Origin of the sequence: Enterococcus sp. AZ084, assembly GCF_051714905.1 — a bacterium.
Taxonomy (GTDB): Bacteria; Bacillota; Bacilli; order Lactobacillales; family Enterococcaceae; genus Enterococcus_B; species Enterococcus_B pernyi.
This window is the reverse complement of record NZ_JBIOSS010000001.1, coordinates 2,955,343-3,057,500: the sequence shown is the minus strand read 5'-3', so window position 1 is coordinate 3,057,500 and position 102,158 is coordinate 2,955,343. Positions and strand designations below refer to the sequence as shown.

The 102,158-nt window shown below is 38.6% G+C and carries 78 protein-coding genes, 8 tRNA genes and 1 pseudogene (2 of these 87 only partly in view); 71 read left to right on the top strand and 16 right to left on the bottom strand.

The features are described 5' to 3' along the window. The 13 genes from IGI79_RS13765 to gor all read left to right on the top strand — a co-directional run. Nucleotides 1–23: transfer RNA gene (locus IGI79_RS13765), tRNA-Lys, on the top strand (it extends 50 nt beyond the left edge of the window). A gap of 7 nt (nt 24–30) precedes the next feature. Beyond that, nucleotides 31–112: transfer RNA gene (locus tag IGI79_RS13760), tRNA-Leu, on the top strand. A gap of 26 nt (nt 113–138) precedes the next feature. Then, nucleotides 139–211, top strand: a tRNA-Thr gene (locus IGI79_RS13755). A gap of 10 nt (nt 212–221) precedes the next feature. Next, a tRNA-Gly gene (locus IGI79_RS13750) sits at nt 222–293 on the top strand. A 17-nt stretch (nt 294–310) separates the two neighbouring features. Then, nucleotides 311–396 (top strand) — tRNA-Leu (locus IGI79_RS13745). A 10-nt stretch (nt 397–406) separates the two neighbouring features. Beyond that, nucleotides 407–480, top strand: a tRNA-Arg gene (locus IGI79_RS13740). Nucleotides 481–497: 17 nt separating this feature from the next. Next, nucleotides 498–571: transfer RNA gene (locus tag IGI79_RS13735), tRNA-Pro, on the top strand. A gap of 63 nt (nt 572–634) precedes the next feature. Next, nucleotides 635–708: transfer RNA gene (locus IGI79_RS13730), tRNA-Arg, on the top strand. A gap of 165 nt (nt 709–873) precedes the next feature. Continuing rightward, nucleotides 874–1,341: a CtsR family transcriptional regulator gene (locus IGI79_RS13725; RefSeq protein WP_010733901.1), complete on the top strand. Its 468-nt coding sequence runs from the start codon at nt 874–876 to the stop codon at nt 1,339–1,341. Nucleotides 1,342–1,348: 7 nt separating this feature from the next. Continuing rightward, nucleotides 1,349–3,823, top strand: coding sequence for an ATP-dependent Clp protease ATP-binding subunit (locus IGI79_RS13720; RefSeq protein WP_019723384.1), 2,475 nt, complete (start codon nt 1,349–1,351; stop codon nt 3,821–3,823). Nucleotides 3,824–4,060: 237 nt separating this feature from the next. Further along, nucleotides 4,061–4,984, top strand: a complete 924-nt coding sequence (locus IGI79_RS13715) for a peptidase U32 family protein (protein ID WP_019723385.1) — start codon at nt 4,061–4,063, stop codon at nt 4,982–4,984. A gap of 18 nt (nt 4,985–5,002) precedes the next feature. Continuing rightward, nucleotides 5,003–6,244, top strand: a complete 1,242-nt coding sequence (locus IGI79_RS13710) for a peptidase U32 family protein (protein ID WP_019723386.1) — start codon at nt 5,003–5,005, stop codon at nt 6,242–6,244. A gap of 145 nt (nt 6,245–6,389) precedes the next feature. Beyond that, nucleotides 6,390–7,736, top strand: a complete 1,347-nt coding sequence (gene gor, locus IGI79_RS13705) for a glutathione-disulfide reductase (RefSeq protein WP_195273631.1) — start codon at nt 6,390–6,392, stop codon at nt 7,734–7,736. Nucleotides 7,737–7,818: 82 nt separating this feature from the next. Here the strand turns inward: gor and IGI79_RS13700 are convergent, their stop codons facing one another. After that, complete coding sequence (locus IGI79_RS13700; RefSeq protein ID WP_019723388.1) at nt 7,819–9,249, bottom strand: helix-turn-helix domain-containing protein; 1,431 nt, start codon at nt 9,247–9,249, stop codon at nt 7,819–7,821. 475 nt (nt 9,250–9,724) lie between these two features. On the opposite strand from IGI79_RS13700, the gene IGI79_RS13695 reads away from it, so the two are divergent. The 11 genes from IGI79_RS13695 (at nt 9,725) to IGI79_RS13645 (ending at nt 25,164) form a co-directional block, all read left to right on the top strand. After that, the gene (locus tag IGI79_RS13695) at nt 9,725–11,146 is read left to right on the top strand and encodes a helix-turn-helix domain-containing protein (protein ID WP_019723389.1); all 1,422 of its coding nucleotides are present in this window, start codon (nt 9,725–9,727) and stop codon (nt 11,144–11,146) included. Nucleotides 11,147–11,300: 154 nt separating this feature from the next. Then, nucleotides 11,301–11,642 carry a hypothetical protein gene (locus tag IGI79_RS13690; protein WP_065096509.1) on the top strand — a complete coding sequence of 114 codons (342 nt, stop codon included), beginning with the start codon at nt 11,301–11,303 and terminating at the stop codon, nt 11,640–11,642. A gap of 33 nt (nt 11,643–11,675) precedes the next feature. Beyond that, the gene (locus IGI79_RS13685) at nt 11,676–14,492 is read left to right on the top strand and encodes a hypothetical protein (RefSeq protein ID WP_104776048.1); all 2,817 of its coding nucleotides are present in this window, start codon (nt 11,676–11,678) and stop codon (nt 14,490–14,492) included. 54 nt (nt 14,493–14,546) lie between these two features. Further along, on the top strand, nt 14,547–16,244 hold the full coding sequence (locus tag IGI79_RS13680) for a VirD4-like conjugal transfer protein, CD1115 family (RefSeq protein WP_438846076.1): 1,698 nt from the start codon (nt 14,547–14,549) through the stop codon (nt 16,242–16,244). Nucleotides 16,245–16,657: 413 nt separating this feature from the next. Further along, entirely contained in the window at nt 16,658–16,885 is a 228-nt protein-coding gene (locus IGI79_RS13675; RefSeq protein ID WP_019722809.1) for a hypothetical protein, read from the top strand. A 34-nt stretch (nt 16,886–16,919) separates the two neighbouring features. Further along, nucleotides 16,920–17,744 (top strand): hypothetical protein, encoded by an 825-nt coding sequence (locus IGI79_RS13670; RefSeq protein WP_019722808.1) that lies wholly within the window; start codon nt 16,920–16,922, stop codon nt 17,742–17,744. 9 nt (nt 17,745–17,753) lie between these two features. After that, nucleotides 17,754–18,104, top strand: a complete 351-nt coding sequence (locus IGI79_RS13665) for a PrgI family protein (protein WP_019722807.1) — start codon at nt 17,754–17,756, stop codon at nt 18,102–18,104. Beyond that, on the top strand, nt 18,101–20,443 hold the full coding sequence (locus tag IGI79_RS13660) for a VirB4-like conjugal transfer ATPase, CD1110 family (protein ID WP_104776047.1): 2,343 nt from the start codon (nt 18,101–18,103) through the stop codon (nt 20,441–20,443). Before IGI79_RS13665 ends, IGI79_RS13660 begins: the two co-directional genes overlap by 4 nt. Nucleotides 20,444–20,617: 174 nt before the next feature. Continuing rightward, entirely contained in the window at nt 20,618–23,560 is a 2,943-nt protein-coding gene (locus IGI79_RS13655; protein ID WP_242695356.1) for a lysozyme family protein, read from the top strand. A 59-nt stretch (nt 23,561–23,619) separates the two neighbouring features. Further along, nucleotides 23,620–24,555, top strand: coding sequence for a hypothetical protein (locus tag IGI79_RS13650; RefSeq protein ID WP_104776046.1), 936 nt, complete (start codon nt 23,620–23,622; stop codon nt 24,553–24,555). Further along, nucleotides 24,556–25,164, top strand: a complete 609-nt coding sequence (locus tag IGI79_RS13645; RefSeq protein ID WP_066026289.1) for a hypothetical protein — start codon at nt 24,556–24,558, stop codon at nt 25,162–25,164. A gap of 186 nt (nt 25,165–25,350) precedes the next feature. Here IGI79_RS13645 and menA read toward each other — a convergent pair whose 3' ends face one another. The 3 genes from menA to pplA form a co-directional block, all read right to left on the bottom strand. Then, nucleotides 25,351–26,304, bottom strand: a complete 954-nt coding sequence (gene menA, locus IGI79_RS13640; protein ID WP_010733913.1) for a 1,4-dihydroxy-2-naphthoate polyprenyltransferase — start codon at nt 26,302–26,304, stop codon at nt 25,351–25,353. Nucleotides 26,305–26,316: 12 nt separating this feature from the next. After that, nucleotides 26,317–27,414 carry an FAD:protein FMN transferase gene (locus IGI79_RS13635; protein WP_010733914.1) on the bottom strand — a complete coding sequence of 366 codons (1,098 nt, stop codon included), beginning with the start codon at nt 27,412–27,414 and terminating at the stop codon, nt 26,317–26,319. A 229-nt stretch (nt 27,415–27,643) separates the two neighbouring features. Next, a complete protein-coding gene (gene pplA / locus IGI79_RS13630; RefSeq protein ID WP_010733915.1) occupies nt 27,644–28,582 on the bottom strand; it encodes an extracellular electron transfer flavoprotein PplA in 939 nt (312 codons plus the stop codon). Nucleotides 28,583–28,887: 305 nt separating this feature from the next. On the opposite strand from pplA, the gene IGI79_RS13625 reads away from it, so the two are divergent. From IGI79_RS13625 to IGI79_RS13610, 4 genes are all read left to right on the top strand, one after another. After that, complete coding sequence (locus tag IGI79_RS13625) at nt 28,888–30,819, top strand: NAD(P)/FAD-dependent oxidoreductase (protein WP_019722800.1); 1,932 nt, start codon at nt 28,888–28,890, stop codon at nt 30,817–30,819. 242 nt (nt 30,820–31,061) lie between these two features. Then, nucleotides 31,062–31,472 carry a NusG domain II-containing protein gene (locus IGI79_RS13620; protein WP_104776045.1) on the top strand — a complete coding sequence of 137 codons (411 nt, stop codon included), beginning with the start codon at nt 31,062–31,064 and terminating at the stop codon, nt 31,470–31,472. A 12-nt stretch (nt 31,473–31,484) separates the two neighbouring features. Further along, on the top strand, nt 31,485–32,051 hold the full coding sequence (locus IGI79_RS13615) for a Gx transporter family protein (RefSeq protein ID WP_010733918.1): 567 nt from the start codon (nt 31,485–31,487) through the stop codon (nt 32,049–32,051). A gap of 22 nt (nt 32,052–32,073) precedes the next feature. Beyond that, nucleotides 32,074–33,063 carry a polyprenyl synthetase family protein gene (locus IGI79_RS13610; protein WP_066026509.1) on the top strand — a complete coding sequence of 330 codons (990 nt, stop codon included), beginning with the start codon at nt 32,074–32,076 and terminating at the stop codon, nt 33,061–33,063. Nucleotides 33,064–33,686: 623 nt separating this feature from the next. Here the strand turns inward: IGI79_RS13610 and IGI79_RS13605 are convergent. From IGI79_RS13605 to IGI79_RS13595, 3 genes are all read right to left on the bottom strand, one after another. After that, nucleotides 33,687–34,454: a hypothetical protein gene (locus IGI79_RS13605; RefSeq protein ID WP_104776044.1), complete on the bottom strand. Its 768-nt coding sequence runs from the start codon at nt 34,452–34,454 to the stop codon at nt 33,687–33,689. 235 nt (nt 34,455–34,689) lie between these two features. Next, a complete protein-coding gene (locus IGI79_RS13600) occupies nt 34,690–35,556 on the bottom strand; it encodes a hypothetical protein (protein ID WP_104776043.1) in 867 nt (288 codons plus the stop codon). A gap of 287 nt (nt 35,557–35,843) precedes the next feature. After that, on the bottom strand, nt 35,844–37,217 hold the full coding sequence (locus IGI79_RS13595) for a hypothetical protein (RefSeq protein WP_195273629.1): 1,374 nt from the start codon (nt 37,215–37,217) through the stop codon (nt 35,844–35,846). A 302-nt stretch (nt 37,218–37,519) separates the two neighbouring features. Between IGI79_RS13595 and IGI79_RS13590 the strand changes: the two genes are divergently transcribed. Further along, nucleotides 37,520–37,753, top strand: coding sequence for a hypothetical protein (locus IGI79_RS13590; RefSeq protein ID WP_019722524.1), 234 nt, complete (start codon nt 37,520–37,522; stop codon nt 37,751–37,753). 718 nt (nt 37,754–38,471) lie between these two features. On the opposite strand, the gene IGI79_RS13585 is transcribed toward IGI79_RS13590, so the two are convergent. Next, the gene (locus IGI79_RS13585) at nt 38,472–39,455 is read right to left on the bottom strand and encodes a biotin--[acetyl-CoA-carboxylase] ligase (RefSeq protein ID WP_195273628.1); all 984 of its coding nucleotides are present in this window, start codon (nt 39,453–39,455) and stop codon (nt 38,472–38,474) included. Between the two features lie 478 nt (nt 39,456–39,933). Between IGI79_RS13585 and rpoB the strand changes: the two genes are divergently transcribed. The 3 genes from rpoB to msrA all read left to right on the top strand — a co-directional run bounded on the left by rpoB (nt 39,934) and on the right by msrA (nt 48,097). Then, nucleotides 39,934–43,551, top strand: a complete 3,618-nt coding sequence (rpoB, locus tag IGI79_RS13580; protein WP_010733925.1) for a DNA-directed RNA polymerase subunit beta — start codon at nt 39,934–39,936, stop codon at nt 43,549–43,551. An 80-nt stretch (nt 43,552–43,631) separates the two neighbouring features. Continuing rightward, on the top strand, nt 43,632–47,285 hold the full coding sequence (gene rpoC / locus IGI79_RS13575; protein WP_019722521.1) for a DNA-directed RNA polymerase subunit beta': 3,654 nt from the start codon (nt 43,632–43,634) through the stop codon (nt 47,283–47,285). A gap of 287 nt (nt 47,286–47,572) precedes the next feature. After that, nucleotides 47,573–48,097, top strand: coding sequence for a peptide-methionine (S)-S-oxide reductase MsrA (gene msrA, locus IGI79_RS13570; RefSeq protein ID WP_010733927.1), 525 nt, complete (start codon nt 47,573–47,575; stop codon nt 48,095–48,097). Between the two features lie 89 nt (nt 48,098–48,186). On the opposite strand, the gene IGI79_RS13565 is transcribed toward msrA, so the two are convergent. After that, nucleotides 48,187–48,861 carry a prepilin peptidase gene (locus IGI79_RS13565; RefSeq protein WP_195273626.1) on the bottom strand — a complete coding sequence of 225 codons (675 nt, stop codon included), beginning with the start codon at nt 48,859–48,861 and terminating at the stop codon, nt 48,187–48,189. Between the two features lie 56 nt (nt 48,862–48,917). On the opposite strand from IGI79_RS13565, the gene IGI79_RS13560 reads away from it, so the two are divergent. The 3 genes from IGI79_RS13560 to IGI79_RS13550 all read left to right on the top strand — a co-directional run bounded on the left by IGI79_RS13560 (nt 48,918) and on the right by IGI79_RS13550 (nt 51,559). Continuing rightward, nucleotides 48,918–50,471 carry a gluconokinase gene (locus IGI79_RS13560; RefSeq protein WP_195273636.1) on the top strand — a complete coding sequence of 518 codons (1,554 nt, stop codon included), beginning with the start codon at nt 48,918–48,920 and terminating at the stop codon, nt 50,469–50,471. A 166-nt stretch (nt 50,472–50,637) separates the two neighbouring features. Continuing rightward, on the top strand, nt 50,638–51,105 hold the full coding sequence (locus IGI79_RS13555) for a Dps family protein (RefSeq protein ID WP_019722518.1): 468 nt from the start codon (nt 50,638–50,640) through the stop codon (nt 51,103–51,105). Between the two features lie 211 nt (nt 51,106–51,316). Then, a complete protein-coding gene (locus IGI79_RS13550) occupies nt 51,317–51,559 on the top strand; it encodes a hypothetical protein (RefSeq protein WP_019722517.1) in 243 nt (80 codons plus the stop codon). A 29-nt stretch (nt 51,560–51,588) separates the two neighbouring features. On the opposite strand, the gene IGI79_RS13545 is transcribed toward IGI79_RS13550, so the two are convergent. The 3 genes from IGI79_RS13545 to IGI79_RS13535 form a co-directional block, all read right to left on the bottom strand. Then, entirely contained in the window at nt 51,589–52,572 is a 984-nt protein-coding gene (locus IGI79_RS13545; RefSeq protein WP_438846056.1) for a hypothetical protein, read from the bottom strand. A 154-nt stretch (nt 52,573–52,726) separates the two neighbouring features. Beyond that, nucleotides 52,727–54,112, bottom strand: coding sequence for an argininosuccinate lyase (argH, locus tag IGI79_RS13540; RefSeq protein ID WP_195273624.1), 1,386 nt, complete (start codon nt 54,110–54,112; stop codon nt 52,727–52,729). Between the two features lie 101 nt (nt 54,113–54,213). After that, on the bottom strand, nt 54,214–55,425 hold the full coding sequence (locus IGI79_RS13535; protein WP_065095620.1) for an argininosuccinate synthase: 1,212 nt from the start codon (nt 55,423–55,425) through the stop codon (nt 54,214–54,216). A gap of 377 nt (nt 55,426–55,802) precedes the next feature. Between IGI79_RS13535 and rplM the strand changes: the two genes are divergently transcribed. The 3 genes from rplM (at nt 55,803) to IGI79_RS13520 (ending at nt 57,959) form a co-directional block, all read left to right on the top strand. Beyond that, a complete protein-coding gene (gene rplM / locus IGI79_RS13530; protein WP_153830627.1) occupies nt 55,803–56,231 on the top strand; it encodes a 50S ribosomal protein L13 in 429 nt (142 codons plus the stop codon). A 15-nt stretch (nt 56,232–56,246) separates the two neighbouring features. Further along, nucleotides 56,247–56,639 (top strand): 30S ribosomal protein S9, encoded by a 393-nt coding sequence (gene rpsI, locus IGI79_RS13525; protein WP_010733940.1) that lies wholly within the window; start codon nt 56,247–56,249, stop codon nt 56,637–56,639. 255 nt (nt 56,640–56,894) lie between these two features. Continuing rightward, the gene (locus IGI79_RS13520; protein ID WP_195273623.1) at nt 56,895–57,959 is read left to right on the top strand and encodes a Fic family protein; all 1,065 of its coding nucleotides are present in this window, start codon (nt 56,895–56,897) and stop codon (nt 57,957–57,959) included. Between the two features lie 116 nt (nt 57,960–58,075). Here the strand turns inward: IGI79_RS13520 and IGI79_RS13515 are convergent, their stop codons facing one another. Beyond that, nucleotides 58,076–58,543: a hypothetical protein gene (locus tag IGI79_RS13515; RefSeq protein WP_195273622.1), complete on the bottom strand. Its 468-nt coding sequence runs from the start codon at nt 58,541–58,543 to the stop codon at nt 58,076–58,078. Between the two features lie 247 nt (nt 58,544–58,790). Continuing rightward, on the bottom strand, nt 58,791–59,042 hold the full coding sequence (locus tag IGI79_RS13510) for a hypothetical protein (RefSeq protein WP_195273621.1): 252 nt from the start codon (nt 59,040–59,042) through the stop codon (nt 58,791–58,793). A 986-nt stretch (nt 59,043–60,028) separates the two neighbouring features. On the opposite strand from IGI79_RS13510, the gene IGI79_RS13505 reads away from it, so the two are divergent. The 9 genes from IGI79_RS13505 to IGI79_RS13465 all read left to right on the top strand — a co-directional run bounded on the left by IGI79_RS13505 (nt 60,029) and on the right by IGI79_RS13465 (nt 69,664). Beyond that, nucleotides 60,029–60,361, top strand: a complete 333-nt coding sequence (locus IGI79_RS13505; protein WP_195273620.1) for a hypothetical protein — start codon at nt 60,029–60,031, stop codon at nt 60,359–60,361. A 27-nt stretch (nt 60,362–60,388) separates the two neighbouring features. Next, complete coding sequence (locus IGI79_RS13500; RefSeq protein WP_195273619.1) at nt 60,389–61,210, top strand: WxL domain-containing protein; 822 nt, start codon at nt 60,389–60,391, stop codon at nt 61,208–61,210. A 35-nt stretch (nt 61,211–61,245) separates the two neighbouring features. Continuing rightward, nucleotides 61,246–62,022, top strand: coding sequence for a WxL domain-containing protein (locus IGI79_RS13495; RefSeq protein WP_065095623.1), 777 nt, complete (start codon nt 61,246–61,248; stop codon nt 62,020–62,022). A gap of 30 nt (nt 62,023–62,052) precedes the next feature. Next, a complete protein-coding gene (locus tag IGI79_RS13490) occupies nt 62,053–62,805 on the top strand; it encodes a WxL domain-containing protein (protein WP_195273617.1) in 753 nt (250 codons plus the stop codon). A gap of 226 nt (nt 62,806–63,031) precedes the next feature. Further along, nucleotides 63,032–64,177 (top strand): DUF916 and DUF3324 domain-containing protein, encoded by a 1,146-nt coding sequence (locus tag IGI79_RS13485; RefSeq protein ID WP_065095634.1) that lies wholly within the window; start codon nt 63,032–63,034, stop codon nt 64,175–64,177. A 147-nt stretch (nt 64,178–64,324) separates the two neighbouring features. Beyond that, entirely contained in the window at nt 64,325–65,689 is a 1,365-nt protein-coding gene (locus tag IGI79_RS13480) for a helix-turn-helix domain-containing protein (RefSeq protein ID WP_065095625.1), read from the top strand. Beyond that, complete coding sequence (locus IGI79_RS13475; protein ID WP_065095626.1) at nt 65,655–66,119, top strand: hypothetical protein; 465 nt, start codon at nt 65,655–65,657, stop codon at nt 66,117–66,119. The genes IGI79_RS13480 and IGI79_RS13475 overlap by 35 nt, the downstream gene beginning before the upstream one ends. Nucleotides 66,120–66,344: 225 nt before the next feature. Continuing rightward, nucleotides 66,345–68,786, top strand: coding sequence for a MucBP domain-containing protein (locus IGI79_RS13470; RefSeq protein ID WP_065095627.1), 2,442 nt, complete (start codon nt 66,345–66,347; stop codon nt 68,784–68,786). A gap of 92 nt (nt 68,787–68,878) precedes the next feature. After that, entirely contained in the window at nt 68,879–69,664 is a 786-nt protein-coding gene (locus tag IGI79_RS13465; protein ID WP_195273615.1) for a class A sortase, read from the top strand. Nucleotides 69,665–69,802: 138 nt separating this feature from the next. Here IGI79_RS13465 and IGI79_RS13460 read toward each other — a convergent pair whose 3' ends face one another. Beyond that, nucleotides 69,803–71,290 carry a helix-turn-helix domain-containing protein gene (locus IGI79_RS13460; protein WP_195273613.1) on the bottom strand — a complete coding sequence of 496 codons (1,488 nt, stop codon included), beginning with the start codon at nt 71,288–71,290 and terminating at the stop codon, nt 69,803–69,805. Nucleotides 71,291–71,828: 538 nt separating this feature from the next. Between IGI79_RS13460 and IGI79_RS13455 the strand changes: the two genes are divergently transcribed. The 10 genes and pseudogenes from IGI79_RS13455 to tkt all read left to right on the top strand — a co-directional run bounded on the left by IGI79_RS13455 (nt 71,829) and on the right by tkt (nt 83,229). Continuing rightward, complete coding sequence (locus tag IGI79_RS13455; protein WP_195273611.1) at nt 71,829–74,156, top strand: WxL domain-containing protein; 2,328 nt, start codon at nt 71,829–71,831, stop codon at nt 74,154–74,156. Nucleotides 74,157–75,199: 1,043 nt separating this feature from the next. Then, nucleotides 75,200–76,684 carry a BglG family transcription antiterminator gene (locus tag IGI79_RS13450; protein ID WP_153830611.1) on the top strand — a complete coding sequence of 495 codons (1,485 nt, stop codon included), beginning with the start codon at nt 75,200–75,202 and terminating at the stop codon, nt 76,682–76,684. Continuing rightward, nucleotides 76,674–77,084 (top strand): PTS sugar transporter subunit IIA, encoded by a 411-nt coding sequence (locus IGI79_RS13445; RefSeq protein ID WP_108145279.1) that lies wholly within the window; start codon nt 76,674–76,676, stop codon nt 77,082–77,084. Before IGI79_RS13450 ends, IGI79_RS13445 begins: the two co-directional genes overlap by 11 nt. A gap of 30 nt (nt 77,085–77,114) precedes the next feature. Beyond that, on the top strand, nt 77,115–77,426 hold the full coding sequence (locus IGI79_RS13440; RefSeq protein ID WP_019722933.1) for a PTS fructose transporter subunit IIB: 312 nt from the start codon (nt 77,115–77,117) through the stop codon (nt 77,424–77,426). A gap of 15 nt (nt 77,427–77,441) precedes the next feature. Next, nucleotides 77,442–77,891 (top strand): fructose PTS transporter subunit IIA, encoded by a 450-nt coding sequence (locus tag IGI79_RS13435; protein ID WP_034690833.1) that lies wholly within the window; start codon nt 77,442–77,444, stop codon nt 77,889–77,891. Nucleotides 77,892–77,911: 20 nt separating this feature from the next. Further along, a pseudogene (locus IGI79_RS13430) lies at nt 77,912–78,226 on the top strand (PTS fructose transporter subunit IIB). Between the two features lie 25 nt (nt 78,227–78,251). Next, nucleotides 78,252–79,352: a PTS fructose transporter subunit IIC gene (locus tag IGI79_RS13425; protein WP_010734015.1), complete on the top strand. Its 1,101-nt coding sequence runs from the start codon at nt 78,252–78,254 to the stop codon at nt 79,350–79,352. A 31-nt stretch (nt 79,353–79,383) separates the two neighbouring features. Continuing rightward, nucleotides 79,384–80,037, top strand: coding sequence for a fructose-6-phosphate aldolase (gene fsa / locus IGI79_RS13420; RefSeq protein WP_104776021.1), 654 nt, complete (start codon nt 79,384–79,386; stop codon nt 80,035–80,037). Then, nucleotides 80,038–80,727 (top strand): D-allulose 6-phosphate 3-epimerase, encoded by a 690-nt coding sequence (gene alsE / locus IGI79_RS13415; protein WP_065095863.1) that lies wholly within the window; start codon nt 80,038–80,040, stop codon nt 80,725–80,727. A 507-nt stretch (nt 80,728–81,234) separates the two neighbouring features. Then, entirely contained in the window at nt 81,235–83,229 is a 1,995-nt protein-coding gene (tkt, locus tag IGI79_RS13410; RefSeq protein ID WP_195273609.1) for a transketolase, read from the top strand. Nucleotides 83,230–83,355: 126 nt separating this feature from the next. On the opposite strand, the gene IGI79_RS13405 is transcribed toward tkt, so the two are convergent. Continuing rightward, nucleotides 83,356–84,507 carry an ROK family transcriptional regulator gene (locus tag IGI79_RS13405; RefSeq protein ID WP_195273607.1) on the bottom strand — a complete coding sequence of 384 codons (1,152 nt, stop codon included), beginning with the start codon at nt 84,505–84,507 and terminating at the stop codon, nt 83,356–83,358. Between the two features lie 258 nt (nt 84,508–84,765). Between IGI79_RS13405 and xylA the strand changes: the two genes are divergently transcribed. The 14 genes from xylA to IGI79_RS13335 all read left to right on the top strand — a co-directional run. After that, on the top strand, nt 84,766–86,073 hold the full coding sequence (xylA, locus tag IGI79_RS13400) for a xylose isomerase (RefSeq protein WP_195273605.1): 1,308 nt from the start codon (nt 84,766–84,768) through the stop codon (nt 86,071–86,073). Nucleotides 86,074–86,175: 102 nt separating this feature from the next. Then, nucleotides 86,176–87,792, top strand: coding sequence for a glycoside hydrolase family 43 protein (locus IGI79_RS13395; protein ID WP_195475977.1), 1,617 nt, complete (start codon nt 86,176–86,178; stop codon nt 87,790–87,792). Nucleotides 87,793–87,832: 40 nt separating this feature from the next. Beyond that, a complete protein-coding gene (locus tag IGI79_RS13390) occupies nt 87,833–89,344 on the top strand; it encodes a sugar ABC transporter ATP-binding protein (protein WP_195273601.1) in 1,512 nt (503 codons plus the stop codon). A 41-nt stretch (nt 89,345–89,385) separates the two neighbouring features. Continuing rightward, nucleotides 89,386–90,351, top strand: a complete 966-nt coding sequence (locus tag IGI79_RS13385; RefSeq protein WP_023520548.1) for an ABC transporter permease — start codon at nt 89,386–89,388, stop codon at nt 90,349–90,351. A 25-nt stretch (nt 90,352–90,376) separates the two neighbouring features. Then, complete coding sequence (locus IGI79_RS13380; protein ID WP_195273599.1) at nt 90,377–91,426, top strand: sugar ABC transporter substrate-binding protein; 1,050 nt, start codon at nt 90,377–90,379, stop codon at nt 91,424–91,426. 92 nt (nt 91,427–91,518) lie between these two features. After that, a complete protein-coding gene (gene xylB / locus IGI79_RS13375) occupies nt 91,519–93,003 on the top strand; it encodes a xylulokinase (RefSeq protein WP_195273634.1) in 1,485 nt (494 codons plus the stop codon). Nucleotides 93,004–93,047: 44 nt separating this feature from the next. Then, nucleotides 93,048–93,662: a ThuA domain-containing protein gene (locus IGI79_RS13370; protein WP_229053984.1), complete on the top strand. Its 615-nt coding sequence runs from the start codon at nt 93,048–93,050 to the stop codon at nt 93,660–93,662. Between the two features lie 93 nt (nt 93,663–93,755). Next, nucleotides 93,756–95,405, top strand: coding sequence for a MutS-related protein (locus IGI79_RS13365; RefSeq protein ID WP_104776015.1), 1,650 nt, complete (start codon nt 93,756–93,758; stop codon nt 95,403–95,405). Between the two features lie 196 nt (nt 95,406–95,601). Continuing rightward, nucleotides 95,602–96,543, top strand: a complete 942-nt coding sequence (locus tag IGI79_RS13360) for an ABC transporter ATP-binding protein (RefSeq protein ID WP_010734030.1) — start codon at nt 95,602–95,604, stop codon at nt 96,541–96,543. Beyond that, entirely contained in the window at nt 96,536–97,306 is a 771-nt protein-coding gene (locus IGI79_RS13355) for an ABC transporter permease (RefSeq protein WP_010734031.1), read from the top strand. The genes IGI79_RS13360 and IGI79_RS13355 overlap by 8 nt, the downstream gene beginning before the upstream one ends. A 557-nt stretch (nt 97,307–97,863) precedes the next feature. Further along, nucleotides 97,864–98,829, top strand: a complete 966-nt coding sequence (locus IGI79_RS13350; RefSeq protein WP_019722719.1) for a tRNA dihydrouridine synthase — start codon at nt 97,864–97,866, stop codon at nt 98,827–98,829. Nucleotides 98,830–99,170: 341 nt separating this feature from the next. Further along, a complete protein-coding gene (locus tag IGI79_RS13345) occupies nt 99,171–100,661 on the top strand; it encodes a phytoene desaturase family protein (protein WP_438846055.1) in 1,491 nt (496 codons plus the stop codon). After that, complete coding sequence (locus tag IGI79_RS13340) at nt 100,648–101,544, top strand: phytoene/squalene synthase family protein (RefSeq protein WP_104776013.1); 897 nt, start codon at nt 100,648–100,650, stop codon at nt 101,542–101,544. Before IGI79_RS13345 ends, IGI79_RS13340 begins: the two co-directional genes overlap by 14 nt. 364 nt (nt 101,545–101,908) lie before the next feature. Continuing rightward, on the top strand, nt 101,909–102,158 hold the start of the coding sequence (locus tag IGI79_RS13335) for an Rgg/GadR/MutR family transcriptional regulator (RefSeq protein ID WP_108145290.1). It continues 635 nt past the right edge of the window; only the first 250 of its 885 coding nucleotides appear in the window; it begins with the start codon at nt 101,909–101,911; its stop codon lies off the right edge, out of view.

The window sequence follows — 102,158 nt, the reverse complement described above, 5'->3', positions numbered from 1 at the left end:
AGGTTCGAGCCCTGTACGGCTCATATTTTTGCGGGTGTGGCGGAATTGGCAGACGCACTAGATTTAGGATCTAGCGCCTTACGGCGTGGGGGTTCAAGTCCCTTCACCCGCATCATATGATTGTTTCTATTTTTTTACGCCGGCTTAGCTCAGTTGGTAGAGCATCTGATTTGTAATCAGAGGGTCGAGGGTTCAAGTCCTTTAGCCGGCATCGTAAATATGCGGAAATAGCTCAGTGGTAGAGCACCACCTTGCCAAGGTGGGGGTCGCGGGTTCGAACCCCGTTTTCCGCTTTGCCAATGTACTACGCGCCGGGGTGGCGGAACTGGCAGACGCACAGGACTTAAAATCCTGCGGTGAGTGATCACCGTACCGGTTCGATTCCGGTCCTCGGCATTACAAATATGCGCCCATAGCTCAATTGGATAGAGTGTTTGACTACGGATCAAAAGGTTAGGGGTTCGACTCCTCTTGGGCGCGTAGTCTTTTTATTTTTTCGGGAAGTAGCTCAGCTTGGTAGAGCACTTGGTTTGGGACCAAGGGGTCGCAGGTTCGAATCCTGTCTTCCCGATTTTTTTTATTTGTTGCAAAGTTATACGTTCTATTGTATGATTATTTTTAATTAATTGAATATGCGCCCATAGCTCAATTGGATAGAGTGTTTGACTACGGATCAAAAGGTTAGGGGTTCGACTCCTCTTGGGCGCGTTGGAAAAACTGGGACTTCATTGAATTCCTAGTTTTTTTTATTTACATAAAAAAATCGTTGCTTATCGTTATTCTTCGAATCAAATAGCCAACAAGCGTTCTCCTTTCATTCTACCTGTAAATTCGCTATAATTAAGGTCAATATTAGTCAAAGGAATGAGTGGGATGGCACAACAAAATACTTCGGATCTAATTGAATCATATATAAAAAAGATCCTGGAAAAAAACGAGATGATCGAGCTTCGAAGGATTGAATTGGCAGATCTATTTAACTGCGTTCCTTCACAAATCAATTATGTGATCAATACACGCTTTACGATTCAACGTGGCTATTTGGTTGAGAGTAAACGTGGTGGTGGTGGGTATATCCGCATTGCTAAAGTGAGAATGTCGGATAAAAAACAAATGCTTGAACGAATCAACTTGCTATTTGGCGAAACAATCAATGAAAAAAATGCCTACGCCATTATTCAGAAACTATATGAAGACCAAATCATTACCAAAAAAGAGGGAAACTTGATGTTGAGTGCGATTGCTAAAAATACATTGAATATCAACGAGACAGAAGATTATACGCGTGCTCGAATTCTACGAGCCTTTTTAGAACGATTAAGCTATGAAGATGGGGAGTGAAATTTAAATGGCAGAAATATTTACAGAAAGAGCACAACGTGTGTTAGAAATTGCCCAAGAAGAAGCAAAACGCTTCAAACATCAAGCGGTAAGTTCAGAACATATATTATTGGCTTTAGTGATCGAACCCAACGGGATTGCTGGGAAAGTATTACGAGAGATGAAATTGAATGAAAAAGATATTTATGAAGAAATCGAGCATTTAGTCGGTTATGGTACAGTGAAAACTTATGCAAAAGGTGTATTTCTCCCTTATTCTCCTCGAATGAAACAAATTTTTGCTTTGGCAAATAGCGAAGTAAATAAAATGGGTGCACAAAAAGTGGGGACTGAGCATATTTTACTTAGTCTACTAAAAGATGAGAGTATCATGGCTACTCGTATCATGATCAACTTAGGAATCAGTTTGAGCAAAGTTCGTCAGTCATTGAAACGCACGATGGGTACGGACACGAGTACCGGTGGTATTCGCCGTCGAAATCCACAAGAAAAGCGAGCAATGACACAAGGTACTCCTACGTTGGATTCATTAGCTAGAGACTTAACTAAGTTAGCCAAAGAAAACAGATTAGATCCAGTCGTAGGGCGTTCAAGAGAAGTCAAACGGTTGATCCAGATACTTAGTCGCCGAACAAAAAACAACCCTGTTTTAGTTGGAGAACCCGGGGTCGGTAAAACTGCGATTGCAGAAGGATTGGCTCAAAAAATCATTTTAGGTGAAGTACCTGAAGAGATGAAAGCAAAACGTCTGATGATGTTAGACATGGGGGCGTTAGTCGCTGGGACGAAGTATCGGGGAGAATTTGAAGATCGAATGAAAAAAGTCATTGATGAAATTTATCATGATGGTCAAGTTATTCTCTTTATTGATGAATTACACACATTGATTGGTGCTGGTGGTGCAGAAGGTGCCATCGATGCATCGAATATTTTGAAACCAGCGTTAGCACGTGGAGAATTACAGACGATTGGTGCGACAACATTAGACGAATACCAAAAATACATTGAAAAAGACTCGGCATTGGAGCGACGTTTTGCACGTATCCAAGTAGATGAACCGACAGCAGATGAAGCGGAAGAAATCTTACGTGGTTTACGTTCACGCTATGAGGAACATCATCATGTGGAGATCACCGATGAAGCAGTACGAGCGGCAGTCAATCTTTCTGTTCGATATATCACTTCCAGACAGTTACCAGATAAAGCGATCGACTTGATTGATGAATCGGCAGCGAAAGTTCGATTGGAACAAGCGGATGATTTGTCAGAAACGACGATACTGAAACAAGAGATCGATCAAGTGAATAAAGAAAAAGAACAGGCGATTCAAAAACAAGATTTTGAAACAGCTGCGCATTTACGTAGACAAGAAAAAAGCTTAATGAAAAAACTAGAAAAACGTTTAGCGATTGAAGCAAAACATAAAAATGGCTTTGCGGATCGGGTGACTGAAGAAGATGTAGCTACGGTTGTTTCGGAGTGGACAGGTGTACCATTGCAACAGTTAGAAAAGAAAGAAAGTCAACGATTACTGGAACTAGAAGCATTGCTTCACGAACGTGTTGTTGGACAAGATGAAGCGGTCAAAGCTGTTTCTCGTGCGATCAGACGAGCGCGTAGTGGCTTAAAAGATCCAAATCGCCCGATTGGTTCCTTTATGTTTTTAGGCCCAACAGGAGTCGGAAAAACAGAATTGGCGAAAGCATTATCAGAAGTAATGTTTGGGGAAGAGGACGCATTGATTCGTGTCGACATGTCTGAATTCATGGAGAAGTATAGTACGAGTCGTTTGATCGGTTCGCCTCCAGGCTATGTGGGTTATGATGAAGGTGGACAATTGACGGAAAAAATTCGTCAAAAACCTTACTCAGTTATCTTGCTAGATGAAGTGGAGAAAGCTCATCCAGATGTTTTCAATCTATTATTACAAGTATTAGATGATGGTCATTTAACAGATGCTAAAGGAAGAAAAGTAGACTTTAGAAATACGATCATGATCATGACTTCTAATATTGGCGCTACCCAAATCCGTGAGGAAAAAAATGTTGGATTCAACGTCCAAGATATTACTAAAGATCATCAAGCGATGCAAAAACGGATACTTGAAGAGCTGAAGAAAGCTTTCCGCCCTGAATTCTTGAACCGTATTGATGAAACAGTCGTTTTCCATTCATTAACAAAAGATGAAGTCCATGCGATTGTTCAAATCATGAGCCAATCGATCGTCAAACGGTTGAAAGAACAAGATATCTTAGTGAAAATCACACCAGCAGCAGTTGATGTGATTGGGAAAGTCGGTTTTGATCCAGAGTATGGTGCACGACCACTAAGACGGGCATTACAAAAAGAAGTAGAAGATCGTTTGAGCGAAGCTTTGCTTGGAGGAGAAATCCATTTAGGCGATCAAATCACTGTTGGCGCTTCGAAGGGCAAAATCACAGTGAATGTGCGTGAACCTAAGAAAATAACTGTTAAAGTATAATGACAGAGTGAGATCGCAACAGAAATGGCTAGATCTGATAGACAAGCCAGAAACCCAAAAATCATTTGGATTTTTGGGTTTTTTGTTTTCCTAAAGAGCTACTTCTAAATCAATAGGGACACATTGTATAAAACAGAAATTATTTTACAGTATCGTTACAATCAATAATAAATGTAAGAAGTATTGGAAAGTTTTCAGAGCTGTGCTACTATTATGGAGTTGTAGGAGGAGGAAATGATGATCGAAATCATAACTACTATAGAATCAATGAAACAAGCAGAAGAATTGCTTGAAGCAGGAGTGGATACCTTATATTTTGGGGAAGAACGCTTCGGTCTACGCTTACCAGCTTCTTTTACAAGAGAAGAACAACGCGAATTAGTTGCGCTGGCACATCGTTACGGTAAAAAAGTAAATATAGCTGTCAATGGGATCATTCATCCTGAAAAAATGAAAAAAGTCCCAGAGTATCTGCAATTTTTAAAAGAAATCAATGTGGACATGATCACAGTTGGTGATACTGGGATTATCTATACCATGAGGAAAAATCCAGAGTTGAGTATCCCTTATGTTTTTGATGCAGAAACATTAGTGACGAGTGCACGTCAAATCAATTTTTGGGCAAAAAAAGGGGCGATTTCTGCTGTTTTAGCACGTGAAGTGCCATTTGATGAGATGAAAGAAATGGAACATAAGTTACAGATTCCTGTGGAAACACTTGTGTATGGAGCTACATGCATCCATCAATCGAAACGTCCACTGTTACAGAATTACTATAACTACACGCAACAGGACGAAAAAAAAGATCGTGAAAGAGGACTCTTTCTCGCTGAACCTAAAAAAGAAGATACACATTATTCGATTTATGAAGATTCACATGGTACGCATATTTTTGCGAATAATGACATCAATTTAAGTAATGAACTCCCACAGCTTTATGCCCATCATTTCCGTACCTGGAAATTAGATGGCGTTTTTACGCCTGGTGAAGCATTTGTTGAGATCACTAAATTATTTGTTGAGGCAAAAAAAGCATTATTAGCAGACACATGGACAGAAACGTTAGCACAAGAAATGACGAATAAGATCAACGGATTACATCCAACGAATCGAGGACTTGATACAGGTTTCTTTTATATTGATCCTGAATCTATCAAGTAAGGAGTATGGTGAAATAAAATGACAACAAAAAGAAAATTAAAACGTCCGGAAGTTTTAGCACCAGCCGGCACGCTTGAAAAACTAAAAACAGCTATTCATTATGGCGCAGATGCTGTGTATATTGGCGGCAATGCGTATGGATTACGTAGTCGCGCAGGAAACTTTACTTATGAAGAAATGGCAGAAGGTGTGGCATTCGCAAAGGAACATCAAGCGAAAGTATATGTAGCAGCAAATATGGTCACACATGAAGGAAATGACGAAGGAGCCGGTGAATTTTTCCGTAACCTGCGCGATGTGGGTATTTCAGCGGTAATCGTCTCTGATCCAGCACTTATTGAGATCTGTGCCACAGAAGCCCCTGGATTACCTATCCATCTATCGACTCAAGCTTCTGCTACCAACTATGAAACATTGGAATTTTGGAAAGAAGAAGGCTTGGAGCGTGTGGTTTTAGCTCGGGAAGTTTCGATGGAAGAAGTCGCTGAGATACGTCGACATACGGATGTAGAGATTGAAGCATTTATTCATGGAGCAATGTGTATCTCTTATTCAGGACGTTGTACGTTGTCGAATCATATGTCGATGCGTGATGCCAATCGTGGAGGCTGTTCACAATCTTGTCGTTGGAAATATGAATTGTATGATTTGCCATTTGGACAAGAGAGAAACTCTTTGACAGATGCTGGCGAGATCGAAGAAGAGTTTTCGATGAGCGCGGTAGATATGTCGATGATCGAACATATTCCTGACTTGATTGAAAATGGCGTAGATAGTTTTAAGATCGAAGGTCGAATGAAGTCGATCCATTATGTATCAACTGTCGCAAATGTCTATAAAGCAGCTGTAGATAGTTATATGGAAGATCCTGAAAACTATGTTTGCAAACAAGAATGGATCGATGAGTTATGGAAAGTGGCTCAACGAGAACTGGCAACAGGATTTTATTACGATACACCTAGCGAAAATGAACAATTATTTGGTGAACGTCGTAAGATCCCTGTGTATAAATTTGTCGGAGAAGTCTTATCTTATGACGAGGAGACGAAACAAGCGACAATCCGTCAGAGAAACCTCTTTTCTGTAGGGGATGAAATCGAATTTTATGGGCCTGGATTTACTCACTTTAGTCAAATGGTTGAGGTAATGCACAATGAAGAAGGAGAATCCATTGATCGCGCACCAAATCCTATGATGATTTTGACTATGCCAGTCACACAACCAGTTAAACCTGGAGATATGATTAGAAAAAGAAAATAATTTTTTAAGCAATCAAGCGAAATGAGCATCTCGTCAACAGAATGACTAGAAACGTGCTACACTTATTTTTTGTAAGAGCTGATAAAAAAGTTTATGGAAAAATAAGCGGTAGGATGTGGCATCAGCTGCTAAAAGGAGGAACAAGATGAAAACATATGATTATATTGTCATTGGCGGAGGATCTGGAGGCATTGCTTCAGCGAATCGTGCCGGTATGCATGGAGCGAAAGTATTATTGATTGAAGGCAATGAACTAGGTGGCACGTGCGTCAATGTCGGATGTGTTCCAAAAAAAGTCATGTGGCAAGCAAGTACGATTTTAGAAACGATCGAACGTGATGCTTCAAGCTATGGTATCCAAGCAGACGTCAAACATGTTGACTTTAAAGAACTGGTAGAGAAGCGTGAGAAATACATTGATTTCCTTCATGGCGCTTATCAAAGAGGCTTAGATAGTAATAACGTTGAAGCAATCAAAGGATATGCTCGCTTTGTAGATAGTCAAACCGTCGAAGTAAACGGTGAAAGCTATCAAGCGAATCATATTTTGATTGCAACTGGTGGTAAGCCAAGCAAAATGACGATTCCTGGTGGAGAATATGCCATTGATTCAAACGGCTTTTTTGCATTGACAGAATTACCAAAATCGACGATCGTATTAGGTGCTGGTTATATTGCAGCTGAACTTTCAGGTGTGTTAAATGGCTTGGGAAGTGAAGTGATGTGGGCGTATCGTAAAGAACGTCCATTACGTACGTTTGATAAAATGTTATCTGATAACTTGATTGAGATGTATCAAGAAGCAGGAATCCACACTTATGCAAACTTTACGGCAAGTGAAATAACAAAGAACGGGAATGTCTACACCGTTACCTTTGAAAATGGGGAAACACTAATGGCAGAGTGTGTGTTATTTGCTGGCGGACGTGTACCGAATACAGATGCATTAGGCATCGAAAAAACGAACGTTGGATTAGATGAAAAAGGATTTATCAAAGTGGATAAATTCCAAAATACAACCGATTCACACATTTATGCCATTGGTGATGTCATTGGTAAAATCGACTTGACGCCAGTAGCGATTGCTGCAGGTCGTCGTTTGTCCGAGCGACTATTCAATGGAAAAGAAAATTCTTATTTAGACTATGATTTAGTTCCAACAGTCGTCTTTACTCATCCACCGATTGCAACCATCGGATTGACCGAAGAGCAAGCGTTGGCGACATACGGTGAAGGACAATTGAAAATCTATCGTTCACGATTCACGCCAATGTATTTTGCTTTAAACGATTATCGACAAAAATGTGAAATGAAATTGATCTGTGTGGGTGAAGAAGAAAAAATTGTTGGGCTGCATGCCATCGGTGTAGGTGTCGATGAAATGTTACAAGGTTTTGCAGTAGCGATCAAAATGGGGGCAACCAAAGCAGATTTTGACAATACAGTAGCCATCCATCCAACAGGTGCAGAAGAATTTGTTACCATGCGTTAAGTCGCTAGTAAGTTGAGGAAATACCCATATAGAAAAAGCAGACGGAATATACGTCTGCTTTTTCTGATTTATGCAGATAAAACTATGTATAAAGAACTGTTTCAATGTTATTCCAAAATGAGGTTGTTGGTATTTTAGAAATTTTGATCATTTTAGCTTTCGTTTTAGCTTGGTTCAGTTCGATGTCTGTTAAAACTAAATCATATTGATTGACTGTGTCGTAGTTTACTTGAAAAATGTTATCAGTATATGTATGGATACTATGAATCGCAGGGATTTTTTTGAATAACAGTTGCTTATACAGTGCAAGTGTTCTTTCTTCCTGATAAGAAACAATCAAGATAGACACCTTCTTCTTGTAAGGAAAAACGGTCGTCAGTAAAGCAGGTGATAATGAAATCAATTCTAATAGTAACTCTTCATAGAGTAATTGATTCCGTTTGATCATCATTAATCCAGCATGGTCAATGGCTTGATTATATGCTTTTAGTATCTGAGGCGAATGCGTAAATAGGATTTCAGATAAAATCTGTAGATACGTTGTTTTAAAGAATTGTCGGTTTTTATTGTAATTGATCAACTCACTCAATTTCTGAATACCTTCTTGATTCAAAGAGAAGTCTTGGGATAATGAACGATAAAAGTATTCCGAAAATTGTCGAATCCGTTGATATTCCCCCTGACTACTAGGTGCTGACTGAACACAAGGGAAATAGATTTTTTTGTCTAATAGATTTGAGACAGTTGTGGTTGTCACATTAAAACCGTATTCTTTTTCAATGATTGAACAAAACACTGTATTATTTTTTATTATTTCAAAAAAAGAAGGATCATTGATTGGATTTCCTTTATTTTCTGAGATCAAATGGCCTTGTCCGATCCGAATGATTGCTGTGTAAAGATAAAAACTATTGATAATCACTTTATATGTACTAATTGTTTGATGTGTTGCTTGCTTTTTATAGTAACGTTGTAATACATCGAATATGTGATAAAAATGGGGCAATTGCTGTGGCGTATATTGCTCACGAAACATACTACAGAAGAATTGCCTAATGTAACTTTCATCCCCAATGATTTTGAGTTTTGAGGAGATATGTATGGATAATGGCGCATTGATCTCGCTGAAATAAGTATTGATATTTGCAATGATCCGGCGAATACTTGTTTCACTTAAATATAATTTATTTGCTAATTTAGATAACGTTGGCTCTACTTCAAAAATCATCTGTAGTATTTGTACATTCGTTGATTGATTGAGTATTTGTTTGATTAAATCTTCCAAATTGATCTCTGGTGGTAATAGTAAAGAAGCTACTTGATATTTATCGGTGTTGATACAAACTGGTGCATATGTATGGTTAAAAAACACAATATCGGTCAATAATGTTTTTTTTGTTACCCCAAGTTGTTCCGCTAAAGTCGAACAGTCAATGGCGGCCATACCTAAGAGTAAAGCTAGTTTGATCTGCCTTTCAGAAGTCTTTTCAAGCATATTTGTTCGTTTTATCATACTTTTCAGATCTTCTAAAAAATAGAAAATCTGTTTTTTCACATCCTTTATTCATGTTATAAACATTATTTTATCATATTTTTCTAATTATTCGAGTTTTTCTTTTTATTATAATCGGTGGTTATTTAAAAGTGAGATTGCCTTCTTTATTTAATAAGTATTATTTTAAAAAAAACAGCATATGATAATGTAAATAACTAGAAGTAGTCAATTGACACACGCAAAGGTAAAATTTTCTGATACATGTTTTTTTATTTCTATGATTTAACTTTTTTTATCTAGCAAAAAAATTTAAGAATAACATGTATCTATGGAATAAATGGTCTATTTCACTTACAAATCTTTAACTATAACATCCGAGCAATGTGATTATTGAACATGTTTTTTATAAAACAGAAAAACTAATATTAAGAAATTATCGAAAAAGCTGTACGATACATTATAGGTTTTTTAAAAAGAAAGGAGCTTGTTGACTATGGGTGTACTTGAGAAACAATTAGAGAGACAAATTTCATTGCTTTATTTGCTAAATATTGAGCCATCGAATATTAGCAATCTAGCCAAAGAATTGAGTATTACAGATAAGACGATTGCGGCAGATATCGATAGTTTTAATACGGCTTGTTTTCCAGCTCGTATTGAAACCAATCAGTACAAAGAGGTATCGCTTTCGATACCAAAGAAATTGAACTTGGATGATATATTTGTCAGGATACTTAATAATTCAACAAATGTGAAAATTTTAAAGTACATATTCATTACAGAACCTTCTCTATCTGAGATTGCGACGAAATTATTTTTAAGTAAAACGAGTATCCGCAGAATCGTCGCCAAAATCAATACATATTTCTTGAAAGAAAAAATCAATGTCCAAATTAATTTAGAGAACAAATTAACGATCACTGGAAATGAAATCGAGATTCGACGTTTATTTGCTAGTATGTTCAAGGAAATTTATAAAGTAAAAGAATTTCCCTACTTCGATACGATTTATCAGATGCTCAGACGTTGTTTGAAGGCACAAAAAAGGACGGTTAGTACACCAAAAGTGATTTATTCGGTGTATTATATTTACTCTTCGATTATTCGAATTGGTAATAAACATCTTATTCCTGAGAAAGAATTGATCGACAACGAGCAGATCGTAGGTACCATCTTGGAGATCATCCAAAGCGATACAGTTTTTTGTACGTTGATGAGTCAAAAATATAAATTCAATGTCACACAAAAAAATGTTTCCAATATTCTCACTTCCTATTTTGGCCTAATGTTTACAGAGGTCCAACATCGAGATCAGAGATTAGAACAGAATATTGAAAGGTTTCTTCAAAGCTTTTACAGTCTATTAGCAATTGATATGCCGATCAACACTACGGAAATCGAATATTTTTTTGATTTTATCAATTTTTATAAAGAATTAGCCATCTTCAAAGTAAGCTATGCAGATATATTTTATAAAAAAATGATGGAGAACAATCCTAAGATCTGGCAAGCCTATCAAAAATCTTTGCAAATTGCGCAATTAAATTTTGTCGAGCAAAGCGAACTATTACATAAAGAATTATTACTCGAATTAATCATTTCTTCCAATGATTTGTTACGAATGATTGAACCAAAAATACAAGAGAAGTCGATTTTATTATTAAGTTCTCAAGAAGTTGGCTTATCTCTTTTATATAAAAATTTGATTTTACATAAGCATCCATTTTTAAAAAATATTGATATCTATGAAAAGGACGTTTTTTCTATTGATTATCAATTAATCAATCAATACGATTTGATTTTGACTGATTTATCCTTAAATTTTGATCGGATCACCTCCGAAATTTTGAAAATCTCTAAAGTTCCTACTTCGATTTTTTGGAATAATTTTGAGCAGTGTCTCTATTCTTCTTAATAGAAATCGTTATGTTGGAGGTTTTTTTCATCTTTTTATCAATTTTGAAAAAATAGATAGTAGAGGCAGTCGAAACTCAGGTACGCTTAAAGCACCCGCTAGTTGGTGTTGGATAGGATGGACATTTTATGAGAAAGTGAGCTGGAAAAATTAGTTGAATAAGTTAGCAATATTTTTACTGTTTGGGGTATATAGTATAGCATTCAAGGCGTTATCTTTGATATTTAAAATGCTTTGGGTAGTCACCAAAGCATTTGGGAAGTTCATTGGAAAAATGGTTAAAAAGGGATGGGAAAAAAGGGCGCAAAAAAAGGCGCTTTCACGCTCACGTGAAGTAGCTTCACAGCAAAAGAGAAATACCTTAGATCGTACGTCTATCCATTCAAGCATATCGCAAGAGAGTCGATTGAATACGCAAGTATCACAAGCCCAACAACAGACGAATCGGCTGCGCACCTATTCTGGCCAATCTCTAACGACAGGACACTCGAGATAATGCAAAGGAAAATGAGAGAGGAGTGAGTGATGGATGTCTATAGAAGATATATCTAAAGAAAAGATGCTTAGAGAAGACAAGCTTAAAGAAAGTAATAAAAGTAATATCAATGAATCATTTCTGTCTATATTTTCATATAAAAATGAAGCGATCATCAACAAGATCATCGGATCTCCAATTGATGAAAAAATCAGAAATGAAAGCAAAGATATAAATTTTGATACGACGCATAATGAGTTGATCCGTGATAAGAAAGAAAATATTACCAAAGAGCTTAAAATCCTTGATTACCAACTAGAGATTATTCGTCTAAAACGGGACATAGCGACCATCAATGGGATTGGAACCATCAGCTCTTCTGAGCAACAGGCTATCGATAATAAGTATGCAAAAAAACATGCGAAATTAAAAAAAGATCAAACGACCTTGGAAAGCCATCAAAAAGAATTAGACAAATATGGGAATGGCCAAAGTGTTTTAAAAGCAAATGCAAAAGACCAGCAAGTTGATTCAGCAATCGTTCTCGCATTGATCAAAAAAGACGAATTTAAAAAAGAATTGACCGCTCATAGGATAGGACTAGTAGCCAAAGAAGATGAGGTCAATAAGTTAAGGGCTGAGATTGGCAAAATCAAGAAAAGTAAAAAGACAGTCCTTGAACAAAAGGTCCAATTAGCCGAAGAGAAGGTTAAAAAAATTGAGATCGTCCAAAAAGAATTAAAGGATAAGATAGATAAAGTTAAGGTAGACAAAGATCAACCAGAACCTATGCGACGTTCCAATTCTTTTTCTGAATTTACGGCAAATAAAAATGATTCAGACGAAGTGTTAGTGTCAAAACTTCAAGCAATTAGTGCAATAAAAGAAGGATTTCAAAATGAAATTGCTGAAACAAAAGGGCTGCTTGATTATACCGAAAAGGTTGAAATAGAAGTCGTTCGTTCGGTTGAAGTGAAAGCAGAGCAAGCAAAGGAAGCAGTTGTCCTAAGTAAGGCTGATCGTGAGGCGACTATTGTTACACCTACGATTGAACGCGAACCAACCCCAGTGATTGCGGAAGAACCAAAAAAAGATCAAGTCGATCGTGCGACTGTTGAAAAAAATCCACCGCCGATCGATGTCAATGTGATCGTGAATGAGGCACCAGAAAAAACGAAGCTACAAAAACCAATAGTGGAAGAACCTAAAAAAGAACCTGTTGTAAGCGAAAATCTTGAGAGTAAAAAAGCAGAGCTTATCAAAGCATATGTCGAAAATCTTCAAGCAAAAGTTGGCTTGATTGAAGCTAAAAACAAGAATACCGATCTTTTATTGAAGCGGATCAAACAGAGCAATACGACCGAGGATGTGCAGTTTCTAAAGGAACTGAAGGCGGTTTTAGCTGATCCTGAAAAACTCCAAAAAATGACTAAAGATTTATCTGCTGAAAGCATCAAACAGATGGATAAAGATATCAAAGGCTTACAAGAAGAAACTCGTGGGATAAAAGAACAAACGAAGAAGTTGAGTGAATTAGATCATTCAAAATTAAAACAATCATTTTTCAGAAACTCCCGAAAAATCCGTGCAGCTAGATGGTTGCTGAATCTATGGCCGATTGCCATGATACCACTTGGTATGTCTTGGGTAGGTTCCATTTTACCATCTACAGCCATGGCTATTTTTGGGCAACAGTTTGTGAACGCTGCGATTGGTTTTGTCGCTGCCAGTTTTTTTGGTTCAAAAGCAATTATTTATGCGAAAAAGAAAATTCCTCAAGTATTCAATAAGCTAGTACAGAAATTCCCAAGAGTATTTGGTCCAATTGCTCGTGGGTTGGCGAAAGCGCGGGAAAAAATGCCGTTTAGGAAACAAAAACAGCCAGCAGAACAAATGAAAGAAGCAACTCCAGTAAATGAAAAACTGACAGAAGGAATAGAGAAATCTGAAGTAACAAAAGAAGGGTTAACTTCTAAGGATCTCAAAGGCAAAGACAAAGTTGTAGCGATGGAAGCACCAACTAAAGAAGGTGCAAACACAGCTGAAATAGAAGAAAAACAATCAAGAGCCAAACGTGCGTGGGAAACAGTCCGTCATGCGCCGAAGCGGATGTTTGATTATGTCATGAAAAATAAATTATCCTTATTTATCATGTTGGCTGTACCATTGGCTTTAGGGATAGGTGGGATGTTTGCCCTATCTGCGCTAGTACCAATGCTTGCAACCTCTATGGCTGCGCCATTCTTGATGCAGTTAGGTGCCGTGGCTTTGATTGGTGTCAGTATTGGAATCGGTATCCAATTATTAGATAAGTTTGTGTTCAAACGAATTGAAAGCCGTGTGGCCAAAAGAGAGGATCTGGCATTTGAAAACAAAGTAAAAGAAAAAGTTTTAGAAGGCCAAGAGCTAGGAAAGTGTCAATCTTTAGATTCAAAAGAATTTAGAGAGAAAGTATCTGCAATCGCAGGTCTTGATGAAAAAGCGAAAGCACCCGAGCAAGTCTTGACCAATGAGCAACAAAAAACGACAGAAAGATCTGAACGAACCTCTGAGACGGCGAAAGAATCGAAAGTCATTGAGATGAAACCAAGGGAAAGTACACAACCTCAGCCAAGTACATCGCAAACGAAGGTAGAACCAACACCCTCTGGCTCAAAAGAACCAGTCGCATTGACAAACAGAGGCAATCAGCCAATCGAACGTCGCGCAAGTTTTCCCGGTACGAGTCCAGATCTCGGACGACAAGCAAGCTTTGAGTCATTAAGAAGAAACTCATTGCAATTATCAAATGAGCGAAATAATCGAGCGCGTAGTCAGCAAACGCAGGCTCAAATTCAAAATAATAAGAAAAGTAAAACGACACAATTATAAAAAATAACTTTGACTGAAAGGAAATAAAAAAATTTGAAAAATTCCCGGCAGCTTATGGTAGTGCATGTGTTAGTAATTGGTATTCTGCTTTATGTGGGTAATCGTATTGGTTATTTATTTTTAGCAGAGAATACTGGGAATTTATCATTTGCAGATAATTTACTAACAGCATTCAACCGAACATTTGAAGAACTCTCCAAATTTTCACCTCAATTTAGCTATGAAATGAGGTCACTAGGGATAGGAGCCGTGGCTGCGATTTCCTATATACTTTTTGTCTTATATAAGACGTTTGATGAGAAGAATACCCGCCCCAATGAAGAATATGGAAGTGCACGATGGGGAAAGTACAGCGACATCCGTGCATTTCTTGATAAGAAAAAAGATTTCAATATTTTGTTGACGAAGAGCGAAAGCTTATCATTATCAGGACGTATGAAGATTACACGAAACGATAATTTCAACCGAAATAAAAATGTCGTTGTGGTGGGAGGAGCCGGTAGTGGTAAGACGCGATTTTATGTAAAACCTAACTTGATGCAAATGCATTCCTCTTATGTCGTCAGTGATTCTAAAGGCTTATTATTAGCTGAAACAGGCAAAATGTTTGAAGAAGCGGGTTATCAAATCAAGATTTTTGACTTGATCAACCGAAGAGATACGCATCAGTACAACCCGTTTCAATATATCCAAACAGAGGATGATATCTTGAAAATCGTGAACAATCTTATCAAAAATACGACGAACCCAGATAAAAAAGGCGGAGACGATTTTTGGGAAAAAGCTGAAACAGCCCTATTGATGGCTATTTTTAGCTATTTGATCCAAGAAGTAACCGCAGAAGATCGGACATTAGGAAACGTGATTGAATTAGTCCGTTTAGCAGATATTGAAGAAGATTTGCCTGGCTATGTCAGCCCACTAGATATTTTATTCAATGAGTTAGAACAAAAAGATCCGACAAACTTTGCGGTATCACAGTACAAGATTTTTAAACTTTCTGGTGATAAAACGACGAAAAGTATCCTAGTCAGTCTAGGCGTACGGTTGTCACCATTTGATATCCCAAGTATCAAGGAACTTGTTTCACAAGATACACTTGAGCTGGATACAGTTGGTGATGTCAAAACGATCCTCTATATCTTATTGCCTGATACAGATACCAGTTTCAACTTTTTAGCGAGTATGATGTATCAGCAATTATTTGACATGTTAGTTTATAAAGCCGATAACGTTTATAAGGGACGATTACCTTGTCATGTCCGTTGTATCCTAGATGAGTTTGCCAATATTGGTCAAATTCCTGATTTTGAAAAAGTGATTTCGGTTATTCGAAGCCGTGAAATCTCCACAAATGTCATTTTACAAAATATCAGTCAGCTAAAAACCTTGTATAAGGATACGTGGGAAACGATTATTGGGACCAGTGATGTCTTTTTATATTTAGGCGGAATGGAACAAAGTACACACGAATATATCTCAAAATTGCTAGGGAAACAAACGATTGAACAAAGAAATACAAGCGTCACCAAAGGGAATAATGGTTCCTTTAGTGAGAACTTCCAGAAATTAGGAAGGAACTTGATGGACCCTGATGAAGTGGCAAGTCTCAAAGGACAAGAATGTATCTTGAAAATCCGAGGAGTCCATCCGTTTTTATCAAAGAAATATGATATTGTGAAACATAAAAACTATAAGAAGTTAGGCGACGTAACAGATTCCTATATGTATGAACGAAATCTATCTGCTTAGCTAGTTTGATCAATGAATCACTCATAATAAATAGAAAGCACCTTCATTCGAATGCTAGACTGAGAATGTGGTGCTTTTTATTAGCTACAAAAGGATGGTTCACTGAAAAAAACAGTGAAATTTGGCCATTTCATTCATTGTAGGTGGAAGAAATATAGAAATAGCCAGTAAGAATAACATGTAGGCGGTTTATTATCGAAGGTTAATTGTAAAGGATGGTTCTAGTCCTTAAAACAAAATTCATTTGCTAATAGGCGGTTATCCAGTTTATCTACTAAAGGAACGAGCCGTATTTATTCTAAAATTTCTAATGGAAGAAATAACTGATACAAGTAAACAGAGAATTTCGCATATACTAAATTTATGAAATAAAATAAAAAATTATTTTTACAAAAAAGGAGATTAGCAAAATTATGAATGCACAATTATTAGAACAAGTATTTGGATTAGTTTCACAGTTTACATTAATTGGTGGTGGACTATGGTTGATTTGGGGAACAATTATCCTAGCTGGTGCGTTAAAAGATAAAAATGGCCCTCAATTACAACAAGGAATTTGGCAGATTGTTGGTGGTGGATTGATTCTAGTCGCTGCAGGTTGGTTTGCTACTTCATTCAACATTGGATCGTTTTTACCATAATCGTTAGGCAAAAAGAAGAGTAGGAGTATAGCATATGGAATCTGCAATTATGACTATCTTTGATCAAATTATGACATTTCTTAATGGGGACGATTTAAAAAATGTTTTAGGAATGGATTTACGAAGTTACATATATGATGCCTACAGTTTAGTGGAACGACTACAGCAACACGTAGTTGGGCCACTTGCTTTATCCATTCTAGCAATTTTTATTCTATTAGAGTTTCAAAAAATCTCAACGAAAGTTGAAGGTGCAGGTGGAGCTCCCATGTTAGGATTTGAGATGATTATCAAAGCATTGATCAAATTCGTCATCTGTTACATAGTTATTTTAAGAATTCAAGATATTTTAGATGGTATGGTTATCATTGCCGGCAATCTAACCACTAGGATTTTAACAATTGGGAATGCTTCAGCTGTAAGAGATACAGCAGATGCAGTGAGACAAGCAGTCTCTCAACTAAGTTGGTGGTCACAATTAGTCGTATTACTCGTGATGTGTATCCTGTTTTTAGCATCACTTGTTGTGCGCGTATTGGTTCAAGTCACCATTTATCTTCGTTTTTTGGAGATGTATATATTTTGTGCAATGGCACCAATTCCGATGAGTGCTTTACCAAGCCAAGAGTTTTCAGTGATGAGCAAGGGATTCTTCAAAAATTTCGCTGCACTCGGTCTACAGGGAACATTCATCGCGTTAGTCTTGGTCATTTATCCGACGATTTTCCATCGTATCATGGAAGAAGTTGGTTCAGGAATTTTTGGGATTATTTTAGGTTTGACAGTTTACATGATTGCTTTATTGCTTTCTGTAAATAAAACTAAGGGATGGGCAAAAACATTGATGTCAGCATCGTAAGGAGGAACTATGGCAGTTGAGGTAAAGATACCAAAGGATATTAAAGAATATAAAGAAAAGGTAATTGCAGGAATGAATTTAAAGCAGCTGCTTTGTTTAGCTATTGCAGCTGGAGTAAATGTCTTGATCAGTTTGATTTTCATCGCAGGATTAAAGATTCCTATGGAAATCACAAGTTGGTTTATGATTCTTTCATCCATTCCAATCGTTTCATTTGGCTGGTTTAAAAGAAATGGCTTGACATTTGATATCTATCTTAAACAATTTTTCAAATACCACGTGGCACCAGGGACACGAAAAAAGAAGCCTAAGGAAGAAATGAATAAAGAAATTGAAGATGTAGGCGGGCAAGAAACATGATGAAGTTAAAAGCGCTCAAAGCGTTAAAACCAACTAAAAAACCAAAAGATGAGGAAAAAGAATTTATTAGTAAGCCTAAATCAAAGAAGAAAGAGGATATTGATCCTTTTAGAGATACGTTTAGGTTTGAAGAGATTTATGAAAGTGGTATTTGTAAAATCGATGAATTTACCTATTCATTGACGCTTGAGTTACAAGATATCAATTATCAATTATCTTCTGACGATCATCAAATTGAAATTTTCTCTCAATACTGCGACTTTTTAAATTCATTGAGTAGTAAGACAAAGTTGCAACTCACTGTTTATAAAAAGAAACGACCGCTTGCTGATTTGCAATCGGTTCTTTATTACAAGGCAAAAAATGATTTCCTCGATTCATATCGTGAGGAAATGAATCAAGTCATTTCAAGGAAATTAGATGAAGAAAAAAATGGTTTCAAAAAAACGATTTTATTTACTTTTGTGCAGAAACATCCTACGTTGGAGATTGCTCAAAAAGAATTAGAGATGGTAGCAGATCGTTTTGAAATGTTTGCTAGTCGCTTAGGCAGTCAAGCAAAAAAAGTAGAAAAAACAAAATTATTACATATGATTTCCGAAATCTTATTAACGAATGACAAGACGGTTAAGACAGAAGTCGATGAGGTACTACCTGAAGTCATGGAATTTAAGGAAAACAAAAACCACGTAAAAATAGATGATCACTATGCAAAAACATTATATTTACAAGAATACCCTTCTGAATTATCGGATACGTTTCTTTTTGAAATGTTAGAAATCCCTCGTGAAATTGTTGTATCTTTACATATTGAACCAATGGATCAAGATGAAGCCTTTGATTTAGTGAAGACGAAATTGGCTTTTATGGAACAACAAAAAGTGGATGAGCAGAAGAAGGCGTTACAAAGTGGGTATGACTTTGAGATGCTCTCTTATGAACTCTCTTACTCACTAACAGAAGCCAAAGGTCTGGTGGATGATCTCCAAAATAGGGGACAAAAATTATATGCGATAACAGGATCTGTCTATTTCCATTCACCAACGAAAGAAAAATTGGCTGAAGTCCATGATGAAATAAACTCAGTGTCTCGACGTTTTGGATTTAAACTTATTGAATTGGAGTTCATGCAAGAAAATGGCTTGAATGCAACCTTACCTTTGGGAATCAATGCGATTCCATTAGATCGAACACTTTCAACAGCCAGTACCGCCATTTTTATCCCATTCACGATTTCGGATTTGATTCAAGAAAATGGGAAGTATTATGGTGTCAATGCGATTTCAAAAAATATTCTTTCACTCGATCGAAAATTATTAAAAGCACCGAATGGATTTGTTCTAGGAACACCAGGTTCTGGTAAAAGTTTCTCAGTCAAGCGTGAAATCGTCAATGTACTACTACGCGATGCAGATGATGAAGTCATCATTATTGATCCTGAGCGAGAATATTCTGTCATTGGTCAAAATTTCAACGGTGAGATCATCAAAATCTCGAGTGATTCACCGACAACGATCAATCCCATGGATATCAATGAGAACTATGGAGATGATACTGATCCAGTCGTGCTAAAATCAGAGTTTTTGATTTCATTATTTGACCTGATCATTGGTGGTGCCTTGGGGCTAAGTTCGGCACAAAAAACGTTGATTGACCGTGTTTGTCGTCGAACGTATGAAGTGTTGAATGATCGTATACCAACATTCATTGACTTTTATAATATTTTAAAAGAACAAGAAGAAGAAGAAGCCAAGCAATTAGTCATGGATCTAGAAATCTATATTGAAGGAAGTTTGTCCGTCTTTTCTGCAGAGACAAATGTCGACATTACCAAGCGTTTAGTGATTTATGATATCAAGGATCTAGGAAAACAATTGAAAACGATGGGGATGCTGATTGTATTAGACCAAGTATGGAATCGAATCACGACCAACCGTGAACGTGGTGTTCGTACGTGGTTATATATTGATGAAATGCAGCTTTTGTTTACGAATGAATATTCTGAGAACTACTTCTTTGAACTATGGAGTCGTGCACGAAAGTGGGGAGCGATCCCGACTGGCATTACCCAGAACGTCGAAACTTTACTATTGTCCGATTTAGCTCGACGGATGTTGTCAAATAGCGATTTTATCATGATGTTGAATCAAGCAAAATCAGACCGCACACAGCTAGTTAGACTGTTTGATATTTCAGAAGAACAAGAAAAATACGTAGTGAACTCTCCAGAAGGGTATGGTCTTATGGTGTTTGGGGATACAACGTTACCCTTTTATGATCATTTCCCTAAAGATACACAGCTCTATAAGATGATGTCAACGAAACCTGGAGAAACTTGATAGGCATACGGGAAAGGAAACAGGAAAGTGGCTGATTCAAAAATTTTAGACAAGAACAGGGCAGGTAAGAATGCTACAACTACCAGTACAAATAATAAAAAAATGGTAGTAAGAGGTAGCAAACTATCTTTAAAAAAAGATAATTCTATTAGTACTTCTCGAAGAAAAAAGCTGATGAAGTTATTGAAGGGGAACAATCCTCGTATCAAAAGAAATTCCCAGCAAGCAAGTTTTCAGAGAAAGCAAAGAAAAAACGATAAGAATAATGTGAATTCGGAACCTTTAGGTAGTACCAATAAAGGCAAATCGGTCAACACCCAGAGCATCCATCGACGACAAAGAATTCGAGAGAGTCGAAGGGATGAGCTAAAGCAACAGCAACATGATTCAATGATGCGCCCTAATAAAGTCGATACAACCATCGCTCCTGCTCCTGTTACTAATAACAACACAGATCAAAAAAAAGAAAAAGCGAACACTCAAGCAATTTTTAATCAAAAGAACCGCCATCAACAGATTCGTGAACAACAAAAGAAAAATACTACCTACAAAGGATACACCAGTAAAGCAAAACTAGAAAAGCAACAAGGACAACAAGAAAAAATTAGTTCTAACACAACAAATATACGTCATAAAAATCAAAAAAGAGCCTTGCATCTTTCTAAAAATGAACAGCTTGAAAAAAAGAAAAGAAACAATAAGCGAAAAGAAGGAAAAAAGAAGGTTGCAGCTAAAAGGAATATGCGGGCCAAATTAGATAATATGTTGAAAGATCAAATTTCGCCTAAAAATCCTTTTAAAAATAAAATCAAAGACTTGATTATTGATAAGGTTGGGCGAGATGAAGAGGGTAATTTGAATTTGGTTGGTATGCTTATCACCATACTTATTATTCTAAAGTTACCTATCTTATTGAAATTGATCGTAGTCATCTTGATTGTTGCAGTGATCATTGCGATCATTTCGATTTTCGTTTCTTTTTGGACAACGATTTTAAGTTTATTTGTCGTAAAAACAGAGTCGATGATGATTACCGAAGCATACAACTATGTCACGTGGTTAGATACTTATAAAAACAAAGAGGTATATGATACGTACAATCGACTAGTTGATGATCCGGAGCATGATGAGGTTTATTTTGAAGTAAACGGGATTGAATCTGATCCAGAGCAATTTATGTATGTATCCAATGGAGATAACTATATCTACTACTTAAATGCAAAATTTGAAGATTATGATATCGATAATATTGCCATTGCTACCTATCGAAAAAGAGTGGCTGAAAAAACAGGTGTCTGGATTCCATGGTCATGGAGGGATAACACATATGCTGTTTTTCAGGACGCACCACACCCATTATCACCTGAACCTATCAAAGTATTCACTGTAAAAGATGAAATCCATGCATTACATGACATGGTCTACAACTACACGACCGTCATTGAAAAAGACAAAGAAGTTGAAACCGTTGTGATCACGGTGGATAAAGAAACAGGTGAAGAGCATACCGAAGTGAAACGTGAGAAAAAAGATGTTGCGACCGTCAAAATCAATGTCCAAACAATTGGTGAAATGTTTGACTCGGATCCTGAAGTAGAAGTCTATGTGGCTAGGCGTTATTCAAGAGATGACGATTACTATGGACGAGTCATTGCTTTTGATGAAGATGAAGTAGATAAATATTACCCAATCATGGAGAAAGATCGCTTTGAAGATAAAATTTTCATGGCTAATCCATTTGGTAAGATGAACTACGCAAACGTGGTGGATAATTTTGGCTATCGTCGACGTGATCCCAATACGCAACATTACCAAATCGCTTTGGAAGCAGAACCTGGAACACCTGTTTATGCCACCACCTTTGAGACAGTGGAAAGTATCAACTATAGTTATCAGGCGGGTCATACAGATGGTTCAGCGCCTGTAACAACAGCAATAGAAACGGATACAGGTCTATATTATGCGTATTATGTCAATATTGATCCAGTAGTGAGGCCAGGAAGAACCTTAGAAGCAGGTGATTTGATTGGCTATACAAGAAATCAGTTTGATGGGAATTTATTAGTTGCGATGAAAGAATATCGCTTCTGGCATAAAGATCCTGATGTTTATCCAGCGATCTACATCAATAATTTAGTCTTTAGTACGGATACCAACTTAGCCTATATGCGTAATGGTGGCGGGTTACATGGGAATCTGATCAATCCCCCATTAGCAGTTACTAAATGGCAAAACAGAGTTGCGGAACAAACGAGCAAACATGGCATTGAAGCATTTACTAATGCCATTTTATCCATGATATGGGTAGAATCTGGTGGAAATGAAGCCATTCAGCCAGATATCATGAATGCGCAACTGGCACTATCATCTCCAGACCGAATCACTACGCCAGAGGAATCGATTGAAAAAGGCGTCGAATATTTTGCTTATCTGCTCAAAAAAGCACAAAGCAATAATCTGAATGGTCTGGCAGCGGTTCAAGCCTATAATTATGGCGAAGCGTATCTTGATGATCTGATCAAACGAAATGCGCCTTATTCCTTTGAAGATGCGCGCTTGTATGCGCAAATGAAAAGTAATAATCAAACCATTCCATTCAATCATATCGTCGCGCAAGGATTGGGCTATAACTGGCGATACATCTTTGGCAATATGTTTTATACCGCCATGGTTACAAGAAATATCATGGCAGATACAGGCAGACTAGCTGAGCTTGCTAGAAGAGAACTTGGTAATCCGAATGGTGAGAAGTATTGGCGATGGGCTGGATTCAACAATCGAATGGAGTGGTCAGCTGTATTTGTTTCGTGGATAGCGAATGAAGCGGGATACTTGGAACAAGGACGAGTATTGAATACAGCAAATGTTCTTGATATGAAAGAATGGTTTGAGGCGAATGATAAGTTCAAAACACATGATGAAAACTATGTTCCTCAATCTGGTGATCTTGTATTTTTTGACTGGACTGGTGGAAGAACAGGAAAAGATCATGTAGGAATCGTTGAATATTCTGGCGGAAATATTATTCAGGTCATCGAAGGTAACTCTGACAATCTAGTAAGAAGAAGAACTTACGCCATTGGAAGTAATGTTATTTCAGGATATGGCCTGCCATAAGAAGATAACACTGAAAATAATTGACAGATGGTTTAGAGGATATCTTGAAAGGAGGAAGTATGTTAAAAAATTTTTTAGAAACAGAGTCAGGTAAAAAAATAATTATCGGACTTGGATTGTTTGTTGCTGTGGTTGCTGGACTCGTAGGGTATTCATTAATGAATACTGCACAAGAAAATACAGGTAAATCAACAGACTCAACGACAGAAGAACAAGCAACAACAGAGTCAAGAGATCGTTTTAACGCAACGATCTACAGTGGCACCTGGTATTCTAATCTACCAGATGATACAGAAATCGTATTAGCAACTGATGGAACCTATAAAGTCTCCAGTGATTGGTTTGAATCAGGGACCTATTATTTAAATACAAGTGGTCAGGTAGTTTTAGAAAACGATAATAAGCAAACCAAAGAATTTGCCCTACAAACTAAGATGGGAAATACGATCTTATATCGAGAAGATGATGGGGAAGATGTGTATCTTTATCCTACAGAAGAAGTAAAAGCGCAGTTAGAAGCAGAAATTTCTGAGCAGATTGAAGCCGCGCAACGAGCAGTTTCACAAATGTGGATGGATATCTTGATGCAAGGAACATGGGAAAATACGAACAATAGTCGTTCCTTTACATTAAAGTTTGGAGAAGACACATTTACTCAGAAAAAAATTGAAGAAGGGAGATCAGATGAAGAAGTAACGTTTGAGTATCGAATTGTTTCATTTGATACCGATCATGAGGGTGCCAACTTTGTCGTCAATCGAACAGACAGTGGGAATCTACAAAAAACAATCACTTTTAGAATCACTGAAGAAGCGAATCAATACAGGTTGCTTGGAAATGAAGGAAGCTTCCAATGGAATACTCTATTTAAAAAGCCGTATGAGTCTGTACAAATGACACAAGATGGAACGAGTCGTTCAGACTCCTCAAGAACACAAGAAACCACAGATGAAGAGGGCAATACAGTCACTATAACAGAAAGAGATGTGACCTAAATGCATAATAATACAGACAAAGATCCAGAAATCGATAAGCTCGAGAATATTTTTAAAAGAATGTTTCAAAAAGGGCCAATTTGGCTCTATAGATTCGTAAAAACAGCTTTCCGATTAGGAATGAAAGTATATCGAAAAGTTCAGGTATTTCGACAAAAACGTAAAGAAGCACGAGAAAATCCAAAAAGTAAAGAGCCAAAAGAAAAAGGCATTCTAGGCAGAGCTTGGCATTTCTTAAGGCAAAAATACAGAACGTATCAGCAAAATCGTGCAGATGGAAGAGAAAAGTTAATAGACAAAGAGTCAAAAGACAAGGGAACTTTGTCTAAAGCCTGGAACTCTATTAAGCGGAAACTTGTTATCAGTAGAGACCATCTGACCAGAGAACAGGGGACTGCCTCAATGTCCCATGGACGAAGTTCAGCTGAAAAGCCCTTACTGTCTAGAAGTAATTCAGCTGAAAAAGGCGGCACTCCAGATGGAAAGCCAAGACTATCCGCAATGACGAATAGAGCGAATAGACAAGCAAAACTACACAATGATGCATTAAGAACTCAGGGATTGACAAGAAATTCACTAGCAAAAGGTACACCATTACCAACGAGATAGTCTGTAGAACTAGAGAAAGAGGTCGGGAAAGAAGTGTTCAGCCTCGAGAAATAAGGCGCCATCCACGAAAATTGTTTTTCAAATTTTTGTGGATGGCGCCTTATTTCCGATGAGGTTACTTCTGTTCCCGCCGTTTATTCGGTTTTAGGTGGTACAAGAGGACTAATGTCCCAGACACTTTTATGTCTATAGTTGATTGAGAAGAATCGTTGCGAATAAACCAAGTGCATAACTACTGTTGAACAAAATCATATTTTTGATTGAATAGCTAAAACTGATAGGCTGCGGCAGACTCTCTTTGAATAGCTGAAGATTAAGATATATTTTTGGTAAAGTCAAGAAAGCCAGAAGGATCGGCCATTGAAAAATACCACTGATCAGACCTATTAAAAGAATCAGATAGCACGCATACATCAAAAGTTGAAAAAGCATGATACCGATTGGACGACCAATGTAGAAAACTAACGTGTACCGATGATTTTCAATATCTCGCTCCAAATCGCGTAAATTATTCGCTAACATAATATTGGCTATCGTAAAAACAAGTGGGAGTGCTGCAAGAAAGATGGCGGCTACGGCCCAGATATTGCCAGATAAATTGAAGGTGCCAGTTGCTAAAGACAGGGTTAAATCAAATAGATCGCTGCGATGAGTGTTGATATAGATGACCATTGTAAAGATCCCTAAACCCATGGTAAAACCACTGAAAATCTCTCCTAATGGCATACGTGATAAAGGGATAGGACCAAAAGTATAAAAAATCCCAATAAAACAACAAATCATCCCCATCAGCAACAATAACCAACCGGTCCGCAATGTCAGTAATATACCGATGACTAAGACAAAAGCAATCATTCCTAAAATCATGTTTCGTACGAGTTTTGGTGAAATACCAGTCCGTCCAATGACGTTCTCTTCATATTTATAAATTTCCGAATGTGCTTTTTCATAATCCATATAGTTATTGATTGCGGTAGTGGCTAAGTCAAAGACAAGCATACCAATAAAAAACAGTAAAGTGTTCAGCCACTGTATTTCGTGAAAAAAAGCGATAGAGAATAAAACCCCTATCGCAAAAGGAAATACACTAGCGACCTTCGTACGTAGTTCAACTACTTCTAAAAAGATTTTTAGTGTCATATCAGTTACTCCTTAGTTTAATTCAGAACGATCACCCATAGTATATTTTGAATCTTCAGCGAGTTTGAAAGTGTCTTTGATTGGATCTGTCACATAGACCTTATCATCTTTTGTCACAAAAATCGCCTCAGTTCCATCATTCAGTTTATCCTCGATGTAAGCCAAGCCATCTTTGACACCCATGGCGAAGACCGCAGTAGATAGTCCGTCTCCATCAATGGATTGATCGGTGATGATCGTGACACCAGCGATGTCGTTGTCAAAAGGATAGCCGGTTTTAGGGTCGAACAAGTGATGATATTTCACGCCATCAACTTCCAAGTAGCGCTCATAGATTCCAGATGTGACTAATGTTTTATTTCGTTCTTTGATCGAGCCGAGGATCGTTCCACGGGCAAGATTCGGATCTTGAATACCGACTGTCCAATCTTGATCTTCTCCTCTAGGACTGTGTCCAAGAACATAGACATTCCCACCTAGATCGACGATCGCCGTCGTTACATCATGGTCTTTCAAGACTTTGACGACTTCATCAGTGATGAATCCTTTCGCAATGGCACCTAGGTCAAGGATCATGCCTTTTTCTTGCAAGTAAACCGTCTTTTCTTCATCATTGAATTGGACTTTATGATAATCCACTAACTTCAATGCTTCATCGATTTCTGCTTGTGATGGTTTACGTGCATCGTCAAAGCCGATACGCCATAGTTGTGTGATTGGACCGATTGCCATATCAAAGCCTCCATGAGAGTCCTCGCTGTACTCATACGCACGTTTTAATAAACGGTACACATCGTCAGATACTTTGACTGGTTTGATTCCTGCTTGTTGATTGATTTCATCAACTTCGGAGCCGCTTTGATTGATCGTGATTTTATCGCCTAACTCTTTGACTCGGTCAAAAGCAGGTTTTAATACGTCTTCTTTCCCTTCATCGTAGATACGGATACGAACGTAAGTACCAAGCAAAAATTGTTCGTCTGTGTAAGGGTCAGAAAGCAGTGAAGTGTTGTTCTCTTGTTTTCCTTCAGTTGTTTGATCTGTGCTGCAACCCGCAATGGTCAGTAGGCACAAGAGCAAGACAAAAGGAAGTAATCGTTTCTTCAACATCTATTCCTCATTTCTTTTTATCTATTTCATGTTCCGCATAAAGAGAAATCTCTAAGCGAAATCAAAAGTAAGTTCATGCTTTGTATTCTAATATAATCTGGCAGGAATGAACATCTTTTTTTCGGGGGATGTGGTGTTTGTAGGGATAGCACAGAAAAAGAGATGTGACAGTTGCCACATCTCCAAAAGGATTATCGTAAAGGCAGATGAGCCTTCTGTTAGACAAAGTTTATTTTGTCACAATGTTATCGACTTCAATTGTTTGTGTATCGCCTTTTTCAGCAGCATTGACTAACTGTTGTGCGTACATGATGAATGAATGTGCACTGTGAGTTGCGCCAGTTACTACTTCTACATCTGCTGGAGAACCATCTTCTTCGCCCATTGCTGAAACAAGTTCATCGTTTAATTCTGGGATGTAAGTTTGAGGGTCAGTACCAGATTTTTCTTTCATCTTTTCGTTGTACTCTGTATCATCTTGTTTTGATTTGCCATCTGCATCGATGTAATCAAAGTTTGATTCAGTGACTTTGCCATCTGCAACTGTCAATTCAAATTGCACACGATAGCCATTTGAATAGTTTTTCTCTTCTAACTTGTATGTGCCGTCTTTAAGTTCTGCACCATTATCGATTTCAATCGTTTCAGTGTTACCCGCTTGAGCCGCTTGGATCAATTGTTGTGCGTAGTTTTGGAAACTTTCTGATGAATGTGTCGCACCAGTCACAACTTCTACACCACTTGCGCTTTGTGCGCTTAGCAACTGTTCATTTAATTCAGGAATGAATGTTTCTGGATTTGTACCAGCTTTTGCTTTCATGTTTTCGTTGTATTCAGCATCATCCATTTTAGATTTGCCATCTTCGTTCACATTGTCATAATTAGACTCAGTGATCTTGCCGTCTTTTACGACCATTTCAAAGACTGAACGGTAACCATTAGAGTAGTTTTTTTCTTCTAACTTGTATGTACCGTCTTGTAATTCTCCACCAGCAACGATTTCTTTAGTTGATTCTGTTGTACTAGTTTCTGTTGTAGAAGATTGTGCAGTAGAAGTAGAAGAAGATGTACTACTTGAACTATCATTGTTATCTGATCCACAAGCTCCTAGCATCAATGTTGAGAATGCTAATACCGCAAACCCCGTAACAAACCGATTTTTCTTCATTTTTTAACCCCGCCATTTCATTTTTTGTCCACAAATTCCTTGTGATTCATTATACATTCTAATGGATATCATCAATAAGTCAACCGTTTTAAAAAAATAACGACAGTGATTTAATTGAGCGTTTTCTTTCTGGAAATTTCGTGAAAAACAGGCGTTTTTATTGTAATAAAAAAAACATAAAAAGGTGTTAGACAAATATACAAAACATCTATATAATGTATAAAGATTGTGTAATCATTATCAAATTGAAAAAACGATCAACTATTAATAATTTATATAGATGAAAAATAAGGAGCGGATATTCAATGACAAAGCAAAATATTGTCGTTGTGGGTGCTGGTTATGCGGGTGTTTCAGCTACAAAACACTTAGCGAAGAAACTGAAAAAAGAAGACGTAACAATCACATTGATTGATCGTCATTCGTACCACACGATGATGACAGAACTTCACGAAGTTGCAGGCGGACGTGTGGAACCAGAGGCGATCCAGTACGATTTACAACGATTATTTGCAAGACAAAAAAATGTAGATCTAGTGACTGATACAGTAATTGGCATCGACAAAGAGAAAAAAATCGTCAAAACCAAATTAGGCGCTTATCCATTCGATCAATTGATTTTAGGTATGGGTGGTGAACCAAATGATTTTGGTACACCAGGTGTTAAAGAAAATGGCTTTACTCTTTGGTCATTTGAAGATTCCGTTAAGATCCGTAAGCACATTGAGAAAACAGTCGAAAAAGCAGCATTAGAACCAGACGAAAAATTGCGTAAGGCAATGTTAACGTTTGTTGTATGTGGTTCTGGGTTTACGGGAATCGAAATGATCGGTGAGTTAGTGGATTGGAAAGATCGTTTAGCCAAAGACTACAAACTAGATGCAAATGAGATTACACTAATGGTTGTTGAAGCAATGCCAACGATTTTGAATATGTTGGATCGTAATGATGCAGCCAAAGCAGAACGTTATTTAAATAAAAAGAATGTTGAGCTATTGTTGAATGCGCCAATCGTTGAAGTCGCTCCTGACCATATCAAATTAAAAGACGGTCGTGAAGTGCCTACGCATACCTTGATTTGGACAGCAGGTGTTAAAGGAACAACCGATGCGGCTGATTTCGGATTAGAGACTGCACGTGGCCAACGTTTAGTAGCAAACGAATATATGCAAGCAAAAGGCTATGAAGAACAAAATATCTACATCATTGGTGATTTAGTGTATTACGAAGAATTCCCTAATACACCAACACCACAAATCGTTCAAGCCGCAGAACAAACCGGTCATACAGCTGCAGCGAATATCGTGGCTTCGATCAAAGGTGGCGAGAAACATAAATTTAAAGGGAACTACCAAGGATTTATGGTTTCTGTCGGCGCCAAATGGGGTGTAGCGAACTTATTTGACAAGATCCATTTAAGTGGCTTTTTAGCAATTATCATGAAGCATATCGTCAACTTGAAATATTTCTTTGATATCCGTTCAGGTTATTATATGTTCCAATATATGATGCACGAATTCTTCCATATCAAAGATGATCGCAATGTGACTCGTGGACATTCTTCTCGTTACGGTAATGTTTTATGGAGCGTCCCATTACGAATCTTCTACGGTCTCGTTTGGTTAGTTGAAGCTTCTAAGAAAATGATTGGTAACGGTGAAGTATTAAAACCAAGTACTTGGTTTGGTGAAGGTTCATGGTTTACTGGTAACAGTGTGTTCCCTTGGACTTGGGAATACAATGTAGCAGATGTAGCAAGTGGTGCTTCAGCAGCAGGTGATGCAACAACAGCTGCGAGCGGTGCAGGTGCAACAACTGGAGAAGCAGCAACACAAGCGGCACATTTTGGCTTGAGCTACGCATATGGTGAAGAACCAATGGCAGTGATCGATAAATCACCAGACTGGTTCAACAGCATCATGCAAGTCATCATGCCAAATAACGATGTAGCGATGTTCTTCCAAAAATTCATGGTCTTCTTTGAAATCGCGTTAGCGTTAGCATTGATTGCCGGTTTATTCACTTGGTTATGTAGTGCAACAACGATTGTTTTAGTTATCACATTCTGTATTTCTGGTATGTTCTACTGGGTAAACATCTGGTTCATCTTTGTGGCGTTTGCCTTGATGAATGGTTCAGGTCGTGCGATCGGTTTGGATCGTTGGGTGATTCCTTGGTTACAGAAAACACTAGGTAATTGGTGGTACGGGAAACCAAAGGCACGTTACGGCGAATAGAGAAAGTTAACAATTCAAATAATCAAAATGATTTTAGCAACTAAAATCATGACATGAGAAGAAATAAGGAGGAGCTTGGGGTGTGCAAACATTCCAAGCTCGTCTTTTTCTTAAATAGGTTCGTATAAAGATGATGAATCGCTCAAATCCTTGAATTAGCTGTGTTGTGCCTCTCATTCACAACCTTCGTTATTCATGGTAAAATTGGAGCAATCAAACGAGGAGAAAAAGGGAGTGAGTACTTGAAAGAATTTATTCAAAAAAGTTTATTAAAACCTTGGGATATCATCATTATTCTTTTGTTAGTCATGCTCTCATTCTTACCGGTTGTCATCTTTAGTTATCAACAAGTGGACGCAACACCAAATAAAGAAGCGGTGCTACGAGTCGATGGAACAGAAATCAAGACTTTTCCTTTAGTAGCTGAAACCAAAGCTTATACCTATTTATATGAAGACGATCACGGCGATAAAAATGTGATCGAGATTGATGGGGAACGAATTCGGATCAAAGAAGCAGACTGCGACGACCAGATTTGCGTTCGCCGAGGATGGGCAACGAATCAAGGAGAAACAATCGTTTGTTTGCCTCACAAATTAGTGATCGAAGTGCGATCAACAGACGGGAGTGGGGAAGACAGTCTGATTTATTAGACGGTTCACGTCATGAGTAAATTACAAAAAATGATCTATATATCTTTATTAGTTGCCCAAGGTGTGATCATCGGTTTATTGGAAAATATGATTCCTTATCCTTTCGCTTTTGCGCCAGGTGCAAAACTAGGATTGGCTAATTTGATTACGATTGTGGCAATTTTTACAATGAAAAAACGAGATAGCTTCTTATTACTTTGGTTGCGTTTATTTTTGACCACGTTATTAGGCGGCACGATTTCGACGTTTCTTTATAGTATGAGTGGTGCGTTGTTGAGTTATGTAGGGATGTTGATAGTCAAACAACTGGGTCCTAAAAGAGTTAGCATTATTGGCATCAGCGCGACAGGTGGATTTATGCATAATGTCGGTCAGTTATTGACCGCGTCATTTATCGCACAATCATGGACAGTCATGCTCTACTTACCGATTTTGTCATTCCTAGGTATTCTATCAGGATTGGCCATAGGGATAGCTGCTAATTATCTGCTGAAACATGTGAGAACACTTCAGCGTTTCCAAGCAGACTATGATCGACAGACCAATAGTCAATGGCAATCGGTATTTCTGAAAAAATAAGCGTTATACAAGGAGTTTTTTTATGAAGTTACATCAAATGTGGGTGGACTATCCAACGATCCAAGTGGAATTGAACCAAACACTAAAAAAAATGGAAAGTGTTGTTCGGCTGAAAAACAAACCAGTAGAAGAAGCGATAAAAGAAACGATTCATGCAGGTGGAAAGTTACTGCGTCCGGCGTATCAACTATTATTTGCTCAATTTGGCCCGGAGCAAGATCGCGATAAAGCCATTTCGTTGGCAGCATCTATTGAAATGCTACACATTGCGACGTTGATCCATGATGATATCGTTGATGAAGCTGACTTACGCAGAGGACAGCCAAACTTACGTAGCCGTTTTGGCAATAGTGTCGCTGTTTATGCCGGAGATTATTTATTTGTTTGTTGTTTCAAACTCTTGTCCGAATATACCTCCTCCTTAAAGAGTATGCAATTAAATGCACGAAGTATGGAAAAAGTATTGAATGGCGAGCTCGGGCAAATGGATGATAGATACAATACCCAGTTGACGGTTGAAGAATACTTACAGAATATTTCTGGTAAAACCGCTGAGCTTTTTCAACTTAGTTGTTTTGTAGGTGCATACGAAAGTGGCACAAGCGAACGTTTTGCAAAAAAAGCCGGGGATATCGGGTTAGCGATCGGCATGGCGTTTCAAATCATTGATGACATTTTAGATTATACAAAACAGAGCGAAGACATCGGCAAGCCTGTATTGGAAGACATTCGTCAAGGGGTGTATTCTTTACCTTTGATCTATGCGTTACAAACAGACAAAAAAGCAGAATTACTTGAATATTTGTCCAAAGAAAAACAAATGACACAAGCAGAAGCTGAGAAGGTTCAACAATTAGTTATTGAAGCACAAGGAGTCGAAAGCGCCCAGAAGTTGGCAGAATCCTATACGAAACAAGCACTAAAAGAAATCAAAAAATTGCCAAATACCTCGGTACAAACAAAAGAAACATTAGAAACTTTGACGTCATTGATCCTAAGACGGGCAGACTAAGTTATATAAAAATGATATGACAGAAGTGTTCAGCTCCGAGAAATAAGCGTGAAACCCTGAAAATTGTTCTTCAAATTTTTGGGGTTTCACGCTTATGTCTGAAGGAGTTGCTTCTGGAATACCATTTATTCGGTTCTAGGAGATGCAAGGTGACTAATGTCCCAGGCTCATTTTTTTCTTTGCACAGAAAAAGTGGTTTTGCACCTTCTGAAAGAAAGAGGTATGCTAAATAATAGGTATCGCATGGTGACTGATTTCCATTTAGTAGTTCCATACGTATCAGTAGTTTGTTGCTCTTAAAAACATGAACCATCAATAGAATGGACATGGGTCGTTTATCGAACAGGGGCTTACATCGTTTTATTTATGGACGTAAGTACATAAAGTGACGGAGGAAGAATAAAGGAGGGAAATCAAAGCACATAAGAAATAATACATAATATTGAGTGAACCATGGACAAAACAAGTAGTTAAAACATTCATTTTTTGTTTATTCTGACAATCAGTATCGTTAACATTTTGGGGGAAATGTCGCTGAATGACAAGAATAAATGAGTCAATAAAAACCAGTGAAAGCCTTATGCAGTCCTGACTGATAAGGAAATCACTGGTTTTTTTATTTTTTATCTTCCAAGGCTCGGGCTAGTTTGTGGTCGATTGTTTCGCGAGTGGCTATCTTGTGTTAGATGATTGTTTTCTGTTTGGCGATGTGCATGATTGATCCTATCTTTTAATGTAAATTTCTGAGTCTCAGGTGAAATCTTTTTTTGTAATGATTCGGCCTGTACCTTATGATTAGCCTTCCCAACTTCTTTGTCTGTGTGATCGCGTTTTTGGGAAGGCTCCTCTTTATCCATTCCATTTACCAATGTTTTTGCATCAAACTTTATTTTTTGCTGTCGATTCGCATAAGGTTCTTTAGAGATACTTTTATGTGTTTCATTGAACTTACGATTCGCTTCTGCAACAGCATTTACCACTTCTTTTTTTGTTCGGTCACGTATTTCAGGGAGTGGCGCATCTTTTTCATTCCTTTTACTATCACTAGGAATTGTTTCGTAGATCGGTTCAGCAGAGTCTGTGTATCGTTCGACAAGTTTATCTACTTGTTTTGGCGACAACTTGTCGATTTTATCAAGTAATTCTTGCGCTCTTTTTTCATTATTTTTGATGCCAGCTGTTAGTTCCCTATATTTTTTTGAAGATGTGGAACGATCACTAAGCTGTTCTCTTTTTTCCTTTAGCTCTTGGATCCTAGCTACTGTATTCATCAGGCTTTTTGTCAGTTGCTTGATTTCTGTAGCAGGATTTTTTGGTAGATGCTTACTCAATTCCCTTGAACGCTGTCTCATCTTTTCTACTGACATAATATTCTCTTTACGATTATCCATAATTAGTTCCTCATCTCTTGTCTTAGTTACATAAACAAAAATAGCATTTTAATCTTCGTGATTTATACCGATAATTTCTAAGTAGAGAAAATTAGTGTGAGCATTTCTTGCTCTTGAAACATGAGCGAGAAAACAAAGAGGAGGAAAGTATGCATGATAGCAGAAAACAGGAGATCGACCATGATTTTTGATCAATCTCCTGAATTATTTTGTTTAGTATGAAGCTGTTTTATTTTTAAATTGTATGGCTAGTTTTTGGTCGATTGTTCAGTGTAGAATTTGCCTTTTCTTGGGCGTTCGCTTTGACCTTTTCCTGTGCGTTAGCTAACTTCTCAGTCAATGGCGGTTTCAGAATACCTTTTATAGGCTCTGCTTTTAAAGTTTTAATCTGATCAATCAATAATTTCTTTTGGTTCATTAAGTCTTCTTTATTTTTTCTACCAAATAAATTCATGATTTTGCCAGTTAACGTCTTATTTCTTTTTTTAATAGTAGCTAGTTTTTTTTCCGTTTGGTCTAACTTTTTATTGGCTTTATCTAACGAAAGATTTTGACTCATATTATCCTTGATTGGTTTTTTTTTGATTTCGATCGTTTTCTCTCTTTTATCAATAGACTTTGAATCTATATCTTTATGGATTTCATTGAATTTATCATTAGCAGATTTAACAGCCGACTGAATTTCTTCTTTTGATCGAGCCCTTTTTAATGTGATTGGGACATCGATCTCTTCCTTCCTTTTTTTCCTAACTTCAGGAATGGTTTCATAGATAGGTTCATTCATGGTTTTCTCATTGCTTTTCGTGACGCTTTTGTCTTGAGTGAAATGGTTATCTATGTATTTTTCCAATCTATCCGCATGTGCGGGTGAAATTTTTTCAATTTTTGCATATAACACATGAACTCTTTTTCTATGGGTTTTGATAGCGTCTGTTAATTCCTGATACTTTTCCGAAGATTTAGATGTATCCCCAAGCTCCGCTAGATTTCCTTTTAACTCTTCAATCTTATTCTCAGAGTTGATAATTTGATTCGACAGTTGAGTGATTGCTGTTTTTTCTCCCTGTGTGATTGGTTGCTTATCTTGCTCATTCTTAGCCATATCTATCTCCTTCTCTTATTCGTTATACATAAACAAACATAACATTTTTTTATTGGTAAACAGGACCGATAATTTCTATTAAATAAAATTTTTGATATTAATTCTGTGATAATAAAATGTTGTAAAATTAACATTTGAACAGGTGTATTAATTGAATAATAGAATTTATTCATTGGAATACTTTGTATCTTTTTGTAATGAAATAAACCATATAAAATAACTATTTATAAATATATGGATTGCTTGAACAACTTTAGCTAGAAAATCTTTATCGGTGTGGGCGATGCTCATGATCTGCTAAAGCTAGGTGATTGTGTTCGATCTCCACGTGGTTTTTGATTTTTCATTTGTTGTTCTTGTTTATTATGAGCGTCAGTTACTTGTTCTTTAAATGTTGGTTTTAGGATACCTTTTTGCGGTTTTTTTTGCGGTTGCTTGAGTTTGTTTATCAAATCAGTTTTCTTTTCCTTTAAACCTTGGATTTTTTTTCTTTGAAAGGCATTCGCAATCAGACCGATGATACTTTTTTTCCGTTTTTGGTACTTTTGTAATTTGTTCTCAATTTTTTGCAAATTACGTTTAGTTTCTTGGATAAACTTCTTCTGTTCGGCTGCTTTCTCTTTCTCTGAGAGGGTTTTTCCCGTGTCTATTCTTAGCTTTTTGTTCATTTTAGGTTCAGGAGATGCATTGCGGTAAGATTGATTGAACTTTTCATTGGCCTTTTCTACTTTGATTGCAGAGATTTCTTTAGGTGTTAATGGACACGCGACTTTGCCATAAGGGGAATCAGCAAATTTTGTTTCTAACTTCGTTGCAGTCTTTGAATCAATCGTCTCCAGTTGACGGTAAAGATTGTCTGCTTGTTTTCGATGAAGTTGGATGCCTTCAGTATATATAGCGAATTCTTCTTTTACGTTAGGGTTGCTAACGAGACCATCTCTTTCTTTTGCAAGCGCCTGTATTGTTTTCTCTGTATTTATGATCTTTTCTGTTAGGTTATCGATTTTTTCTGTTCGTTTTTCCTGTTGCTGTACGAGTGATTGCCGAGGCGTAGAAAGCTTTTGTGCGACAGACTGACGAGGTTCAGATGTTACTTGAGAAACGGATTGTCGTCTCGGCGACTGATCGACAGATTCGCGGCGAACACTTTTCGTTTGCTGGCGTTCTTGTTCTTTTAGGACAAGCTTCATTGCGCGATGACTGTAGATGTTATTTCGATTATTACTTAGTTCTTTATTTGCGTTATTGAGTTTTGTTGTTGCCTTGTTATATTCATCCGGATTGGCTGTTCTGCTAGAAAGTTTTTTTACTTCACTTTTAATTTCCCTGATTTGTTCATTTAACTCTCTGTCTTTTTCGGTTAAACGCTCAATTTTCTGGTCAATTTGTTTAGCAGACAACTGGATATTTTCAGCTGTGATCGATGCTGTTTGTTGTGAGAATTTTTTTACAACATCTAATTGTCTACTGATTCTCTGAAAGATGGTGTCAGAAAGATTCGGCGCTTTTAAATTTATAGTTAACGATTGTTCTTTGATCAATATGTGTAATCTCAAGCGAGACAAACTTTCTTGACCGATTGCTTGTGGATTTAAAACACCATCTCTGACGGCTGTGTTTAAAAATCTTGTCACCTCTATATTTTTTTTAGGTTTATCCATTGTTTCTCCTTAATTATCTTTATTAATATATAAAAAAAATATCATTTTTCAACTCGTGGTATGTACCGATTATTTCTATCATATGTAAATTTTTAGTATTGATTTTTTCTAAAAGGTGTTATTTGGATTGATTGGCAGAGCAGAGGTGACTTTCGTTCATGTTATGGATTAAATCACTCAAATGGATTGTTTTGTTTATTTAAAACAATCTTTTTTTGTTTTTGGAAAAAAATTGTTCCCAGCAAGAAAAATTCCATGCTATATTCTGGATTAAAGAACGCTATGAATAAAGGAGAGCAGCTGTGAGAAAACAATATACATCAGAATTAACGCAATTAACGGTGATTGAGATCGTAACAAAACTAAGTGAGAAGAAAAGAAATTTTTCATTTCGTGATATTGAAGAAGAGTATCAGCAACCTTTGTCTGCGGCAGATAAATTTTTGATCCGCTGTTTAATTGTAAAAAAATTCAACTTGAAGATCGAATATTTTTCTTCTTCTAAAGCGAATCAATTACAATTTTGCAAAATTTGAAAATAGTCCATTGAGGCTGGGATGACCCAGTAAGAGATCGCTGAATCTAATGTGGAAATAAAAAATGTTGTAATTCAATACAAAAGAATTCATTCATTTTTTTATGCGTTATGATACAAACAGAACGACAGCAAAACAAAAAAGGGGGCGTTAAATGGAAGAGGGTTCTGTATAGGAAGAAGTGGAGAAAGCAATCGTTGGTCTTCAATAGATAAGCTTATAAATGACTTAGAAGTAGTAAATAGAGGAAACAACACACATAGAACATCACTTGATTGCCGAAAACTATTTCGGGGAAAAATAGTTGCTCGGTCTCACTTGCTTGACGACGTGCATCACAGATTGCGACAGCGCATCTAGATAAAAGCGTAGGCAAATGTTATCAGGTGTCCATTAGTATTGACAGGCAGTAGTTTGATTGTTCTACTGCTACTGACAATAGCACATAGTACTATCCTATTTAAAAAGGATATCGAACATAGAACTAAAACATAGAACTAAAACATAGAACAAACATAGAACAAACATAGAAATTAGATGTAGACTCAAAAGTAAAATAAAACACATAATGTAGTACCTCAAACATAGAATCAAGCACATAGTAGAAAAATATAGTACATCGTAAAGAAGCTTGCATGTTTTCTCGTGACATCAAGCTTATGAAAATAAAGCGAGCATGACAAACCCACCATTGATAAAAAAGAGGCTAGGAAACGAACTAGCCTCTTTTTGCTGATGGTAACCCATCGATTTCTGTTAAGCTGACTTCACCAGAGAGTAGTTGGAAGCGCTGGTTTGGCGTATCTACGATCAGTTCTCCTTTTGGACCGATTGCCTGGGCAATTCCTTGATAAGATTTTCCTTGTCGGGTAAAGCTGACAGACTTACCTAGGACAAATGACCGTTCTGTGTAAAGATCAAAATAGGTGTGCGAAGGGTCGGCTAAATACCTAAAAAAATGTTTCCAAATCGCGCAGATCAATTGATTTCTAGTCATCGATGCTTCACCATCAGGAAACAAGGAGGTCGCTTTTTGCTGGATCTCATCAGGAAATTGCGTTTGAGGGATCGAAAAATTCAAGCCCACACCAATAATCACCGAACGAATTTCACCACTTTCCATATCGCTTACCGCTTCAGATAAAATTCCACAAACCTTTTTCCCTTCAAGGTAGATATCGTTGACCCATTTGATCATGGCATGTTTTCCTGTCGTTTCTTGAATCGCTTTGACACATGCACTGGCAGCAATCAACGTATATTGTGGCAATTCCTCAAAATGCTTTTGTGGATGCAATAATAGGCTCATGTAGATTCCTTGACCTGGTTGAGCGAAAAAGGAACGTCCAAAACGTCCATGGGCTTGTTCTTGTGTATCCGCGATAAATAAACTAGGTTTCGTAGTATCCATATTAGATGCCGACTTAGCATCTTTCATCGTCGATTCTGATTGTGATAAAACGTTCACTTGAACGTCAAAAGAAGATAATTCATGGGAAATCTCTACAGGATCTAATACATCGGAGGGGAGATAACGATAACCTTTCGCTTGATGTTCAAAGCGAAAACCTTCTTTTTCTAATTCTTTGATGGCTTTCCAAATACTCGTTCGGGAGACATTCAGTTGTTGGGCGATTTTTTCACCGGATAGAAATGTCGGAGTATTTTTTAAAAGGTGTAGTACCTTGGCTTTTGTCGTCATCGATCAAGCTCCTTTCTACTATTTATATATTAGCAGATTTACGATCGAATGAGGACAGCGCGTCATACTTTTTGTTTGAGTCGCTATAAAGACGAAAAGATTTTGTGAGGAAGAGTCACTCAATTAGGAATGGACGAAATTGGAACAAAAAAGAAAGATTAAGAAACAATTACGAAAATTTACAGGAAACGCCAGGAAGTGTTGACTTTTACGTTTAAACAGTGTATTATATGAAGTTGCAAAAACTATCTGATGAAGCGAAGGCAGAAACGAAATATTGTCCGTTTCGGCTTTAATATAAGGAAACAAAAGTAGAAGCTCACGTAGGCAAGTACTCAAGAGAACGTTCTATTTTTGGTTTTTTTTTGCCTAAAAGCCGCAAAAAATGTCTGTTGTTACCTAAATATAATATTTTTAATATTATTGTAACAATTGATCGGGTAGTCTTTTTGAATGACATTTTAGAGGGGTGAAGAGCTTGGCTGGACACGTAGTAAAATACGGAAAACATCGCGAACGTAGAAGTTTCGCACGAATCAGTGAAGTGTTGGAATTACCAAATTTGATCGAAATTCAAACAGACTCGTACCAATGGTTCTTAGATGAAGGACTAAGAGAAATGTTTGAAGATATTTTGCCAATCGATGACTTCAATGGCAATCTTTCTTTGGAATTTGTAGATTATGAATTGAAAGAACCAAAGTACACAGTAGCAGAAGCACGCGCACATGACGCAAATTACTCTGCACCATTACATGTGACTTTACGTTTAACAAACCGTGAAACAGGCGAAATCAAAGCCCAAGAAGTATTCTTCGGTGATTTCCCATTGATGACAGAGCAAGGTACATTCATCATCAACGGTGCGGAACGTGTTATCGTTTCCCAATTAGTCCGTTCACCGGGTGTTTACTTCCATGGGAAAGTAGACAAAAACGGTAAAGAAGGATTCGGTTCCACTGTGATCCCTAACCGTGGTGCATGGTTAGAAATGGAAACTGATGCAAAAGACATCTCTTATGTACGTATCGACCGCACACGTAAGATTCCATTGACGGTGTTAGTTCGTGCATTAGGTTTCGGTTCAGATGACACGATTTTTGAAATCTTTGGGGATAGTGAAACATTACGTAACACGATCGAAAAAGATTTACACAAAAATGCAAGTGATTCTAGAACAGAAGAAGGATTAAAAGACATCTACGAGCGTCTTCGCCCAGGCGAACCAAAAACAGCAGATAGTTCACGTAACTTGCTGAATGCCCGCTTCTTTGATCCAAAACGTTACGACTTAGCAAATGTTGGTCGTTACAAAGTAAACAAAAAATTAGACTTGAAAACACGTCTATTGAACTTAACGTTAGCTGAAACGTTGGTTGATCCTGAAACAGGCGAGATCATTGTTGAAAAAGGAACAGCTTTGACCCATCAAGTGATGGAAACATTAGCACCGTTCATCGACAATGGTTTGAACTCAGTGACTTACTACCCAACAGAAGATGGCGTAGTCACTGATCCAATGACTGTCCAAGTGATCAAAGTCTTTTCACCAAAAGACCCAGAACGTGAAGTCAACGTGATCGGTAACGGCTACCCAGACACAACAGTGAAAACTGTTCGTCCAGCGGATATCGTTGCTTCAATGAGCTATTTCTTGAACTTGATGGAAGGCATCGGCAACGTGGACGATATCGACCACTTAGGAAATCGTCGTATCCGTTCTGTCGGAGAACTTTTACAAAATCAATTCCGTATCGGATTAGCACGTATGGAACGTGTTGTACGTGAAAGAATGTCGATCCAAGATACAGAAACATTGACACCACAACAATTGATCAACATCCGTCCAGTTGTCGCAAGTATCAAAGAATTCTTTGGTTCTTCACAATTGTCTCAGTTCATGGACCAAACAAATCCATTGGGCGAATTGACACACAAACGTCGTCTTTCTGCCTTAGGACCTGGTGGTTTGACTCGTGACCGTGCCGGCTATGAAGTACGTGACGTTCACTACTCCCACTATGGCCGTATGTGTCCGATCGAAACGCCTGAGGGACCAAATATCGGATTGATCAATAGTTTATCTAGTTACGCGAAAGTAAACAAATTTGGTTTTATCGAAACGCCGTATCGTCGTGTTGATCGTGAAACTGGCCGTGTGACAGAACAAATCGATTACTTGACAGCAGACATCGAGGACCATTATATCGTTGCCCAAGCAAACAGTAAGTTGAATGATGACGGTACATTTGCTGAAGAAATCGTCATGGCTCGTGCCCAAAGTGAAAACTTAGAAGTATCGATCGATAAAGTCGATTATATGGACGTTTCACCGAAACAAGTAGTTGCGGTAGCGACAGCATGTATTCCTTTCTTGGAAAACGATGACTCCAACCGTGCCTTGATGGGTGCCAACATGCAGCGTCAAGCAGTGCCATTGATCAATCCACAAGCACCTTGGGTTGGTACTGGTATGGAATATAAATCAGCTCATGACTCAGGAGCTGCGTTACTATGTAAACACGATGGTGTAGTTGAATTTGTTGATGCCTCTGAGATCCGCGTACGTCGCGACAATGGCGCATTAGACAAATATTCAGTAACAAAATTCCGTCGTTCAAACTCTGGAACAAGTTACAACCAACGCCCAATCGTTCATTTAGGTGAGAAAGTCGAAAAAGGGGATACCTTGGCAGACGGACCATCAATGGAACAAGGTGAAATGGCTCTAGGACAAAACGTCTTAGTCGGTTTCATGACTTGGGAAGGTTACAACTACGAAGATGCGATCATCATGAGTCGTCGTCTTGTCAAAGACGATGTGTACACATCGATCCATATTGAAGAATATGAATCAGAAGCTCGTGATACAAAATTAGGACCTGAAGAAATCACTCGCGAAATCCCGAACGTCGGTGAAGACGCATTGAAAGACTTAGATGAAATGGGGATCATTCGTATTGGGGCGGAAGTCCAAGACGGTGACCTATTAGTCGGTAAAGTAACACCAAAAGGGGTAACTGAACTTTCAGCAGAAGAACGTTTATTGCATGCGATCTTCGGTGAAAAAGCACGTGAAGTACGTGATACTTCTCTACGTGTACCGCATGGTGGAGGCGGGATCGTTCACGATGTGAAGATCTTTACTCGTGAAGCTGGCGATGAATTATCACCAGGTGTCAACATGTTAGTTCGTGTGTATATCGTTCAAAAACGTAAAATCCATGAAGGGGATAAAATGGCCGGACGTCACGGTAATAAAGGGGTTGTTTCCCGTATTATGCCGGAAGAAGATATGCCATTCTTACCTGATGGAACACCGATCGACATCATGTTGAACCCACTAGGGGTACCATCACGTATGAACATCGGACAAGTATTGGAATTGCATTTAGGGATGGCTGCGCGTCAATTAGGCATCCACGTAGCAACACCAGTATTTGATGGTGCAAGTGATGAAGACGTATGGGAAACAGTTCGTGAAGCTGGTATGGCTAGCGATGCGAAAACTGTTCTTTATGACGGACGTACAGGTGAACCATTTGACGGACGTGTGTCTGTCGGTGTGATGTACATGATCAAACTTGCTCACATGGTTGACGACAAGTTACATGCACGTTCAATTGGACCTTACTCACTAGTTACGCAACAACCATTAGGTGGTAAAGCGCAATTTGGTGGACAACGTTTTGGGGAAATGGAAGTTTGGGCACTGGAAGCATACGGTGCGGCTTATACCTTACAAGAAATCTTGACATACAAATCAGATGACGTAGTCGGACGTGTGAAAACATACGAAGCAATCGTCAAAGGTGAACCAATTCCAAAACCAGGTGTACCTGAATCCTTCCGCGTATTAGTCAAAGAATTACAATCACTAGGATTAGACATGCGTGTCCTAGACATCCAAGACAGCGAGATCGAACTTCGCGACATGGATGACGAAGACGATGATTTGATCACAGTGGATGCTTTGACAAAATTCGCTGAACAACAAACAGCAAAAGAACTAGAAAAACAAGCTGCTGAACAAGTCGAAGATGAAAGACAAGATATCATCCAAAACTTTGAAACCGCAGAAGATAATTTAGACTAATCCGGTCTGAGATACTGTGAGGCGGTCGAAGATCAGCCGCCTTACGGTTTTGCCATTAAACGAAATGGAGGGAACCCCTTTTGATCGATGTAAATAAATTCGAAAGTATGCAAATAGGTTTGGCTTCTCCCGAAAAAATCAGAAGCTGGTCTTACGGTGAAGTAAAAAAACCTGAGACGATTAACTATCGTACCTTAAAACCTGAGCGCGAAGGGTTGTTCTGTGAGCGGATTTTTGGTCCTACAAAAGACTGGGAATGTGCCTGCGGAAAATACAAACGTATCCGTTATAAAGGAATCGTTTGTGATCGCTGTGGTGTGGAAGTGACTCGTTCAAAAGTTCGTCGTGAACGTATGGGTCATATCGAATTAGCAGCACCTGTTTCACATATCTGGTATTTCAAAGGTATTCCTTCTCGTATGGGTCTTGTATTAGACATGAGCCCACGCGCATTAGAAGAAATCATTTACTTTGCCTCATATGTTGTTATTGAACCAGGAAACACAAGCTTAGAGAAAAAACAATTGTTGACTGAACGCGAATACCGCGAAAAACGTGAACAATATGGCCAAGAATTCCAAGCAGCAATGGGCGCGGAAGCAATCAAACAATTACTTGATAACGTTGATTTGGATGGCGAAGCGGCTGAATTGAAAGAAGAGTTGAAATCTGCACAAGGACAAAAACGTACACGCGCGATCCGTCGTTTGGACATTTTAGAAGCATTCCGTGCTTCTGGCAATGAACCAAGCTGGATGGTCATGGACGTTATCCCTGTCATCCCACCAGATCTACGACCAATGGTCCAATTAGAAGGTGGACGTTTTGCAACAAGTGATTTGAACGATCTATATCGTCGTGTGATCAACCGTAACAATCGTTTGAAACGTTTGTTAGACTTGAATGCACCAGGAATCATCGTTCAAAATGAAAAACGGATGTTACAAGAAGCGGTAGATGCGTTGATCGATAACGGTCGTCGTGGCCGTCCTGTTACAGGACCAGGTAACCGCCCATTGAAATCTCTTTCTCATATGTTGAAAGGGAAACAAGGTCGTTTCCGTCAAAACTTACTTGGTAAACGTGTCGACTACTCTGGTCGTTCAGTTATCGTCGTAGGTCCTTTCTTGAAAATGTACCAATGTGGATTACCAAAAGAAATGGCGATCGAATTGTTCAAACCATTCGTGATGCGCGAATTAGTTCAACGTGAACTTGCTTCAAACATCAAAAATGCGAAACGCAAAATCGAACGTCAAGAAGATGAAGTTTGGGATGTCTTAGAAGACGTCATCAAAGAACATCCAGTTCTATTGAACCGGGCACCTACGCTTCACAGATTAGGTATCCAAGCATTTGAACCAGTTCTTGTCCAAGGTCGTGCGATCCGTTTGCATCCATTGGTATGTGAAGCTTATAATGCCGATTTCGATGGAGACCAAATGGCCGTTCATGTACCGTTGAACGAAGAAGCACAAGCAGAAGCACGTATGCTGATGTTAGCTGCTCAAAACATCTTGAATCCAAAAGATGGTAAACCAGTTGTTACACCTTCTCAGGATATGGTTTTAGGAAACTACTACCTAACAATGGAAGAAGAAGGTCGTGAAGGCGAAGGAATGGTCTTTAGAGACCAAAACGAAGCAGTCATCGCATGGCGTAATGGCTACGTTCATTTACATTCACGTATTGGTGTGAACCCAACGACATTAGGGGACAAACCATTTACAGAATGGCAAAAAGAACGCACGATGATCACGACTGTTGGTAAGATCATCTTCAACGAGATCATGCCACCAGAATTCCCTTACTTGAATGAGCCAACTGACTTCAACTTGACTGTCCAAACACCGGACAAATACTTTGTTGAAGCTGGAACAGATATTCCTGCTCACATCAAAGAACAAGAACTAGTTTTACCATTCAAGAAGAAAAACTTAGGAAACATCATCGCCGAAGTCTTCAAACGTTTCAAAGTAACTGAAACATCTAAGATGCTTGACCGTATGAAAGACTTAGGATACAAACATTCAACACATGCAGGTATCACTGTAGGGATCGCCGACATCAGTGTCTTGAATGAAAAACAAGTGATCATTGACGAAGCACATAAACAAGTAGAGTCGATCACGAAGCAATTCCGTCGTGGATTGATCACTGACGACGAGCGTTATGAACGAGTAATCGCTGTTTGGAACTCTGCGAAAGACAGCATCCAACAAAAACTGATGGAAGGTTTGGAAGCGAAAAACCCAATCTTCATGATGTCAGATTCTGGTGCCCGTGGTAACATCTCCAACTTTACTCAGCTTGCTGGTATGCGTGGATTGATGGCCGCACCGAATGGACGTATCATGGAATTGCCGATCATTTCGAACTTCCGCGAAGGACTTTCTGTCTTGGAAATGTTTATCTCAACTCACGGGGCTCGTAAAGGAATGACCGATACAGCCTTGAAGACAGCCGATTCTGGTTACTTGACACGTCGTTTAGTTGACGTTGCCCAAGATGTCATCATTCGTGAAGAAGATTGTGGCACTGACCGCGGTCTTGAGATCCAAGCAATCCGTGAAGGAAATGAAATCATCGAATCTCTTGAAGATCGTTTGATTGGTCGTTACACACGTAAAGAAGTTCGTCATCCTGAAACCAACGAAATGATCATCGCCGGAAATCAATTGATCTCTGAAGATGTTGCAAAACAAATCGTTGATGCAGGTGTTGAAACTGTAACGATCCGTTCTGTCTTCACATGTAACACAAAACATGGTGTCTGCAAACATTGTTACGGACGTAACTTGGCAACTGGTTCTGACGTTGAAGTCGGAGAAGCAGTTGGTACGATCGCCGCTCAATCAATCGGTGAACCAGGTACTCAGTTAACAATGCGTACGTTCCATACGGGTGGGGTTGCCGGAGATGATATCACTCAAGGTCTTCCTCGTGTCCAAGAAATCTTTGAAGCACGTAATCCGAAAGGACAAGCAGTGATCACTGAAGTAACAGGGGATGTCATCGATATCTCTGAAGATCCTGCTACACGTACTAAAGAAGTAACAATCAAAGGGAAAACAGATACACGTACGTATACAGTGCCTTATACTGCACGTATGAAAGTCGCTGAAGGCGATATGATCCATCGTGGTGCACCATTGACAGAAGGATCAATCGATCCGAAACAATTGTTGCAAGTACGTGACGTTCTATCTGTTGAAAACTATCTATTACGTGAAGTACAACGCGTTTACCGTATGCAAGGGGTAGAAATCGGCGACAAACATATCGAAGTAATGGTTCGCCAAATGCTTCGTAAAGTGCGCGTCATGGACCCAGGCGATACAGAAATCTTGCCAGGTACATTGTTAGATATCGCAGACTTCAAAGACCAAAACTACAATACGTTAGTTGCTGGTGGCGTTCCTGCGACATCTCGTCCAGTCTTACTAGGTATTACAAAAGCATCATTAGAAACAAACAGCTTCTTATCAGCTGCATCCTTCCAAGAAACAACTCGTGTCTTGACTGATGCTGCGATCCGAGGCAAAAAAGATCCACTTCTTGGTTTGAAAGAAAATGTTATCATCGGTAAGATCATTCCAGCTGGTACTGGTATGCCACGTTACCGCAACATGGAACCAAAAGAAGTTGGCGTTGCAAGTGAAAACGTGTATAGCATTTCTGACATCGAAGCACAAATGGCTGCAGAAGATGCAATGAATGAACAAACACGATAAACCATGAGTTCATAGAAAGAAGGTCAAGTTCCTGTTTGAGGGACTTGACCTTCTTTTTGTGGATAAACTAGAATCAAGGAAGTAAAAGGTAACTGTGGATAAAAGAAATGGCAATAGATATCCACAGGGGATAATTATTATGTGTACCAAAATTTATCCACAAGTTTTCAAATAATAAAAGAAAAATAATAAAAATAGGCTAAAAATACCGGTAGGGGGTAAAATAAGCATATTACTATTTATTTCAATGAAAACGAGTATGATAAAACCAAAGGAGCTGATAAGAAATGGCAGTGAAAAAAGCTGTATTTGCAGGTGGCTGTTTTTGGTGTATGGTCAAACCGTTTGAAACACAACCAGGTATCCTCTCCGTTACTTCCGGTTATACTGGAGGACATGTACCAAATCCAACCTACGAACAAGTGACGACTGGAACAACAGGTCATACGGAAGCGGTAGAAATCGAATATGATCCTGAAATCATCACCTATGCACAATTGGTCGAGATTTATTGGCAACAGACCGATCCGACAGATGCTTTAGGGCAGTTTGCTGATCGTGGGGACTCTTATCGTCCGGTCATTTATTATAGTGATGAAGCAGAACGTGAAGCCGCAGAAAACTCAAAACAACAGTTACAAGCAAGTGGCCGTTTCGATCAACCGATCGTCACAAAGATCGAACCTCGTACGACCTTTTATCCCGCAGAGGAGTATCATCAAGATTACTACAAGAAAAACAAGATCCATTATCAGTTGTATCGTGAAGGCTCTGGTCGGGCGGGATTCCTTAGAAAAAACTGGAAAGACTAGCAGTATAAGTTACTAGAAAATATGAATTTTAAGTAATAAGAAAAGAGGAAGATCGGACATTTTGTTCTAGATGCTTCTTCTTTTTTGTGCTATCGGAAATAGAGGACCAACCATAAGGCAATACTTAGAAAAGGAACGAAGGGGAGATGCTTTCTTTTCTTATGGAGTAAAGCAGTGATACAAAAATAACTTAAACCAAGACAACTGGCGATAAACAAAAGCATGAGTAGCTGTGAAAAGGGGAGTCCGCCGCTCCAACTAAGTAAGAGTAACGTATCACCTGCGCCTAAATAAGCTTGCCCATAACGCAGCAAACCGTAACTGATCAAGCCGAACGCTAAGCTGGTTTCTAAGTGAAACTGCTCAGTCAGCACCCAGTAGGCCCATAAGAAAGCCCATGAGAAATAGAGGATGCGAGTGTCGATCGCAAGGTAAAAAATATCCATCAACGAAAATAAAAAAGCAGTGAATAGCCAAATCGAATGAACTGTATCTGGCGAATAGCATCCTGCATACATAAATAGCGTACCGCTGATCAACTCTGCCAGTGGATACATGGGTGAAAGTTTGGTCTGACAAGAGCGGCAATGAAATCGTTGCATGACAATCGAAAGTAATGGAATCAACTCATACCAACGCAATGTTTGGTGACAGTTGACACAATGTGAACGAGGGGAAATAATAGAAAGGTCTTGAGGAACGCGTTGTGCGACCAAGCACAAAAAAGAACCAAAGCAACAACCAATGATAAAATAAAGAAACATCAGACCAACCTCCTTTTGATTAAGATACGCAAAAAAGGAGAAGAGAGGTGGAAAAAATAATGATTGCAGTCGGGGTCGATATCGGTACTACGCAAACGAAAGCAGTTGCATTCAATGAACAAGCAGAAGAAGTAGCTACAGCCTACTTTCATTACCCGCTGATCCAAGAAATTCAAGGCATGGCTGAACAAGATCAGGAATTGATCGTCCATGCAGTGTATACGGTCATCAATGAAGTGATCCAACAATTGCCAGCACAGACAATCCAATTCATTTCATTTTCAACAGCCATGCACAGCTTGATTTTATTAGATAAAAATAAAAAACCTTTAACTCGTATGTTTACTTGGGCAGACACTCGTGCTGTCAATGAAGCAGAAAAATTAAAAGCAACTGAAAAAGGTCGAGTGATCTATGAACGGACGGGTACGCCGATCCATCCAATGACACCATTAATCAAAATCAATTGGTTGAAAAACGAGTTTCCTGATTTATTTGAGCAAGCGGCTTATTTTGTAGGGATCAAAGACTATCTTTTTTATGAGCTGTTTGCTGAATTAGTCAGTGATTATAGTACTGCTTCTGGCACAGGGTACTTCGATATCCACCGTTTCCAATGGTCAGAGCCTATTCTTGAAGAGTTAGGGATACAAGAAGAGCAATTACCGAGAGTAGCACCTGCGACTACCCAGTTCACGAAATTAACAGAACAAGCCCGTACGAGGTTTCACTTTGATCAAGAGATTCCATTTATTTTAGGTGGAGCCGATGGGCCCTTATCCAATTTAGGCTTAGGTGCATTTGGTGAGACGACGGCAGCGCTGACTGTCGGTACCAGTGGCGCATTACGATTTATTTCGAATCGCCCAAAGCTCCATCCAACAATGGAAACCTTCTGTTATGTTTTGGATCAAACACACTGGGTCATCGGAGGAGCAACTAGTAATGGCGCAGGGATCTTTGATTGGGCGGTCCATACATTGATGCAAGATGTCGTTCAACGAGCTAAGGAACAAGGAGAAGATCCGTATCAAGCAGTCCTTTCGGAAATCGCTTTTGTCCCGCCTGGCGCCAATGGGCTGATTTTTCAACCATATTTATTAGGTGAACGAGCACCTTTGTGGGATGCGGAGGCATTTGGAAGTTTTATTGGTCTACAACGATGGCATACGGAAAAAGACATGATGCGAGCGGTCCTGGAAGGGGTTTGTTTTAATCTCAAACGAATTTTGCGAGGTATCTGTCCACCCGATCAAGTGATTGAGTTACGTGCAACTGGTGGCTTTGCTCAATCAGTGTTATTTCGGCAGATCATGGCAGATGTATTGGGACAACCTATCCGTTTTCCAAAAGTTAAAGAAGCCTCAGCGTTAGGGGCAGTCATATTAGGTTGGCAGAGCCAAGGCAGAATCGAAACATTAGGTGAAGCTTCCGCATATATTGAATTAGCACAACAAGTGGCTGTTCAGAAAAAGGCCAGCCGCATGTACAACAAAATATATCCTTTGTTTGTTTCAACACAACAAGAATTAAGCCGCTATTCTCAGTTATTTGCGGAACTACGAGAGGATCTCTCAATAGAGATGATAGATGAAGAAGGCGAGTCGTAAATGATGACATTAGTTATATTTTCTATTTAGTTGGCAGATTTTTTGCTATTTAAAAAAAGCATTACTCTGGGGATGAAAATCGTTCTCATCTAAAGGATTTTAGTGTACTTTTCCCTCAAAGTTTACTATGATTTTAATATAGGCAAATGCGAGGAGGCAGAATTACATGAAATTTCAACAAACCAAAGAAGTATTGAATCAATTAGTAGCAGATTTAAGCCAAATGTCGGTGATCGTCCACCAAACACATTGGTATATGAGAGGTCCTGGATTCTTGACATTGCATCCAATGATGGACAGCTTCATGGACGACTTGAATGAACAATTAGATGAAATCTCAGAACGTTTGATCACATTAGATGGTTCACCTTATTCAACATTACGTGAATTTGCAGACAACACAAAAATCCCTGATGAAATTGGTCGTTGGGATCGCACGATGGAAGAACGTTTAGAAACATTAGTCGCAGGTTACCGCTATTTAGCAGATCTTTTCCAAAAAGGAATCGAAGCTGCTGGTGAAGAAGGCGACGATCCAACACAAGATATCTTCATTGATTTTAAAGCAGCAACAGAAAAACGCATCTGGATGATACAAGCACATCTAGGTAAAGCACCAGGAATTGACGCATAAACAAGCGAATCACAACTATAAAAGACACCCTGTTGACACACATCCATTGAGACGTGTGTCGACAGGGTGTTATTTTTTCTATTAATTACGCAGAAATTTATTTTCTGCTAATGGGAAAAAGACGTTCTTTAAAAATCACTACTTTTTATTAAGCGCTTACTTTTCTTGAGATATACTCTCGGTGTAAATAAAAAAGAAAAGGAGTGGAAAAATGAAAAAGAAATGGTTCTCGTTGTTGATGGTTGTAATGTTGTTGTCGTCGGTTTTCCAACCGACACTCTTAGCCTTTGCGAGTGATCGATCCTTCAAAGAAGCGATCTCGCGTCCGGCTGTTGAGATTGATTTAAGCGGCACTTCGCAAGCGAAAGATGAAAAAACATGGAACGAATGGGCAACACTCCGAGGATTTACGGATACCCTTACAAGAGTCTTTCTGTCATTTTTTTGTAATTGACTGAGCATTGAGTACACCCTTTTGAATATTCAGGAGTGGATTTGTCGTAGCCCGCGTTCTTTGGAATCAAGGGCTTCAGATTGGAATTTTTCAGTGGAATAATGATCACGCCAATAATATAGATTATCTAACTGATATTGATGAATAATAGCTAAAGTAGGGTTATTCAATCGCTCTCTTAAATCAAGATAATCAATATTCAACATCCATTTACTGTAAAAATCGCCATGTATACCAAAGCTTATGTTATAGGGAGAACAACCAAATAGAGGAATATCTTCATAGCAAATCTCATATTCTTCCTCCGATAGACCACGTCTATCGTCGTCTAGGTCGTCTTCCTCTGGATCATAAGGACACTCAGCAAGAAAATGTCCATCACTTGGACCAAAATCAATAAATGAATCATCATGGGTCACAGTTAGTCGAGAATCTAATTGATTTAACTGAGTTTCTAGAAATTCCGTATTCTTTTCTACAGCGGCCAAAGGTCGATGCTTAGGGTCAGTGAAGGTGATTAGTCGGCTACTTTTTCTACCTTCACCGATCATCTGTGAAGTTCTTTGATAATGAGATGCGATTGTTTGTTGGAATTGTTCTTCTGGAAATAAATCCTTCCAGTAAGATAAGTTTTTTGCTTGATAAGTGTGAATAACAGTTAATATCAAATCGTCAATTGCTTGTAGCGTTTTTCGATCCGAATGATTTACTTTTCCGTAATGTTCATCAATTTGTTCGCCATAAGGTGTAAAACAATAGAGCGTATAAAATTGATATTTCAATCGATACTCCGAATACACAAAATGTTCCATCGGATGATTTGGCACACGAGGATCCCAGCAAATCGACGAAAGTTGTGGAAAGACCTCTGGACCATAATCAATAAAGTTATCATTATGTATCAAAGTCAAATCTGGATCGATTGCATGAAATTTTTGTGTGAGTTCTTCTGTCATTTTTCGAATCTTGGCTTGTGGTCGACGGTTGGGATCGACAAAGGGGAAGAAATGCATAATAGTTTTTCCTTTCTGTATGAAAAAGTTTTTTAAACTAAAGTATGACATGTTTATTCTTGAAAGATTGAACTTTTTTTACATATTTTTGAAAAATGTAAACTAAAAGAACACCTTGAGACAATGTGTGAAAAGCTTATCTCAAGGTGTTCTTTTAGTTTATGTCTATTTTCAATTGACGTATTGCTTGCTCAATCTGTATTTCTACTTGGTCAAAACCTGTACCACCTAATGAATTGCGACGTTTCACGGCAGTTTCTGGAAGTAAGGTATCGTAAAGATCAGATTCGATCAGCGGGCTGATTGTTTGGAATTCTGTTAGTGGGAGGTCTTGTAACGAGCAACCTTGCTGTGTACAATGTAAGACGAGTTTACCGACGATCTCATGTGCTTGACGGAAAGGTAAGCCTTTTGCAGCCAAGTAATCGGCTAACTCAGTCGCATTGGAGAAATCTTTTTGCGTGGCTGCATACATTCGGGCTTTGTTCACTTCCATGGTTTTGACCATACCTTCCATGATCGAGAGACTAGCTAAAATCGTTTCACTCGTATCGAACATGCCTTCTTTATCTTCTTGGAAATCTTTGTTATAAGCTAAAGGCAAACCTTTCATCAACGTGAGCAAACCAAATAAATTCCCATATACTCGACCAGTTTTTCCACGAATCAATTCTGCCATATCTGGGTTTTTCTTTTGGGGCATGATCGAACTACCTGTTGAAAAAGTATCCGAAAGTTCAATATATTGGCATTCATAACTACACCAAAAAATGATTTCTTCGCAAAAACGAGACAAGTGCATCATTAATAATGAAGCATTGCTTAAAAATTCCAGAATAAAATCACGGTCACTAACGGCGTCTAAACTGTTTGCATAGACCGCAGAAAAGCCTAATTCAGTCGCGGTGAATGAACGATCGATAGGGAATGTCGTGCCTGCTAATGCCGCACTGCCTAATGGGGAAATATCGATTCGTTTCAGGCTTTCTGTGAAGCGTTCATGATCACGGGTAAGCATCTGATAGTACGCTAAGAGATGATGGCCAAAGGAAATCGGTTGGGCGTGTTGCAGATGAGTATATCCTGGCATGATCGTAGCCGTATGCTCTGCTGCTTTTTCCACGAACGTTTGACGTAACGAATGAAGCTTTTCAATCAGTTCAAGTACCGTATCTTTTAGATACAAGTGCATGTCTGTTGCGACTTGGTCATTGCGGCTACGAGCAGTATGTAGTTTCCCGGCAACAGGTCCGATTTCCTCATGTAGGCATTTTTCAATATTCAAGTGGATGTCTTCATTTTCCACCGAAAAATGCAAAGTGCCATTCGTTAAGCGTGTTTGCAGTTTTTCCAAACCAGCGATGATCTGTTGCGCTTCTTCCTCGGACAAAATACCAGTATGGGCCAACATTTTCACATGGGCGAGACTACCTAAAATATCTTGTTCAGCTAATTTTTGATCAAAGGAGATCGAAGCGCCGAATGCATCGATCCATTGTTCACTTTTTCCTTGAAATCGTCCACCCCAAAGTTTATCCATGTGATTCCTCCTATATTTTGAATGAAAGAAAAGAAGGTAAAAGTTCCTGTTTGAGTTCGCACTCAGCTTTTACCTTACTTTTCTTTTGATGGCTTTACTCGTTACTCTGATCCTACGGCTGTTTGTTGCTTCGTTTGAACTTCCGCATAGACTTTCGATGGCAGACCCCAAAGCTTGATAAAACCGATAGCAGCTTGTTGATCGAAGGTATCCGCTGAAGTATACGTTGCTAGTTCTTCGTTATACAGACTATTGGCTGATTTACGTCCTTCAACGATGACGTTTCCTTTGAATAGTTTGACACGGACAGTCCCATTGACCGCAGTCTGTGTTGCTTTCAAGAAAGAGATCAACGCATCGGTCAATGGATTGAACCAGAGACCATCATAAATCATTTGGCTCAACTGTTGCTCGATCATTGGTTTGAAATGTGCTAATTCACGAACGAAGGTCAAATCTTCCAGCTCTTTGTGTGCCTGCATCAAAGTGATCGCTCCAGGGCATTCATACACTTCCCGCGATTTGATCCCTACCAGACGATTCTCCACATGATCGATCCGTCCGATTCCATGCTTGCCGGCTAATTGATTCAAAGACAAGATCAATTCAGACAAAGATAAACTTTCTTGATTCAAAGCAACTGGAACGCCTTGTTCAAAACTGAGTTCAATGATATCCGGCTGATCAGGTGTATACTCCAAGGCTGTCGTAATATCATAAGCACCTGCTGGCGGAGTCGCCCAAGGGTCTTCTAACACACCACACTCACATGCACGTCCCCACAAGTTTTGGTCGATAGAATATGGATTCTCCAAATCTGCTGGGATCGGCACATCATTTTCTTTCGCATAGGCGATTTCTTCTTCCCGAGACCATTGCCATTGACGAACCGGTGCAATGATTTTCATTTCAGGTGCCAAGGCATTGATTGCTACTTCAAAACGAACTTGGTCATTGCCTTTTCCTGTACAGCCATGAGCAATCGTCGTTGCACCAGTTTTTCGAGCTAATTCCACTAATTTTTTTGCGATCAAGGGGCGAGAAAGCGCTGAAACCAGTGGGTAAGACTGCTCGTAAAACGTATGACCTTGTAGCGCGATCAATGCAAATTCTTGAGCAAATTCCTCTTTGGCGTCGATGGCATAAGACGCAATTGCGCCAACTTGAAGTGCTTTTTCTTTAATAAAAGCTGTATCTTTGCCTTCACCGATATCTAGGCAACAAGCAATCACCTCATAATCTTTTGCCAACCATTTGATTGCCACAGAGGTATCTAAACCACCTGAGTAAGCCAATATAATTTTTTCTTTCATAAAATCGCCCCTTTATTTTTAAGTGTTTTCAAAATAGTTGTTTCAAATGATAACATCATAAAAATAAAAAAGCAATCAATAAATTAAATAATTATACATAAAAATAAATAAAATGAAAATAATATTCAAAAATGATGTAAATACACAACTTTTTATACAAAATGGATTTCTTAGTCTAAAAGAAACTAAAACGATGAAAAGATAAAAATGAAAAGGAAATTTAATTTTTCAAAAGTATAGAAAAACGTTGACATTATCGGTATTTGCAGGTAATATGTTAAATGGTATTGTTTGCCCCACAAAGAGCCCCGGAAACTCGAAGTGTATGTCAAACATCAGAACTTAAATTGGAGGAAACTAACGTGCGTACAACATATATGGCCAAACCAGGCGAAGTAGAACGTAAATGGTATGTAGTAGACGCAACTGATGTTCCATTGGGACGTCTTTCAACAGTTGTTGCATCTGTACTACGTGGAAAAAATAAACCAACTTTCACCCCTCATTTGGATACTGGCGATTTCGTCATTGTTATCAATGCAGATAAAGTGAAATTAACAGGTAAAAAAGCGACTGATAAAATTTATTACCGTCACAGCAACTACCCAGGAGGATTGAAATCAATCTCAGCTGGTGAATTGCGTGCTAAAAATTCTCGTCGTTTGATCGAAACTTCTGTAAAAGGCATGCTACCTAAAAATACTTTAGGCCGCAAACAATTTACAAAATTGAATGTATACGGTGGAGCAGAACATCCACATGCAGCACAACAACCAGAAGTTTTAGACATCACAAACTTAATCTAATAGGAGGGAATTTCATTGGCACAAGTTCAATATATCGGCACAGGCCGTCGTAAAAATGCAGTTGCTCGCGTACGCTTAGTACCAGGAACTGGTAAAATTACTATCAACAAAAAAGATGTTGAAGAATATATTCCACATGCTGACTTGCGTGAAGTTATCAATCAACCTTTCGGCGTTACTGAAACAAAAGGCGCATATGACGTATTTGTTAACGTAAACGGTGGAGGATACGCTGGACAATCAGGAGCTATCCGTCACGGGATCGCTCGTGCATTGCTAGAAGTTGATCCTGACTTCCGTTTAGCTCTTAAACGCGCTGGGTTACTTACACGTGACGCACGTATGGTTGAACGTAAAAAACCAGGTCTTAAGAAAGCTCGTAAAGCTTCTCAATTCTCAAAACGTTAATATATTTTATATATATATCGACATTTCAGGCGTTTCGCAATTCAGTTTGCGAAGCGTCTTTTTTTGGTTTTTAAATAGGTAAAGTTGGTGAGTTCAAATTGAGAGAATTTCATCGAGAATCAATCGAAGCAGAAAGAAGCGACTGCAAAAAAAGATCTAGTCAATTTAAAGAAACTAAGATATATTTAGTCGTTTACTCCGCCATTAGTTGTTTTTCTCCGCCAAATGATATAAAATGGCGGAGAAAAGAGGTGGATGGCGATGAAAGAATTTGATTATCGTGAGTTACATAAACTTACTATCAGTCATAACTTGTTGAATATGCTGACTAAGATTCATGAATATAAAGGAAAACAAGAACTATATATTGCAACAAAACCAGAGATTTTAAGTAAGCTGACGGACTTAGCATTGATTCAAAGTACAGAGGCTTCCAATAGAATTGAAGGGATCGCGACAACTGACGGTCGCTTAAAGCAAATTGTGGCGGAAAAAATTAAGCCTCGTAATCGAGATGAAGAAGAAATTGCCGGTTATCGAGATGTTTTGAAACTTATTCATGATAGTTATGAGCATATTCGAATAGTGCCGAATGATATTTTGACGTTACACAAGAATCTTTATAATTACTCAGCTAAAAGTTATAAAGGAAAGTTCAAAAGTGGTGATAATGTTATTACGGAAAAAGATCAGGATGGTAACGAACGAGTTCGATTCGTACCGGCACCAGCTTATTTGACGCCAGATTTAATTGAAGAGCTATGTTACAAATACAATCAAGCGATTCAGAAGGCTGAGATAGACCCATTACTATTGATCCCTTGCTTTGTTTTAGACTTTCTCTCGATTCATCCATTTAGTGATGGAAATGGGCGGATGTCGCGCTTGTTGACATTGTTGTTGCTGTATAAGTCAGGGTATGTAGTTGGCAAGTACATCAGTATTGAGATGCTGATAGAGGAATCAAAACAAACTTACTATGAATCGTTACAGGCAAGCTCTGTTGGTTGGTTGGAAAATGAACAAGATTATACGCCGTTTGTTCGCTATCTTGTTGGCATCATTTTGCGAGCTTACGAAAAATTCTCGGAGCGTTTTGAGATCATTATAAATCGTGAGTTAACACCAGTAGAGCGGGTAATAGAAGAACTAGAAAAGTCCTTTGAACCTTTGAGTAGAGCTGATTTGGAGAATTTATTGGCGGATATCAGCCGAAGGACGATTGAACGGGTTCTGGCTGAGCTACAAACAGAGAATAAGATTCAAAAAATCGGAAGAGGTCGTTCGACTAAGTATCAACTATCAAATGATGTTAAATAGTAAAATATGAATTACTACCTATTACTGGAAGAAGAACAAAAATCCATCTTACTTCTTCCATCACTCCCAGAGCATACTCAGTTTGCTAGTCATGCTCTGGTTTTTTATTCTTTAAATCATTCAAAGAGCGAGCGATTCTCAAAGTTTGAAACATAGTCTAAAAAATAAATATCTCTATTATCTAAGTGTTCTTGTTCGATTCCTAGGCGTATTCTAAAGTCGATAGCTAATAAACTGCAATTTGTTTCCATAATCCCGAGTGACTCCTCGAAGATAATATAAATTGTTTCTTTCTTTAATCCAGGGAGTGTGATTGGATTTTTTGCATATGATTGATAGTAGATGTTGCTTTTGGAATTGTCTGCTACATAAAATAGGCGAAATTCTATCGTTTTCTCTTTTCGATCATGGATCGAATGACGAACATTGATTTTTAACATTTCAAGATGTTCTTTATAAATAATGGAAATAGGGGTCTCTTTTACATCAACTAGTTCTTTCAATGTAGCTAAAGGTTCATTTCTCGTTTTCACACAATGTATTTTTTCTTTATATTTTTCAAAAAGAAAATCCGAATCTAGCAATATTTTGTTCCTCCTGAAATGTCATCAATTTATTACTACAGTACCGTTATTTATCAATGCGGATCTCCATCCAAAAGAAAGATAATAAGCTTGTAATGTCGAAGCATAAACATTTGCACGGGACTCGCTTGTAGGAATACTCATCGTACTAACATAACAGGTTCCAGTAGCCGCAGCAGTCGTTCTTTGATAAATATTATTTACATTTAAGTAAGTATATGGATTGAGCAAACTCAAATTCGTTACTCTAATATTGCTGGCACGCCATATTAATTGAGTTTGTACCCGACCAAGCAATATATAATTGACAGGTGGTTCCGCTCATTCTAATTATATATCCTGAAACAACGGTGATGCCTTTAGATAAGCTATTGTTATCCAGCTGAGTATTTTTTTCTTTATTTAAATTCATTATAGCCTGTTCTAAAGGTATATTTGAAGGTAAATCTCTTCTATTTATTATGGTTGTATCAATATTTATTTCATTAGAAGGAGCCATTTGATCACTATAGACAATACCCTGAGTAACCACACTAACAGATAACACACTGAAAAGAAAAATAGAAATTTAAAAAAAACTTTTTTGGATAAAAACTTTTTTCGTAAATTCATTAACTTATCCTTACATTTTTAGCAAGCGCTTACAATTGCAGTTTATGGAAAATAAATTAAATTATAATGTAACAACAATATATTTATTATTAATATAACAAACAATATTTTTAATAAATTTAATTAAGTGAAAAATTATAGTAAAAACAAAGGTTCAAGACTATTGAAATTGGAGATCTTCCACCTAAAATAAAGGAATAATTTATTTTTTTGTCATTGAGCAGTAACTATCTGAATATCTATTGAAGTGGTGGATTACAAGTATAGAGGAAATAATGGGATCATAAAAAAAATAGTGTTAGAGCGATTACTTCAGCACATAAAGAGACTGGGACAATCGTCCTCTCGCATCTCCTGAAACAGAAAAACGATGGGAACAGAAGTAGTCTCTTTTTTTATATCTATTTATTAGGATACATAAGACGTGAGTGGATGATCGAATGTAAGCAACTACATTCTATGATCAAAGAATGAAATTTTTCAGATAGTTATCTTCATAGTTATCAAAATTTAATTATTTTGTTCTTTTTTTTTATACTATTTATTATTTATTTTAATTAATTACAAGCTTTATTTTAATGAATATGAAATGGACAATACCAATTATTCTATTAATAAAAGGATGTGTAAATTATTTAATACAGAAGAAATAAATATTAGACAACTTGTTTATACAAATTTAATAGTTATTTTATATTTTTTTTAAAATTTTTTATAAGAGTGACTCGATAAAATAGTGTATATTTTTCCAAGGCTTTTAGAGAGGTGACTTTTTGTTTAATTTTTTTTCAGGAACTAACAGAAAATTAAGATGATGAAGAAACCGCATAAAGGTATGATGAACGAGTACTAAGGAGGAGGAAGCAGGGAAAGATGTTTAAGTCAAAGCAAAAATGGATGACTTGTTTGGTTTTGCTTTTGCTGTTATTAAGCAGTAATGCAACTGTCGGTAGGGCAGATACTCAATCTTATGGAAGTTATGGAGAGACCGGATTTTATGGTAAATATGAATATATGACTCCCCCTAGCTCCGGACATTTAACAGATGATGAGAAAAATATTCTTTTGATAGCTCCAGACGAACAAATGAAAATACCAGCTGCCGGTGATAGCTCCAATGTTCTAATGTACGTTCTAACTGTTATTACTATGTTGGCTAGCTTGATTTTATACCGAAAATTGAGCCTAAATAAAAAAATCGCCTAAGCGAAAAAAGGAAGGAACAAATAAAAAATGAAAAAAATACAAAAATATTCTTTAGTAATGCTTGCCGGTGTTGGAATGATCTCTACATACGGAGCAACACTTGTCAATGCAGCAGCTGTTGGGCAGTACGATTCAAAGTCTTCGGTTGAATTTAAACAAGGGACAACCGTTACACCCCCAGTCGATCCAGAAGACCCAGATCCAAGTATTCCGGTCGTACCGATTGATCCAACTGATCCAACAAATCCTCCAGGACCTGGCACGGGTGGGCCACTAGCGATTGACTTTGCTTCTTCGTTAGCGTTTGGCGAACAATCGATTACTTCTAAAGATGAAACCTACTATGCGCATCCTCAAGCATTTGACAATGGAAATACGACTGAAAACTATGTACAGGTAACGGATACCCGTGGGAATTTCGCTGGTTGGACATTATCAGTAGCGACAGATGCACAATTCCATTTAGACACAGTGGACCCAAGTGTGACAGATGAAAGCAGTGCTGAAGTAGGTGACTATTTAACAGGAGCACAATTATCTTTCAGTGGTGGTCATGTGACTACAGAAAAAGGCATAGATGCGTCTATCTATCCTAAAGAAGTAAAAACAGGTTCGTACGCAGTTTCTACCGCAGAAACAGTAATCGTTGCAGCAGCTAAAAACCAAGGGATGGGTACATGGACTTACGGATTGGGTACCCCAACAGATTATGATACAACCGCAACAAGTGCAGATGCTATAGCAACAAAATCACCAATCACACTATCTGTACCAGGCGCCACAGTGAAAAAAGCGGGAACTTACACAACGAACCTTAATTGGACACTATCCGATACACCAGCAAACTAATGATATTTAGATATTTTCCAAGGAAGGAGGGCTATATGAAGAAGTTTTTATTGGCAAGCATACTTTCTATGCTACTTAGTGTAACTGCCACTCAAATGGTTGATGCAGAACATCATGAAGATTTAGAAGAGTATGATGCGGTAAGATTTCAATCATCGAAAAAACCGACACTTCCTGTAGATCCCACCAACCCGGAAATTCCAGTTGATCCCATGAATCCTGACGGTTCTAAGCCTAATCCTGGAACAGGAGGGGCGTTGTCAATTGATTTTGCCAGTAGTTTAGATTTTGGGATGAATCAAATATCCAATAAAGATGAGTATTATGAAGCCCAGGCACAAAAGTATTTTAATGATCCGAGTTTAATCACCCCGAATTTTGTTCAAGTCACAGATAATCGCGGAACATTGACTGGATGGACGTTGAAAGTAAAAGAAACTCAACAGTTTCAAGCTGAAGAAGATGTCCAATACAAGGAATTAACTGGTGCAACATTGTTCTTTCTAAAACCAGAACTGGTAAGTAACAGCAACTCTCCAAAACCAACTGCCTATGAAGTATTAGGAATGGTTCCCAATCAAGAAAGTGTAATAACGAGTGCAGAGTTCAATCAAGGAGCTGGGACATGGATTACTCGATGGGGAGATTTAACAGATTTATCCGAAAAAAAAGAAATAATTGAAGGAAAAGAGATAATGACTACATTCACTTCCGCAATTCAATTGTTTGTTCCTGGATCAACCCCTAAAGATCCAGTGAGCTATAAAACGAATTTGGTCTGGATTCTTTCGGATCTACCAACAAACAAATAAAAAATGAGTCATCAAAAAGGAGAAATTCACATGAAAAAAGTAACATTGTATACAACAGCCGTATTAGCGTCATTGATCGTAACAGGTATAGCAACAACTGCATCAGCAGACGAAGTAGCAACTTACGATGCCTATGGAGCAATCAAATATACACCTTCTACTAACGTAACTGACCCTATTGATCCATTGAACCCAACACAGCCAGTGACACCAGAAAATCCTGATCCAACTATCCCAATTGTTCCTGGAACGCCTGGACCATTATCTATCGACTTTGCTTCATCATTTGATTTTGGAACACAAGAAATCACATCAGAAGATATGGTTTATAGTGCGGCAGCACAAAAGTACAAAGATGCTACAGGTAATGCAACTACTGGTCCAAACTATGTCCAAGTGACAGATAATCGTGGGACACTAGCTGGTTGGTCGTTAACTGTTAAAATGGGTGATTTTGCTTCGACAGATTCAGCTTCTGCTGGTAAACCTGGAGCAACTTTAGATGGTGCTAAAGTGTACTTGACCAATGCAACGATTGCTTCAGCATCTAAAACACCTGCGGATAAAGTAAAAACAATCACTGCACTAGATCCAAATGTTCAATCAGACATGGTCATGGGTGCGACAGATGGAAATGGTGCTGGTACAAACTTGGTAGACTTTGGTAACGATGCAACAAAAGATTCTTCTGTAAAATTGGAAATTCCAGGTGCTTCAACAAAATTAGCAAGCAGCTACAAAGCAACAATCACTTGGTCATTAAGTGATACACCAGCAAACTAAAAATAGTAGAACACAAATGAAACCAAATATGTCCGAATTCGGGAAGTAAAAGGAAGAACCCGGAAATACCCCCCTATTTTCGTCATTCTCCAGTATTTTTTGAATACAACATATTTGAAAAAATAAAGCTTTAAAAGAAGAGAGTGTGTCGAAAGTTTATCCGAAAAGTCCGGAAGCTTTTGGCACAACTTTTCTACATATAGAAACGAAGGAGAGAGCAACAGAAATGAAAAGGGCAAAATTTTATTTAACGATGTTCGTAATGGTGCTGGTAACGATGATAAGTAATCAAGTTGTCAAAGCCAACGAGTTTCAATTTTCAATGACACCAGTCTTACCAGAAAACCAAGCAGAAGATGTTTCTTATTTTGATTTATTGATGACACCAGGGCAAAAACAAACAATCCAAGTCTTGTTAGATAATTCAACAGATAAAGTAGTTACTGTCGAAGCAAGTGTAGCAAGTGCTACCACCAACATCAATGGGGTGGTCGAATACAGTCCGAGTGAAAACAAAAAAGATAAAACATTGAAGTATGACTTGGCAGAGTATGTGAAGATGCCTAATGAAATTGCTTTACAACCGCAGTCACAAACGAGTGTAGCAATCGAGGTAACTATGCCTTCTGAAAAATTTGATGGGGTAATTGCGGGCGGTTTGACGTTCAAACAAAAGTCCTCTGAAACAGATACCTCGTCAACAGATAAAAAAGGTGTTTCATTGAAAAACGAATACAGTTATGTCGAAGCGCTTGTGTTGCAACAAACAAACACGAAAGTTGCGCCATCTTTAACGTTAAATGATGTTGCTCCGTCTCAAGTTAATGCTCGTAACGTGATCAATGCCAATCTTCAAAATTCAAAAATGGGCTATTTAAACCAAATGAAAGTGGATGCAACAGTCACCAATGTTGACGATCCAAACATGACGTTCACTTCAGTCAAAGAAATGATGCAAATGGCACCAAATACAAATTTTGATTATCCGATTGCAATCAGTAATCAAGGGATGTTGGATAGTGGTAATCCATCTAAACCAATGAAGGCGGGGACGTACCATTTAGACATGGATGTGTATGGACAAAAAGATCCTAGTGGAGAGTATGTCCAAACAGAAAAAGATCAAGAAGGCAAGGAAACGGATGTTCATTATGTCTACAAATGGCATTTTGAAAAAGACTTTACGATTACTGCTGAAAAAGCAAAAGAATTAAATGCAAAAGATGTGACGATCGAAAAGGATAATACTTGGATTTACTTCTTGATTGGTGGAATCCTTCTGGCATTACTTGCGTTTCTTTTGTTCTTTATTCTTTGGAAACGTCGCAAAAAGGACGAAGAAGATGAAGAAGATAAAATTTCCTTGCCGTAAGTTGATTCTGTCAGTTAGAAAAGGTGACACAAAATGATGTTGGAATTTCTAGATAAAAAATCCATAGGCAGACTTAGACTCCTCTTCTATCTGGATGCGCATGCTTCAGTTCCGCTGTTACAAGCCAATGTAATGGAGGAGTTGAAGATGAATAGATACGAGTTGGAAAGCTGTATAAAAGATGTTCAAGCAGATGTGAAAGAATTTGATTTAGCCGATCAGTTCGTGATCGAAACAGGGGTAAAGCCCAAGACTGTAAAATATACACGAAAGACATTTGCGAACATCTCTTGTTTGATTAGCTGTTATGCGAGTCAAAGTAAGTTGACGCCGTTAATCAAGGCAGTACTTATGGAACAAGTCGAAAATACGTTTGATTTAGAAGACGTACTGTATGCTTCGCGGGCAACTGTTTATAAGATTATGGCTAAAGCAAATGAATTATTGGAAATTTTTGAGATAGAAATTTCTAGCAGTTGTCAATTCGTGGGAAAAGAAAGAGATATCCAATCGTTTTTGTATGGCTATTATTACACGCTTTATGGAGTAAATGCGTATCCTTTTACAGATAGTATGAAAGATGAATTGGTTGACATCATTCATCAACTTTCTTCAATCACTCACTTTCTTGACGATGATCTTTCAAATTCTCAGCAGGTTAAGTTGCTGTATCGTTTGTTTGTTTTAAAGGTCAGAAATCATTTTGGTCATCATGGGGAAAAAATCGTATCAACTTGTCAAAAAAAAGAATTAGTACAAAATATCACAGAAGTATTGAATCCATATTTCCAAAACTTACAAGAATCAGAAGTTTATGAATTATTATACTTCATTAGTAGTGAAAATTTGTCTCCTTATTGTCAACTGGTGCAAACAGAAACAATAGAGATCTTGAACCAGAAAGTGATTCATAGCGTCTTAACTGAATTTCAAGCAATTACCTCTTGGGGTGTCACACATGAGGTGACTAAGGAACTTTCATTGATTCATAATAAACTGTTGTTTCAGAAGCGGACAAATTTTGAAAATTCAACGATTCAACAATTTTCATTTATCAAAGAAAACTATCAATTAGCAGAAACACTTGCTTACCGAATCGTGCAAGAATTATTAGAATTTGAATGGTGTACGGATACTGTTAAGGCAAATTATGATGAATTAGCAAAAGAATATATATTTCTTTTTTTATCTAGTTTACCTATCGAACTACTTTCGCCTAAAGTAAAAATCGTGATCGATTTTTCCTTTGGTCAAAGTTATAGCCGATACATTCAAGAACAAGTGGATGCTTTCGGTAAGTTGAATATCGAATCGTATATTGGAGCGACAGAAGAAGAAGCGGATATTTATATTTCAGATATGTTAAAACTTCATAGTCATCGTCATCAGGTGATTTGGTTATCACCTCCTACATCTTCTGATTGGGAAAAATTGGGCGATTTGATTGTACATGTCAAAATAAAGAAGAGTGGGAATAATGATGAAAAACAAACCGAAAGTATCAATGAATAAAATTAGTAAAGGTTATCTTTATACGGGTATCTTTTTGGTTCTTTTTCTTCAGACGAATTACACGGTGGCTTTAGCAGAGGAAGAAATACTTAATCCAATCAATCCTTCCGAATCGGTTACACCAAAAAATCCAGAACATATTCAACTTCCAGAGGAAGCAACAGTAACTTCACCTGAGAAAAAACAAATAGAAAAAAATGAGGAAACAAAACAAGTCCCACAACCTCATGTGAACCAGCAAAAACAATTGAAAGAATCAAAAGCAGTAGTGAAGAAAGATGATTTTTTTCGTCCAGTAGAGCGTGTGGTACTAAATAAAAAAACACACTCTACTGCTGGATCGAATGAAGATGCAAGAGTGGGAAAAACGAATACGGGAATGATGCTAGCAGCGTTGTCCGGAAAAATGCTCTTTGGTATTGACGGATAGTGGGGAAAGATGACGTGACCAAAATGGCCAGTTGCTGCTAGTACAAAAATGTAGATAAAGTTGGGATGATGTTTGATAGTTACCATTTATTTAAAGATAAATCAGCCAGTTCAGCACTGGTCTATCCAACATTGCTTAGATACTTGATTCTTGTGGGTGTAAGACAAGTTTAGATGATATTGAAAATACTAATTTAAACATACGAAGGTAAGTACGGAGATGAAAATGAAGATAGAGAAAAAAAGAGTAAGACAAAATCGAAGTCGACTAACTGGTTTATTGTTAAGTACGGTTGTATTTATTTCTGCACCATTGATCTCAATGCAAGTCAATGCACAGACGAAGGAAGTAGTGAATCAGGATATTAGTACAATCACACAAACTGATGATTATGGGGAAATTACAGGAGATGGTTCTCTGGCTGCGAAAGATTGGATATCCTATGCGTCCAGAATGAAATTTAATACTGGCGGCGATGGATTAGGTGCATACGAGGCAGGGAATATGCCGGATATCAATGGCACGTCCGTGGGGCTAAAAGCAGTCGATCCGGTATTTGATTCAACTGGAAAAGCTGTTTTAACAAGTACGGATAATCCACCAGGGATGACCGTCAATTCAGAGCTTAATACCAAGCAAAAAAAGGGACCATATGGGCAAGCTGGCATTTTTTTAGATGCGCAGATCGATTGGACAAGTGATTTTACGATGACCTATGGGATGGACGGAAGTACGGCTTATGGCAACCGTGGTGCGGGATTATACTTTGCTCCTTTACGAGCAAAGGATTGGAAGGCGTATGAGACTGGTGAAACTATTCCATTTCCGATGGGCGGCACGGTCTTGCCAACACTTACTCTAACAAACCCTACATTAGGACATCTAATATCACAAATCCCAAATTCATTTGGATTGAGTGCCTCAGGTCAACAATTGAGTTCCATGAGAATGACATATGTAGATGCTAATCGATTGGGCGCGGGTTATCCGAATGGGGTCGCAGTTATGTTCGATCCATCAAATCCTGGAAAGACATTTACCTGGAAAAAAGGCGGGACCACTAACTACTTGGATAGCGGTTATAGCCAGACTATTGCAGAAAATGGTGTGGAAATTGCTACTCCTTCAGAAGATTTTACGAGTGCTACCTATAGTGTCAAATATACTGCAAGCTCCGGTTTACTCACGATTACTTCTAGTGCGAAACTTCCCAAAGATTTTACTGGAATAGGGAATCTAGCATCTGCGGCAGTCGGATCGACGCCTGTTTTTCAAACAACCATACCTTCCCAGCTAAAAGGCCAGACGTATTCAGTGGCTATTGGTAAAAATTTTTATTGGACGTTAGGAATTGGATATGGAAAAGCGGACTCTTCTGCCGGTCAGTCATTTCCAGAATATCCTTCTCAACCACTAACGACTTCGGTGAAGGTTGGTGATTACTCATTTGGGGTGGCGACTTCATCTGTTGAAGTCCACTATGTCGATGAAAGTGGGAAAAGCATTGCCCCTAATACGACGATCCAAGCAAATGTTGAAACAACGATCGGAGTAAACGGCTTGTCACCGGATGCGGCCAATGCTCGCTGGTCGTATGATGCGAAGCAAATCAGCGGCTATAGTCCAATTCGTGCAGAAGATGTATTGGTAAGTAAAACGGATAAGAACGTGCTCACCATTACGTATGAACAAAAGTCATCCCCTGCAACAACCACTTTTGATTTTGCTTATGATCCGACAGCGCAACATACACCAAGTATCCCAAAAAGTATTCTTGAGAATGGGTATATCGGGGATCAGATTTCGACGACAGAAGCACAGATTATGACTAATGTACCTCTTGGGTATCAAGTGGCAAAAGTAACATGTCCAGACGGCAGTGAGAAACAGACAATTGCTGAAGCATTGAAGAGCTATCCGTCGATGACACAAGAGAAAAATACGTTTACTGTCCAGTTAGCTCCACGTACAGATAGTATGGTACAAATTACTTTTGTGAAAATAGATCCGTCGCAAAATTTTGCGTTGCCTGAAATTATATCGTACAAAGGAACTACTGGGGAAAACCTACCAGACATTGTTAAAGATGTGAATGATCAAGTGAAAGATAACTTAATAATCAAGACAGTAACTGGTCCTAATGGCAAGACCTACGATAATATAACTGATGCACAAACGGAAAATCCGTATTTTGTCGATCAAGGCGAATTTATTGTCCATTTGCTTGATCGCGGGGAGATTAACTTGACTGTGCCACATACGATTGACTTTGGCATTAATGAAGTAACGAGCCAAACACAACGACTCGTAGGAAAGCTAGATGATAAGGTTGCGGTAAATGACAGTCGAGATTCAAGTTATCAATCGAATTGGTCTGTAGCAGTGGCTCAAAGTGAAGCAATTCATGAAGTAGATGCAACTGGCGAAACTGTTTTGAATGGGATTTCTTTTGATGGCAGACTAGGATTTTATGATGGAACAAGCGATCAATTTTTAAGTAGTAGTCCATTGGTCATTTTTAATCAAAATGCACCATCTACTGGTCTTACAGATATATCAGATAGTTGGGTCAATCAAAGATTTTTCTTAGAAGCTTCTGTAGTTAATCAAAAAACGAATACTCGTTTTACTGGAACTCTCAGCTGGTCCTTGATTTTAGCGCCTTAAAAAATTTTTCGAAATCACTCTGCTGAACTCACATTTGAAAAATGACAATAAACTGCAGTTAGCTTATTTTTGAATGAATGGAGGTAGAAACAATGAGTAGCAAGTATAGACCAACGGGATATGTAAAGAGCAATGTTACTTTAAAACTCGTGATTAGTTTTCTGTTGATGTTCTCACTCATACTTTTTGCTATTCCATTTTCAAAATATTTTATGATTTCGACACATGCACAATTGACTCAGACGACCTTTCGAACAAATTTACCAAAAATGATTGACGTACCAGAGAAGATCGAGCGCTTGAATGTTAAAGATATCTTTACGCATACAACAGACAAAAATACGTCAGCAATTGGTCAGATAGTGATTCCGAATGTAAAGATCATACAACCGATTTTTGTCGGACTAACGACAAAAAATATGATCAATGGTGTTGTCGACTTGTTTCCTGAACGTGAACCTGAAAGAGGGACATTGACACTGATTGGACATCATGTAGGTGAGTATAATCTTTTGTTTGCTCGAATCGATGAGCTAAAAAAGGGAGATGTGATCTATGTCCAATATTTTGATCACTATTACCAATACTTGGTAGAAGAAAATACGGTGATTGATGAAAAAGACATTGATCAACTTGCGAATAAGGGAGCAGATTACCTTTTCCTAGTAACATGTGATCAAGTGCAGCAAACTTCAAGACGCGTGTTTATTCAAGCGCGAAAGGTCAAAGGGAAATCACCGAATGCTAGCCAGTTCAGCCAAACGGCTGCAACAATAAAAAACGTAGAAGGTCAGCAATATATCACTACGTTTCTGCTACCATTCATTAGTTTGATTCTTATAGCTACTTTCTTCTTGATTTACGTTTGGCGTACGTGACTGAAGACACTCCAAAAAAGTTTATCAGCGTTATTGCCCTTTCGTTTGATAAGGTTTCAGTTGTACAGGACGGTAGATAATCGAGATTTTAGATAGATTAGGCTGCCAAACTTAGGTTTTGGCAGCTTATTTTTTATTTTATAACAAATAACCAAATTGTTTTTTTGTTCGAACTACATCAATGAAATTCACTATTTCAAGCCATTGAGACGGTGTCGGTTTCACACTTATAAAAAAGATTTCTGCCTGGGGATTGAGTATTCGTCCCTCTTTTAGTGGAAAGTCACAAAAAATAATATCAGGAGATTGATCATACGCAACTATTTCAATCGGTCGAGGATTGAGTTTTATCAAGTAGCTACTTAGCTCTGTCTTATGGATTTTTCCGAATTTAGATAGTATTGCTACTTTTACCGGTTCGTGATGTATTTCAAGAACATACGACAATAGTTGGAAAAGCGACGAACGAAAAGACTGACTAGTAATGATCCTTTGCCATTTTTCTTCCTTCAATGGCATTTGTGCGATGATCTCATCTATGATTTTATGGTAATGATTTCTAGTCGGATCATTAAAATCAAAGTACTCTAAGTCGGAATAAGGAGGCACAAACTCGTCACTGCCATAACTGAGAAAATAAGTCGTTCGATAGATTATATTGACGGAAAGAAAATCTTCTTCTTGTGTCGTTAATTTTCGTTTCATATGTTGAGATAACTGGTGGAAAATCGTTTGTTCAATTTTGTTGTATTCTTTGTTATAAAAGTCACGAAAAGGTGGTAATTCTTCTTCAAAACAAGTATAAGTTGGTACGACGGTAAACACATAGTACAGATAATTGATCTCAACTTCATTCAGATTTTTTTTGAAAAAAAGATTAGTTATTTCTTTTCCTTGTATTTGTCGTTTAAAAACCTCATAAGAAATTAAAGGATTTCTTACTTTAGCAATCACTTCTGGCAATTCAGTGATCATATAGCCATTTTTCAATCGATGTTGCGTGATTTTCATGAATAGATAAAGTTTACGTATATCTTCATGAGAATGCATGGGGAGACATTCATGAATCATAGTTGCTAGAGCCTGAAAACTTTCAGGATATTCAGGGATAATTGGATCTTCTTCGTCATGTAAATGCCAGAACAGCGTAAAGAAAAAATGACGAGTACGATATTCATCGCCACTGATTTTCTTCTTAAACAATAAATATTCAAGTGAGTATTCTTTTAATAACATACGAATGGGTTTAAGTTTAGATAGAACGCTTTGTTGATGCAGGTGGACGGATTCAGCAAAACGATCCAAATTCTGAAAATTTTCGTTATAAATAGAGAGGAGAAATTTAAATCCTACAGTTTCTTTAAACAGTAGAATATAAACTTTGAGCAATAAAAATTCTTTTGAAAAATGAATAGACAATCCATGTTTGTCATATTGAAATTGAAAAGTAGGGTATTTTAATTTGATTTCTTCCACACTATTACCAATCGCTTTATAGCGATATTCTGAAATATTTAGTGCCTCTTGGATACTTTTTTTAGGATAGTATTCTTTTTTGTTTATGTAACAATATTGGAAGAATTGTATGATTTCCTTTTCTTTATAGTTGAAAAAATACTCTCTCATGCTCTCACCCCCATTGAGTTTATATCTAATTGAAAATAAGTTTTCTTTTACTCATATTATATAGATATATGAAGGGAAATCCTAATGTAATCTACACTTAATAAAAAAATTCTCATAAGGGAATAGGTGTGCTACTACCAACTTCAAAAAATGGTATTTCTTTTCTGGAACGTTTATATTATATCGTTTGTTCGAATGTTTTTTGTAGGAAGGATTTGAATCTTTTTAAAATGAATATCTGTGTGATATTTTCCTTTTTTTTCAAAAAAAATATAATAATGACCGAGTCTTTTCTGCTACTATAAATCAAGATGAGTTTTAAATATGGTAAGTATTAGGGAACATAAGAAATATTCATGCGAGACATCATTTCTTTACATGAACATCTAAAAATGAAGATGAAAAAGTAGATGACAGGTAACGTTATATAGTGATTAATCAAGTGATTTATTAGATATTTTTTTGTTGTTGAATACATACCATAATCTAAGTGAATTATGAAGTGGGTTAACTATCCCAAAGAAAGAAGAGAACATTTATGTACAAAAAGAAAAAAATACTGGCTCGAGTGATTGTTGGAATGTCAATTTTTTTCCTACCAACCCTTACTCTTTTGAGCCATAGAATTGAGCTGAAGGTCGAAGCTGCTGTAATTACTTCAGGAGCATTAGAGCCTGGGGAAAATTCCGATACAGGCAACCATGAATTGGATAGCGGATTCCAACAGAATGCTAATAACTGGAATATCTTAGCTGGTGACAGCAAATGGTGGAAATGGGATGCTTCGGGAAATAATTATTTATGGTTAGCGAACTCAGTTAAAAATTCATGGGTGTATCAATCAATCAGAGCAACACTTGATTTTTCTAAACCATTAACAATCAAAACGCCCTATTGGTATGATAAAGCAGATGTCTGGAAAATGGGGGATGCATCGGGCTTCTTTTTGACTCCCGCAAATAATGACATGATCAAACAAAATGCACCCAATGCAACAGGACAGAAGCTAGGAATTGCAGGCTTGAAAGATAGTTTCTTTATAGGACGTGATATTTGGTATAACGGAACATTTGATGGACCAAGTGGCACCAATAAAGGACAAGATAAAATTGAAATTCGTAAAACAGATGCTAATGGGGCAATCGAACAATCAAGTTCTACCACTGTGCCGTGGGTACAAATATCGGCACCGCTACAATTTCAAGGTTCAGGAAGTACTAGATGGAGTTCTGAAACGCAAACAATGACATGGTCAAATATTGTGGATAATAAAAATGGTACTTATACGGGTACACTGAGTCTTACTGCAGCGCCAGATAGTGGTTATAACAACAATGGCGCGTATAAACCACAAACAATTTCAAGAACAATCACCTTAAAAAAGAACATGTCATTTGGGAGTTTAGCCATTACAGGAAATAATACAGGAGTCATTCAAGGAGCGAATGCTTCTAAGAATGCATCGTTCTCTGCAACACGCGGAACAGTTACTTTCCCGGTGAATTTTATTGATAAAACGACGAATCAGCCAATCAAAGGTGTAACTGCTGCGAAAATCACTGCGAATACTGGGGATACGATTGGTGTAACAAATAGTCTCGCAAATGCATCAGATGATTACACATTTGTTGTGCCTAGAATCAAAGGCTATAATTTTTCTTCTTCTACTTCAATCAAAGTCGCAAACTATGATGAATATAATGAAGCAAACCCTAATGCAATCAATGTGTACTATTCACCGATAGCCGAAACGGCGGATTTTAAGACATACTACACTGAAAAAACACCAGGAACGGGTATTGTCACAGATGCTATCACTGGGTTAACTGGAGGCGATCCATCTTCAACTATGATAGTAACAGAAGGAGTAGCGGCAACTTTACCGGTCCCAAATCCAGCATTGATTACCGGTGATTTTGGTCATTCAATTACGAATATTCCTTCGTTGACTGTACCAGTTGGCTATAAAGTGGATCATATCGTGGGTCCAGATGGAAAGAATGGGCAAACATATCCAGATCTAGCTTCTGCGATTGTAGCTAATCCTACATTTGATGACCTATCAAATAACAAGTGGGCAAACCATTTTAGTATTTATCTGACAGCTGAACCTGCCTCTGCGAGCTTTTCCTACAATTATGTCGATAGTACGCGAGCTGTAGCACCAAGTTTACCAGACATTCCTTCTGAGATAGGTGTAACCGGTGGAGTCATCAAAGATCCTAGCGAGCAGTTACCTGAACTTCCTGCAGGTGTCACAATCAAAGATGTGACACCACCTGATGGAAACACGTATGGAAGTCTGAGTGAGGCTTTAGCCGTTGACGCGAACAAGTACTACCAAGCAGGCACTGTAGCTTTTACTCTAAATGTCACAGCGCCGCCAGCTATGCCAACACTTGATGAAGTACCAACTGTTGAGTTTGGCACACAGACATTGAAATCGGGAACTCACTCATACGGCAGTGAGACACAGACGGGTTTAAAAGTCACTGATGAATCATATACAAATAAAGGTTGGCACGTTACAGCATCAATGTCGCAACAATTTACGAGTGATACAATGGCTGATTTGGAGACTGCACCGTTCGGTACATTCTTAAAAGGTGCAAGTATCAGTTTTCATGCAGGCACTTTAAACACATCGCCAGAGAATACTGCAAAAGCACCTCAAGCGCTTGACTTTACATTACAAGAAGATGGTGCTGCGGTTTCTGTCATGGATGCCGCCACTGGAACTGGTCAAGGTGCTTGGGAGTTAAGTTATGAAGATGTCCGGTTGCAGGTCGATGGCAATAAAATAGCGGTAGGAAAACCTTACCAAGCGACCATCAATTGGTCGTTAAGTGATGTACCAGCAAATTGATGAGAAATACTGTTATTCATTACTGTTAAAAGCGGTGATTCTCCAAAAATCTATTTTTAACAATCAAAAAATTGAGGTGGGACGGCAGTTGTTAATCTCAATAAATAAGGTGATATCCATAAAAATCATTGGAATTTTTATGGATGTCGCCTTATTTGCATGGAAGCTGTCTCCACAACAGTTTGTTTACCCGTTAGTAAAAACATTACGTGATTTGTGTGTCTATTTGATTAACTTATTTGTAAATCATGAACTTGGTAAGAAAGTTATCTTATTTAATAGTGATAGTTATTTTAAGGCTGGGCGGTGGTTCAAGTGATTTAAGTTGGAATCATGAGTAAATCAAGCCAAATGAGGAAATAAAATCTCTTATCAAAAATATTTCAAAAGGATATTTATGATGTTCGCTTTAAAATTGATGGCCAAAATGTTATGTTTTCATATAGTTATCTTTAGTTTCAAAAAATTTAACTATTTGGTTGTTAAAAAAGCTGACCTTCAATAGTAAGCTCAAAAATCAAAAAATATGGAGAGCTATTTTCCGATGTTCCATCTTACTGCTCAGGTCAAAACGCTTTTCTCACAACCTATGATAAACGGTGTTCGAAAGCCAGCTCCTTCAATAGTAAGTCGAAACGTGAAAAAATATGGAAAGCTATTTTCCCACGTTCCGCCTTACTATTCGGAGCTGAACGGCTTTCTCACAACCTGATAAACGGTGTTCAAGAAGCAACACTTCAATAATAAGCCAAAAAAATCAAAAATGAAAAAGCCATTTTCGATTTTTCTGTCTTATTACTCAGTGCTGACCGCTTCTTTCACAACCTAGATAAACGGTGTTCAAGGAGCAACACTTCGGTCATAAGCCAGAAACATCAAAAATGAAAGAGCCATTTTCGATGTTCCTGACTTATGCCTTAGTGCTGACCGCTCCTTTCACAACCTTGTGTAACCGAATACATTTTGTCCGCTGCAAGGGACATTATGTAGTGAAGCAGAATAAAAAAAATCGCTTATGATAAAGATACAGGGGGGATAGAGCTATGACTAGTCAAATGGATCGAGGGAATAAATTAACGCTTCTTTTATCAAAGCAAAGAGATTATGTTACTGCTGAAGTGTTGGCAGAGTTAATGAGTACCTCTACCAAGACGGTCTACCGCTTGGTTAAAAAAATGAATGACGAGTTTCCGAATGGGCCACTGATTTTGTCTGAAAAGGGTCGGGGGTACAAGCTGGATTATGAAAAATATATTGCACAGACGAATCAAACGATTGTGTCTTCTGTGGAAGTTCTACCATCTGAACGACAAAATAATGTAATGGAAGAATTATTATTATCCTCTCCTAAAGCACTAAAAGTCATTGATTTGTACCAAACCTATTATGTTGGCGATTCAGCGATCGCGAATGATGAAAAAATCATTGCGGAACGGATTTCAGCGTATGATCTGCAATTGATCCGCAAAAATCGGACATTAGCCATCGAAGGCAAGGAAGAGAATATCCGTCGAGCGATCACTGAATTGATTCAGCGATTGAATATTTTCGATATTGATGAAATCGCTTTATCGGACGAATTTTCGTTTAATCGTTACGATGCGAATTTTGTCATCGAACAGATCAAGCTGATTGAAAAAAAACTCAATGGCACGATTCCTTACCCATACAATATCAATATTTTCTCCCATCTATACATTGCGGTACGTCGCGCAAGAAAAACGAATTATCAAGCCACTGGAGAAAAATTAACGATGGAACAATTACAGGTTTTAGATAATGAATCCTTGATTCGTGATATTGCCATCGAAGTGATCCGCCAAGTGGAAGTATATTTGAAAACGAAATTACCAGTAAGTGAGATCTACTATCTTTATCAATATTTGCTTTCTTCCAGAACGGATAATAGTCAAACGAAGACCCAAACGTTCACAGAAGAAGTGATTGAGATTACTTCTTATTACTTGCATCAAGTTGGTGAGAAGCTAAATCTCAATGTAGCAAGCGAGATGATTTTTACAGATCTTGCTAATCATATCAAACCTTTGGTCAATCGGTTGCGCCATCAAATCAGAGTGAAAAATAGTTTGTTGGATCAAATCCAATTAACGTATGAAACGATTTTTAATACGGTTGCTGAGGTATCAAAACAGGTGAGTCAAACGTTTCAGCTTCCAACGATCACGCCTGATGAGATTGGGTTTATCACCTTGTATTTTGCACGAATCATTGAGACGCACCAATTTCCGATCCAAACACTGATCATGTGTACAACTGGCGTGGGAACTTCTGAATTATTGAAGGTGAAGTTAGCCAAAAAATTCCCGGAATTAGAAATCGTAGATGTGATCAGTACTAAAAATTACCAATCAGTGTTAGAGAAGACGCCAGGAATCGAGTTGATTTTAACAACAGTTGGCTTGAAAGAAGCGTTTCCTGTTCAATCTTTGATCGTTAGTGCCATGTTGACCGCTGATGACCAGTCAAGAATCCAACAGAAAATCGAGGATATTTATCATGATAGATAATTTCGTGGAAACATTTGATCAGATTGCATTAACGTCAAAGGCAGAAACCTATGAATGGATCAGCCAACAAGTCTTTCCTACCTCAAAAGAAAAGGCACAAGCGATCCAACAGGCATTGTTTGAGCGAGAAGAGGCAGGAGATATCCAAATTGAGGAAGGCGTGATTTTGCCTCATCTTGAACATCCAGCACTAGGCAAAACACAGGTCTGGGTGATTCGTCCCCAACAGCCAATTACTGAATGGTCGGAACGAATGGCAAAAGTGGAATTGCTCATCGTTGTCTTACTAGCAGAAAATGAAATACTGGCAGTCAAACGACAGCTTGCTGATTTTATGCGACAACTGGCTGATCCTGACTATCTAGATGAATTGAAAGCTGGTAATTTCACAGAACGATAAAAATACTATCAAAAATTGGAGGAACCAATAATGAAAATCGTTGGAGTAGCAGCATGTACAGTGGGAATCGCCCATACGTATATCGCACAAGAAAAATTAGAGAATGCAGCAAAAAAAGCGGGTCATGAGATCCATGTCGAAACTCAAGGAACGATTGGCATTGAAAACGAATTGCCACAAGAAGCAATTGATCAAGCCGATATCGTGATTTTAGCAGTGGATGTCAAGATCAGTGGACGGGAACGTTTCGAAGGAAAGAAAATCATCCAAGTGCCGACAGAAATCGCGGTAAAATCACCAAACAAATTAATCGAAAAAGCAATGGAAGTTGTCAGTAACTAACGAGGAGTGAGGAAAATGGAGATCAAAGAAATCATTGATCCAACAATCATCAAAACGAACTTAGACGGGAAAACGAAAGATGAGGTCTTGTATGAATTAGCCAATCGCTTGTATGAACAAGAATACATTACGGATGTCGAAGCATTTGTGAAAGATATTTATTTGCGAGAAGCGCAAGGTCAAACAGGGATCGGTAATTATATCGCTATTCCACATGGGAAAAGTGCGTATGTGAAAAAAGTAGGTGTGGCGATCGGGGTAACTGAAAATGAAATCCCTTGGGAAACATTAGATGGTAAGGGCGTGAAAGGCATCATCTTGTTTGCAGTCGGAGATGATACGGAAGGTGCGCAAAAACATTTGAAATTATTGTCCTTATTTGCCCGTAAGCTAGGAAATGATGAAGTAGTGGAACGTTTGATTGCGGCAAGAGAAATCGATGAAGTAGTCGCTGCATTTGGCTAAAGAGTGAGGAGGAAGAAAAAATGAAAATCGTTGGAGTAGCAGCATGTACGGTGGGGATCGCTCATACGTACATTGCGCAAGAAAAGTTGGAGAATGCCGCAAAAAAGGCCGGGCATGAGATCCATGTGGAAACACAAGGAACGATCGGGATCGAAAATGAATTGACGGCAGAGCAAATCAGTCAAGCAGATGTCGTGATTTTAGCTGTAGATGTCAAAATCAGTGGTCGTGAACGTTTTGAATGAAAACGAATCGTCCAAGTACCGACAGAAGTTGCTGTAAAATCACCGAGTAAGTTGATTGAAAAAGTAGAAGAAGTAGTCGTGCAACAATAATTACCAGAATGGGGGAGACAAAAAAATGGAGGCAATTAAAAAGTTAAATTTAAAAGGACATTTATTGACAGCGATTTCATATTTGATTCCAATCGTATGTGGTGCCGGATTCCTGATTGCAATCGGCATGGCCTTTGGCGGAACAAGTCAAGGAACACTTGTACAAGGTGAGTTTTCGATTTGGGATGCGTTAGCAACAATGGGTGGCGCTGGTTTAGGATTATTACCAGTTGTGATCGCTACTGGAATTTCTTATTCTATTGCAGCTAAACCAGGGATCGCACCAGGTTTCATTATTGGTTTAACAGCAAATGCAATTGGTGCTGGTTTTATCGGGGGGATTTTAGGTGGTTACTTAGCAGGGTATCTGGTTTTAGGTATTTTAAAACATGTCAAAGTACCAAAATGGGCAAAAGGATTGATGCCAACATTGATTATTCCATTTATTGCTTCAATTGTTGGTGGCTTAGTCATGGTGTATATCATTGGCGCGCCAATCGCAGCATTAACGCTATTATTAACGAATTTCTTAGATGGATTAGGCAATTCTTCCTTATTGATTTTTGGTGGTGTGATCGGCTTATTAAGTGGGATCGACTACGGTGGTCCAATCAACAAAACCGTATTTGCCTTTGTGTTGACGATGCAAGCGGAAGGGTTGAATGGCCCGATCACCGCACTGCAATTAGTCAATACAGCCACACCGATCGGCTTTGGTTTAGCTTATTTTATCGCCAAAATGTTCCGCAAGAATATCTATACAAAAGTGGAAGTAGAGACATTGAAATCAGCCGTACCAATGGGTGTCATCAATATTGTTGAAGGTGTGATTCCTTTAGTTATGAATGATATCGTACGTGGCGTAGTCGCAACAGCAATCGGTGGATTTGCTGGTGGTGCAACAACGATGATCTTAGGTGCGGATGCAACGGTTCCTTTCGGTGGTGTCTTGATGATCCCAACGATGTCTCGACCATGGGCAGGTGTGATCGCAATCTTAGTGAACGTCTTAGTAACAGCCGTCGTTTTAGCTGTGATCAAAAAGAACGTGCCGGAAGAAGAAATGGACTTAGTAGTAGAGAAAGAGGAAGAAGATATCAGTTTAGATGATATTCAGATTTTTTAAAATAAGTGCGTAAAAAAGAGGGGCAAAATCGATGAAATTTTTTCTAGATACAGCAGATGTAACAGCAATCAAAACAATCAATACGCTAGGTTTAGTCGATGGGGTGACAACCAATCCGACGATCATTGCCAAAGAAGGACGTGTGTTTGAAGAAGTCATCAAAGAAATCTGTTCGATCGTTGACGGACCTGTCTCAGCAGAAGTGACTAGTTTGGAAGCAGACGGCATGGTCGCAGAAGCGAAAGAGATCGTCCAATGGGCGGAAAACATCGTGATCAAGATCCCTATGACAGAAGAAGGATTGAAAGCGACGAACGAATTATCTAAATTGGGGATCAAGACCAATGTCACATTGATTTTCTCTGTGGCGCAAGGGTTACTAGCAGCAAAAGCAGGTGCGACATTTATTTCACCATTTTTAGGTCGATTAGATGATACCGGAACGAGCGGGATCGAGCTTGTCGCAAAACTACGTGAAGTACTAGATACTTATGGGTTTTCTACAGAAATCATTGCAGCAAGTGTCCGTAATTCGGAACATGTGGAAAAAGCGAGTTTAGTTGGCGCACACATTGCCACTGTACCGCCATCATTGTACCAAACGTTGTGGAGCCATCCATTGACCGATAAAGGGATTGCTCAATTCATGGCGGACTGGGAAAGCTTTCAAGGAGGGAACAAATAAATGGGAAAAGTGGAATTTTCACCTTCATTGATGACGATGGACTTAGATAAGTTCAAAGAACAAATCGAATTTTTAAATGATCATGTCGATTCTTACCATATCGATATCATGGATGGTCATTATGTACCAAATATCACATTATCTCCATGGTTCATTGATGAGGTACGTAAAATCAGTAATCTACCGATGTCTGCGCACTTAATGGTCAAAGACCAAAGTTTTTGGGTGAACCAATTAATCGACCAAAAGTGTGAATGGATCTGCATGCACGCCGAACTATTAGATGGTTTAGCTTTTCGCTTGATCGATCAAATCCATGATGCAGGGTTAAAAGCTGGCGTCGTCTTGAACCCAGAAACACCGATCGAAGCCATCTTCCCATACATCGAATTGGTCGATAAAATCACGATCATGACGATCGATCCAGGATTTGCTGGACAACGGTTTATTGAAAGTACACTGGATAAAATCGTTGCTTTACGCGAACTACGCGAAGAAAAAGGGTATCACTATTTGATTGAAATGGACGGCTCTTCCAACCGTAAATCCTTCAAACGAATCGATGCAGCAGGACCAGATATTTATATCGTCGGTCGCAGTGGCTTGTTTGGTTTAGATGAAAAAATCGAAAAGTCATGGGAAATCATGAAAACCGATTATGAAGAAATGACTGGGAAAACGATCGGGTAAGAGAAGGTCGTGAGAAAGCCGGTCAGCTCCGAATAGTAAGGCGGAACGTGGGAAAATAGCTTCACATATTTTTTCACGTTTCGACTTACTATTGAAGGAGTTGGCTTTTGAACGCCGTTTGTCTAGGTTGTGAAAGGAGCGTTCAGCACTAAGGCATAAGTCAGGAACATCGAAAATGGCTCTTTCATTTTTGATTTTTCAGCTTAATGTTGAAGGTCAGCTTTTTGAACACCGTTTAGCAGAGGTTGTAAAAAAGCCGTTCAGCTCCGAATAGTAAGGCGGAACGTGGGAAAATAGCTTTCCATATTTTTTCACGTTTCGACTTACTATTGAAGGAGTTGGCTTTCGAACACCGTTTATCTAGGTCGTGAGAAAGTTGGTCACCATCGAGTAATAAGACAGGAAAATCGAGAATGCCTCATTCATTTTTGATTCTTCTGTCTTATTTTCAAAGTGAAAATTAAAGAATGGACATTATTTTATAGGAACGAATAAGGAGGAATTATATTGTTTGATAAAGTAGATCAGCTTGGTGTGAATACGATCCGTACATTGAGTGTCGATGCAGTACAAAAAGCAAATTCAGGACATCCGGGGTTACCAATGGGTGCCGCGCCAATGGCTTATGCCCTTTGGACGAAACATTTGAAAGTGAATCCGAAAACTTCTAAAAACTGGGCAGACCGTGACCGTTTTGTCTTATCAGCGGGACATGGTTCAGCGATGTTGTACAGCTTGTTACACTTAGCAGGGTACCAAGTGACGATCGATGACTTGAAACAATTCCGTCAATGGGATTCAAAAACACCAGGACACCCTGAGGTCAATCATACGGACGGTGTCGAAGCAACGACTGGTCCGTTAGGTCAAGGGATCGCAATGGCTGTGGGAATGGCAATGACAGAAGCGCATCTAGCGGCGACCTACAACAAAGACCAATTCAATGTCGTTGATCATTATACCTATGCGTTATGTGGCGATGGCGACTTGATGGAAGGCGTGTCTCAAGAAGCAAGTTCGATGGCTGGTCATATGAAACTTGGTAAATTGATCGTTTTATACGATTCAAACGATATTTCTTTAGACGGACCAACCTCAAAAGCCTTCACTGAAAATGTTGGCGCACGCTATGAAGCTTACGGTTGGCAACATATCTTGGTCAAAGACGGCAATGATTTAGAAGCCATCTCAAAAGCAATCGAAGAAGCGAAAGCCGAAACAGACAAACCGACATTGATCGAAGTGAAAACAGTTATCGGATTTGGTGCTCCAAATCAAGGAACTTCTGCGGTCCATGGCGCACCACTTGGCTTAGAAGGTATCCAAAAAGCCAAAGAGATCTATGGTTGGGAATACCCTGACTTTGCCGTACCAGAAGAAGTAGCGGAACGTTTCCGTCAAACGATGGTTGAAGAAGGTGAAAAAGCTGAAAATGCTTGGCGTGAGCTGTTCGCATCATACAAAGCAGCGTATCCAGAATTAGCGCAACAATTCGAAGATGCGTTTGCTGGGAAATTACCAGAGAATTGGGATGCAGAGCTTCCAACATACGACGAAGGCGAAAGTCAAGCCAGTCGTGTCTCAAGTAAAGAGATGATCCAAGCATTATCAAAAGCGATCCCAAGTTTCTGGGGTGGTTCTGCCGATCTATCCGGCTCAAACAACACGATGGTCACAGCAGACAAAGACTTCACGCCTGAACACTATGAAGGCCGCAACATTTGGTTTGGTGTTCGTGAGTTTGCGATGGCATCAGCGATGAACGGGATCCAATTACATGGCGGTACACGGATCTATGGTGGGACATTCTTTGTCTTTGTGGATTACTTGCGACCAGCTGTACGTTTAGCAGCGATCCAAAATACGCCAGTCATTTATGTCTTGACCCATGACTCTGTAGCAGTTGGCGAAGATGGTCCGACGCATGAGCCAGTGGAACAATTGGCTTCGGTTAGAAGTATGCCAGGTGTCCATGTCTTACGTCCAGCGGACGGGAACGAAACTCGTGCGGCGTGGAAAGTAGCGATGGAATCGACAGATACACCAACGATCTTAGTCTTGAGTCGTCAAAATCTACCAGTTCTTCCAACAACGAAAGAAGTGGCAGATGACATGGTCAAAAAAGGTGCTTACGTCTTGTCTCCTGCTAAAGGGGAACAACCAGAAGGTATCTTGATCGCGACAGGTTCAGAAGTGGATCTAGCTGTTAAAGCGCAAAAAGTATTAGCGGAACAAGGAAAAGATGTTTCAGTGGTTTCAATGCCAAGTTTTGATTTGTTCGAACAACAATCCGCAGAATATCAAGAAAGTGTTTTGCCAAAAGCTGTGACGAAGCGTGTTGCAATCGAAATGGCTGCTTCATTTGGCTGGGAGCGCTATACAGGGACAGCAGGGGCAATCATTGCGATCGATCGTTTCGGCGCGAGTGCACCTGGGGAAACGATCATCCAAAATTATCAGTTTACAGTGGAACATGTTGTTGAAGTGTTTGATCAATTGTAGAAGGTATTTTTGTTCTTTTACTATTTAAAATTTCAAGTTAAAGATACGAGTACTTTATTTAGATAAAATCTGCCAAACTGGAATCCAATGATTTCCGGTTTGGCAGATTTTTTTATTGATTCATGATTATTTTAATTTCAGGTGTTTGATTTCTAAAAAGTGTTGGAGATTTAAGACCAATCCTCCTAGAAGTGTCGCTTTTTCGTTCAAGGAGCTGTTGCGGACGACTAATTGATTCGAAAAATGGTTGTGCAGATTCCCTTTTAATTGTTCGATCATATCAGGTATTTCGCGATAAAGTGAGCTATTCAAAATAATGATCGATGGGTCATAATGGGCGATCAAGTTGTTGATACCGATCGTCAAGTAGTTGATATTTTCCTCCACGACTTGTAGGGCATCACGATCTTGGTTTTGAACATATTCGCGAAGAATGATGGCATTGACATAATCCAACTTTTTTTTCTGAGCAAATCGATCGTAGCAGACTTTATTGGCAGCGTACATTTCCAAACAACCTCGGTTGCCACAGCGACATTCCTTACCGTCCATCACGATGATCTGATGACCGATTTCACCAGCAAAACCATGGGCACCAACCTCTAAATTCCCATTTTTGACGATTCCTGCACCAATGCCGCTGTGCATATTGATACTGACAAGATTTTCCGAATCTGAGGTAAAACTATATTCGCCTAAGGCTGCAAGATTTGCTTCATTTTCTAAATAGACAGGATAGTCTCTCAGTTTTTCAGCTATTTTGCGAAAAGGAATGTGATCGAAATTGTAATGTGGACCAAAAATCGGCTCACCATGGTAGACAGGGCCATGAACGGCAATTGCTACCCCAATAATCCCATATTCTGTTGTCGGAAGATGTTGTTCAAATAACGTGAAGATTTCTGAAAGATATAGATGGATGGCTTCCTCATCTAATGTGATTGGCTTTTTTTGGATATGTTGGATCTCTTCCCCATCTAGATAAGTAAGGAGAGCATGGATGTAATTATAGCCGATGTCAATGGAAATAGAGAGGCCAGCTTTTCCATTGTATTGAAGAATGATTGGCTTACGTCCACCGACATTACTAGATTCTCCAATGCCAGTTTCAATGACTAGTTGGTCATCGATCAATTTTTTTACAATGGAGGACACAGTTGCCTTTGTTAGTCCAGTTATGGCTGAAAGCTCTGCACGAGAAAGAGCGGGTTGATTCATAATCAATTCTAAACAGAGAGACTCATTTGGGCTCCGTCGAGTATACGTTGGATTTTTCAAAGTAAATCACTTCCTATTCATTATGTAATGAGGATACGTTCTAAAGTATACTGGTAATCTCATTATTTTTCTAGTTATTTATCTATTGCTATTTCGTTTTGTAAAGTAAATAAATTAACTTCATTCGACTATAAATGCTTTGATAATAATAAAAAAATAACTTGACTATAATTATGAAAGCGTATACTATATGCTTGTTAAGTTAGTTCGTTAGATGAACTAACTAATATAGAATGAATAAACTAGGAGGAATATGATATGAGCTATTTTCCACAAATAGAAAAAATCCAATATGAAGGAACAACGACAACCAATCCCTTTGCTTTTCGCCATTTCAATCCAGAAGAGGTAGTTGCTGGTCAAACGATGAAGGAGCATTTACGATTTGCTGTTGCTTACTGGCATACCATGACACAAGATGGCAGTGATCCGTTTGGTTCGCCAGTCAATCAAAGAACTTGGCTAGGTGCAAATGAAATGGAAACTGCAAAAAATCGAGTAGCGGCCTTTTTTGAGATTTTAGAAAAACTAGGTGTCGAATATTTTTGCTTCCATGATGTCGATATCGCGCCTGAAGGGAATAGTTTAGAAGAATTCTATGCAAACTTAGATGAAATCACCGATTTGATCAAGGAACAGATGGAGCGTACGGGAATCAAACTACTTTGGAATACGGCGAATATGTTCAGCCACCCACGCTACGTGAATGGTGCGGCTTCAACGAATCATGCGGATGTCTTTGCCTATGCCGCTGCTCAAGTCAAAAAAGGCTTAGACATCTCAAAAAAACTCAATGGTCAAAATTATGTCTTCTGGGGTGGTCGTGAAGGGTATGAAACGTTGTTGAATACGGATATGGCGTTTGAGCAAGATAATATTGCACGTTTGTTCAAAATGGCGATCGCCTATAGTGAAAAAATCGGTCATACGCCACAATTCTTGATTGAACCAAAACCAATGGAGCCAAGTAAACATCAATATGATTTTGATGCTGCAACGGCTTTACAATTTATCCAAAAATATGGTTTACAAGAGAAATTCAAACTGAATCTAGAGGCTAATCATGCCACGTTAGCTGGGCATACGTTTGAGCATGAGATCGAAGTAGCACGGATCAACAACGCGCTAGGTTCACTAGATGCGAACCAAGGGGATGTGTTGCTTGGTTGGGATACTGATGAGTTTCCAACGAACGTCTATGATGTCACATTGGCCATGTACGGTGTCTTAGAAAATGGGGGTATCGCACCAGGAGGAATCAATTTTGATTCGAAAGTCCGTCGTTCAAGTTTTGCCATGGAAGATCTATTCTTAGCGCATATCGCAGGGATGGATACCTTTGCTAGAGGGTTGAAGGCAGCGGCGAAATTAAAAGAAGATCGCTTCTTTGATACCTTAAAAGAGAAACGCTATGCTACGTTCCAAGAAGGCATTGGGGAATCCATTGTCAACGACAAGGAAGATTTGGAAAGTTTGACTGACTATGCATTGAAGTTGAAAGATATCGAGCTGGAATCAAGTCATATCGAATATATCAAATCTTGTTTGAATGATTATTTAGTTTAATCCAACTTATGGAGAGTCTCTTTCAGTTAGCTAAGGATAGATGTCACTGACTCGATTGGATGGTTGAAAGGGATTCTCCTAAAAAATAGAGTGAGGTGTACGATGAAAATTAAAAATCCAGTATTAACAGGTTTTCATGCTGATCCGTCTATTGTGCGTGTGGGAGAAACATATTACATTGCCAACTCAACGTTTGAATGGTTTCCAGGCGTTCAGATCTATGAGTCGCAGGACTTGATGAATTGGCGTTTAGTGGCACGTCCATTGGCTTCTGTCGAGATGTTGGATATGAAGGGCAATGAAGATTCAGGAGGAATTTGGGCGCCCGATCTCTCTTATGCGGATGGAAAATTTTGGTTAGTTTATACCGATGTCAAAGTGGTCAATGGGGCGTTCAAAGATTGTACGAATTATTTGACTACCGCAGAAGAGATCACTGGTCCATGGAGTCAACCGATCCGATTGAACGGTGTCGGCTTCGATGCTTCTCTTTTCCATGATGACGATGGCCGCAAATACCTAGTTCAAATGGAATGGGATCATCGCGAATACCATCATCCATTTAACGGGATCAAATGCACCGAATATTCAGTAGAAGAGCAACGTCTACTGCCGGAAACAGGCAAGATCATTTGGAAAGGAACTGACGTGAAATTAGTGGAAGGACCTCATCTGTATAAGTTATTTGGTTATTATTATTTGTTTTGTGCAGAAGGGGGCACCGTCTATACGCACCAAGAAGTGGTGGCACGGTCAAAAACTTTAGAAGGAGCTTTTGAAAGCCAAGCAGAGACCTTTTTAACTGCCTATGACTCTCCAGAAAATCCGCTGCAAAAATGCGGGCATGGTGCATTAGTCGATACACCAGATGGCGAATGGTATTTTGCCCATTTGACTGGTCGACCGTGGCATCATAAAAACGAATCCATCCATGATCCTCGTGGCTGGTGTACATTAGGCAGAGAAACAGCGATTCAAAAGGTGACATGGTCTAAAGAATTGTGGCCAGAAATCGTTGGTGGAAAGCAAGGTAGCTTGGAGGTGGAAGCACCTAAAGGAGTGACACCCCACCCTTATGAAAAACTGCCAGAAAGGACTAACTTCGAACAAAGCGAACTGCCACCACAATTTCAAACAGTACGTGTCCCTTTTACGAAGGACATCGGCATCTTGAAAGATGGAAAACTGACATTGCGAGGCGCTGGAAGCTTAGCGAATACACATGGGAACTCATTAGTCGCTAGACGTTGGCAAGCATTTGAGTTTGAAGCAGAAACTGCCTTGAGCTACTCACCAACGACCTTCCAACAAATGGCAGGGCTGACGAACTATTATAATTCGCAACATTGGTCGATGATCCAAGTGACTTGGCACGAAGAAAAAGGCCGTGTCATTGAACTCACTGAGAATAATCAAGGCGTATTCAAAAGTTATTTGCAGGAACAGGTCATTCCGATTCCAGAGGATGTAACAGTTGTTTATTTCAAAACGATCGTCAGAAGAGAAACTTACACATATGCCTATTCGTTTGACGGAAAAACATGGATCGAATTAGCGATCCAGTTAGACGCAAAAGTATTATCCGATGAATATGTCAACCAAACCCATGGTGGATTTTTTACGGGTGCGTTTGTGGGAATGGTCAACATCGATTACTCAGGATATGATTTGCCAGCTGTTTTTGATTATTTTGATTATCGGGAAAGGCAAAGTGAATAGAACAGTATTGTCGCTTCAGGAGTAAGAGGGGAGATCTTTCATGGAAAAAGAACGTTTATTTTCAATGTCTAATATTGAAAAAAGTTTTGGCCCTGTGCATGTCTTGAAAAAAGCAAGACTTGAGATAAATAAAGGCGAGATCCATGCTTTTATGGGAGAAAACGGAGCCGGTAAGTCTACTTTGATGAACATTCTTGCCGGATTGATCGATAAGGACGAAGGAGAAATCATATTTGAAGGGAAAGAAATCCCTAAAATGACTCCTGACTTCGCACAAGAATTAGGAATTGCCTTTGTTCATCAAGAATTGAATCTCGCAGAAGATTTGTCTGTGGCAGAAAATATCTTTATTGGTCGGTTGCCCTATAAGAATAAGGCGCTAGGAATTGTTGACTTCAAAAAATTATATGAAGACACGCAACAATGGCTGAATCTAGTGGGATCTGCGATTTCTCCTACTACACTTGTTGCTTCGTTGTCTACAGCCAATAAACAATTAGTTGAAATTGCCAGAGCGCTTAGTTTGAACGCCAAAGTGATCATTTTTGATGAGCCGACGACTTCTTTGTCTGAAAAAGATGTCGAAGTTTTGTTTATTATTATTCGCAGATTGAAGGAAAAAGGTGTATCCAGTATTTACATCTCCCATCGGATGAAAGAGATCTTTGAATTAGGTGAACGAATCACGATCATGCGCGACGGGGAATATATCTTGACCGATGAAGTGAAAAACTTGTCTGAAGAAGCAATCATCGCTCGCTTAGTTGGGCGAGAAATCAACGATCTGTATCCGAAACAACCTACCCAATTAGGAGAAACTTACTTACGAGTTTTGAACCTTTCTGATTCTTTCGGGCGGGTGAAAAATGTCAGCTTCCAGGCAAGACGAGGGGAAGTATTGGGCTTTGCGGGGTTAGTAGGAAGCGGTCGAACAGAAACGATGCGACTGATTTTCGGTGCGGATCGTGCAAAATCTGGTGAAATCAAATTGGCGAACCAGCCGGTAGTGATCAAGTCACCGGTGGATGCGATTCGTCAAGGAATCGGGTTATTAACGGAAGACCGTAAACATCAAGGCTTGTTTCTTGGTCTCTCGATCCAAGACAATATCACGATAACGAATCTAGGTGGATTTGTATTAAAACATGAATCACTTAATCAAACGGCTCATCAGTTTGTACAAGACGTGAAGATCAAGATCAGCGATATTGCGCGTCCAGTTGCCAGTCTCTCTGGTGGGAATCAGCAAAAAGTCGTTTTAGCAAAGTGGTTGAATACCACAAATCAAGTATATATTTTTGATGAACCGACAAAAGGTATTGATGTGGGGGCAAAATCAGAAATCTATACGATCATCAATGAGTTGGCACGCCAAGGGAAAACGATTTTGATCGTCTCTTCAGAAATCCCTGAATTATTAGGGATCTGCGATCGAATCCATGTTTTTCGGGAAGGTGAGATTACAGGAGAAGTCGTCGTCGCTGAGTATCAGGACAGAAAAGATGAGGCGCAAGAATTGATTATGACCTATGCTACGCTTAATGAGCATTAACGATTCTTCAGTTAGAGGATATGTAAACAAAGGAGAGAACGATGGAAAAACGAAACAAGTTAACGATCAAGTCACTTTTTATGAACTACTCTGTTTATTTAGTGTTAATTGCTTTAGTCCTATATTTTTCAATTGCAAATGCGAATTTTTTGAGCACGTTCAATATTGAAAATTTCTTCCAACAAATTCCGCCGGTAGGTATTTTAACTGTTGCTTATGCGATGATTTTGATTTGCGGTTATGTGGATCTATCAATTGGTTATGTCGGAATGGCGTCAGGAATGCTCGGTTTATATGCGGCAAATCAAGGAATGCCTGCGCCAGTCGTTGTGCTTCTGGCATTATTGACAGGGGCAATGTTAGGTGCAGTGAATGCTTTGTTGATCAAGAAATTTGATTTACCTTCATTTATTTTGACGTTAGGAACAAGTTATGTCATCAAAGGAATGCTCGGCTTTTTCACAGATGAACAATTTATCGGTTCCGAAAATGAGTGGTTCAATCGGTTAGCGAAAACGCCGATCGGTACGGATATGTTCAAAAGCAATGCCTTGATTTTTTTGATTATCATCATTGTATTTGCTTTTATAATGAAAAATACTCGGCTGGGAAGATATACCTATGTGGTAGGGTCAAATCAAGAAGCTGCCAGATTATCCGGTATCGATACGGATAAACATATCATCAAGATGTTTATGATTGAAGGAATGTTAGCAGCCATCGCTGGTTTGTTGATTGTTTCAAATTTAAATGGTGGCGCTTCCAAAGATGCGAATGGCTTAGACTTGTTCGCGATGGCGGCAGCGATCATGGGTGGTACGTCATTTAGCGGTGGCATCGGCACAATTGGCGGAGCGGTAGCAGGTATCTTAACCTTACAAGTATTTAAAAATGGCTTGACATTGATGGGGGTAAATTCATTTTTACAAGATACAGTCACTGGCTTAGTCATTATTTTAGCAATCATCATTGATTATTTGAAACGTCGAGCAAGTCGTCAGTCATAATTACAATCTAAGGAGTGAAAAGACCATGTTAAAAAAATCATTTTGGGTCATTAGTATGTTCGTTGCGTTATTATTAGTTGGTACAGGCTGTAGTACGAGTGATTCTGCGGATGCAGATAGTGAAAAGACCTTGTATTTCATTCCAATCGTAGACACCGGAGCTTATTGGAACCCCATGAAAAAAGGAGCAGAGGATGCGGCACAAGAATTGGGCTATACATTGGTCACGAAAACCTCTCCTTCTGCTGAACCAAGTAAGAAAGAGAAACATATCGGCTTTATCAGAGAAGCAGTTGCAAAAAACGTAGCAGGAATCGCCATTGCACCGATTGAGAAAAAAGCATTTGTTGATCCAATCAAAGCAGCCATGGATAAAAATATTCCAGTCATCACCTTTGATGCCGATTTAGAAAATCCTGAAGATCGGACAGCTTACGTAGGTACAGACAATGTCTCAGCTGGAAAAGAATTAGGGTTACGTGCTGCTGAAGAAATGAAGGCAAAAGGCATTACCGGGGGTTCGATCGCCATCGTTTGTGTGGATGTTGCACAACCAACTATGATCGATCGTGAAAAAGGACTGAAAGAAGGTTTTGCAGAGATCTATGGAAAAGATGCTGAGAACTTTAAGTTTTTAGCGACGATACAAGACAATGATCAACCATCAGAATCTAAAAAACAATTAGAAGGCTACATTGCGGCGAACAGAGACTTAGTCACTGTCTTTTCATTAGGTTCAGAAGGACCGAATGTCGGTGTGATGAGTGCGTTAGAATCTCAAGGAAAAGCAGGACAAGTGCTTCATTATGGATTTGATTATACGGACACTTGGTTAGGCGGAGTAGCGGACGAACGAATCACAGCGATCGTTGACCAAGATGCGTACCAAATCGGCTATCAAGTGATCGAGAATTTAGTGAAAGCAATCGACGGTGAAACAATTGACGCAACGATTCCGATCGATGTCAACTATGTGTTAGCAGAAGAGTTAGAAGAGTATGGAAAAGAAAAAAGTAAAGTGAAAACAGACTCAGTAGAAGATACTTCAGTAGAAAGCACAGAAGAAACAGAATAAGAAGCGTATGTAATCAGTGGAAAGGAACAGGCGGTGTCCTGATGGAACGGACTGTTTCTTTCGCTTGTTTTTGTCGGAAAGGAGAACGATTCATGTATGTATTAGGTTTAGATCTAGGAACAAGTGCCTTGAAGGGCCTAGTGTTTGATCGAAAAGGAAAGTTAGTGGCAGAAGCAGTTGCTTCTTACCCTATGAGCAATCCACAGATGGGGTATAGCGAGCAACAACCGGCGGACTGGCTCAAAGCAGCAGATCAAATATTGAAAGAATTATTAGGGGAAGTGACTGATCTTAAAGATGAATTGGCAGGCATCAGTTTTTCTGGACAGATGCACAGCTTAGTTCTTTTGGATGAAGCAGATCAAGTTGTAAGACCAGCTATTTTATGGAATGATGTTCGTACGACACCACAATGTCAACGAATCACTGAAATAATGAGGGATAAGTTGTTACATCATACGAAAAACAAAGCGTTAGAAGGATTTACACTACCGAAAATCTTATGGGTGCAAGAACACGAACCAGCGAGTTGGGAAAAGGTCAAACACATTCAATTACCGAAAGATTATTTACGATTCTGGTTGACTGGTTCGTATCATATGGACGATTCAGATGCGGCGGGCACACTACTGCTGAATCAAGAAACTAAGCAGTGGGATGAAGAAATCTTAGAAGAATTTGGGATCGACCCAGCCATCTTACCTCCTTTAGTGGCATCTACTGAAGTGGTGGGGACATTGAAAGACGAGTTAAAAGAAAGATACGGCTTTACCAAGCCAGTCAAAGTGATTGCAGGCGGTGCCGACAATGCCTGTGGCGCTGTTGGCGCTGGTATTTTAGAAGAAGGTCTGGGCTTATGTTCCATCGGTACAAGCGGAGTATTCCTTCGATACGAAAAGAATGTGGATAGAGACTATCAAGGGAAGCTCCATCTCTTCCAACATGCCTCAGGTGCCGCGTATTCGATGGGTGTGACCTTAGCAGCTGGCGACAGCTTGAGTTGGTTCAAACAGCGCTTTGCTCCTGATCGTTCCTTCAGCGAGTTGCTATCAGAAATCGGAAGTGTTGATGCAGGCAGTAATGGCTTATTGTTCACTCCTTATATCGTAGGGGAACGAACGCCTTACAGTGATAGTCAAATCAGAGGAAGCTTTATTGGAATAGATACGCAACACGAATTGAAACATTTTACCCGTAGCGTGCTAGAAGGGATTACCTTCTCTCTAAAGGACTCCCAAGCGATCATGGAAGAGATGACCCAACAAAAAATCGAAACCATCGTATCAGTCGGTGGCGGCGCAAAAAATCAGACGTGGCTCCAAATGCAAGCGGATATTTTCGATCGGCCGATCGTTACTTTAACCACCGAACAAGGACCTGGGCTTGGCGCCGCTATGTTAGCAGCAGTAGGCTGTGACTGGTTTACCGATTTGAACGAATGTGCAAGTGTTTTTGTTTCCTACCAATCCCCTGTGCAACCGAACCCGCAACAAGTGGAAGTTTACCAAAAGGTGTATGCGCGTTATCGTAAAGTATACGAATGTACAAAGGAAATTTGTCACATGTACGAAAAATAATAACTGAGTACCTAAGTGAAAGGAGTGTGTTCCTAGTGAAAAAAATGATCACGTTGTTAGGCGATTTTTACCATCCGCATGATCCGTTAGTGAACTATTTTCAGGGGATCGCTAAGCACTTCCCACAAGAATTAGAGATGACTGATCTGACGATCGAGCAACTAACCAAAGCATTACATGAGCAACCTGATTTATTCCTCCTTTCAAAGGAAAATCGGTTAGCACCCGAAACAAATGACGCTTTTTGGTTAAATGAAACATACGATCAGTTGATTACAGACTATGTGGCGGGTGGCGGAAGCCTGATTGCGTATCATTCAGGACTTTCTAGCTACCCGATCCACTCTGCGTTTAGTGAGATGTTGCGGGGACGCTTCCTTCAACATCCCAAACCTACAGAAGTAACCTATCGAGAAAAAAATGGTAAGTCTTATAAAATATGGGACGAACACTATTTCACTGAGGTAACTATAGGCGAAACGGAAGTTCTGATGCACAGCTATTCTCACTATGGTGAATCGATTGCCGCTTGGCGACATCTGTATGGTAAAGGAAAAGTTTTTTGTATGACTCCTGCACATTTTTCAGAAGGATTGCAACATGAAGGAAATCAAAAGGTACTTTTCGATGGAATTAGTTGGTGTCTAGAATCAACGTGAGTACGGCGAAAAAGAAGGATAGTTTTTTTATAACTCCATTTATGTTTCCAATCAGTGCTATACTTAAAGTATTCAATAGATTGGAGAAAATTTATGAGTCAAACAGAATTTATCATGCTCCTGATCGTCGGCATCATTGGAATCTTAATTGTCTTAGAAATCAATTCGCGAAAAAAATTAAGAGCAGATGTCCGTTACAAATGGGGGAAGCTTCCATATCAAGTACGATTTGATAAGGAGGAGAGCTTAAAAGAAGCTTGGCAGACAGAAAAAAAGTTTCGCACGTGGGACAGTGAAGTCGATGACTTGACTTGGTATGACCTAGATATGTTTGAAGTATTCGAAACGGTCAATCATACGTATTCAAGTGTGGGTTCAGAAGCGCTTTATCAGCGACTGCGTAATTTTGATTTTGGAGAAGATCAGCGTTTAGAAAAGTTGATTACTTTCTACCAAGAAAATCCTAAGTTGAGAGAAGAAATCCAATATCAATTTGCACGACTTGGAAAAAAAGACCGGAATTTTGCCAAACAATACTTAGCAGATGGCAAAAGCAAAAGAATTGGTCATATTGGGCTATTTGCCTTTTTAGGCATGTTACCACTCATTGGTTTAGGCTTGTTTTTACTTGGACAAGTGATCGGCATTTATCTCGCGATCATTAGTGTGTTATTCAATACGGTTTATTACTTGATAAAAAAGCAAACACTCGAAACAGAACTTAATAGTATGGGTTATCTTGTTTCTACGATTTCTGCGGCGAAAAAAATAGCTACGTTTCCCACACCGTTACAAGCAGAGTTACAAAAAAATGTTCAGCCTTTAAAAGAAATCCCTAAGTTCGGTTTTTCATTTCGAGTGAAAAATGGCTCAGAAGCGGAGTTGTTTTTTGACTACTTGAATATGATGTTCATGTTGCCATTTATTTCGTATCATTTTGTCATTAGCCGATTGGAAAAGAAAACGGAACAAGCGATCGAATTATGGCAAATACTCGGAGAGTTAGAAGTAGCTGCGGCAGTGTTGAATTATCGCACCTACATGCCCTATTCTTGTCAACCAGTCTTTGCAGAAGGCGGGATCATGGCAGAGGATACGTATCACCCTCTGATTGCAGAAGCAGTCGTCAATCCCATCGATTGGCAACAGAACACATTGGTCACAGGCTCGAATGCTTCAGGAAAATCGACGTACGTCAAAAGTATTGCCATTAACTGTATCTTAGCGCAAACGATCCAAACTGCTTTAGCCGAATCTTTCACGATCCAACCTGGTCATGTCTTGACCTCGATGGCGATCGAAGATAATTTGTTTGAAGGCGATAGTTACTTTGTTTCAGAAATCAAATCGATCAAGCGCTTATTACAGCAAGTGGAAACAAAAGAACGTTGCTATTGCTTTGTCGATGAGATCTTGAAAGGGACAAATACGATTGAACGGATCGCGTCTTCGGCAGCTATCGTGAATTGGTTGAGTGATTACCCTTCTTTAGCCTTTGTCGCAACACACGATATCGAACTGACAGAGATCTTGAAAAAAGATTGTGCCAATGTCCATTTTGAAGAGCAAGTGACGCCTGAGAAAGGGATCAGTTTTGATTTTAAATTAAAACAAGGACCTGCTAAGACAAGAAATGCCATCGCATTATTAGATGTGCTGAAGTATCCTACAGCAATCGTAAAAGAGGCACAAGCAGAAGCTGCCTTTTTTGATCAACATCGCCAATGGCGGGTAGTGGAGTAAGAAATAAGCCCAAGCTAAAGGTATTTAGTCAAAAACCATCATTGATAATGAAAACCACAGAGACGACAGAATTATTTTCTGGAAGGACTTGTGGTTTTTTCATTTTCATCTTACTGCATGGAGCTTAACGGCTTTCTCACAACCTCTTTACATGCTAAAATAGTAAATCAGACAAAATAAGGAGAGTTAGTAAAAAATGACATATGCTCTTGAGATAAATGAGTTAAGAAAAATATATGGGACAGGTGTGGAAGCACTCCGAGGCATTGATCTGACGGTTGAAGAAGGAGATTTTTATGCATTATTGGGACCAAATGGTGCAGGTAAATCAACAACGATCGGGATCATCACTTCATTAGTGAATAAGACATCGGGAAAAGTGAAAGTCTTTGGCTATGACTTGGATACAGATTTAGTACGAGCAAAACAACAAATCGGTTTAGTGCCCCAAGAATTCAACTTCAATCCGTTTGAAACGGTGCAACAAATCGTCGTGAATCAGGCGGGTTACTATGGTGTATCCCGTAATGAAGCATTGAAACGTAGTGAAAAATACCTTAAACAATCTAATTTGTGGGAGAAACGCAATGTTCGTGCGCGGATGCTTTCAGGTGGGATGAAACGACGATTGATGATTGCCCGTGCATTGATGCATGAACCCAAATTATTGATTCTAGATGAACCCACAGCGGGTGTCGACATTGAATTAAGACGAGAAATGTGGGAATTTCTACGTGAATTGAATCACGCAGGAACAACGATCATTTTGACGACTCATTATTTGGAAGAAGCAGAAATGCTTTGTCGAAATATTGGAATCATCCAATCGGGTGAACTGATTGAGAATACCTCTATGAAAGCCTTGCTTTCCAAATTACAATTTGAAACGTTTATCTTTGACTTAGCACCTTATGATAAAAAGCCAGAGATCATTGGCTATACAAGTATCTTAGAAGATGAACGCACACTTGCGGTTGAAGTGGAGCGTGATCAAGGAGTGAATGGGATCTTTGAACAGTTAAGTGCGCAAGGGATCAAAGTCTTGTCTATGCGCAATAAATCCAATCGCTTAGAAGAACTTTTCTTGAAAATTACGGAAGAAACTTATCATATGGAGGCAACGAAGAAAAATGTTTAATCTTTATTTTACTGCATTAAAAAGTTTAGCAATCAAAGAAACCAATCGCTATATGCGTATCTGGGTACAAACGCTAGTACCACCAGTGATCACTACGTCTTTGTATTTTATCATTTTTGGGAAAATGATCGGGGGACGAATCGGTGATATGGGTGGTTTCTCCTACATGGAATTTATTGTTCCCGGATTGATCATGATGTCCGCCATCACAAGCTCTTATTCAAATGTTTCTTCTTCATTCTTTTCACAAAAATTCCAAAAGAATATCGAAGAGATTTTAGTTGCCCCTGTACCAACACATGTCATCATCTGGGGATTTGTGATCGGTGGGTTGGGACGGAGTGTCTTGGTCGGTGCATTAGTCACGATGATTTCTCTATTTTTTGTGCCATTACATGTCTATTCATGGACGATCGTTGTATTAACACTATTGATGACCGCTATCTTATTCTCGCTTGCTGGTTTGATCAATGGGATTTTCGCCCAATCTTATGATGACGTGTCCATTGTACCAACGTTTGTGTTACAACCTTTGACTTATCTTGGCGGGGTGTTCTATTCGATTTCGATGTTACCACCGATTTGGCAAGCCATCTCAAAAGTAAATCCAATTGTTTATATGATCTCAAGTTTCCGTTATGGTTTCTTAGGCACCACAGATGTGCCAATCTTCATTTCGATTGCGATCCTTGTACTGTTTATTGTAGTGCTTTATTCAACGTGTTGGTACTTGATCAATAAAGGTAGAGGATTAAGAAGTTAATGAACGAGGCAAGCCAACTCCTTCAATAGTAAGGTGAAAATTGAAAAAATATGAGAAGCTATTTTCCTGATTTTCGCCTTAATATTCGGAGCTGACCGGCTTTCTCACAACCTAGATAAACGGTGTTCAAAAAGCTGACCTTCAACATTAAGCTAAAAAATGGCAAAATATGAAAAGCTATTTTACCATTTTCTATCTTACTGCTCAGGTCAAAACGCTTTTTTCACAACCTCTGATAAACGGTGTTCAAGGAGCAACACTTCGGACATAAGCCAGAAAAATCAAAAATGAAACAGCCATTTTCGATTTTCCTGGCTTATGCCTTAGTGCTGATCGCTCCTTTCACAACCTAGATAAACGGTGTTCGAAAGCCAACTCCTTCAATATTAAGGCGAAAATTGAAAAAATATGAGAAGCTATTTTCCCAATTTCCGCCTTAATATTCGGAGCTGACCGGCTTTCTCACAACCTCTACTTTGCTTCTTTTTCTTTTTCCTTGTATAATGGCAACAATGTTTTTGATGGAACTTTTTATATAGCGAAATGGAGTGTACTTGATGAAGAATAATTTTTGGGCTGAACTACCTACGCCCTTTTTTGTATTAGCACCGATGGAAGATGTGACAGATGTGGTTTTTCGCCATGTCGTCCAAAAGGCCGGTGCGCCGGATGTGTATTTCACCGAATTTACTAATTCAGATAGTTTTTGTCATCCAGATGGCAAAGAAAGTGTCAAAGGACGTTTGACATTTACTGAAGATGAACAACCGATGGTGGCACATATCTGGGGAGATAAACCGGAATTTTTCAGAGAGATGAGTATTCAACTAGCCGAGATGGGTTTTAAAGGAATAGACCTCAATATGGGTTGTCCGGTACCGAATGTGGCAGAACGTGGAAAAGGTAGTGGCTTGATCCTACGCCCTGAGGTTGCGGCAGAATTGATCGAAGCTGCAAAAGCTGGAGGGTTACCGGTAAGTGTGAAAACACGTATTGGCTACACAGAGCAAGCTGAAATGGTTGATTGGATCAGTCATTTATTAAAGCAAGATATCGCGAATCTTTCTGTTCATTTACGTACACGCAAAGAAATGAGTAAAGTGGCGGCACATTGGGAACTAATTCCTGAAGTCGTTGCCTTGCGTGACCAAATTGCCCCACAAACGAAGTTGACGATCAATGGAGACATCCCTGACCGTCAAACAGGGCTTGAATTAGCGGAAAAATATGGTGTAGATGGCATCATGATCGGCCGAGGTATTTTTAAAAATCCATTTGCCTTTGAAAAAGAACCGAGAGAGCATTCAGCAGAAGAACTTATTGATTTACTGCGCTTGCAACTCGATTTACAAGACCACTATGCAAAAGAGATCCCACGTTCGATCACAGGCTTACATCGTTTCTTCAAAATCTACGTCAAAGGATTTCCAGGAGCCAATGATTTGCGTGTGCAATTGATGAACACGAAATCCACTGATGAAGTTCGTGCACGATTAGATGAATTTCAACATAAAACTGAATAAACAGTTGAGGTTGTGACAAAAGTCATCAACCAAAAAAGCTGTGACATCTAAAAAATATGAAAATATTTTCGGATGTCATGGCTTTTTTTGACTAAATTGGCTTTTGAAGGCTGTTTATTCAGTTTTAGCTAACAATGGCTATCTAGATTGTATATTTCAAGCGTAAATAATACTGAGTGAAAAATGATAAAAAATGAATTAAAAACAAAGAAAAATGAAGAAAATTTAATGTAACGTATGTTATTTGAGCGTTTTATTTTATGACATAACAAATTTAATGATATCCTAAAATTTATCAGATGATAAAAATTTATAGAACAAGAATTGAGTAGGTGGATGTCATGAAAAAAGTCATTGTAACAGGTGCAGGAGTTGCGGGATTAAGTGCAGCTGTACGCTTGCAAAAATTAGGCTATGAAGTAACATTGTACGAAAAAGAAAGTGGCCCTGGCGGCAAGATGAATCAAATCAAAAAAGATGGGTTCACGTTTGATGTGGGGCCAACGATCGTGATGATGCCTGAAATCTATCGCGAAGTATTTGAATTTTGTGGGAAAGATCCGGATGACTACATTCCGATGGAAAAAGTCGATCCTATGTTGAAACTCTATTTCAATAAAGAAGAACCAATCGAATTTTCAAATGATCTCATTGAATTGACCAAAACGCTCGAAGCGATTTCCCAAGAAGATGCGCAAGGCTATTATGCGTTTCTAGCGGATATCTACAAGCGTTATCACATAGCCAAAGAAGCATTTATTACTAAATCCTTTCGTGGTTTTTGGGATTTCTATAATCCTAAATCACTATGGGCAGGGATTCGTCTAAGAACATTTAGTGATGCGTATTCATCGATTGCTAAATTTGTTAAAGATGAACGTTTGCGAAAATCATTGGCGTTCCAAACCTTATACATCGGTGTTTCCCCATACCAAGGTCCATCGTTATACACGATTATCCCGATGATCGAACTTTTATATGGCGTTCATTTTATCAAAGGAGGTATGTATACTTTAGCAACCTCACTAGCTAACTTATTAGAAGAATTAGGTGGAACGATCCATTATAATACACCCGTTGATGAATTGATCATTGAAGATAAAGTGGCAAAAGGTGTTCGAATCGGACAAGAACGAATAGAAGCAGATGCGGTCGTTTGTGGTGCTGATTTTCCTTATGCAATGAAAGAGTTGATTCCTGATGAAAAGAATCGTGGGAAATATACGGATAAGAAAATCGATAAGATGGAATACTCTTGTTCTTGTTTCTTACTATACTTAGGTCTAGATAAAAAATATCCGGGGGACTATCTCCACAGCATCTATTTCGCAGATGACTTCAAACGAAATGTGGATGATTTGTTTGAAGATGGTCATTTACCGGAAGATCCATCCTTTTATCTATACCGTCCTACGATCATGGATGAATCATTAGCCCCAGAAAACCATGAAGGATTATATGTATTAGTACCAGTTCCAGAACTTTCAAAATACGAAGATTGGTCAGAAGCGAAAGTCCAAGAATATCGTCAAAAAGTATTGACATTATTAAAAGAAAAGACGGACTTTACTGATATTGAAGAGCATATCGTTTCAGAAAGTTTTTATACACCAAAAGACTTTGAACAACATTTCAATGCCTATAATGGTGCAACATTTGGGTTGAAACCAACCTTAAAACAAAGTAACTATTATCGACCTCATAATAGATTTGCTTCTGCTGAGAATCTTTATTTCTGTGGTAGCAGTACACATCCCGGAGCTGGTGTACCAATCGTGATGCAAAGTGCTAAGCTTGCGGTAGAGGAGTTGGTTAAAGATGACAAAAACTAATCAGGAACTGTTTGAAAAACACGCAGACGATTTTGCCTATTGTGAAACTGTGATAAAAAAATATTCAAAATCGTTTTACGCTGCGTTTTCTCAACTTCCTGAAGAAAAAGCAAAAAGTGTCTATGCCATTTATGCTTTTTGTCGCTTGGCAGATGATACAGTTGACTTAGCGCATAGTGAGGAAGAATTGTTGGCACTAAAACACCAACTAGATGCTTTCTCCATGGGTAAAATTCCTGATGAACCAATTTGGCGTGCCTTGTCGGTTGTTTTTTCCGTTTATCCCATGACCTTGTCTCCGTTCTACGACATGATCGCAGGTCAAAAGCAAGATTTAGTCTTTACACAGCCAGAAACATTGGCTGACTTAGAAGACTATTGTTACTATGTCGCAGGTAGTGTCGGCTTGATGTTGTTACCTTTATTATCTGACCAAGCAGAAAAAATCCAGTCACAGGCAAAAAGGCTGGGTGAAGCGATGCAACTCACTAACATTTTACGAGATATCGGTGAAGATAATAAAATGGGACGAATTTATTTACCAAAGGAAATGATGCGTGCCCATGGTGTGACTGAAACCATGTTGCAAGCAGATAAACCTGCGAAGCCATTGATTGCTCTATGGGAAGCGATAGCTAATGAAGCAGAGAAAAAATATGAAACTTCTTTTACGATGCTGCCGTTTATTGACCGAAATTGTCAACTCGCATTAACTGCTGCTGCAATGATCTATAGAGAGCAATTAAGCGTAATCAGAGAAAATAACTATTTCATGTTAGATCGTAAAAACTATGTCAGTCAGATAAGAAAAATCCAACTGCTGAGAAAAGCCAAAAAATATGTAGAAACCCTAATAAATAGTCCACAACAATCAACATTATAATTGGTATGATAGCATTGATAATCTGATGTATCAGAAAACGGAATGAGCACTCGCGGAAAGTACCGTTGCGAGTGCTCATTCTTTGTTTATCATGACATTTTGAACAAAAAATACATTGTTTATTCCATTATTATCGCTCTTATAAATAACATCAATGTTTTTCTGTTCTGTTTTTTTGTATTTATTAGTAAAGTCTTTATATTTAAAAACAACAGTTATTATAAATAAATGTAATATTCAAACGAGAATGATGGTAAGATTATAATAAACGGGGATTTTTAGCTTTATCAAATTTCAATCATAGAAGCTCTTTCTATAAAATCTTTGAGTTCAAGATTCAGTGAAAGAGGTCAGGAGTGAAAAAATGGAAGTATGGGAGATCGTTGAATTTGTCAGAAAGCAAAAAGGAATAACGATTGCAGAACTTTGTGGAGAGGAAGCTAGTCGTTCTGTTTATAAACGTTTTATTCAAAATAAAGCAGATACGACAGTCAGTAAGTTGACTTATTTTTTGAAAAAACTAAATTTGGACTATGATGAATTGCAGTTATTTAATTTTCCAAATGATTTATCCGAGGTCAATCGATTGATGCAAGAAGCGGTAGTCGCTTTTG

Bases quoted from the DNA above. Each gene is read 5' to 3' on its own strand.
- IGI79_RS13725 (WP_010733901.1), top strand. From the start codon at position 874: ATGGCACAACAAAATACTTCGGATCTAATTGAATCATATATAAAAAAG.
- IGI79_RS13720 (WP_019723384.1), top strand. From the start codon at position 1,349: ATGGCAGAAATATTTACAGAAAGAGCACAACGTGTGTTAGAAATTGCC.
- IGI79_RS13715 (WP_019723385.1), top strand. From the start codon at position 4,061: ATGATCGAAATCATAACTACTATAGAATCAATGAAACAAGCAGAAGAA.
- IGI79_RS13710 (WP_019723386.1), top strand. From the start codon at position 5,003: ATGACAACAAAAAGAAAATTAAAACGTCCGGAAGTTTTAGCACCAGCC.
- gor (WP_195273631.1), top strand. From the start codon at position 6,390: ATGAAAACATATGATTATATTGTCATTGGCGGAGGATCTGGAGGCATT.
- IGI79_RS13700 (WP_019723388.1), bottom strand. From the start codon at position 9,249: ATGATAAAACGAACAAATATGCTTGAAAAGACTTCTGAAAGGCAGATC.
- IGI79_RS13695 (WP_019723389.1), top strand. From the start codon at position 9,725: ATGGGTGTACTTGAGAAACAATTAGAGAGACAAATTTCATTGCTTTAT.
- IGI79_RS13685 (WP_104776048.1), top strand. From the start codon at position 11,676: ATGTCTATAGAAGATATATCTAAAGAAAAGATGCTTAGAGAAGACAAG.
- IGI79_RS13680 (WP_438846076.1), top strand. From the start codon at position 14,547: ATGGTAGTGCATGTGTTAGTAATTGGTATTCTGCTTTATGTGGGTAAT.
- IGI79_RS13675 (WP_019722809.1), top strand. From the start codon at position 16,658: ATGAATGCACAATTATTAGAACAAGTATTTGGATTAGTTTCACAGTTT.
- IGI79_RS13670 (WP_019722808.1), top strand. From the start codon at position 16,920: ATGGAATCTGCAATTATGACTATCTTTGATCAAATTATGACATTTCTT.
- IGI79_RS13665 (WP_019722807.1), top strand. From the start codon at position 17,754: ATGGCAGTTGAGGTAAAGATACCAAAGGATATTAAAGAATATAAAGAA.
- IGI79_RS13660 (WP_104776047.1), top strand. From the start codon at position 18,101: ATGATGAAGTTAAAAGCGCTCAAAGCGTTAAAACCAACTAAAAAACCA.
- IGI79_RS13655 (WP_242695356.1), top strand. From the start codon at position 20,618: ATGAAGTTATTGAAGGGGAACAATCCTCGTATCAAAAGAAATTCCCAG.
- IGI79_RS13650 (WP_104776046.1), top strand. From the start codon at position 23,620: ATGTTAAAAAATTTTTTAGAAACAGAGTCAGGTAAAAAAATAATTATC.
- IGI79_RS13645 (WP_066026289.1), top strand. From the start codon at position 24,556: ATGCATAATAATACAGACAAAGATCCAGAAATCGATAAGCTCGAGAAT.
- menA (WP_010733913.1), bottom strand. From the start codon at position 26,304: ATGACACTAAAAATCTTTTTAGAAGTAGTTGAACTACGTACGAAGGTC.
- IGI79_RS13635 (WP_010733914.1), bottom strand. From the start codon at position 27,414: ATGTTGAAGAAACGATTACTTCCTTTTGTCTTGCTCTTGTGCCTACTG.
- pplA (WP_010733915.1), bottom strand. From the start codon at position 28,582: ATGAAGAAAAATCGGTTTGTTACGGGGTTTGCGGTATTAGCATTCTCA.
- IGI79_RS13625 (WP_019722800.1), top strand. From the start codon at position 28,888: ATGACAAAGCAAAATATTGTCGTTGTGGGTGCTGGTTATGCGGGTGTT.
- IGI79_RS13615 (WP_010733918.1), top strand. From the start codon at position 31,485: ATGAGTAAATTACAAAAAATGATCTATATATCTTTATTAGTTGCCCAA.
- IGI79_RS13610 (WP_066026509.1), top strand. From the start codon at position 32,074: ATGAAGTTACATCAAATGTGGGTGGACTATCCAACGATCCAAGTGGAA.
- IGI79_RS13605 (WP_104776044.1), bottom strand. From the start codon at position 34,454: ATGGATAATCGTAAAGAGAATATTATGTCAGTAGAAAAGATGAGACAG.
- IGI79_RS13600 (WP_104776043.1), bottom strand. From the start codon at position 35,556: ATGGCTAAGAATGAGCAAGATAAGCAACCAATCACACAGGGAGAAAAA.
- IGI79_RS13595 (WP_195273629.1), bottom strand. From the start codon at position 37,217: ATGGATAAACCTAAAAAAAATATAGAGGTGACAAGATTTTTAAACACA.
- IGI79_RS13585 (WP_195273628.1), bottom strand. From the start codon at position 39,455: ATGACGACAAAAGCCAAGGTACTACACCTTTTAAAAAATACTCCGACA.
- msrA (WP_010733927.1), top strand. From the start codon at position 47,573: ATGGCAGTGAAAAAAGCTGTATTTGCAGGTGGCTGTTTTTGGTGTATG.
- IGI79_RS13565 (WP_195273626.1), bottom strand. From the start codon at position 48,861: ATGTTTCTTTATTTTATCATTGGTTGTTGCTTTGGTTCTTTTTTGTGC.
- IGI79_RS13555 (WP_019722518.1), top strand. From the start codon at position 50,638: ATGAAATTTCAACAAACCAAAGAAGTATTGAATCAATTAGTAGCAGAT.
- IGI79_RS13550 (WP_019722517.1), top strand. From the start codon at position 51,317: ATGAAAAAGAAATGGTTCTCGTTGTTGATGGTTGTAATGTTGTTGTCG.
- IGI79_RS13545 (WP_438846056.1), bottom strand. From the start codon at position 52,572: ATGCATTTCTTCCCCTTTGTCGATCCCAACCGTCGACCACAAGCCAAG.
- argH (WP_195273624.1), bottom strand. From the start codon at position 54,112: ATGGATAAACTTTGGGGTGGACGATTTCAAGGAAAAAGTGAACAATGG.
- IGI79_RS13535 (WP_065095620.1), bottom strand. From the start codon at position 55,425: ATGAAAGAAAAAATTATATTGGCTTACTCAGGTGGTTTAGATACCTCT.
- rplM (WP_153830627.1), top strand. From the start codon at position 55,803: ATGGCCAAACCAGGCGAAGTAGAACGTAAATGGTATGTAGTAGACGCA.
- IGI79_RS13520 (WP_195273623.1), top strand. From the start codon at position 56,895: ATGGCGATGAAAGAATTTGATTATCGTGAGTTACATAAACTTACTATC.
- IGI79_RS13510 (WP_195273621.1), bottom strand. From the start codon at position 59,042: ATGGCTCCTTCTAATGAAATAAATATTGATACAACCATAATAAATAGA.
- IGI79_RS13505 (WP_195273620.1), top strand. From the start codon at position 60,029: ATGTTTAAGTCAAAGCAAAAATGGATGACTTGTTTGGTTTTGCTTTTG.
- IGI79_RS13500 (WP_195273619.1), top strand. From the start codon at position 60,389: ATGAAAAAAATACAAAAATATTCTTTAGTAATGCTTGCCGGTGTTGGA.
- IGI79_RS13495 (WP_065095623.1), top strand. From the start codon at position 61,246: ATGAAGAAGTTTTTATTGGCAAGCATACTTTCTATGCTACTTAGTGTA.
- IGI79_RS13490 (WP_195273617.1), top strand. From the start codon at position 62,053: ATGAAAAAAGTAACATTGTATACAACAGCCGTATTAGCGTCATTGATC.
- IGI79_RS13485 (WP_065095634.1), top strand. From the start codon at position 63,032: ATGAAAAGGGCAAAATTTTATTTAACGATGTTCGTAATGGTGCTGGTA.
- IGI79_RS13480 (WP_065095625.1), top strand. From the start codon at position 64,325: ATGAATAGATACGAGTTGGAAAGCTGTATAAAAGATGTTCAAGCAGAT.
- IGI79_RS13475 (WP_065095626.1), top strand. From the start codon at position 65,655: ATGATGAAAAACAAACCGAAAGTATCAATGAATAAAATTAGTAAAGGT.
- IGI79_RS13470 (WP_065095627.1), top strand. From the start codon at position 66,345: ATGAAGATAGAGAAAAAAAGAGTAAGACAAAATCGAAGTCGACTAACT.
- IGI79_RS13465 (WP_195273615.1), top strand. From the start codon at position 68,879: ATGAGTAGCAAGTATAGACCAACGGGATATGTAAAGAGCAATGTTACT.
- IGI79_RS13460 (WP_195273613.1), bottom strand. From the start codon at position 71,290: ATGAGAGAGTATTTTTTCAACTATAAAGAAAAGGAAATCATACAATTC.
- IGI79_RS13455 (WP_195273611.1), top strand. From the start codon at position 71,829: ATGTACAAAAAGAAAAAAATACTGGCTCGAGTGATTGTTGGAATGTCA.
- IGI79_RS13450 (WP_153830611.1), top strand. From the start codon at position 75,200: ATGACTAGTCAAATGGATCGAGGGAATAAATTAACGCTTCTTTTATCA.
- IGI79_RS13445 (WP_108145279.1), top strand. From the start codon at position 76,674: ATGATAGATAATTTCGTGGAAACATTTGATCAGATTGCATTAACGTCA.
- IGI79_RS13440 (WP_019722933.1), top strand. From the start codon at position 77,115: ATGAAAATCGTTGGAGTAGCAGCATGTACAGTGGGAATCGCCCATACG.
- IGI79_RS13435 (WP_034690833.1), top strand. From the start codon at position 77,442: ATGGAGATCAAAGAAATCATTGATCCAACAATCATCAAAACGAACTTA.
- IGI79_RS13425 (WP_010734015.1), top strand. From the start codon at position 78,252: ATGGAGGCAATTAAAAAGTTAAATTTAAAAGGACATTTATTGACAGCG.
- fsa (WP_104776021.1), top strand. From the start codon at position 79,384: ATGAAATTTTTTCTAGATACAGCAGATGTAACAGCAATCAAAACAATC.
- alsE (WP_065095863.1), top strand. From the start codon at position 80,038: ATGGGAAAAGTGGAATTTTCACCTTCATTGATGACGATGGACTTAGAT.
- xylA (WP_195273605.1), top strand. From the start codon at position 84,766: ATGAGCTATTTTCCACAAATAGAAAAAATCCAATATGAAGGAACAACG.
- IGI79_RS13395 (WP_195475977.1), top strand. From the start codon at position 86,176: ATGAAAATTAAAAATCCAGTATTAACAGGTTTTCATGCTGATCCGTCT.
- IGI79_RS13390 (WP_195273601.1), top strand. From the start codon at position 87,833: ATGGAAAAAGAACGTTTATTTTCAATGTCTAATATTGAAAAAAGTTTT.
- IGI79_RS13385 (WP_023520548.1), top strand. From the start codon at position 89,386: ATGGAAAAACGAAACAAGTTAACGATCAAGTCACTTTTTATGAACTAC.
- IGI79_RS13380 (WP_195273599.1), top strand. From the start codon at position 90,377: ATGTTAAAAAAATCATTTTGGGTCATTAGTATGTTCGTTGCGTTATTA.
- xylB (WP_195273634.1), top strand. From the start codon at position 91,519: ATGTATGTATTAGGTTTAGATCTAGGAACAAGTGCCTTGAAGGGCCTA.
- IGI79_RS13370 (WP_229053984.1), top strand. From the start codon at position 93,048: ATGATCACGTTGTTAGGCGATTTTTACCATCCGCATGATCCGTTAGTG.
- IGI79_RS13365 (WP_104776015.1), top strand. From the start codon at position 93,756: ATGAGTCAAACAGAATTTATCATGCTCCTGATCGTCGGCATCATTGGA.
- IGI79_RS13360 (WP_010734030.1), top strand. From the start codon at position 95,602: ATGACATATGCTCTTGAGATAAATGAGTTAAGAAAAATATATGGGACA.
- IGI79_RS13355 (WP_010734031.1), top strand. From the start codon at position 96,536: ATGTTTAATCTTTATTTTACTGCATTAAAAAGTTTAGCAATCAAAGAA.
- IGI79_RS13350 (WP_019722719.1), top strand. From the start codon at position 97,864: ATGAAGAATAATTTTTGGGCTGAACTACCTACGCCCTTTTTTGTATTA.
- IGI79_RS13345 (WP_438846055.1), top strand. From the start codon at position 99,171: ATGAAAAAAGTCATTGTAACAGGTGCAGGAGTTGCGGGATTAAGTGCA.
- IGI79_RS13340 (WP_104776013.1), top strand. From the start codon at position 100,648: ATGACAAAAACTAATCAGGAACTGTTTGAAAAACACGCAGACGATTTT.